Annotated in this window: 117 protein-coding genes and 3 tRNA genes (2 of these 120 running past the window's edge); 39 read left to right on the plus strand and 81 right to left on the minus strand. The window is 68.8% G+C overall.

The features are described 5' to 3' along the window. Positions 1-395 carry the 3' end of an ABC transporter ATP-binding protein gene (locus ACIPVN_RS06010; protein WP_400443325.1) on the plus strand. 571 nt of this gene lie to the left of the window's left edge, so 395 of the gene's 966 nt are visible here — the last part of the coding sequence; the start codon falls outside the window, past its left edge; its stop codon occupies positions 393-395. After that, entirely contained in the window at positions 392-1129 is a 738-nt protein-coding gene (locus tag ACIPVN_RS06015) for an ABC transporter ATP-binding protein (RefSeq protein WP_247623176.1), read from the plus strand. Before ACIPVN_RS06010 ends, ACIPVN_RS06015 begins: the two co-directional genes overlap by 4 nt. A 154-nt stretch (positions 1130-1283) precedes the next feature. On the opposite strand, the gene ACIPVN_RS06020 is transcribed toward ACIPVN_RS06015, so the two are convergent. Both ACIPVN_RS06020 and rarD read right to left on the minus strand, forming a co-directional pair. Then, complete coding sequence (locus tag ACIPVN_RS06020; protein ID WP_400440772.1) at positions 1284-2543, minus strand: ABC transporter substrate-binding protein; 1260 nt, start codon at positions 2541-2543, stop codon at positions 1284-1286. Positions 2544-2675: 132 nt separating this feature from the next. Further along, positions 2676-3611, minus strand: a complete 936-nt coding sequence (gene rarD / locus ACIPVN_RS06025; protein WP_400440775.1) for an EamA family transporter RarD — start codon at positions 3609-3611, stop codon at positions 2676-2678. A gap of 228 nt (positions 3612-3839) precedes the next feature. Between rarD and ACIPVN_RS06030 the strand changes: the two genes are divergently transcribed. Continuing rightward, positions 3840-5330 (plus strand): polysaccharide pyruvyl transferase family protein, encoded by a 1491-nt coding sequence (locus ACIPVN_RS06030; RefSeq protein ID WP_400440778.1) that lies wholly within the window; start codon positions 3840-3842, stop codon positions 5328-5330. Between the two features lie 54 nt (positions 5331-5384). On the opposite strand, the gene groES is transcribed toward ACIPVN_RS06030, so the two are convergent. Continuing rightward, positions 5385-5681, minus strand: coding sequence for a co-chaperone GroES (gene groES / locus ACIPVN_RS06035; protein ID WP_017203655.1), 297 nt, complete (start codon positions 5679-5681; stop codon positions 5385-5387). Between the two features lie 144 nt (positions 5682-5825). Between groES and ACIPVN_RS06040 the strand changes: the two genes are divergently transcribed. After that, a complete protein-coding gene (locus ACIPVN_RS06040) occupies positions 5826-7019 on the plus strand; it encodes an SAM-dependent methyltransferase (RefSeq protein WP_400440781.1) in 1194 nt (397 codons plus the stop codon). Position 7020: 1 nt separating this feature from the next. Here the strand turns inward: ACIPVN_RS06040 and ACIPVN_RS06045 are convergent, their stop codons facing one another. The 12 genes from ACIPVN_RS06045 to coaA all read right to left on the minus strand — a co-directional run bounded on the left by ACIPVN_RS06045 (position 7021) and on the right by coaA (position 17708). Beyond that, positions 7021-8190 (minus strand): hypothetical protein, encoded by a 1170-nt coding sequence (locus ACIPVN_RS06045; protein ID WP_400440784.1) that lies wholly within the window; start codon positions 8188-8190, stop codon positions 7021-7023. Next, positions 8187-9098, minus strand: a complete 912-nt coding sequence (locus tag ACIPVN_RS06050; protein ID WP_400440787.1) for a hypothetical protein — start codon at positions 9096-9098, stop codon at positions 8187-8189. The genes ACIPVN_RS06045 and ACIPVN_RS06050 overlap by 4 nt, the downstream gene beginning before the upstream one ends. Next, positions 9095-10138, minus strand: coding sequence for a hypothetical protein (locus ACIPVN_RS06055; RefSeq protein WP_400440790.1), 1044 nt, complete (start codon positions 10136-10138; stop codon positions 9095-9097). Before ACIPVN_RS06055 ends, ACIPVN_RS06050 begins: the two co-directional genes overlap by 4 nt. 6 nt (positions 10139-10144) lie before the next feature. Then, entirely contained in the window at positions 10145-10618 is a 474-nt protein-coding gene (locus ACIPVN_RS06060) for a hypothetical protein (protein WP_400440792.1), read from the minus strand. Next, positions 10615-11682, minus strand: a complete 1068-nt coding sequence (gene tsaD, locus ACIPVN_RS06065) for a tRNA (adenosine(37)-N6)-threonylcarbamoyltransferase complex transferase subunit TsaD (RefSeq protein ID WP_400440795.1) — start codon at positions 11680-11682, stop codon at positions 10615-10617. The genes ACIPVN_RS06060 and tsaD overlap by 4 nt, the downstream gene beginning before the upstream one ends. After that, positions 11679-12170, minus strand: coding sequence for a ribosomal protein S18-alanine N-acetyltransferase (gene rimI, locus ACIPVN_RS06070; protein ID WP_400440798.1), 492 nt, complete (start codon positions 12168-12170; stop codon positions 11679-11681). The genes tsaD and rimI overlap by 4 nt, the downstream gene beginning before the upstream one ends. Further along, positions 12167-12790 carry a tRNA (adenosine(37)-N6)-threonylcarbamoyltransferase complex dimerization subunit type 1 TsaB gene (tsaB, locus tag ACIPVN_RS06075; RefSeq protein ID WP_400440800.1) on the minus strand — a complete coding sequence of 208 codons (624 nt, stop codon included), beginning with the start codon at positions 12788-12790 and terminating at the stop codon, positions 12167-12169. Before tsaB ends, rimI begins: the two co-directional genes overlap by 4 nt. Positions 12791-12856: 66 nt before the next feature. After that, positions 12857-13342, minus strand: a complete 486-nt coding sequence (gene tsaE, locus ACIPVN_RS06080; RefSeq protein WP_400440803.1) for a tRNA (adenosine(37)-N6)-threonylcarbamoyltransferase complex ATPase subunit type 1 TsaE — start codon at positions 13340-13342, stop codon at positions 12857-12859. Next, positions 13339-14445, minus strand: a complete 1107-nt coding sequence (gene alr / locus ACIPVN_RS06085; protein ID WP_400440806.1) for an alanine racemase — start codon at positions 14443-14445, stop codon at positions 13339-13341. The genes tsaE and alr overlap by 4 nt, the downstream gene beginning before the upstream one ends. Next, on the minus strand, positions 14442-14801 hold the full coding sequence (locus ACIPVN_RS06090) for a holo-ACP synthase (protein WP_400440809.1): 360 nt from the start codon (positions 14799-14801) through the stop codon (positions 14442-14444). Before ACIPVN_RS06090 ends, alr begins: the two co-directional genes overlap by 4 nt. Positions 14802-14853: 52 nt before the next feature. After that, complete coding sequence (gene glmS, locus ACIPVN_RS06095) at positions 14854-16701, minus strand: glutamine--fructose-6-phosphate transaminase (isomerizing) (RefSeq protein WP_400440812.1); 1848 nt, start codon at positions 16699-16701, stop codon at positions 14854-14856. A 62-nt stretch (positions 16702-16763) separates the two neighbouring features. After that, positions 16764-17708, minus strand: a complete 945-nt coding sequence (gene coaA / locus ACIPVN_RS06100; protein WP_400440814.1) for a type I pantothenate kinase — start codon at positions 17706-17708, stop codon at positions 16764-16766. 36 nt (positions 17709-17744) lie between these two features. Here coaA and ACIPVN_RS06105 point away from each other — a divergent pair, with 36 nt between their 5' ends. Then, positions 17745-18683, plus strand: coding sequence for a Ppx/GppA phosphatase family protein (locus tag ACIPVN_RS06105; RefSeq protein ID WP_400440817.1), 939 nt, complete (start codon positions 17745-17747; stop codon positions 18681-18683). A 70-nt stretch (positions 18684-18753) separates the two neighbouring features. On the opposite strand, the gene glmM is transcribed toward ACIPVN_RS06105, so the two are convergent. From glmM to ACIPVN_RS06130, 5 genes are all read right to left on the minus strand, one after another. Further along, positions 18754-20112, minus strand: coding sequence for a phosphoglucosamine mutase (glmM, locus tag ACIPVN_RS06110; RefSeq protein WP_400440820.1), 1359 nt, complete (start codon positions 20110-20112; stop codon positions 18754-18756). A gap of 15 nt (positions 20113-20127) precedes the next feature. Beyond that, complete coding sequence (rpsI, locus tag ACIPVN_RS06115) at positions 20128-20613, minus strand: 30S ribosomal protein S9 (RefSeq protein WP_247623194.1); 486 nt, start codon at positions 20611-20613, stop codon at positions 20128-20130. Positions 20614-20640: 27 nt separating this feature from the next. Continuing rightward, positions 20641-21087 carry a 50S ribosomal protein L13 gene (gene rplM / locus ACIPVN_RS06120; RefSeq protein WP_102194388.1) on the minus strand — a complete coding sequence of 149 codons (447 nt, stop codon included), beginning with the start codon at positions 21085-21087 and terminating at the stop codon, positions 20641-20643. A 181-nt stretch (positions 21088-21268) separates the two neighbouring features. Further along, on the minus strand, positions 21269-22021 hold the full coding sequence (locus ACIPVN_RS06125) for an MBL fold metallo-hydrolase (RefSeq protein WP_400440823.1): 753 nt from the start codon (positions 22019-22021) through the stop codon (positions 21269-21271). Between the two features lie 31 nt (positions 22022-22052). Next, positions 22053-22721, minus strand: coding sequence for an endonuclease/exonuclease/phosphatase family protein (locus ACIPVN_RS06130; protein ID WP_400440826.1), 669 nt, complete (start codon positions 22719-22721; stop codon positions 22053-22055). A gap of 207 nt (positions 22722-22928) precedes the next feature. Here ACIPVN_RS06130 and ACIPVN_RS06135 point away from each other — a divergent pair, with 207 nt between their 5' ends. From ACIPVN_RS06135 to ACIPVN_RS06155, 5 genes are read left to right on the plus strand one after another with little or no spacing between them, the layout of a single operon-like run. Beyond that, the gene (locus ACIPVN_RS06135) at positions 22929-23234 is read left to right on the plus strand and encodes a hypothetical protein (RefSeq protein WP_400440829.1); all 306 of its coding nucleotides are present in this window, start codon (positions 22929-22931) and stop codon (positions 23232-23234) included. Continuing rightward, positions 23231-24421 carry a hypothetical protein gene (locus ACIPVN_RS06140; RefSeq protein ID WP_400440832.1) on the plus strand — a complete coding sequence of 397 codons (1191 nt, stop codon included), beginning with the start codon at positions 23231-23233 and terminating at the stop codon, positions 24419-24421. Before ACIPVN_RS06135 ends, ACIPVN_RS06140 begins: the two co-directional genes overlap by 4 nt. A 9-nt stretch (positions 24422-24430) precedes the next feature. After that, a complete protein-coding gene (locus ACIPVN_RS06145; protein WP_400440835.1) occupies positions 24431-24991 on the plus strand; it encodes a hypothetical protein in 561 nt (186 codons plus the stop codon). Continuing rightward, positions 24975-25583, plus strand: coding sequence for a hypothetical protein (locus ACIPVN_RS06150; RefSeq protein ID WP_400440838.1), 609 nt, complete (start codon positions 24975-24977; stop codon positions 25581-25583). The genes ACIPVN_RS06145 and ACIPVN_RS06150 overlap by 17 nt, the downstream gene beginning before the upstream one ends. Beyond that, positions 25580-26107 (plus strand): hypothetical protein, encoded by a 528-nt coding sequence (locus ACIPVN_RS06155; protein WP_400440840.1) that lies wholly within the window; start codon positions 25580-25582, stop codon positions 26105-26107. Before ACIPVN_RS06150 ends, ACIPVN_RS06155 begins: the two co-directional genes overlap by 4 nt. A gap of 14 nt (positions 26108-26121) precedes the next feature. Here ACIPVN_RS06155 and truA read toward each other — a convergent pair whose 3' ends face one another. The 3 genes from truA to ACIPVN_RS06170 all read right to left on the minus strand — a co-directional run bounded on the left by truA (position 26122) and on the right by ACIPVN_RS06170 (position 29047). After that, positions 26122-26964 (minus strand): tRNA pseudouridine(38-40) synthase TruA, encoded by an 843-nt coding sequence (gene truA / locus ACIPVN_RS06160; protein ID WP_400440843.1) that lies wholly within the window; start codon positions 26962-26964, stop codon positions 26122-26124. A 77-nt stretch (positions 26965-27041) separates the two neighbouring features. Beyond that, complete coding sequence (locus ACIPVN_RS06165; protein WP_400440845.1) at positions 27042-28583, minus strand: APC family permease; 1542 nt, start codon at positions 28581-28583, stop codon at positions 27042-27044. A 98-nt stretch (positions 28584-28681) separates the two neighbouring features. After that, a complete protein-coding gene (locus tag ACIPVN_RS06170) occupies positions 28682-29047 on the minus strand; it encodes a winged helix-turn-helix transcriptional regulator (protein ID WP_400440848.1) in 366 nt (121 codons plus the stop codon). 93 nt (positions 29048-29140) lie between these two features. Between ACIPVN_RS06170 and ACIPVN_RS06175 the strand changes: the two genes are divergently transcribed. The 6 genes from ACIPVN_RS06175 (at position 29141) to ACIPVN_RS06200 (ending at position 33446) form a co-directional block, all read left to right on the plus strand. Next, positions 29141-29995, plus strand: coding sequence for an SDR family oxidoreductase (locus tag ACIPVN_RS06175; RefSeq protein WP_400440851.1), 855 nt, complete (start codon positions 29141-29143; stop codon positions 29993-29995). A gap of 93 nt (positions 29996-30088) precedes the next feature. After that, on the plus strand, positions 30089-30559 hold the full coding sequence (locus ACIPVN_RS06180) for a heme-degrading domain-containing protein (RefSeq protein WP_400440854.1): 471 nt from the start codon (positions 30089-30091) through the stop codon (positions 30557-30559). A gap of 61 nt (positions 30560-30620) precedes the next feature. Continuing rightward, on the plus strand, positions 30621-31058 hold the full coding sequence (locus ACIPVN_RS06185) for an SRPBCC family protein (RefSeq protein WP_400440857.1): 438 nt from the start codon (positions 30621-30623) through the stop codon (positions 31056-31058). 53 nt (positions 31059-31111) lie between these two features. After that, positions 31112-32149 carry an iron-containing redox enzyme family protein gene (locus ACIPVN_RS06190; protein WP_400440860.1) on the plus strand — a complete coding sequence of 346 codons (1038 nt, stop codon included), beginning with the start codon at positions 31112-31114 and terminating at the stop codon, positions 32147-32149. Next, positions 32146-32352, plus strand: a complete 207-nt coding sequence (locus ACIPVN_RS06195; protein WP_400440863.1) for a CDGSH iron-sulfur domain-containing protein — start codon at positions 32146-32148, stop codon at positions 32350-32352. Before ACIPVN_RS06190 ends, ACIPVN_RS06195 begins: the two co-directional genes overlap by 4 nt. Beyond that, positions 32352-33446, plus strand: coding sequence for an aromatic acid exporter family protein (locus ACIPVN_RS06200; RefSeq protein WP_400440866.1), 1095 nt, complete (start codon positions 32352-32354; stop codon positions 33444-33446). The genes ACIPVN_RS06195 and ACIPVN_RS06200 overlap by 1 nt, the downstream gene beginning before the upstream one ends. Positions 33447-33618: 172 nt before the next feature. Here the strand turns inward: ACIPVN_RS06200 and ACIPVN_RS06205 are convergent, their stop codons facing one another. From ACIPVN_RS06205 to ACIPVN_RS06240, 8 genes are all read right to left on the minus strand, one after another. Continuing rightward, the gene (locus ACIPVN_RS06205) at positions 33619-34500 is read right to left on the minus strand and encodes a hypothetical protein (RefSeq protein WP_400440869.1); all 882 of its coding nucleotides are present in this window, start codon (positions 34498-34500) and stop codon (positions 33619-33621) included. Positions 34501-34640: 140 nt separating this feature from the next. Continuing rightward, positions 34641-34714, minus strand: a tRNA-Met gene (locus ACIPVN_RS06210). A gap of 36 nt (positions 34715-34750) precedes the next feature. Beyond that, positions 34751-34822 (minus strand) — tRNA-Thr (locus ACIPVN_RS06215). 68 nt (positions 34823-34890) lie between these two features. After that, positions 34891-35928 carry a M23 family metallopeptidase gene (locus tag ACIPVN_RS06220; protein ID WP_400440872.1) on the minus strand — a complete coding sequence of 346 codons (1038 nt, stop codon included), beginning with the start codon at positions 35926-35928 and terminating at the stop codon, positions 34891-34893. Positions 35929-36207: 279 nt separating this feature from the next. Next, entirely contained in the window at positions 36208-37011 is an 804-nt protein-coding gene (locus ACIPVN_RS06225; protein ID WP_400440875.1) for an inositol monophosphatase family protein, read from the minus strand. Next, a complete protein-coding gene (locus ACIPVN_RS06230) occupies positions 37008-37991 on the minus strand; it encodes a hypothetical protein (protein WP_400440878.1) in 984 nt (327 codons plus the stop codon). Before ACIPVN_RS06230 ends, ACIPVN_RS06225 begins: the two co-directional genes overlap by 4 nt. A 119-nt stretch (positions 37992-38110) precedes the next feature. Further along, positions 38111-38908, minus strand: coding sequence for an enoyl-CoA hydratase/isomerase family protein (locus ACIPVN_RS06235; RefSeq protein ID WP_400440881.1), 798 nt, complete (start codon positions 38906-38908; stop codon positions 38111-38113). Between the two features lie 45 nt (positions 38909-38953). Next, positions 38954-39445, minus strand: coding sequence for an FBP domain-containing protein (locus ACIPVN_RS06240; RefSeq protein ID WP_400440884.1), 492 nt, complete (start codon positions 39443-39445; stop codon positions 38954-38956). 49 nt (positions 39446-39494) lie between these two features. Here ACIPVN_RS06240 and ACIPVN_RS06245 point away from each other — a divergent pair, with 49 nt between their 5' ends. Together ACIPVN_RS06245 and ACIPVN_RS06250 are read left to right on the plus strand one after the other, a co-directional pair. Further along, complete coding sequence (locus ACIPVN_RS06245; RefSeq protein ID WP_400440887.1) at positions 39495-40253, plus strand: SDR family NAD(P)-dependent oxidoreductase; 759 nt, start codon at positions 39495-39497, stop codon at positions 40251-40253. A gap of 40 nt (positions 40254-40293) precedes the next feature. Beyond that, positions 40294-40884 (plus strand): hypothetical protein, encoded by a 591-nt coding sequence (locus ACIPVN_RS06250; protein ID WP_400440890.1) that lies wholly within the window; start codon positions 40294-40296, stop codon positions 40882-40884. A 61-nt stretch (positions 40885-40945) separates the two neighbouring features. Here the strand turns inward: ACIPVN_RS06250 and ACIPVN_RS06255 are convergent, their stop codons facing one another. Next, a complete protein-coding gene (locus ACIPVN_RS06255; protein WP_400440893.1) occupies positions 40946-41281 on the minus strand; it encodes a LysR substrate-binding domain-containing protein in 336 nt (111 codons plus the stop codon). Positions 41282-41284: 3 nt separating this feature from the next. Between ACIPVN_RS06255 and ACIPVN_RS06260 the strand changes: the two genes are divergently transcribed. Further along, positions 41285-41623: a hypothetical protein gene (locus tag ACIPVN_RS06260; protein WP_400440895.1), complete on the plus strand. Its 339-nt coding sequence runs from the start codon at positions 41285-41287 to the stop codon at positions 41621-41623. On the opposite strand, the gene ACIPVN_RS06265 is transcribed toward ACIPVN_RS06260, so the two are convergent. Continuing rightward, complete coding sequence (locus ACIPVN_RS06265) at positions 41620-44007, minus strand: hypothetical protein (RefSeq protein ID WP_400440898.1); 2388 nt, start codon at positions 44005-44007, stop codon at positions 41620-41622. The genes ACIPVN_RS06260 and ACIPVN_RS06265 overlap by 4 nt on opposite strands. Before the next feature lie 32 nt (positions 44008-44039). After that, positions 44040-44270, minus strand: a complete 231-nt coding sequence (locus tag ACIPVN_RS06270; RefSeq protein WP_400440901.1) for a hypothetical protein — start codon at positions 44268-44270, stop codon at positions 44040-44042. Between the two features lie 209 nt (positions 44271-44479). Between ACIPVN_RS06270 and ACIPVN_RS06275 the strand changes: the two genes are divergently transcribed. After that, the gene (locus ACIPVN_RS06275; RefSeq protein ID WP_400440904.1) at positions 44480-44971 is read left to right on the plus strand and encodes a hypothetical protein; all 492 of its coding nucleotides are present in this window, start codon (positions 44480-44482) and stop codon (positions 44969-44971) included. Between the two features lie 115 nt (positions 44972-45086). Here the strand turns inward: ACIPVN_RS06275 and ACIPVN_RS06280 are convergent. Continuing rightward, positions 45087-45171 (minus strand) — tRNA-Tyr (locus tag ACIPVN_RS06280). Positions 45172-45257: 86 nt separating this feature from the next. Then, complete coding sequence (locus ACIPVN_RS06285) at positions 45258-46184, minus strand: carbohydrate kinase family protein (protein WP_400440907.1); 927 nt, start codon at positions 46182-46184, stop codon at positions 45258-45260. 75 nt (positions 46185-46259) lie between these two features. On the opposite strand from ACIPVN_RS06285, the gene ACIPVN_RS06290 reads away from it, so the two are divergent. Beyond that, positions 46260-46856: a hypothetical protein gene (locus ACIPVN_RS06290; protein WP_400440910.1), complete on the plus strand. Its 597-nt coding sequence runs from the start codon at positions 46260-46262 to the stop codon at positions 46854-46856. A gap of 157 nt (positions 46857-47013) precedes the next feature. Here ACIPVN_RS06290 and rpoC read toward each other — a convergent pair whose 3' ends face one another. The 13 genes from rpoC to ACIPVN_RS06355 all read right to left on the minus strand — a co-directional run bounded on the left by rpoC (position 47014) and on the right by ACIPVN_RS06355 (position 67186). Then, a complete protein-coding gene (gene rpoC, locus ACIPVN_RS06295; RefSeq protein ID WP_400440913.1) occupies positions 47014-50889 on the minus strand; it encodes a DNA-directed RNA polymerase subunit beta' in 3876 nt (1291 codons plus the stop codon). A gap of 85 nt (positions 50890-50974) precedes the next feature. Beyond that, entirely contained in the window at positions 50975-54475 is a 3501-nt protein-coding gene (locus ACIPVN_RS06300; protein WP_400440916.1) for a DNA-directed RNA polymerase subunit beta, read from the minus strand. A gap of 219 nt (positions 54476-54694) precedes the next feature. Beyond that, complete coding sequence (locus tag ACIPVN_RS06305; protein ID WP_400440919.1) at positions 54695-55300, minus strand: hypothetical protein; 606 nt, start codon at positions 55298-55300, stop codon at positions 54695-54697. Positions 55301-55378: 78 nt separating this feature from the next. Then, the gene (locus tag ACIPVN_RS06310) at positions 55379-55972 is read right to left on the minus strand and encodes a hypothetical protein (RefSeq protein ID WP_400440922.1); all 594 of its coding nucleotides are present in this window, start codon (positions 55970-55972) and stop codon (positions 55379-55381) included. A 147-nt stretch (positions 55973-56119) separates the two neighbouring features. Next, positions 56120-57811 carry an ABC transporter ATP-binding protein gene (locus ACIPVN_RS06315; protein WP_400440925.1) on the minus strand — a complete coding sequence of 564 codons (1692 nt, stop codon included), beginning with the start codon at positions 57809-57811 and terminating at the stop codon, positions 56120-56122. Beyond that, on the minus strand, positions 57808-58758 hold the full coding sequence (locus tag ACIPVN_RS06320) for an ABC transporter permease (protein WP_400440928.1): 951 nt from the start codon (positions 58756-58758) through the stop codon (positions 57808-57810). The genes ACIPVN_RS06315 and ACIPVN_RS06320 overlap by 4 nt, the downstream gene beginning before the upstream one ends. 34 nt (positions 58759-58792) lie before the next feature. After that, entirely contained in the window at positions 58793-59797 is a 1005-nt protein-coding gene (locus tag ACIPVN_RS06325; protein WP_400440931.1) for an ABC transporter permease, read from the minus strand. A gap of 91 nt (positions 59798-59888) precedes the next feature. Further along, a complete protein-coding gene (locus ACIPVN_RS06330; RefSeq protein WP_400440934.1) occupies positions 59889-61562 on the minus strand; it encodes an ABC transporter substrate-binding protein in 1674 nt (557 codons plus the stop codon). A 155-nt stretch (positions 61563-61717) separates the two neighbouring features. After that, positions 61718-62581 carry a MurR/RpiR family transcriptional regulator gene (locus ACIPVN_RS06335; protein ID WP_400440937.1) on the minus strand — a complete coding sequence of 288 codons (864 nt, stop codon included), beginning with the start codon at positions 62579-62581 and terminating at the stop codon, positions 61718-61720. Between the two features lie 14 nt (positions 62582-62595). Then, entirely contained in the window at positions 62596-64080 is a 1485-nt protein-coding gene (locus ACIPVN_RS06340) for a glycoside hydrolase family 3 protein (protein WP_400440939.1), read from the minus strand. Beyond that, positions 64077-64910, minus strand: coding sequence for a carbohydrate ABC transporter permease (locus ACIPVN_RS06345; RefSeq protein ID WP_400440942.1), 834 nt, complete (start codon positions 64908-64910; stop codon positions 64077-64079). The genes ACIPVN_RS06340 and ACIPVN_RS06345 overlap by 4 nt, the downstream gene beginning before the upstream one ends. Next, entirely contained in the window at positions 64907-65881 is a 975-nt protein-coding gene (locus tag ACIPVN_RS06350) for a carbohydrate ABC transporter permease (protein WP_400440944.1), read from the minus strand. Before ACIPVN_RS06350 ends, ACIPVN_RS06345 begins: the two co-directional genes overlap by 4 nt. A 15-nt stretch (positions 65882-65896) precedes the next feature. After that, positions 65897-67186 carry a sugar ABC transporter substrate-binding protein gene (locus ACIPVN_RS06355; RefSeq protein ID WP_400440947.1) on the minus strand — a complete coding sequence of 430 codons (1290 nt, stop codon included), beginning with the start codon at positions 67184-67186 and terminating at the stop codon, positions 65897-65899. A 180-nt stretch (positions 67187-67366) separates the two neighbouring features. On the opposite strand from ACIPVN_RS06355, the gene ACIPVN_RS06360 reads away from it, so the two are divergent. From ACIPVN_RS06360 to ACIPVN_RS06375, 4 genes are all read left to right on the plus strand, one after another. Further along, complete coding sequence (locus tag ACIPVN_RS06360; RefSeq protein ID WP_400440950.1) at positions 67367-68638, plus strand: LCP family protein; 1272 nt, start codon at positions 67367-67369, stop codon at positions 68636-68638. Positions 68639-68670: 32 nt separating this feature from the next. Beyond that, on the plus strand, positions 68671-69531 hold the full coding sequence (locus ACIPVN_RS06365; protein WP_400440952.1) for a spermidine synthase: 861 nt from the start codon (positions 68671-68673) through the stop codon (positions 69529-69531). 92 nt (positions 69532-69623) lie between these two features. Next, positions 69624-70151, plus strand: coding sequence for a hypothetical protein (locus ACIPVN_RS06370; RefSeq protein ID WP_400440954.1), 528 nt, complete (start codon positions 69624-69626; stop codon positions 70149-70151). 53 nt (positions 70152-70204) lie between these two features. Then, positions 70205-70693, plus strand: a complete 489-nt coding sequence (locus tag ACIPVN_RS06375) for a SprT-like domain-containing protein (RefSeq protein WP_400440956.1) — start codon at positions 70205-70207, stop codon at positions 70691-70693. A 4-nt stretch (positions 70694-70697) separates the two neighbouring features. Here ACIPVN_RS06375 and ACIPVN_RS06380 read toward each other — a convergent pair whose 3' ends face one another. From ACIPVN_RS06380 to ACIPVN_RS06420, 9 genes are all read right to left on the minus strand, one after another. After that, entirely contained in the window at positions 70698-71159 is a 462-nt protein-coding gene (locus ACIPVN_RS06380; protein WP_400440959.1) for a DUF3054 domain-containing protein, read from the minus strand. Positions 71160-71327: 168 nt separating this feature from the next. Beyond that, positions 71328-71954: a 2-phosphosulfolactate phosphatase gene (locus tag ACIPVN_RS06385; protein WP_400440962.1), complete on the minus strand. Its 627-nt coding sequence runs from the start codon at positions 71952-71954 to the stop codon at positions 71328-71330. 88 nt (positions 71955-72042) lie between these two features. Continuing rightward, positions 72043-73527, minus strand: coding sequence for an FtsX-like permease family protein (locus ACIPVN_RS06390; protein WP_400440965.1), 1485 nt, complete (start codon positions 73525-73527; stop codon positions 72043-72045). Then, positions 73524-74285: an ABC transporter ATP-binding protein gene (locus ACIPVN_RS06395; RefSeq protein ID WP_400440967.1), complete on the minus strand. Its 762-nt coding sequence runs from the start codon at positions 74283-74285 to the stop codon at positions 73524-73526. The genes ACIPVN_RS06390 and ACIPVN_RS06395 overlap by 4 nt, the downstream gene beginning before the upstream one ends. 145 nt (positions 74286-74430) lie before the next feature. After that, positions 74431-75066, minus strand: coding sequence for a response regulator transcription factor (locus tag ACIPVN_RS06400; protein ID WP_247623233.1), 636 nt, complete (start codon positions 75064-75066; stop codon positions 74431-74433). Next, on the minus strand, positions 75063-76259 hold the full coding sequence (locus tag ACIPVN_RS06405; protein WP_400440970.1) for a sensor histidine kinase: 1197 nt from the start codon (positions 76257-76259) through the stop codon (positions 75063-75065). Before ACIPVN_RS06405 ends, ACIPVN_RS06400 begins: the two co-directional genes overlap by 4 nt. 69 nt (positions 76260-76328) lie before the next feature. Then, entirely contained in the window at positions 76329-77120 is a 792-nt protein-coding gene (locus ACIPVN_RS06410; protein WP_400440973.1) for a class I SAM-dependent methyltransferase, read from the minus strand. Between the two features lie 35 nt (positions 77121-77155). Beyond that, complete coding sequence (locus tag ACIPVN_RS06415; protein ID WP_400440976.1) at positions 77156-78298, minus strand: AMP-binding protein; 1143 nt, start codon at positions 78296-78298, stop codon at positions 77156-77158. Between the two features lie 9 nt (positions 78299-78307). Further along, entirely contained in the window at positions 78308-79255 is a 948-nt protein-coding gene (locus tag ACIPVN_RS06420) for a 1,4-dihydroxy-2-naphthoyl-CoA synthase (protein ID WP_400440979.1), read from the minus strand. Between the two features lie 115 nt (positions 79256-79370). Here ACIPVN_RS06420 and ACIPVN_RS06425 point away from each other — a divergent pair, with 115 nt between their 5' ends. After that, complete coding sequence (locus ACIPVN_RS06425; RefSeq protein WP_400440981.1) at positions 79371-80348, plus strand: o-succinylbenzoate synthase; 978 nt, start codon at positions 79371-79373, stop codon at positions 80346-80348. A 6-nt stretch (positions 80349-80354) separates the two neighbouring features. Here the strand turns inward: ACIPVN_RS06425 and ACIPVN_RS06430 are convergent, their stop codons facing one another. Beyond that, positions 80355-80975, minus strand: a complete 621-nt coding sequence (locus tag ACIPVN_RS06430) for a TetR/AcrR family transcriptional regulator (RefSeq protein WP_400440984.1) — start codon at positions 80973-80975, stop codon at positions 80355-80357. 140 nt (positions 80976-81115) lie between these two features. Here ACIPVN_RS06430 and ACIPVN_RS06435 point away from each other — a divergent pair, with 140 nt between their 5' ends. After that, positions 81116-83887, plus strand: coding sequence for an efflux RND transporter permease subunit (locus tag ACIPVN_RS06435; RefSeq protein WP_400440986.1), 2772 nt, complete (start codon positions 81116-81118; stop codon positions 83885-83887). Next, entirely contained in the window at positions 83884-85764 is a 1881-nt protein-coding gene (locus tag ACIPVN_RS06440; RefSeq protein ID WP_400440989.1) for a YhgE/Pip family protein, read from the plus strand. The genes ACIPVN_RS06435 and ACIPVN_RS06440 overlap by 4 nt, the downstream gene beginning before the upstream one ends. 397 nt (positions 85765-86161) lie before the next feature. Here ACIPVN_RS06440 and ccsB read toward each other — a convergent pair whose 3' ends face one another. From ccsB to ACIPVN_RS06470, 6 genes are all read right to left on the minus strand, one after another. After that, a complete protein-coding gene (gene ccsB / locus ACIPVN_RS06445) occupies positions 86162-87139 on the minus strand; it encodes a c-type cytochrome biogenesis protein CcsB (RefSeq protein WP_400440992.1) in 978 nt (325 codons plus the stop codon). A 4-nt stretch (positions 87140-87143) separates the two neighbouring features. Beyond that, positions 87144-88919 carry a cytochrome c biogenesis protein ResB gene (locus ACIPVN_RS06450; RefSeq protein ID WP_400440995.1) on the minus strand — a complete coding sequence of 592 codons (1776 nt, stop codon included), beginning with the start codon at positions 88917-88919 and terminating at the stop codon, positions 87144-87146. 40 nt (positions 88920-88959) lie between these two features. After that, positions 88960-89730: a cytochrome c biogenesis CcdA family protein gene (locus ACIPVN_RS06455; protein WP_400440997.1), complete on the minus strand. Its 771-nt coding sequence runs from the start codon at positions 89728-89730 to the stop codon at positions 88960-88962. Then, complete coding sequence (locus ACIPVN_RS06460) at positions 89727-90377, minus strand: TlpA family protein disulfide reductase (RefSeq protein ID WP_400440999.1); 651 nt, start codon at positions 90375-90377, stop codon at positions 89727-89729. Before ACIPVN_RS06460 ends, ACIPVN_RS06455 begins: the two co-directional genes overlap by 4 nt. Positions 90378-90387: 10 nt before the next feature. Continuing rightward, complete coding sequence (locus tag ACIPVN_RS06465) at positions 90388-90846, minus strand: MerR family transcriptional regulator (protein WP_400441001.1); 459 nt, start codon at positions 90844-90846, stop codon at positions 90388-90390. Between the two features lie 66 nt (positions 90847-90912). Beyond that, on the minus strand, positions 90913-91398 hold the full coding sequence (locus tag ACIPVN_RS06470) for a MarR family transcriptional regulator (RefSeq protein ID WP_400441004.1): 486 nt from the start codon (positions 91396-91398) through the stop codon (positions 90913-90915). 273 nt (positions 91399-91671) lie between these two features. Between ACIPVN_RS06470 and ACIPVN_RS06475 the strand changes: the two genes are divergently transcribed. After that, a complete protein-coding gene (locus ACIPVN_RS06475; protein ID WP_400441007.1) occupies positions 91672-92577 on the plus strand; it encodes an NAD(P)/FAD-dependent oxidoreductase in 906 nt (301 codons plus the stop codon). Between the two features lie 13 nt (positions 92578-92590). On the opposite strand, the gene ACIPVN_RS06480 is transcribed toward ACIPVN_RS06475, so the two are convergent. Together ACIPVN_RS06480 and ACIPVN_RS06485 are read right to left on the minus strand one after the other, a co-directional pair. Next, the gene (locus ACIPVN_RS06480; RefSeq protein WP_400441009.1) at positions 92591-93220 is read right to left on the minus strand and encodes a histidine phosphatase family protein; all 630 of its coding nucleotides are present in this window, start codon (positions 93218-93220) and stop codon (positions 92591-92593) included. Between the two features lies 1 nt (position 93221). Continuing rightward, positions 93222-93620 (minus strand): DUF5684 domain-containing protein, encoded by a 399-nt coding sequence (locus tag ACIPVN_RS06485; RefSeq protein WP_400441012.1) that lies wholly within the window; start codon positions 93618-93620, stop codon positions 93222-93224. 115 nt (positions 93621-93735) lie between these two features. Here ACIPVN_RS06485 and aspS point away from each other — a divergent pair, with 115 nt between their 5' ends. Further along, positions 93736-95517: an aspartate--tRNA ligase gene (gene aspS, locus ACIPVN_RS06490; RefSeq protein ID WP_400441015.1), complete on the plus strand. Its 1782-nt coding sequence runs from the start codon at positions 93736-93738 to the stop codon at positions 95515-95517. Between the two features lie 119 nt (positions 95518-95636). Here the strand turns inward: aspS and ACIPVN_RS06495 are convergent, their stop codons facing one another. Beyond that, positions 95637-96422, minus strand: coding sequence for a sulfite exporter TauE/SafE family protein (locus ACIPVN_RS06495; RefSeq protein WP_400443327.1), 786 nt, complete (start codon positions 96420-96422; stop codon positions 95637-95639). Between the two features lie 125 nt (positions 96423-96547). Here ACIPVN_RS06495 and ACIPVN_RS06500 point away from each other — a divergent pair, with 125 nt between their 5' ends. The 5 genes from ACIPVN_RS06500 to ACIPVN_RS06520 all read left to right on the plus strand — a co-directional run bounded on the left by ACIPVN_RS06500 (position 96548) and on the right by ACIPVN_RS06520 (position 101162). Then, on the plus strand, positions 96548-97063 hold the full coding sequence (locus ACIPVN_RS06500; RefSeq protein WP_400441017.1) for a GNAT family N-acetyltransferase: 516 nt from the start codon (positions 96548-96550) through the stop codon (positions 97061-97063). A gap of 145 nt (positions 97064-97208) precedes the next feature. After that, positions 97209-98348 carry an ABC transporter substrate-binding protein gene (locus ACIPVN_RS06505; protein WP_400441019.1) on the plus strand — a complete coding sequence of 380 codons (1140 nt, stop codon included), beginning with the start codon at positions 97209-97211 and terminating at the stop codon, positions 98346-98348. Continuing rightward, the gene (locus ACIPVN_RS06510) at positions 98327-99283 is read left to right on the plus strand and encodes an ABC transporter permease (protein WP_400441022.1); all 957 of its coding nucleotides are present in this window, start codon (positions 98327-98329) and stop codon (positions 99281-99283) included. Before ACIPVN_RS06505 ends, ACIPVN_RS06510 begins: the two co-directional genes overlap by 22 nt. Next, on the plus strand, positions 99280-100074 hold the full coding sequence (locus ACIPVN_RS06515; RefSeq protein ID WP_400441025.1) for an ABC transporter permease: 795 nt from the start codon (positions 99280-99282) through the stop codon (positions 100072-100074). Before ACIPVN_RS06510 ends, ACIPVN_RS06515 begins: the two co-directional genes overlap by 4 nt. After that, positions 100071-101162 carry an ABC transporter ATP-binding protein gene (locus ACIPVN_RS06520; protein WP_400441028.1) on the plus strand — a complete coding sequence of 364 codons (1092 nt, stop codon included), beginning with the start codon at positions 100071-100073 and terminating at the stop codon, positions 101160-101162. The genes ACIPVN_RS06515 and ACIPVN_RS06520 overlap by 4 nt, the downstream gene beginning before the upstream one ends. Positions 101163-101229: 67 nt before the next feature. Here the strand turns inward: ACIPVN_RS06520 and ACIPVN_RS06525 are convergent, their stop codons facing one another. From ACIPVN_RS06525 to ACIPVN_RS06565, 9 genes are all read right to left on the minus strand, one after another. Next, positions 101230-101985 (minus strand): amino acid ABC transporter ATP-binding protein, encoded by a 756-nt coding sequence (locus ACIPVN_RS06525; RefSeq protein WP_400441031.1) that lies wholly within the window; start codon positions 101983-101985, stop codon positions 101230-101232. After that, entirely contained in the window at positions 101982-102779 is a 798-nt protein-coding gene (locus tag ACIPVN_RS06530) for an amino acid ABC transporter permease (RefSeq protein WP_400441034.1), read from the minus strand. Before ACIPVN_RS06530 ends, ACIPVN_RS06525 begins: the two co-directional genes overlap by 4 nt. 35 nt (positions 102780-102814) lie before the next feature. Further along, positions 102815-103627, minus strand: coding sequence for a basic amino acid ABC transporter substrate-binding protein (locus tag ACIPVN_RS06535; protein ID WP_400441037.1), 813 nt, complete (start codon positions 103625-103627; stop codon positions 102815-102817). A 146-nt stretch (positions 103628-103773) separates the two neighbouring features. Next, entirely contained in the window at positions 103774-104076 is a 303-nt protein-coding gene (locus ACIPVN_RS06540; protein ID WP_400441040.1) for a Dabb family protein, read from the minus strand. After that, positions 104073-104336 carry a glutaredoxin family protein gene (locus ACIPVN_RS06545; protein ID WP_400441043.1) on the minus strand — a complete coding sequence of 88 codons (264 nt, stop codon included), beginning with the start codon at positions 104334-104336 and terminating at the stop codon, positions 104073-104075. Before ACIPVN_RS06545 ends, ACIPVN_RS06540 begins: the two co-directional genes overlap by 4 nt. Further along, positions 104333-104635: a rhodanese-like domain-containing protein gene (locus ACIPVN_RS06550; protein ID WP_400441046.1), complete on the minus strand. Its 303-nt coding sequence runs from the start codon at positions 104633-104635 to the stop codon at positions 104333-104335. Before ACIPVN_RS06550 ends, ACIPVN_RS06545 begins: the two co-directional genes overlap by 4 nt. Positions 104636-104732: 97 nt before the next feature. Then, positions 104733-104831 carry a 30S ribosomal protein bS22 gene (locus tag ACIPVN_RS06555; protein WP_003792170.1) on the minus strand — a complete coding sequence of 33 codons (99 nt, stop codon included), beginning with the start codon at positions 104829-104831 and terminating at the stop codon, positions 104733-104735. Positions 104832-104967: 136 nt separating this feature from the next. Continuing rightward, a complete protein-coding gene (locus tag ACIPVN_RS06560) occupies positions 104968-105159 on the minus strand; it encodes a helix-turn-helix domain-containing protein (RefSeq protein WP_400441049.1) in 192 nt (63 codons plus the stop codon). Between the two features lie 278 nt (positions 105160-105437). Beyond that, complete coding sequence (locus tag ACIPVN_RS06565) at positions 105438-105854, minus strand: ArsR/SmtB family transcription factor (protein ID WP_400441052.1); 417 nt, start codon at positions 105852-105854, stop codon at positions 105438-105440. A gap of 104 nt (positions 105855-105958) precedes the next feature. On the opposite strand from ACIPVN_RS06565, the gene ACIPVN_RS06570 reads away from it, so the two are divergent. Both ACIPVN_RS06570 and ACIPVN_RS06575 read left to right on the plus strand, forming a co-directional pair. After that, a complete protein-coding gene (locus ACIPVN_RS06570) occupies positions 105959-107389 on the plus strand; it encodes a TrkH family potassium uptake protein (protein WP_400441055.1) in 1431 nt (476 codons plus the stop codon). Then, entirely contained in the window at positions 107382-108053 is a 672-nt protein-coding gene (locus ACIPVN_RS06575; protein ID WP_247623266.1) for a TrkA family potassium uptake protein, read from the plus strand. The genes ACIPVN_RS06570 and ACIPVN_RS06575 overlap by 8 nt, the downstream gene beginning before the upstream one ends. A gap of 19 nt (positions 108054-108072) precedes the next feature. On the opposite strand, the gene ACIPVN_RS06580 is transcribed toward ACIPVN_RS06575, so the two are convergent. Both ACIPVN_RS06580 and proC read right to left on the minus strand, forming a co-directional pair. Continuing rightward, complete coding sequence (locus ACIPVN_RS06580; protein WP_400441059.1) at positions 108073-108360, minus strand: DUF1905 domain-containing protein; 288 nt, start codon at positions 108358-108360, stop codon at positions 108073-108075. A 2-nt stretch (positions 108361-108362) separates the two neighbouring features. Further along, complete coding sequence (gene proC, locus ACIPVN_RS06585; RefSeq protein WP_400441062.1) at positions 108363-109202, minus strand: pyrroline-5-carboxylate reductase; 840 nt, start codon at positions 109200-109202, stop codon at positions 108363-108365. Between the two features lie 60 nt (positions 109203-109262). Between proC and ACIPVN_RS06590 the strand changes: the two genes are divergently transcribed. Then, positions 109263-110234 (plus strand): cation diffusion facilitator family transporter, encoded by a 972-nt coding sequence (locus ACIPVN_RS06590; RefSeq protein WP_400441065.1) that lies wholly within the window; start codon positions 109263-109265, stop codon positions 110232-110234. Between the two features lie 78 nt (positions 110235-110312). Here the strand turns inward: ACIPVN_RS06590 and ACIPVN_RS06595 are convergent, their stop codons facing one another. After that, positions 110313-110768: a nucleoside deaminase gene (locus ACIPVN_RS06595; RefSeq protein ID WP_400441068.1), complete on the minus strand. Its 456-nt coding sequence runs from the start codon at positions 110766-110768 to the stop codon at positions 110313-110315. A gap of 92 nt (positions 110769-110860) precedes the next feature. Here ACIPVN_RS06595 and upp point away from each other — a divergent pair, with 92 nt between their 5' ends. Continuing rightward, positions 110861-111493, plus strand: coding sequence for a uracil phosphoribosyltransferase (gene upp / locus ACIPVN_RS06600; RefSeq protein ID WP_247623271.1), 633 nt, complete (start codon positions 110861-110863; stop codon positions 111491-111493). 15 nt (positions 111494-111508) lie between these two features. Here the strand turns inward: upp and ACIPVN_RS06605 are convergent, their stop codons facing one another. Next, positions 111509-111661, minus strand: partial view of a GNAT family N-acetyltransferase gene (locus ACIPVN_RS06605; RefSeq protein ID WP_400441071.1) — the final stretch only. Its footprint extends 546 nt past the window's final position; the window shows 153 of its 699 coding nt (coding positions 547-699); its start codon lies off the right edge, out of view; the stop codon is at positions 111509-111511.

Below are 111661 nucleotides of genomic sequence, written 5' to 3' on the forward strand. Positions count from 1 at the left end.
CGCTGGTGATGCTCGACGAGCCGATGGCCGGCGTGAACCCGGCCCTCACCCAATCGCTGCTCGACCACATCCTCGACCTCAAGGAGCAGGGCATGACCGTGCTCTTCGTCGAGCACGACATGCACATGGTGCGGCACATCGCCGACTGGGTCGTCGTCATGGCCGAGGGCCGCGTCGTCGCCGAGGGGCCGCCGGACCAGGTGATGGACGACCCGGCGGTCATCGACGCGTACCTCGGCGCGCACCAGGACGTCGACCTCGGCGCCGTCACGGGCCGCATCCCCGTCGTCGCCGACGCCGAGGCCGCGCGCCTCCGCGAACAGATCGAGGCCGAGGCAGAGGCAGAGCTCGAGGCGACGGATCCCGTCGACTCCGACACGAAGGACAACGCATGAGCGAAGACAAGGTGGTCGTCGAACTCACGGACGTCCACGCGGGCTACCTTCCCGGCGTGAACATCCTCAACGGCGCGAATCTCGTCGCGCGTCAGGGCGAGCTGATCGGCATCATCGGTCCGAACGGTGCGGGCAAATCGACGCTACTCAAGGCGATGTTCGGTCTCGTCAACGTGCGCGGCGGCGAGATCACACTGAACGGCGAGAGCATCGTGGGCCTCAAGGCCGACAAGCTCGTCAAGCGCGGTGTGGCGTTCGTGCCGCAGACGAACAACGTCTTCCCCTCGCTGTCGATCGAGGAGAACCTGCAGATGGGGCTCTACCAGAACCCCAAGATCTATGCGGAGCGCCTCGAATTCGTCACCGGCATCTTCGCCGAGCTCGGCAAGCGACTGAAGCAGCGCGCCGGATCCCTCTCGGGCGGTGAGCGGCAGATGGTCGCCATGTCGCGCGCGCTGATGATGGATCCGTCGGTGCTCCTGCTCGACGAGCCGTCGGCCGGCCTCTCCCCCGTGCGCCAGGACGACGCGTTCATCCGTGTCTCCGACATCAACAAGGCCGGCGTCACGACGATCATGGTCGAGCAGAACGCACGCCGCTGCCTGCAGATCTGCGACCGCGGCTACGTGCTCGATCAGGGCAAGGACGCGTACGAGGGCACCGGACGCGAGCTGCTGAGCGATCCGAAGGTCATCGGGCTGTACCTCGGGACGCTCGCCGACGACGTCGCCTGAGCGCTTCGACAGGGGGCGGGATGCTGCGGCATCCCGCCCCCTTCGTGTGCGGTCTCGGCCGTGACCCGGACGCGAACGAGCCGGGCACGAGGAAGGCCCCGGATGCGAGCATCCGGGGCCTTCCTGTGATCGGACGATCAGTCGATCCGATGGATCAGTTGGTGCGCTCGATGGTGTTGCCCGCGACGTACTTGTAGATGCCGATCGTGGCACCCTGCGGGTCGCCGTTCTCGTCGAACGTCACGTCGCCGGAGTAGCCGTCGTAGTCGGCCGTTCCACCGCCGTTGATGATCTCGGCGCACTCGGCGAAGCTGGTGCACTTCTCACCCTCGCCCGAACCGCCCGAGACCTCCTGCATCTTGGCCGCGATGTCGGCGCCCTCGGTCGAACCCGCCGCCAGCGACGCGAGCGCCACCAGGATCACGGCGTCGTATGCCTCGGCCGCGTAGGTGAAGTCCTTGACCTCGGGGTTGCCGGCAGCCGTCCACGACTCCTGCAGACGATCCGTGAAGTCATCCTCGAGCGCGGGGCCCGCCTTCGTCCCCTGCGCGCCCTCGAGCGAGACCGAGATCTCGTCGCCGTAGTCGGATAGGTTGCCGTCGACCATGTAGAACTTGTCGGCCGAGATGCCGGCGTTCACCAGCAGCGGCGCGATGGTCTTGAACTGCTCGAACGACACGATCGCGACGGCGTCGGGGTTCTGCGCCTTGATCGACTCGACCTGCGCATCGAACTGCGCATCGCCGACGTTGAACGAGACCGACTCGACGACCTCGCCGCCGGTGCCCTCGAACGTCGTGGTGAGCGCGTCGTTCAGGCCGGTGCCGTAGGCGTCGTTCTGGTAGATGATGCCGAGCGTCTTGGCGCCGTCCTCGGCGATCAGGTTGCCCAGCACCTCACCCTGCAGCAGGTCGCTGGGAGCGGTGCGGAAGTAGAGTCCGTCATCCTCCCAGGCGGTGAAGTCGGGGGAGGTGTTCGAGGCCGAGATCTGGAGGATCCCCGCGCTCACGTTTCCGTCGAGCACCAGCTTCGAGACGCCGGAGGCAGCCGCACCGACGATCGCGCTGACGTCGGCGTTGCGCAGCTTCTCGATCGACGTCTCGTACGCCTTGGTGTCGGTGTCGCCCTCGTCCTCGGAGGTGAGGTCGATCGTGATGCCGGCCTCGGCCGCGTTGACCTCTTCGACCGCGAGTCCGACGCCGGACTCCATGGGCGGTCCCAGGAAGGCCAACGAACCCGTCTTCGGCAGCAGCGAGCCGAGCTTGAGGGTGAGATCGGTGGCGGGCTTCTCGCCACCGCTGGACGAGTCATCCGACGGGGTGCTGCTGCATCCCGCGATGACGAGGGCAGACGCGCTGACAAGCGCAATGCCTGCGAAGATCTTCGCGGTGCGCGAACCCTTCAGTGCCTTCATAATGCTCCCTTGCGTAACTGAGAGTGGACGTGACCACAGTCGAGTGCTCTAACCCTAGGGCGCGCGACCGCTCCGTAGGGGTCGCAAGTGTTTCGGTGCGTTAACGATCCGACACCCGATGGAATACCGTACTCAGGCGATGGGCGTGGGAGCGGTCCTTCGCCCTCGTCGCGCGGCGAGCAGCAGGTCGATCACGAACACGACGATCGCGATCCAGACGATCGCGAAACCCGCCCAGCGCTCGGCCGGCATGGGCTCGTGAAGGAAGACGACGCCGATGATGAACTGCATCACCGGGGTGATGAACTGGATCATCCCGATGACGGTCAGATCGATCCGGCGCGCACCGGCGGCGAAGAGCAGCAGCGGTACGGCGGTCGCGATCCCCGCACACGCCAGCAGCACCGCGTGCCATGCGCCGTTCGCCCCCATCGTGAGGCCCTCCGCAGTCTGCGCCACCAGGACGAGCTGGACGACGGCGATCGGGATCAACCAGAACGACTCGAGGGTCAGACCGCTGACGGCATCCACCGCGGGTCCGATCTGCTTCTTGATGAGGCCGTACAGACCGAAGGATGCCGTGAGCGAGAGGGCGATCCACGGGAACTCGCCGTGGGCCACGATGATCACCACGACGGCGACCGATGCGATGGCGATCGCCGCCCACTGGAGCCGGCGGATCCGCTCGCGCAGGACGAACACCCCCAGGAGCACCGTCGTGATCGGGTTGATGAAATATCCGAGGCTCGTCTCGACGACGTTTCCCGTGAGGGTGCCGATGAGGAACACCTGCCAGTTGACGTAGATGAGCAGGCCCGCGAGCGCCGTCCACCCCAGGAGTCTCGGCCGCCGGATGATCGCGAGGAACGCCGCCCAGCCCCGCATCACGGTGAGGAGGACGAGGCAGAAGACGAACGACAGCAGCACCCGCCAGGCGACGACCTCCCAGGGGCCCGTGGGCACGAGAAGCAGGAAGTACAGAGGCAGTACGCCCCAGAGCAGGTAGGCACCGCCCGCGTAGGCGACTCCGGAGGTCTGGCTCGACGAAGCACGGGGGACGGAACTCACCGGACAACCCTATGCCCGCGGTGCGCGTCCTCCGGCGGTTGCGCGGACTGCCGGAGGATTTCGGCAGGAATCGGATGCCGCGTGGCGGATGCCGCACCTCCCTCGGGGGCTCAAAATGGCCGATCGGTATACTGATCCACATCGCCTGAGCCCTCGCGATTCCGCAGTTCATCTCGCGGACAGCCCCGCCTCCGCACCCGACGACGGCGGTCTCCCGAAGGACGTGCCGTGGCCCCGCACACGCTCCCCCCGGTCGTCGCGTGCGGCGCGTACGAACGCGACAACCTCGGCGATCTGCTCTTCCTCGTCGTCGCCGATCACTTCGCGCGCGGCGTCATCGATGTCGAGTACACCGCGCCGATCGCCGTCGACATGACGACGCTCCTCGGGCGGCAGATCACCGCGACCGGCCCGGCCCTCGCCGAGAAACCCGCCACGGGCATCTGGACGGTCGGCGGCGAGGTCGGCGCCACCCAGCGGGAGTACGTGTACCGGACGGCCGTCGACGACGCCGAGTGGGAGCGGTTCTCGTCATTGGACGCCGCCGAGCAGGACGCGCTCCTCGACGAGGTGATGGGTGCACGGATGGAGTCACCGTACGTGCCGCGCCCGAGCGCGTTCCTCCGCAACCACGGCGCGCGCCTGGTGCTCAACTCCGTCGGAGTCTCGGGCATCGGCGGCCTCACTCCCTGGCGTGCCGCCGTCGCCGCGAGCGCCCTGCGCGAAGCGCACTACATCTCGGTCCGCGATCCGAAGTCCGCCGATCTGCTCGATCGCCTCGGCATCCCGCACCGTCTCGCGCCCGATCTCGTCCACACGATCGCGTCGGTCCTGCCGATCGACGCGCCCCGCGACGGCTCCGTACTCCTTCAACTCTCAGAAGGACACATCCGCACCTACGGGATCGAGGCCTGGACCGCCGCCGTCGTCGCGTGCTCGGAGCTCGGGGATCACCCCGTCCGACTCTTCGTCGCCGGATCCGCGCCCTCGCACGATTCGATCGATCTCTACCGAGAACTCATCGACCGGGTCTCGGCCGAGCGCCCGAACTGGGACATCACCCTCAGCGACGCACGCTCGATCGACGACCGCGTGCGCGAGATCGCCACGGCCTCCCTCTGGATCGGCAGCTCGCTGCACGGGCGCATCCTCGCCTGCGCCTACGGCACGAAACGCCTCAGCATCGCCAAGCCGAAGGTCGACGTCTACGCCGAGACCTGGGACGCGGACTTCCCGTTCGGCATCGAGCCCTCCGACCTCCCCGGTGCCGTGACCGCAGCACTCGAGCACGAGCCGGACGCCGCGCATGCCGCCTCCCTCGCGGACTCCGCACGGAAGAGCGTGGTCGATGCTCTGGCGGTCTTCACGCGATCGGACGATGCACCCGAGAGAGATGCGCTCGCCATCCGCATCGATGAGGTGGCGCAGCTCCAGATCGCGGCCATGCGACTCGAACACGAGCACGCCGAGGCGGTGCGTTCCGGCAAGGAGCGAGCCGCCGAGGCTCTCCGGCTGGCGGGTGATCGTGACGAGCAGCGTCGCGCGCGCCGCGCGGCCCAGACCGAACTCGCTCAGGTGCGCGCCCGACTGCACGAGATCGAGACGAGCACGCCGTGGAGGATCGGATCGCGCCTCACCTCTGTAGCGCGTGCGCTACGTCTTCCCCGGCCCTCTTCGCTCCGCCGGCGCGGACGCGACGACGGCCCCGCCGCGCGCTGACGAAGAAGGGGCCCGGATGCCGAAGCATCCGGGCCCCTTCTCGGGAACGCTGAATCAGCGGACGACGACCGCCAGGACGTCGCGAGCCGACAGGACGAGGAACTCGTCCGCACCGAACTTGACCTCGGTGCCGCCGTACTTGCTGTAGAGCACGCGGTCGCCGACGGCGACGTCGAGCGGAACGCGGTTGCCGTTGTCGTCGATGCGACCGGGGCCGACCGCCACGACCTCGCCCTCCTGGGGCTTCTCCTTGGCGGTGTCGGGGATGACCAGGCCACTCGCGGTGGTCTGCTCGGCCTCGACCTGCTTGATGACGATGCGGTCCTCGAGCGGCTTGATGGAAACCGACACGGTCTACCTCTTCTTTCTTGACGCTGACAGGAAGACTTGTTCGCACTCTCAACCCGAGAGTGCTAACGCCAGTGTAGGCGCTTCGCTGGCACTCATGCAACGCGAGTGCCAGCCCCGCCGCCCGCGTAGGCTGTGCGAGTGGAGATGTCTGAGCTGCAAGCGCTGCTGACCCCCGTCGGGCTGGAGTTGCTGGATGCGCTCGGCAGCGTCGAGTCGACGAACGAGGTCGCACGCGCGGTCTCGCGGTTGCGGGCCGAGGGCCATTCCCCTGAACTCGTGTCGGCCGTGGTCGGCCAGGCGCACCTTCGCTCGAAGGCGAGAGCGAAGTTCGGACCTTTCGCCGAGCGGATGCTGTTCACGCGCGCGGGCCTCGAACAGGCCACGCGTCTCGGGGTCGCCGCCCGTCACGCCCAGCGCATGCGCAGCGCCGGGCTGACCCGCATCGCCGACCTCGGCTCCGGGATCGGCGGCGATGCCCTCGCCTTCGCCGGGGCCGGTCTCGATGTGCTCGCGGTCGACGCCGACCCGGTGACCGCGGCGATCGCGGCGTACAACCTCGCCCCTTTCGGAGAGAGCGCGACCGTGCAGCACGGAACCGCCGAGAGCGCCGACCTCGACGGGCGCGACGCGGTGTGGATGGACCCCGCCCGGCGCACGGCCGGGCACAGCGAGACACGCCGCGTCTCGCCCGACGACTACTCCCCGTCGCTGGACTGGGCGTTCGCCCTCGCCTCCCGCGTGCCGACCGGGATCAAGCTCGGCCCCGCCCACGATCGCGATGCGCTGCCGGCCGACGCCGAGGCCCAGTGGGTCAGCGCCGACGGCAGCGTCGTCGAACTCGTGCTCTGGACAGGGGCCCTGGCTCGCGCCGGCGTGCGCCGCGCCGCGCTCGTGATCCGCGGGGAGCGCTCGCACGAACTCACCGCCGGTGCCGATGCCGTCGACGCCGAGGTGCGTGCGCTCGGCTCCTTCCTGCACGAACCCGACGGAGCGGTCATCCGGGCGCGCCTGATCGGCGACGTCGCCCGCAGCCTCGATGCCGGCATGCTCGACGAGAAGATCGCGTATCTGACCTCGGATGCCGCGCTCACCAGCCCGTTCGTGCAATCGTTCCGGGTGCGCGAGACGATGGCCGCGAATCCGAAGGCGATCGATGCCGTGCTGAAGGCGAACGACATCGGCACGCTGGAGATCAAGAAGCGCGGGGTCGATATCGACCCCGCGCAGTTCCGCAAGAAGCTCACGCTGCGCGGGAGCGCCTCGGCCACGCTGATCCTGGTGCGCGTCGGGGACCAGCGCCGCGCGATCCTCGCCGACCGGGTTCCCGTCGCGGAGTAGGTCAGCCCGCTCGGGCTTCGGTGATCGTCAAGTAGGGCGTCTGGCTCGCGGTGAAGGCGAGAGTGAGCGAAGAGCCCGGCCCGGACCCCGATCCGTCGTCCGACACGAAAGTGGACAGCCCGACGTCGATCGCGGTCGTGGAGGGCAGGCAGACCGCATCGATCTGTGCGGCATCGACGATCAGGCAGGTCTCGGGCTCGACCGTCTCGCCGTATCGATTCGCCATCCAGACCGGCCCGTCGCGGAAGTAGCCGACGATGCTCAGGTTCATCTCGAATCCCTGCTCGACCAGCTCCTCCGCCCGCGTGCGCTCGTCTCCGGCGAATCGGGCGAGGATCGACGACGACGAATCCCACCGCTGGAACGCGGCGCCCGGCCTGCCGTCGGAGGCCAGGAAGACGTAGGCGTTGAGCGAGGTGAACTCCGCCGTCACCTCGTCGATGTTCTCCCCGGGGAGCATGACCGAGACGTTGATGCCGAGGTCCTCGAAGTCGGATGTGCGCTGGCACTGGGACTGCGTGGCGACGTCGACGTCGACCACGGCGCAGGTGAGATCGCCCTCTCCCTTGGTGCCGAGCCAGACGATGGCGCCGGAGTCGTCGTCCTTTCCGGCCGCGCGCAGCGTGCCCGGGTCGAAGTCCGACTCGTCTTCGAGCGTCGCACGTCGAGCCTCCTCGTCCGCCGTCAACGCGATGGCAGTGGAGACGGGGCCGAACACGAGCCAACCGATGCCGAGGCCGGAGACGAGCAGCAGCACGGTGGAGACGGCGACGAGGCGCCAGTGCCGTCTGAGCAGGGCACCCAGAGCGCGGGGATCGGGCGTGCGGGGATCGGTCACCGAAGCGGATGCACCGGCCGCACCGGAGCCATCCGCGTCGTGCGCGGCATCCGCATCGTGCGCGGCATCCGCGTCGTGCGCGGCATCCGCGTCGGCGACCGCGACGAAGCCGAGCTGTTCCTCGACGCTGGGAAGGCGATCGGATGCCGGCGCGGGCACGGGCACAGCGGGGACCGCACCGACTTCGCCGGACAGCGGAGGCGCGGGATCCGGAGCGGCCGAGGGTCGCACCTGCTGGAGCTCACGCAGTCGCGCCGCCTCGGCGCGCGTCAGCGCGGCTTCGCGGCCATAGGCCTTGCGTTGCAGGGTGCGCAGCTCGTCGGTCTCCGTCATCCGAGCCCGCCTCCGGAGGGTTGCCGCGTCACCGCGAGCGACTCGCCTCCTGCTCCGGTCGTGAAGGTGTACGTCGCGCCGGAGGCGCCGCCGGACGGCGTGAGGCCGAGCCCACTCCTCGCGCCGTCACCGAGGACGTCGCACATCGTGTCGGTGGACTTGTCTCCGATCGCAACGAGGCACGTCTCGCCCGTCGCCGTGTTCTCCCCCACCCACACGGTCACCGCGTCGTCACTGCCGACGATTCGCACGCTCTCCCGTTCGAGACCCTGCTCCACGAGGCTGTCGGCATCCGACTCCTCGTCCGCCGACCAGGGCCCGCCGGGGGCGAGTGCTCGATCAGTGGCGCTGGTCCGGATCGACGGCCGAGATCCATCGAAGGCGAGGTCGACAGCGACACGGGTGGCCTGATCCGATCGCGGGTCGGTCGTGAGCGACGCCGAGAGTCCTGCCGACTGCACATCGGCGGTCGGGTTGCACGCCGCCACCGTGTGCTCGGCGTGCCCGAGCACCAGGCAGGTCCACTCGCCGCCACCCTTCGTCGCCGTCCACGCGACCACGTCGTTGACGACGGTCAGCGGCCGTGCGGAGTCGCCGTCGAACCCGTCCTCGGCGAACACGGCCTCCTGCCACTCCTGCTGCTCGGCGGTGAGGGTCACCGGCTCCCCGCCCGTGGGCCCGGAGAGCGCCCATACGGCCGTTCCACCGATCAGCACTCCCGCGATGAGGGCCGTGGCGAGGGGAACCCAGCGACGGCGGGGCGAGGACGGACGGAGTGCGGGTGCGTCGGCATTCTCCGCCTCGTTCCGTGTCAGTTCGTCGAGCCGCTCCGCGTCGTGTGCGTCGAGACCCCCACCTCGTCGGTAGGCGCGCGCCTGCAGGGAGCGCAGTTCGTCGTCAGCATTCATTCGCCGTCTCCCGGGGCCGACTCGCGGGTGATCTGGAGATACGACGGCCCGTCGCCGTACGTGAACAGGATGAATGAGGAGGCACCCGTCTCCGGATCGAGGCGATCGAACCCGAGACCTCTCCGTCCCTCACCGATCGCCGAGAGCTCCTCGCAGAACACCATGGGGTCCGCTTCCGCATCGTCGTACGCGATGCACGTCTGTCCGGTCGATACCTTGACGCCGCTCCAGATCGGCACCTCGCCGTCGTAGCCGATCACCCAGAGGCTGGTGCGGTCGAGGCCGAGCTCGACCAGCTCCTCTGCGACCGCCGCCTCTCCATCGTCGCGGTACGACGCACCGAACTCGTCCGGCGGCGCGAAGAGGAAGCTTCCGGTGAGCACGGCGGGCGCTCCTTCCGGCGTGAGGAAGAGGCGTGCCGATACCTGTCTCTTCAGCTCACCGTCGGCGACGACCGTGCGCACCGCGTCGAAGCCCGAGGAGCGCACACTGTCCGTCGACTGGCAGAACGGCACTCGCTCCTGGGCATCGCCGAGGATGAGGCACGTCCGGAGTCCCTTCGACTGCGTCCCCACCCAGATCACCATGTCGTCCTCGACTGCCATCGCTCGGATGGATCCGATGTCGTACTCGCCCCCGTCGACGAGTCCCCGCTCCCATTCCCCCTGCGCCGGTGTGAGGTCCACATCGTTCTCCGACGGACGCGAGAGCGCCCATCCGGCGGCCGCACCGAGCGCGAAGACGACGAGGAGGCCGACGGCGATCAGCGGCCAGCTCGGGCGGCGAGCGGATGACGGCGGCGGCACCACGGGCGCCGGTGTCGAGGCTGTCCACGCTTCGTCGCGAGGCACCGTGACGGCATCCTTGTTCGCCGAGTCGTCGATCTTCGGTCGGGCGCGCGTCGCGTCGGCCGGCGCCTCGCCGCGCCGCGCCGCGAGCTCCCCGAGTCGCCGCGTCTCGGCGGCTGTGAGACTCCCGTCACGCCCATACGCGCGCGCCTGCAGGGCGCGCAGTTCGACGACTTCCTCGGCGTCGAGCATGCGGCCTCAGCCCAGTCTCTCGAACTGCATGCCGGCCCACACGAGCCAACCCAGGCTGTACACCGTCGCGGTCAGCCCGAGCACGAGCGCCCAGCGCCCCATTCCCCGGCTCTCGACCGGCCGCCGCAGCGACATGATCGACGCGATGATCGCGACCACCCCCACCGGTAGACCCCAGCCGACGAAGAACGAGGCGCCGAGCGCGACGATCGCCGCGAGCAGAGCCCACGGGGCGAGCCGGGCGTCATCGACGACCATCTCGGTCTCGGCGGGCGCCCACGCCGTGCGGCCGGTGGGGTCGTCCGCATCCGGGCCGCTCGCGACCACGGGCTCGATGCCCACGGGGCCCGTCGGCAGCCGCGTGTATCCGTCGCGACGCGCGCCGGGCAGATGGGCTGAACCCGCCGGACTCTCCACCTCCCCGCTCGGACGCTCGATGCGCGGCCGAGGCGTGGGGTTCGGTTCCGTGGAGTCACTCATACGACGATGCCCTCCGCGACCTGGATCTCCGTCACCGGAAGCGTCGAATCGGCCCCGAAGGCGAGCGTGGAGGGCTGCTTGCCCGAGGCGATCAGCTCCGCGGCGAGCGCCGCGATCATGGCGCCGTTGTCGGTGCACAGGGAGAGCGGCGGGATGCGTACCGTCACACCGGCCGCGGCTGCGCGCTCGAGGGCGACGTCGCGCAGGCGGCGATTGGCGATCACTCCCCCGCCGAGCAGCAGTCGGGGAACGCCGAGGTCGGCGCAGGCGGCGAGCGCCTTCGTCACGAGCACATCGACGACCGCCTCGCGGAAGCTCGCCGCGACGTCGGCCACCGGCACCTCGACGCCATCGGCCTCGCACTTCTCGACCCAGCGCGCGACCGCCGTCTTCAGCCCCGAGAACGAGAAGTCGTAACGATGCTTCGCCAGGTCGGAGGCGCGGGACAACCCGCGCGGGAAGCGGATCGCGTTCGGGTCTCCGTTCGCGGCAGCCCGATCGATCTCGGGTCCACCGGGGTACGGCAGCGAGAGCAGCCGAGCGACCTTGTCGAACGCCTCTCCTGCCGCGTCGTCCATCGTCTCCCCGAGGAGTTCGACGTCGGTCGTGAGGTCGCGCACGTGCAGGAGCGAGGTGTGCCCGCCCGACACGAGAAGCGCGATCGTCGGGTACTCGAGAGGTTCGGAATCGGCCGTGAGGATGTCGGCGGCGATGTGTCCGACGAGATGGTTGACGGCGTACAGCGGCTTGTCGAGCGAGACCGCGAGGCCCTTGGCGGCACCGACACCGACCATGAGCGCGCCGGCGAGACCGGGCCCGCTCGTGACGGCGACCGCGTCGAGATCGGCGAGGCCCACACCCGCCTCGGCCAGCGCCGCTTCGATCGACGGCTGCAGCGCCTCGAGGTGCGCGCGGGCGGCGACCTCCGGCACGACGCCCCCGTACCGGGCGTGCTCGTCCATGCTCGAGGCGATCGTGTTCGACAGCAGGGTGCGTCCGCGCACGATCCCGATGCCCGTCTCGTCGCAGCTCGTCTCGATCCCCAGCACCAGCGGTTCGCTCATGCGCGCACCTCGTTCGCCGTGTCGGAGCCGTTCCCGGACTGCCTGCGCAGCACGAGCCGCATCACGATCGCATCCACATCATCCGGCTGATAGTAGCGGGGGCGGCGGCCGATCTCCTCGAAACCCTCTGAGAGGTACAGCCCCTCCGCGGACGGGTTGTCGGCGCGCACCTCCAGGAAGACCTCGCGCGCCCTGCGCTCGCGCGCGGCGTCGAGCAGCGCGCGCAGCAGGGCCCGCCCCCGCCCCGAGCCGCGATGGTCGGCGTCGAAGGCGATGGTCTGGATGTCGGCATCCGCACTACCGCGCAGTGCGCGCACACCGCCGTAGCCGATGACCGAGCCCTCTTCGTCGTCGACGAGGTAGCGCGCGTGCTCGCTGACGAGTTCGGCGGCCATCGCCTCGGCGCTCCACGCGTCGGTCGGGAACGACCGCCGTTCGATCCCCATGATCGCGTCGAGGTCGGCGGCCGTTGCAGGGCGCAGGGTCACAGCCCCACCCGCTTCGGCGCGGCCGGCTGTTTCACGTCGGGCTGGCGGAGATAGAGCGGCTCGGAACCTGCGAGATCGCGACCGGCCGCGTGGGCCCGGGCGCCGACGCGAGCGAGATCGACGGCCGACAGCGCGGCGACGTCGATCCGGCGGATGCCGTCGAGGTGCGTGTCCGCATCGACGGCCGGCACGAGCACGGTGTCGGCGAGCACTCGCGGAAGTCCGTCGGCGTCGACGCCGTCGAAGACCGTGATGGCGACCTCGCGTCGTCGCGCGTCGGTGACGATCGCGAACGGTCCGGTGACGGCATCCGTCTCGATCGCCGTGAGCGCTGCGGCATGATGGCTGGGCACGGGGATCACGGGGATGCCGCGACCGAGCGCGAAAGCCCGCGCGGCCGCTATCCCGATGCGGAGTCCGGTGAAAGGACCGGGGCCCATGCCCGCGACGACCTGCGAGACGTCGTCGCCGCTCGATGCGGCCAGCGTCTCGACGAGCAGGTCGCCGATCACCTCGGCGTGCCCGAGCGGGTCGCTCGTGCCCGCGTCGGCGCGGCGCGCGCCATCGGGATCGATCAGCGCGACGGCGCTGCCCAGGGAGGTGTCGACGGCGAGAATCACCTCTCCAGGGTAGTCGCCGTCGACGGGTGACCGTCGGTCGGGTCGTGGCGCCAGGAGCGACGAGACTCAGGCTTCGACGCGCCTCATGGTGAAGAAGCGCGGCGCGTCGGCATCGAGCTCGGCCGGATCGATCTCGCCGCCGTCACCGCCGACGGGACGCTCGAGCTCGATGTCCCACCAGGCATCGGCGAGGTCCTCCGCCATGCCGCGACCCCACTCGACCACGACGACCGAACGCGCGAGGTCGAGGTCGAGGTCGTCGAGCTCCGCCCCGGACCCGAGGCGGTAGGCATCGACGTGCACCAGCGGCGCCCGGCCGACCAGTGACGGATGCGTGCGCGCGATCACGAAGGTCGGGCTCTGCACCGGCCCCCGCACCCCGAGACCCTCGGCCAGGCCGCGCGTGAAAGTCGTCTTGCCGGCGCCGAGGGGCCCGGTGAGGATCAGGAGATCGCCGGCTTCGAGGTGCTCGCCGATCAGGAAACCCAGGCGCTCCATGTCGTCGGAGGAGGCGACCTCACGGCGCCCGAGGAAGGCCGGATCGACGCTCATGTGGTCCTCCGAGGAACCCGCGCCCCGATGCGGGTGACGATCTCGTAGTTGATCGTGTCGGCGGCGTCGGCCCAGTCGGCGGCCGAGGGCACACCCAGGGTGGGGTCGCCGAACAGCACGACCTCGTCGCCGATCGAGACCGGGGTGTCTCCCACATCGACGACGAACTGATCCATGGCGATGCGTCCGACATTGGTGAAGCGCTGCCCGCCGATCGAGACCGGCAACCGGCCGGAGGCGTGGCGGGGCACCCCGTCTGCGTACCCGAGGGGCACCAGTGCCAGGGTCGTGTCGCGATCGGTGCGATGGTCGTAGCCGTACGAGACGCCGGTGCCGGCGGGCACCCGGCGCACCGCGGCGACGGCTCCGCGGAGCGTCATCGCCGGACGCAGGCCCAACTCAGCGGAGGCGCGGTCGTCGAACGGCGAGAGCCCGTAGATGCCGACGCCGATGCGCACCGCGTCGAGCCGCATCTCGGGCCGGTCGATCGCGGCAGCTGTGGCGGCGATGTGCCGGATCTCGGGATGGATGCCGAAAGATGCCGCGACCGCGACTCCCTCCTCGAACCTCGCGAGCGCTGCGCGATCGTCGTCGAGCGACGTGTTCGAGAGATGGCTGAAGAGTCCCACCACGCGCAGACGTCCGATGCGTTCGTGCCGGGCGGCCTCGGCGAGCACCCGCGCCCAGTCGGCCGGGGCGATGCCGTTGCGGGACAGCCCGGTCTCGAGCTTCAGGTGCACGGTGACGGGGCGGTCGACGCTCGCCACCGCCGCCGCGGCCTCGAGCTGATCGAACGAGGAGATTCCGAGCTCGATGTCCTCGGCTGCGGCACGATCGAAACGCTCGCCGGGCGCGTGCAGCCACGCGAGGATCGGGGCGGTGATCCCCTGCCGACGCAGATCGAGCGCCTCGGGGATCTCGGCGACACCGAGCCTCGTCGCGCCCCCGGCCAGCGCGGCCACGGCCGCAGCCGCAGCTCCGTGGCCGTAGGCGTTGGCCTTCACGACCGCGATGATCTCGACTCCGGTCAGGCGGCGGAAGTGGCGGACGTTGTCGGCGATCGCATCGATGTCGACGGATGCCTCGCGGAACGGAACGGTCACAGCTGGCCTCCCTCGGCCACGACGAATGCGGTCGCGAGACCCGCATCATGACTCATCGTGAGGTGCAGGGTCACGATCCCGCGCTCGACGATCACGTCGGCCGTCGAACCCGACAGCACGAAATACGGCCGCCCCGACTCCTCCGAAGCGATCTCGATCTCGGTCCAGTGCACGCCGTCCGAGCCGCCGAGCGCCTTGATCAGTGCCTCTTTCGCGGCATACCGTGCGGCGAGCGACGCAAGTCGGAGGCTCCGCTCCGCGGGCGCGAAGAGACGCTCCAGGAGTCGAGGGGTGCGCTCGAGGGTCCGCTCGAATCGCGGGATGTCGACGAGGTCGATGCCGGTCCCGATGATCACCCATCCAGCCTACTCGCGGCGCACGGTCGGACCCGTGCACCGCGAGCGCGGCTCATTCGACGGTGACGGACTTCGCGAGGTTGCGCGGCTGGTCGACGTCGAGCCCCTTCGCCGTGGCAAGCGCCATCGCGAAGATCTGCAGGGGGACGACCGCGAGCAGCGGTTCGAACATCGCGCCGGCGAGCGGGATGCGGATGACCTCGTCGGCGAAGGGGAGAACGGCGGCATCGCCCTCCTCGGCGATCACGATGACCCGGGCTCCGCGGGCGCGGATCTCCTGGATGTTCGAGACGACCTTCGAGTGCACGAGCGCCGAGTGCCGGGGCGACGGTACGAGCACGAACACCGGCTGCCCGGGCTCGATGAGCGCGATCGGGCCGTGCTTGAGCTCGCCGGCGGCGAAGCCCTCGGCGTGGATGTACGAGATCTCCTTGAGCTTGAGCGCACCTTCGAGCGCGATCGGGTACCCCACGTGGCGGCCGAGGAAGAGCACCGAGCGGGTGTCGGCCATCCAACCGGCGAGCTGGGAGACGTGCTCGTTCTCGTCGGCGAGCACCCGAGCGATCTTGTCGGGCAGGGCGCTGAGCTCATCGACGTCGGTCGACGCATCGGCGACCGAGCCGCGCACGCGCCCCATGTGCAGACCGAGCAGGAGGAGAGCGGTGATCTGCGCCGAGAACGCCTTGGTCGAGGCGACCGCGACCTCGGGGCCGGCGTGCGTGTAGACGACGGCATCCGATTCGCGCGGGATCGTCGCGCCCTGCGTGTTGCAGATCGACAGCGTGCGTGCGCCGCGCTCGCGGGCGTACTTGACCGCCATCAGCGTGTCCATCGTCTCGCCCGACTGGCTGATGGAGACGACGAGGGTGTCGGCGCCGATCACGGGGTCGCGGTAGCGGAACTCGTGCGCGAGCTCGACGTCGACGGCGACGCGGGCCCACTGCTCGATCGCGTACTTGCCGACGAGCGCGGCGTACGAGGCGGTGCCGCACGCGGTGATGATGACGCGGTTGATGCCGAGGAAGAGATCGTCGAGTCCATCGAGCTCGGGGATCACGACCTGGCCGTCGTGGATGCGTCCGCGAATCGTGTTGGCGACGGCCTCGGGCTGCTCGGAGACCTCCTTGGCCATGAAGCTCGCCCATCCGCCCTTCTCAGCGGCGGCGGCATCCCACGAGACCTCGAACGGCTCGGGCTCGACCGCGGTGCCGGCGAAGTCGACGACGGTGACGGCGTCGGGCGTGATCGACACGATCTGGTCCTGACCGATCGCGAGCGCCCGGCGGGTGTGCTCGACGAAAGCGGCCACGTCGGAACCGAGGAAGTTCTCGCCCTCGCCGAGGCCGATCACGAGCGGGGAATTGCGGCGGGCTCCCACGACCAGGCCCGGGTGGTCCCGATGCACGGCCAGCAGGGTGAACGCGCCCTCGAGGCGGTTGACGACGCTGCGGAACGCGAGCTGCAGGTCGCCGCCGTTCTGCGCGTACTCGCGTCCGAGCAGGGCCGCGGCGACCTCGGTGTCGGTCTCGCTGCGGAACGCGACGCCGGCGGCCACCAGCTCATCGCGGAGCGAGGCGAAGTTCTCGATGATGCCGTTGTGGATCAGCGCGAGCTTGTCATCGTCGGCGAGATGCGGGTGCGCATTGACGTCGGTCGGGCCGCCGTGCGTGGCCCAGCGGGTGTGCCCGATGCCGGTCGTGCCGTCGGGCAGCGGGGCGTCGGCGAGCGAGTCGCGCAGAGCGCTGAGCTTGCCGGCCTTCTTGCGCATGCCGAGCGCTCCGTCACCGTCGATGACCGCGACACCCGCGGAGTCGTATCCGCGGTACTCGAGGCGGGCGAGACCGGCGAGAAGGATGTCCTGGCTGGGGCGCGGGCCCACGTATCCGACGATTCCACACATGCCGTCAAGAATAGGCGCGTTTTTTTGCGAGCCGTCCGAACAATCGACCCCGCCGCCGTGGGTCAGAGCTTGCGCAGCAGCACGCTCTCGACCGAGTGATCCGCGCCCTTGTTCAGCACCAGGCGTGCGCGATGCTTGGTGGGCATCACGTTCTCGATGAGGTTGGGCATGTTGATCTCGTTCCAGTACCCGAGCGCCGTCGTGATCGCCTCCTCATCGGTGAGGTGCGCGAAGACGTTGAAGTACGACGACGGATTGCTGAAGGCCCCCTCGCGGAGCGCGAGGAAGCGCTCGACGTACCAGTTCGCGATGTGGTCGGTGTCGGCGTCCACGAAGATCGAGAAGTCGAAGAGGTCGCTGACCGCGACGTCGTTCGGTGCCGCCGGCGGCTGGAGCACGTTCAGACCCTCGACGATGACGACGTCGGGTCGGCGCACGACGACGTGCGCGTCGGGAACGATGTCGTAGCGCATGTGCGAGTAGAAGGGCGCGCGCACCTCGGCCGCCCCGCTCTTGACCTCGGTGAGGAACTCGATGAGCGCGCGCCGGTCGTACGACTCCGGGAAGCCCTTGCGCTCCATCAGCCCGCGGCGCTCGAGCTCGGCGTTCGGGTAGAGGAAGCCGTCGGTCGTCACGAGCTCGACGCGCGGCGTGCCGGGCCACCGGCTCATCAGCTCGCGCAGGAGCCGGGCGATCGTCGACTTCCCGACCGCGACCGAGCCGGCCACGCCCACGACGAACGGGGTCGTCGAGTCCTCCTCCTGGAGGAACGAGCTGGTCGCCGCGCCGAGGCGCTTGGTCGACGTCGCATACAGGCTGAGCAGACGGCTCAGCGGCAGATAGACCTCGCGGACCTCGTCGAGGCTCAGGCGATCGCCGATGCCGCGGATCTCGACGACCTCGGTCTCGCTCAACGGCTGATCGAGGTCGGCCGCCAGCCGCGCCCATTCCGCCCGCCCGATCTCTCGGTACGGCGAGAGCGGCTGGGTGGGGTCGACGGTGGTCACCCCACCATCGTATCGGGGCGGCGGTAGTCTCTACGCGTGCGCCTCGGAGTCCTCGACATCGGTTCCAACACCGTCCACATGCTCGCCGCAGACGTGCGGCCGGGCGGGCGTCCGCTCGCGACGACGAGCGATCGCTCGGTGCTGCGCCTGATGCGATATCTGCTGCCCGACGGTGCGATCTCCGAAGAGGGAGTCCAGGCACTCGAGCGAGCGGTCGCGCAGGCTCGCCGGGTCGCCGAGGAGGAGCGCGTCGACGCCCTGCTCGCGACCGCGACGAGCGCGGTGCGCGACGCCGCGAACGGCGCGGAGGTGATCGCACGGATCGAAGCCGCCCTCGGGCAGCCGCTGCAGGTGCTCGACGGTGAGACCGAGGCCGAGCTGACCTTCCTCGCGGTGCGGCGCTGGTTCGGGTGGTCGGCGGGTCAGATCCTGCTCCTCGACATCGGCGGCGGTTCACTCGAGATCGCCGCCGGCGGCGAGGAGCTCCCGGATGCCGCGGCATCCGTTCCGCTGGGCGCGGGGCGCATGACCGTGCAGTTCCTGCCGAACGATCCCCCCGGCGAAGACGACGTCGAGCGTCTGCGCGCACACGCCCGCGACACCCTCGATCGGGTGCTGCCCCGCTTCGCGGACCTCCCGCGTCCCGACCACGTGGTCGGATCGTCGAAGGCCATCCGCTCGCTGGCACGTCTCGTCGGCTATCCCGCGCCCGGGTGGTCGGGATCCGAGCGGATGCTGCTCCCCCGCGCGTCGCTGGGATCCTGGATCCCTCGCCTCGCTCGCCTGCCCGCGTCGGCCCGGCAGGAGCTGCCGGGCATCACACCGGATCGTACCTTCCAGATCGTCGCCGCCGCGATCTCGCTGCACACGGCGATGACCGTTCTGAAGGTCGACGAGCTCGAGGTCTCACCGTGGGCGCTCCGCGAGGGTGTGCTCCTGCGCTACATCGAGCAGCTGGGTCAGTCCCCGACCTGAGCTCGCGTCGGCCGCGGGGGCATGAGCGGATGCTCAGGACGGGGACTGCGCTCGTCGAGGAGCGCGGCGTTCAGAGCGCGAGGCGCTCGCGCACGATATCGGCGAGGCGATCGGCGTACGCCTGAGCGGACTCCGCGTCGGCGGCCTCGACCATGACGCGCACGAGCGGCTCGGTGCCGGACTTGCGCAGCAGCACGCGCCCGGTGTCGCCGAGCTCGGTCGCGACCGCGCGGACGGCGGCCTGCACGATCTCGTCGTCGTCGACACGGTCCTTATCGACCCCGCGCACGTTGATGAGCACCTGCGGGTACACGGTCATCACGGCCGCGAGCTCGGCGATCGTCTTGCCCTGACGCGCCATCTCGGCCACGAGGTGCAGACCGGTGAGGAGACCGTCACCGGTGGTGGCGAACTCGCTCATGATCACGTGACCGGACTGCTCGCCACCGAGCGCGAAGCCCCCGGCGTTCATGTCTTCGAGCACGTAGCGATCGCCCACCGCGGTCTGACGCACCGTGATGCCGTGCTCGCGCATGGCGACGTGAAGGCCGAGGTTGCTCATCACGGTGGCGACGAGAGTGTCGTCGGTGAGACGACCGCGCTCTTTCATCGACACCGCGAGGATCGCCATGATCTGGTCACCGTCGATGACGTTGCCCGCGGCGTCGACGGCGAGGCAGCGGTCGGCGTCTCCGTCGTGCGCGATGCCGATATCGGCACCGAGGCGCACGACCGCCTCCGCGAGGTTGTCGAGGTGCGTCGAGCCGACGCCGTCGTTGATGTTGAGACCGTCGGGTTCGGCGCCGATGACGATGACATCGGCTCCCGCGTCGCGGAAGGTCTCGGGTGAGACGCCGGAGGCGGCGCCGTGGGCGCAGTCGAGCACGACCTTGATGCCCTCGAGCCGATTCGGCAGCGACCCCAGGAGGTGCACGACGTACCGGTCCTCGGCGTCCGAGAATCGGTCGATCCGACCGACGCCCTCGCCGGTGGGGCGCAGCATCTCGCCGGACATGGCGGCCTCGATGCGCTGCTCGACGACGTCGGGCAGCTTGACGCCGCCGCGCGCGAAGATCTTGATCCCGTTGTCGGGCGCCGCGTTGTGCGACGCCGAGATCATGACGCCGAAGTCGGCGTCACGGTCGGCGACGAGGAACGCCAGCGCGGGCGTCGGGATGACACCCGCCTCGAGCACGTCGACGCCCGAGGAGGCGAGACCCGCGGCGACCGCCGCGGTCAGGAAGTGTCCCGAGACCCGGGGGTCGCGGGCCACGACTGCGGTCAGACGCTTGCCTTCGGCTTTGCGTGCCTCCGCAGTACGGCCCTGGCCCAGGACGACAGCAGTCGCCTGGGCCAGGGTGAGCGCGAGGTCGGCGGTGAGGATGCCATTGGCAAGCCCCCGCACACCGTCCGTGCCAAAGATCGGCATCGGAAGCAGTGGACCTTAACGCTTCGAGTACTGAGGCGCCTTGCGGGCCTTCTTGAGTCCAGCCTTCTTGCGCTCCTTGACGCGAGCGTCGCGCGAGAGGAAGCCGGCCTTCTTCAGGGTCGGGCGGTTGTTCTCCTCGTCGATGCCGTTGAGGGCACGGGCGATGCCGAGACGCAGCGCACCGGCCTGGCCCGAGGGGCCACCGCCGGAGATGCGCGCGATGACGTCGTAGCCGCCGGCGAGGTTGAGGACCGTGAACGGGTCGTTGATGAGCTGCTGGTGCAGCTTGTTCGGGAAGTAGTCCTCGATCGAACGGCCGTTGACCGTGATCGTGCCCGAGCCGGGGATCAGACGCACGCGGGCGATGGCCTGCTTACGACGACCGACTGCGGCGCCCGGAACGCTGAGCACGGGGCGGGGAGCCGCCTCGACTGCATCGGTCTCGGGGGTAGAGGTCGAGAAGCTCTGGGGGGTTTCGGTGGTGTCCTGGATGTCAGCCACGAGTATGTCCTTAAGTCTGTACGGCGCTTACTGGGCGACCTGGTCGAGGGTGTACGGCTGGGGCTGCTGCGCGGCGTGCGGGTGCTCTGCACCGACGTACACCTTGAGCTTGGACAGCTGCTGGCGGCCGAGGCTGTTCTTCGGGAGCATGCCACGGATGGCCTTCTCCACGGCGCGGACCGGGTTCTTCTCGAGGAGCTCGGCGTAGGTGACCGACTTGAGGCCGCCCGGGTAACCCGAGTGACGGTAGGCCAGCTTCTTCTGGAGCTTCTGACCCGTGAGCGCGACCTTCTCCGCGTTCACGATGATGACGAAGTCACCGGAGTCGATGTGGTTGGCGAAGGTGGGCTTGTGCTTGCCACGCAGGAGCGTTGCCGCGTGCGAGGCGAGACGGCCGAGAACGACGTCGGTGGCGTCGATGACGACCCAGTCACGCTGGACCTCGCCGGCCTTCGGGGTGTAAGTGCGCGTCACGATAGTGCTGCTTTCTTGTGTCGAACGGAGAAGTTCGTGAATCCCACTCCGGGGTGGTTCTTCCCGAGAGGGAGGAACACGCCAGTGGAGGGCTCACGTTCGGATGATGCACCCTGTCGACGAGCGGCACGGGCACCAAAGAGACAGCATACGCTACCGAGCGCCGTCCCTCAAACCGGTCTCACCCGAGGTCGGAACGCTCCCCCGGCGTCAGCACGCGCAGCCGGTGCCCCTGATCGGCGTGCTCGAAGATCCCGATCAGACGATCGAGGGTCTCCGAGAAGTGGAGCCAGCCCTCGGCGTGCACCGGCACGATGACGGCATCCGCCAGCACGCCCGCAGCCTCGAGCGCCGTGCGCGCGTTCAGGGTGAGGTCGGTGTCGCCGAAAGCGCCGACGTTCGCGGCGCCGGTGAAGAGCACGGCGATGTCGATCGCCGGGAACCGCTCGCCGATGCGACGCACGAGGTCGACCGAGGCGTTGTCTCCCGAAACGTAGACGGTGGGCTCGCCGGGCGCCTCGAGCACGAACCCCGTGACGAATCCGACCACTGCCTCCGCCCCGTCGGGTCCGTGCAGCGCGGGCACCGCCGTCACGGTGACGTCGCCGATCCGGTGCTCCTGCCACGGCACGAGCCCCACGACCTGCGGGATCCGCGTCGCCGACTCCGCCGTGCCCATCACCAGCGGCACCTCGGGCAGCAGGGCACGACCCGCGTTGTCGAGGTTGTCGGCGTGCTCGTCGTGCGACAGCAGCACCACGTCGATCGGGCCGAGTGCGGAGGGGCGCACGGCCGGACCCACCAGCTTGCGCAGGCGTGATCCGCCCTCGTACACACCGGGTTCGTCGAACGTCGGATCGGTCAGGAAGCCGTAGCCGCCGTAGGTGAAGTACAGCGTCGGTCCGCCGACCAGGACTGCGGGAATCGTCGTCATGTCACGAGTCTGCGGCATCCGTACCCCGGGGTCAGTCCGGACGCACCGAGACGAGGATCGGACGATGATCGCTGGTGCCCTGCGGCAGCGTCGTGATCCGCTCGATCTCGAAGCCCGTCGACGTGGCGAAGTCGTAGTGACCGCGGAACACCCGGTAGCGCGTGTAGGTGTGGTCGTCGCTGAGGGTGAGCGCGTAACCGTGGTCGCGCACGGCCTGCCCGAGATTCTCCTTGAACACCGGATAGTTGTAGTCGCCGACCATGAGCTGCGGAAGGCCCTCGCCCAGCGCGGCCAACGAGGTCAGCGCCGCGCGGATCTGATGGCGGCGCAGCGAGTTGAGGGCCGTGAGCGGAGCGGCATGGAACGAGCCCACGATGATCTCGCGCCCCTCGTCGATGTCGACCAGCCGCGCGGCGAGGATGCGTTCGTGAGCGGGCTTGAGCATGCGGTCGTGGAGTGACTTCTTGAGCCCGATCGCCCGGATCTCGCGCAGCCGGAAGGTGCTCGCCCGGTAGTAGAGCGCCAGGCCGAGCCGGTTCCCCTGGGTCGCGTCGGCGAGCACGAGGCCGCCGATGCTCTCGGGCAGGTGCTGGACGTCGCATTCCTGCAGGCACAGGATGTCGGGGTCGTGCTCGCCGACGAGAGCCACGAGCTCACTGGCGGCCCGGTGCTTGCGGAGGTTGTACGAGATGACCTTCATGATCCTTGCCACGCTACCCCCGGCCGCTATGGGTCGGCCCAGGGTTGTCCCTGCGACGCGGGTCTGTTAAGAGACTCGGGCCCGCCTCGGGCCCGTCGGGGGTCGCCGCACCCGCGGATGGGGAGACCTCCCCATCGACGGTGCCGAACGGGCGTTGTTAGGTTGAGAGCACCGCCGATCATCACTCGACTCGACCGAAGGAGCACCGTGGACGTACTGCTCGACCGCGACCGCCTGCGCGACGCCCGCGACACGCTGAAGACCGCGAAGGACGACTTCGAGAACGCCGGCTCGATCAACGACACTCTCGAGCAGGCCATCGGCACACCCCAGGGCCAGTCGAAGCTGCGCGACCGGGTGGGATGGTTCGAGTCGAACTGGTCGGGCAACCGCGACGAGCTCACCGAGTCGGTCGAGAACGTCTACAAGCGGCTCGACGGCATCATCGAAGGTTGGGACGAGTGGGAGGCCGAGGCCTCCGCGCAGATCGAGGGTCAGGAGGACGGCTCGTGAGCAGCTCCCCCTTCACCGGCAACGAACTGCGTCAGTTCGATGGCACGCCCGAGACGATCGCGTCGACCGCCGAGCAGTACAAGACGCTCGGTGCCGCGATGAAGCGCACGGCCGACACGCTGCGCGACATCGCCGCGTCGCAGATCAGCCAGGGCACCGAGAAGCTCAGGGAGGACGCCGAGAACATCGAGTCCGACCTGCGTCAGGCCGGTGTGCGCTACGAGGGCACGGGCACGGCTCTCGCTCCGTACGCCACCGCCCTCGAGACGGCTCGCCTCTGGTACACGACCAATCACGCGGCCCTCGAGGCCGCGGAGACGTCGTACAGCACGGCCGTCGCGGATCAGCAGGAGGCCATGTGGTCGCCGACCACCGATGCCGAACAGCACTCCGAGGACCTGCGCGACGCGGCGAACGCCGTGGACTCGGCATCCGAGGCGCGGGAAGACCTGTGGCGGGCGTACGACAGCGCGTTCTCCGCGTGGCAGGAGGCCTTCGACACCGCGGCCGACGGCGTCGCCGACGCGATGGACGCCGCCGACAACGACGATGGGTTCTGGGGCGCGATCGCCACCGCGCTCGAGTACATCGGGTACGCCATCATCGCGATCGCCGTTGTCGCCCTGTTCGTCGTGTCCAGCCCCTGGTCGACCATCCTTCTCGCCGCAACGCTGGCGCTCTCGGCGATCCATCTCGCGGGCACGATCTACATGTATGCGAACGGCAAGGCGTCGCTCTCCGATGTGCTGTGGAGCACGTTTGGCCTCGTCACAGCGGGTGTCGGCGGGCTCGCCGCCCGATCGATCCGCCTCGCCACGGCCGCGAACGGCGGGCAATCTCTGTTGAACGCCTCGCAGTCCGCGTCGCGGCTCCCGGTGTTCGCGAGCGGCGTGCGCACGTCGTCGATGCCGGGTCTGGGCGGATTCGTGAACCCGTTCTCGACACTGGCCCGTGGTTCGCAATGGGCGTCCCTGAATCGGTGGGGCAATGCGCTCGCCGATTGGACCGCTCGCTCGGGTCCGAGGAGCGCGACGATCGCGGACGCGTGGGCGGATGCCGTGGTCAGCGCCGTGCCGAGGATCGGCGGCGCGGGCGTGACCTCGGTCGGCAGCTGGGTCGCGGGCGTCGCCGGCGGCGTCTACAGTAGCCCGACGAACCCGTTCTACTACTCGTTCGGGCGCCCGTAGACTGACAACATGCCGTTCTCGACGATGCCCGTCTTCGGGCTCAACCGTGGCGGTCTGCCCCGCCGTTTGGGCGTTCTCCGGCTCGTCGCGATCGTCGCGACGATCGCGACCTTGGCGCAGTGGTTCGTACCCGTCGGCGCACGGTTCATCTTCAACGGCGGGCGCATCTACTACTCCAACGAGCCTTCGCGTCTCTCCGAATCATTACTCCCCTGGCCGGTACTGAGCGTTCCCCCGTGGCTCACGATCACGACCGGCCTGATCGCTATCGGGTGCGCCTCCGCGTACCTTCTGCTCGGCGGTCTGGAGATCGCCGACGATATCGCCTACATGACGCTCGTTCCGCTCCTGGCGGGGTACGTCACGATCTTCATCGCCGCGTTCGAGAAGGACCCCACCGGGGTGATCTGGACGCCCGGCGCTGACGGTTACCCGATCGGCTGGCACTGGATCGTCGCCCCCTTCACCATCGTGCTGATCGCATCGGGCATCATCGCCTCCGTGCGCATGAGGCGGCTGCGAGCCGAACGACGCCGGAGAAGAGCGGAACGTCATGTCGCTCAGGGATGAGCTGCTGGGTCGCGTCGCTCCGACCCCGCGCGGCTACACGTTGCTCGTGCCGCCCGACTGGGGGCGCTTCGTCGCCGACGACTCGGGCCGCGACGAACTCGTGAGTCTGTTGCGCGCTCGGTTCCTCGAGGTGCATCGCCCCGAGCTGTTCGGGCAGGCGCGAGCCGCCGTGCACCAGCAGTGGGAGAGCCTGCGCCAGCGCGGAGCGATCGAGATCTACATGCCCGTTGTGCCGCCCGTCGAGGGCGGCACGCCGATGAGCATCGTCACCGTGCCCTGGATCGCTCAGGGCCCCTTCGCCGAGGACGTGCAACGGCGCGCGAACGGCGCTGCTGTCGAGACGCTGGATGCCGGTGACGACTCGTCGGTGTACCGGTGGGAGACCGAACGCGAGGGGCGCGGCGCGACCGAGGGAGTGTTCGCCCGGGAGATCTGCTACGTCCGCCCCTTCCCCGGAGAGACACCGCAGCGCGGCATCCTCGTCATGGCGTCGGTCGTGCACCCCGGGATCGCCGAGGCGGGTCCCGCGCTCGACGGCTTCACCGCCCTCGCCGATGCGGTCGCCTCGACCCTGGTCTGGCGGTTCGAATGAGCGACGGGCTTCCCGAGGGGTGGCTGTCGACCCCGTTCGGGGTCGACCCGGCCGAGGCTCCCGAACTCGCCGCGTCGCTGACGCGCATCGCCGCTGATTCCCTTCCCGGATTCATCGACGGTGACGACGCGCGCGCCGCGATGGCCGCGACGATCGTCCGCGCGCCGATCGCGGCGGGCACGGTCGGCCGCGTGTGGCATGTGCTCGGAGGCGAGGCGACGGGAGCGATCGTCGATCTCAGCGTGATCGAGGGCGACGGCCCCGTTCCCGATTCCCCCTTCGCCCACACCGTGACCCAGCGCACCGTCGTCTTCCCCGAAGGACGGGCCGCGCTCTCCCTCGTCGCCCCCCGCGAGCACGTCCCCGTCGCGATGTTGCTGCGTGCGCAGCGACAGGACGGCGGCCGCACGCTCGTCGCGGACGCGATCGATGCCGCCCCCGTTCTCGGTCTCGTCCTCGACGACGTGATCGCGCTCGTCGGGGGTACGCCCCCGGCCTCCGAGGGCCTTCCGTCCGGCGACTGAGCCGCCGGACGCCGTCACTCGCTGTCGCGCCGTGCGCGCGTCTGCTCGGCGCGGGCGGCGAGCAGATCGTCGGCCGGATAGCCGACCTCGGTGAGGATCAGCCCCCGGGCGGCCAGCACCTTGAACTCGCTCGTGCGGGTGAGCGCATCGCGCAGCACCACGAGGTCGCTGACGTCCAGTCGCCCCTCCCCCACCGCCACGCAGGCACCGACGAGGGCGCGCACCATGCTGTGGCAGAACGCGTCGGCCTTGACGTCGGCGACCAGCACGCCCTCGGAGTCGCGGGTCCACCGGTAGTCGAGAAGCGTACGGATGGTCGTGGCCTCGTCGCGCGGCTTGCAGTAGGCGGCGAAGTCGTGCAGACCGATGAGGGTCTGCGCCGCGGCATCCATCGCGGACGCGTCGAGTCGGCCCCGCACGCTTGTGGTGTCGAGGCGGCGCAGCGGATCGAACCCCGCGACCTCGTCGGCGAGCCGGTAGCGGTAGCGCCGCCAGACGGCGGAGAACCGCGCATCGAAGCCCTCGGGCGCGATCGAGGTGCGGCGCACCGCCACGTCGGAGTATGCGCCGAGAACTCCGCGCATGCGTCCGGCGATCGAGGCGGCCGGGTCGACGGCGGCACGGCCGTGGCGGGACTCGATGCGCGCCCACTGCGCGTCGTCGAGGTCGACGTGCGCGACCTGGCCCGAAGCGTGCACCCCGGCATCCGTGCGCCCGGCGACGACCAGGCGCACGTCGGATCCGACGATCCGCGCCAGCGCCTCTTCGAGCGTCCCCTGCACCGTGCGCAGCGTCGGCTGCCGGGCCCACCCGCGGAAGTGGGTTCCGTCATAGGCGATGTCGAGCCGGATGCGCACGTCGACAAGCCTAGGACACCGATGACGACGGCCCCGGAGCATCCGCCGATGCCGGGGCCGTCGCGATCCGGGAAAGGTCAGATGCCGCCGTCGATCGAGCGGATGGTCGTCGCCGGCTCATCGGGCACCATCACCTGGGTGTCGCGATTCAGGCTCTCTCCGCGGAAGAACCGCTTCGACCGGGGGAACAGGTACCAGACGAACATCAGCACGAGACCGAAGGCGAGCGATCCGATGCCGATCACGAAGGTGCCGCCGATGCCGAACAGCACGGTGTAGCCGTAGTCGACGTCCCACATGTCGATCGCCGACTGCACGAACGCTCCCGTGAGCATCAGTCCGCCCAGCAGCGGGAAGAGCCCCTTGAAGAAGAACTCTCGGGGAGAGCGGAAGATGTCGCGGCGGAAGTACCAGACGCAGGCGAAGCCGGTGATCGCGTAGTAGAACGCGATCGCGAGGCCGAGCGACAGGATCGAGTCCTGCAGGATGTTGTCGCTGATGAGCGTCATGCCGATGTAGTAGACCGAGGCGACGACGCCCATGACGATCGTCGAGAACGACGGCGTCTTGTAGGTCGGGTGCACGTCTTTGAACTTCGCGGGGAGCGCACGGTAGACGCCCATCGCGAGGGTGCCGCGCGCGGTCGGGAGGATCGTGGTCTGCGTCGACGAGATCGCCGAGATGATCACCGAGACCACGAGCACCCACCCGAACGGCCCGAGCAGGCCGTCCTTGATCGCGAGGAAGAAGTCGTCGGCGTTGGCCTCGTTGCCGAGGCCCGTACCCGTCTCGCCGAGGCCCGCGTACATCATGGCCGCGATCGTGACCGCGACGTAGGTGAAGAGCAGGATGACGGTGGTGAGCAGCGCAGCGCGGCCCGGGATGCGCTTCGGGTCCTTGGTCTCCTCGTTCAGCGCGAGGCAGGTATCCCAGCCCCAGTAGATGAAGAGGGCGAGCAGGATGGCCTCGGTGAAGCCCGACCAGTCGGTGAAGGCGAACGGGTTCAGCCATTCCATGTCGAAGGGCGTCGGGTTCGGCGCCGTTCCGGCGAAGAACTGCCACAGAGCGGTGACGATGAAGATTCCGAGGGCGAGGTACTGGACGCCGAGGAGGATGTTCTGGATACGCTCGCCGATCTCGACACCGCGCCAGCTCACCCACGTCATCGCCGCGATGAAGACGACGGCCACCACGACCACGCGCCAATCGTTGTTCGCGAGGTCCTGCCCGATCAACGACCAGAAGTAGACCGAGGCGATCTGCGCGAGGTTCGCGAGCACGACCATGCCCGCGACGGCAACGCCCCAGCCCCCCATCCAGCCCACCCACGGGCCGAACGCCTTGGTGCCCCAGGTGAACGTCGTGCCGCAGTCGGGCACGGCGTTGTTGAGCTCACGGTAGGCGAAGGCGATGAGGAGCATCGGCACGAACGCGATGATGAAGGCGATGGGCGCCTGCGCGCCGACCGCGAGCACCACGAAACCGAGGGTCGCGACGAGCGAGTACACGGGCGCCGTGGAGGCGAGACCGATGACCGTCGATCCCCAGAGCCCGAGTGTGCCTGCCGCCAACCCCTTGCCGTCGGGCCGTTCAAGGTGGATGGGCGTCGTTGCTGCCATGGTCAGACAGTAGGGCCATTGCGGTTATCGCGTCAATGACTTTCTCCGAACGACTGATTCCATCTGCGAATGGGTGCACACGCGACGAAATCCGCAGTTCAGTTTCTTCCGAGCATCCCGTCGGCATGGTCGGCGATCCAGGCCATCAGCGGCAGCATCCGCTCCATGAGGTCGCGCCCGCGCGGGGTCAGGCTGTATTCGACGTGCGGGGGAACCGTCGGGAACGACTCGCGGTGCACGAGGCCGTCGTCGGCGAGGGTGCGCAGCGTGGAGGCGAGCATCTTCTCGCTGATGCCGTCGACCTCGCGGCGCAGCTCTCCCCAGCGCAATGTCCCGTCAGAGAGCGAGGAGAGCACGAGGACGCCCCACTTGCTCATCACATGGTCGAGGATCACGCGGGTGCTGCACCCCTGCTCGAAGACGAGCGGAGTGCTCTCCCGGATCTGCGCATAACTCACCGCCATGTAGGTACCTTACTTAAAGGTGGGTACCCGCAGGTAGGAAGGTTTTGACTCAGCCCTGGGTTGTCGCAGGTGTCACTCCACGAAAGGACCCTCATGACCATTCTCGTCACCGGTGCCACCGGACAGCTCGGCCGCCTCGTCATCGACAGCCTCCTCGAGCGCGGCGCCGAACCGTCTTCGATCGTCGCGGGCGTGCGCGACCTCGCCAAGGCGTCCGACATCGCCGCGCGGGGCGTGCGCACCGCGGTCGTCGACTACGACCGGGCCGACACGATCGCGGCAGCCCTCGAGGGCGTCGACTCGGTTCTCCTGATCTCGGGCTCCGAGGTCGGCCGCCGTACCGCGCAGCACCAGGCCGTCATCGACGCGGCGAAGGCGGCCGGAGTCGGCAAGCTCGTCTACACGAGCGCGCCGAAGGCCCCGACGAGCGACCTCGTGCTCGCCCCCGAACACAAGGCGACCGAAGAGCTCATCTCCGCGTCCGGCATCCCCGCCGTGATCCTGCGGAACAACTGGTACACCGAGAACTACGCCGGTGACATCGCGCAGGCCCGAGAGAGCGGCGTCGTGGCGGCCAGCGTCGGTGATGGCCGCGTGGCCTCGGCGAGCCGCAAGGACTTCGCGGAAGCCGCGGCGGTGGTGCTGCTCGAAGACGGTCACCTCGGTCAGGCGTACGAGCTCGGCGGCGACGTCGCGTGGACCTATGACGAGCTCGCCGCCGCGATCGCCGAGGTCATCGGCAGCCCCGTCGAGTACCGCGCCCTGACCACCGAGGAGCACGCCGCCGCGCTGGAGTCGGCAGGACTCGACGCGGGCACCGTGGGCTTCGTCACGGCGCTCGACGCCGGCATCCGCGACGGCGCGTTGGCCGACACCGACGGCACGCTCGCACGCCTGATCGGCCGCCCGACCACACCGCTCGTGGAGGGCCTCCGCCCGCTGGCGTGACCTCCCCGGCGTCTGCATCGGAAGAGCCCGGTCTCCCCTGTGGATTCCGGGCTTTTCCGCGCCCGCACGCGGGCGACCACTAGTCTCACGAATATGAGCATCGATGCACAGGCCGCCCTCGACGCGATCACCGCCGAGGAGCGGGAGTTGGACTTCGGCCGCTTCACCGCGACGGATGCCTGGGACGTGGGCGCCTGGCTGCGCGCACGTGCCGTCGCCGACGCGTTGCCGATCGTCGTGTCCGTCGTCCTGGGCGGCCAACGCGCCTTCCACATGGCGGCGCCGGGCACGAGCGCCCTCAACGACGCGTGGCTGGAGCGGAAGTTCCGTGTCGTCGAGCACTTCGGTCGTTCTTCTCTGGGCGTGCACTACGACTTCCTCTCCCGCGGCGAGGACTTCGTACGCTCGTCCCGCCTCGACCCCGCGCTGTATGCGGCGGCGGGCGGCGGGTTCCCGATCCGGATCGGCGGCACGCTCGCCGGCGCGATCGGTGTGAGCGGCCTCGAGATGCACGCCGATCACGCGCTGGTCGTGGAGGCACTGCGCGCGCACCTCTCGCGCTGAGACGAACGCGCGCCGCGTCAACCCCCTGTGCCCGGGGCGCGCGACGCGCGATGGTGTTCGCATGGCGAAGAACGTACGCACCCTCCGATGCACCCCGGCCGATGTCTTCGACGTGCTCGAGGACGGATGGCTGTACCCGGCCTGGGTCGTCGGCGCCTCGCGGATGCGCGAGGTCGATGAGAACTGGCCCGCCCAGGGATCGGAATTGCATCACTCGGTCGGCGTCTGGCCCGCTCTCCTCGACGACACGACCGTGGTCGAGGAGTGGTCGCCCCCGAACCGCATGGTCCTCCGCGCGAAGGGCTGGCCGATCGGAGAGGCTCGGGTGACCCTGAGGGTGCGCGCGTGGGACGGTGGCGCCATGGTGCGCATCGACGAGGAGCCGGTGAAAGGGCCCGCGACACTTCTTCCGAGCCTGATCACCACGCCGCTCCTCCGCTTCCGCAATGCGGAGACCCTGCACCGGCTGGCGTACCTCGCTGAAGGACGCGCGCGCTGACCGGCAACCGGCAGCCCGACACACTGCATCCGCCTCACTGATCGGAGAAGCACATGACCTCCCCCCTCCTGACGTCCCCCGCTACGCTCCCCTCCCCGCGCGGACCGCTCGGCGATGCGGTGCGGAAGCGCCTCACCGGCGAAGCGGATGCCGTGACCGTGCGGAGTGCGCAGGCCGCGGTGGCCGCGGCATCCGATCTCCTGCACGACGACGACGTGCAGTTGGCGCTCTTCCTGCTCTACGCCTCCGCGTACGGTTCGCTCCCCGGACTGGATCCTCGTCTGGAGTGGGATCCGGAGCTGATCGCGGTTCGCGGCGTGCTGGAGACGGCGTTCGAGCAGCGTCTGCGCGAGATCGTTCCGGTTCCGGAGATCCCCGCCCCCACCGTCGATGCCGTCGGGCGGGCGCTGTTCACGCTCGCCGCCGACGACGACGGACCCAGCCTCTCGCGCTACCTCGCCCGCAAGGCGACCCCTGAACAGGCACGCGAGTTCTTCCTGCAGCGTTCCGTATACACGCTCCGAGAAGCCGATCCCCACTCGTGGGCGATCCCGCGGCTCACCGGCCGGGCGAAGGCGGCCCTCGTCGAGATCCAGTCCGACGAGTACGGCGGCGGGCGACCCGACCGTGTGCACGCGGAGATCTTCGCCGCCGCCATGCGCGGCGCCGATCTCGACGACACCTACGGCGCCTACGTCGACGATGTGCCGGCGATCACCCTCGCGTCGCACAACATGATGTCGATGTTCGGACTGAACCGTCGACTGGTCGGTGCGATCGTCGGTCATCTAGCGGCGTTCGAGATGACGTCGTCGATCCCGAACAAGCTCTATGCCGACGGCCTGCGTCGTCTCGGCTATGGCAAGGACGTCACGGACTACTTCGACGAGCACGTCGAGGCGGATGCCGTGCACGAGCAGATCGCGGCACGCGATCTCGCGGGCGGACTCGCCGAGGACCGACCGGACCTGCTGCCCGACATCATGTTCGGGGCCGCCGCCTGCCTCGCGGTCGACGGCTGGGTGGGAGCCCACATGCTCGATGCGTGGGCACAGGGAGAGTCGTCGCTCCGAGAGCGGGTCGACGCATGAGCGCCCGGCCCGAGCATCCGACGATCACCGCGTACCCCGACGGGCCGCTCCTGGTGCGGGGAGACATCGGCCTGGTCGACGCCGAGGGTGCGCCGATCGAGCGCCACCGGCGCACGATCGCCCTCTGCCGCTGCGGACTGTCGGCCATCAAGCCCTTCTGCGACGGCACGCATAAACCCGCGGGCTTCCGCACCGAGGATTGATGCGTCGCCCGCCCCTGCGCTCCGCGTTGCGTGCAGCGACGCGGCCCGCTCGACTGCTCCTCGTCGCGAAGACCGCCCTGGCCGTCGGCATCGCGTGGTTCATCGCCCGGTACATGCCGGGTGTCACCGACGAGTACCCGTACTACGCGCCTCTCGGCGCGCTGGTGAGCATGTACCCGACGCTGATGGGGTCGGTGAAGTCCGGCCTCCAGACCATCCTCGGTCTCGCAGCGGGCATCGGGCTGGCGTCGATCATCGTGCTGACCGTGGGACCGACGTGGTGGTCGATCCCGATCGTCGTCGGCCTCGGGGTCCTCCTCTCGGGCACGGGGTGGTTCGGCGCGGGCCGGGAGTACGTGCCGATGGCCGCCCTCTTCGTGCTGATCATCGGCGGGCAGAACGCCGATGACTACTCGCTGGGCTACCTCACGCAGATGTCGGTGGGCGTGGTGGTGGGGCTCGTCGTGAATCTCATCATCGCGCCGGCACCGCTCACGGCCGAGGCGACCGCGGACCTCGAGCGGTTCCGTGAGAAGTTGGCGGCGCATCTGCACGACGTCGGAGACGCCGTCTCGGATTCGTGGCCGCCCGAGAAGGAGCACTGGGCAGAGGACGCCGCCTCGCTCTCGGATACCGCGAGCGAGTTGCGCCTGGCACTCGTCGAGGCCGACGAGAGCCGACGCGGCAACCCCCGGGCGTGGGGGCAGCGCGCGGCGACGGATGAGGCCCACGCGCAGCTGGAGGCGCTGGAGCGGATCGCGCAGCACATCCGCGATGTCTCCGACACGATCGCCGACACCATCTGGGGCCGACCGGGAGCGATCGACCTCGATCCCGCGCTTCCCGCGCCGTTGACCGCCGCCTGCCATGCGGTCGCCGAGGTGATCGCCCTGCAGGATGCCTCGACGCCCGAAGCTCATCGCATTCGAGGAGAGGCGACGCGCACCGTGCGTCTTCTCCTCGAGACGGTCGATGATCGCACGATCGAGTTGCGTCAGTCGATCGGCCCCGGTGTGCTCGCGGCGATGCATCTGCGGCGGATCCTGATTCTCAGCCGGCCCCCCGCCGATTCACCGTCGGCCGAGGTGCGATAGGAAACAGAAAACCCCGGTCCGAGGACCGGGGTGAATTCCTGTAGCAGGAGCGGGGCTTGAACCCGCGACCTCACGATTATGAGTTGGATGCGGTTGGGTAGTGGGTGCTCGTTGGTCGCCTTTCGCCGCGCGATTCCGGGGAAGTCGGCATGGTTGGTCGCGGTAATCGTGATCACCCGAGCGGAATCCCGATCTTCAGCTTGCGCCGCGCTAGAACGTCCAGCGCCGTCGTGAGCTGGAGGACAAGAGCATCCACCGTGTACTGAAGGGTCTGCATGTCGTTGGTGATCTGCATGTTGAGCATCCCGTCCTCACGATCGGCGAGTTCCGTTCGTGCCATGAAGCGAACGGTGCGAAGCATCGATGGATGACTCAGGCCGCTAATCATCCGCCAGACCATCTCCCCGTACCCGCCGGGCAGGCCGGTCGCGACCGTGGCCTCACGAGTAATCTCGGCGAAGCCGATGGCATACCGTCCCAACGTGGGATCGGCCACGCCTGTTCGCGCCGCCACTGCCCGAATCTGGTCCACGTACTTCCGCTTCCACGCCTTCTGCCCCTTGCGCTGCCGATCCACGAGATGCAACAACTCTTCGGGAGCCAGGCGCTCCGAAGCCCCCGCGAACGAGGCCTCCTCGCTGACCTCGCGCCAGAGGTTTCGCAGATGGCGTTCGATCCTCTGTCGGGGATCATCCGGATGCAAGATCCAAAGCGCGGTCGAGGCGGCCTCAAGTCCTGAGCGCGCCACCGGGAAGTGCGCGACATAGGGGATAGTGAGCTCTCCCTCGGGCGGAATCAGAACGCTGAGCGCCCGCAGGCAGTCGACTGCATGGTGCAGATTGTGGACGACGTGCGAACTGACCCGGGTCCAATGCGTAACAGCGTCGTCGAAGGCCAGCTCGCTTCGCGGACCTGCGTTCCCGCGTGCGATTCGATTCCACCGTTCAGCAATCTGCGGCACCAGCGCCAACCTATCCCGGATGTGCTGCACCGCGGCAAGTTCACTAGGATCCTCGATCGGAATCGCGCGGCTCCCGTAGTATCCGTCAGTCACAAGACGAGTCTGCGGGCGACCACCGACATCGAGCCCTGAACGCCGCAACCGGCACAAAACCGGCACAAGCCTGATTCGGCGCAATGCTCGAAGGTGAACGCATACGACAAAACCCCCGATTTCCCGGGGGTCTTGATCTGTAGCAGGAGCGGGGCTTGAACCCGCGACCTCACGATTATGAGTCGTGCGCTCTGACCAGCTGAGCTACCCTGCCGCGACGCATCCGCGTTCTGCAGAGACGAATGCTGCGAGCCCCGAGTCAGGATTGAACTGACGACCCCTTCCTTACCATGGAAGTGCTCTGCCACTGAGCTATCGGGGCGTGCTGCCCCTCGCGGGGCAACCACACGAGAATACCATCACTGTGGCGTCCTCATGAAATCGAGCCGGTCAATACTCGTAGCGACCGGCGTTCTCGCGCAACCACGGCAGCGGGTCGATGGTCGATCCGTTGACGATGAGCTCGAAGTGCATGTGCGCGCCGTAGGAGCGACCGGTGTTGCCGGTCTTGCCGACGACCGTTCCGACGGTGACCTTGTCGCCCGTCTTGACCTGCAGCGAGCCGTACTGCATGTGCGCGTAGTGGCTCGTGATGACCTCGCCGTCGATGACGTGGTCGATGTACACGGTCACGCCGTACGCGCCGCCCTGCTCGGTGGCGAGGCGCACGGTGCCGTCGGCGATGGCCTGGACGGGGGCGCCGTTGCCGGGCACGAAGTCGATGCCCTCGTGCAGGCGGCCGCTGCGCATGCCGTAGCCGTAGCTCATACCGACGCCGACGAGGAACGGCCACTGGATGGCTGCCTCGGGGTCGTTGGTGAAGATCTCGTTGGAGTAGTTGATGCCCTGCTCGGCGGCGACCTCGACGAGCGAGATCGTGCTGAAGTCGTCACCGCGGTCGAGGGCTTCGTTCTGCACGTCGGACGACGTGACGAAGGCCTGGATCTCATCGGATGCCGCGGACTTCTCGTCGGCAGCGGCGGGGGCGACGAGTGACGTGGAGGCGGTCGAGGTGCCCTGCACGGCCGCGAGGGCCTCGGCGGGGAGGGTCATCGACACCGCGAGGAGCCCGGCGAGGCTCATGACACCGAGGGAGGCTCCGACGGTCACGACCTTGCGGATGCGGCCGGAGCGGCGCGGGGCGAGGTGCACGATCTCTTCGATCGAGGACTTCTCGACGGGCACCGAGGCGGTCGCGCGGTGGAAGGACGATCCCTTGAACGCCTGCGAGGCCTGCTCGAACGCGTCGATGAGGTTCTCGGTCGGCGCGGGGATGGCGGGGCCGTCGATGATGATCGGCTCGTCACTCACGACGAGGGGGACCTTGGCCGGCTTCGGCGTCGATTCGCCGAGCTCGGAGACGACGTCTTCGGGCGCGGCGATCTTCTCGACGGACTCGCCGGAGGCGATGGCCTCGGCCGCCAGCATGCGAGCGGCACGGCGGGACAGGGGCGCGGAGGACTCGGGGGCCGCGGGGGATGCAGAGGCTGTCGCCGTCTCTCCCACCGCGGGGGCCTCGTGGGCCTGTGTGCGGAGTCGGCTGGAGCGGCGCGTGGGCGCAGAGTCAGCCTGGGGATTCTCGAAGGGCAAAACGATTCTCTCGGGGTCGTACGTCAAGCTCGGGGGCGCTTACTCATCTTCCGCTTTCGGGCGGCGGAAATAACGATCGCATAAACACTACATCGCCTCGGCTGGGAAAGCCATGAATCATTCATCTTTCGCGCCGATCCGTTCGATCAGGCGCGCGTGGACCGCGCTCCCGCCGGCGATGATCAGGGGCCGTGAGGAGTCGACGTCGAATCGCGAGACCTCGCCTCCGGCTTCCCGCACGAGCAGGGCCCCGGCCGCGAAATCCCAGGGCTTGAGGCCACGTTCGAAGTATCCGTCGAGGCGTCCGGCGGCGACGTAGGCGAGGTCGAGCGCTGCCGCTCCCATCCGCCGCAGGTCGCGGGCGATCGGCATGACGCGCCGTACCGTTTCGATGTCACCGTCGTGCGTGGCCGGGTCGTATCCGAATCCGGTTGCCAGCAGGGCACCCGCCGGCGTCTCGTCGGTGACGGCCAGGCGTTCGTCGCCGAGCCAGGCGCCGCGCCCCCGCTCTGCGGAGAACAGCTCGCCCAGGGCCGGCGCGAACACCACTCCGGCGAGATGTTCCCAGGTCGCCGGGTCGGCCGTTCCGCGAACAGCGGCGATGCTGACGTTGTAGGCGGGGATTCCTGCGGCGTAGTTCACGGTGCCGTCGATGGGGTCGACGACCCACGTGATGCCGCTCTCGCCCTGCGCAGCCTCGGATTCCTCGCCGAGGAACCCGTCCCCCGGCCGCGCTGCGTCGAGTCGGGCGCGGATCAGGGCCTCGACCTCGCGGTCGGCCTCGGTGACGATGTCGGCGAGTGTGGACTTGGTCGCCGCGAGGGTGACGCCCTCACGCCGTCGACGCTGCGCGAGTTCGCCGGCCTCGCGTGCGATCTCCTGTGCGAGCGCGGCGAGCTCGACCTCGATCTCCCCACTCACTGCGGAGGACGCGGGGCGGGAGGCGGCGGCGGGAAGGCTTCCTGCGTGGAGGGAGCCGAGGGAGCCTGCTGCGGGGGCGCGGGCTGCGGAGGAGCGGGCTGCGGAGGCGCGCTCGGGTATGCGAATCCGGGCTCGACGGGCGCCGTCGGCACCGGCGGCACTCCGGGAACCGCGGGCGCCTGGGGCTCGGGAGCCACCGGGAACGCGGCCTGCGGCACGTAGGCCGTGGGCTGTCCTGTGTAGTACGCGTTCCAGTCGGGGCTGCCGTCGGGAAGGGCGGGCAGCGGCGTCACACCGTCGGCGAACGTCGGCCACGAGAGGAACGCGCTGGCCGGAGGCGTCTGCTGCGCGGGCTTCTTCGGAGCGAAGAGCGCGTTGAGCAGGGGCACGAGCGTCGTTCCGACGGCGGCGAGGATCGTGAGCGCGACGACGATGCGCCAGTACAGCTCGACGTACTCGAACGTGTCGGGGAAGGTGAGGTAGAACACGAGCATCGCCACGAGACCACCGAGGAAGACGACCGTGATGATGTAGATCACCCGGTTGAACGTGGTGGGGTGACGCTGCGCGGCCGGAGTGAAGAGACGCACGTGCAGCAGCGCGAGCTGCAGGATGCCGACCACGAGGAGGAGCTGGAAGAACCGCGCCGCACCGTTAAAGTAGTAGTCGTCTTCGGGGAGCCAGATCTTGAAGGCGCCGACGATCAGCGCGACGATCCAGGTCACCATGCTGGTGAGCGCCAACCAGTCGGGGCGCTTGGGCGCGAGCCCCGCCTCGAGGATCGCGATACCGGCGAACCCGGCGAACAGCAGGATCGTGAGGAATGCCCGGCCGATCAGTCCGTCCTGATCTCCGATCAGCACCCACACGACGCAGACGAGCGCTGCGGCGATCAGTGCCCCGATGGCGATCCAGATCGCTCCCCTGATCAGGAGCGACATGTTCTTCTTCTCTTCGGTCACGGTCTCCGGCTGGGACATGACGACCCTCCCCCTCTAGCGGCGTTGCCCCTCATCCTGCCATGCAGGTGGGACCCGGCACTGCCCCGACGCCCCGGATCTGCATAAGCATCCGAAAACCGATGTCCGTGCAGTCCGAGTCAGCCGGCCTTCTTCGCGGAAGCCGCGGCGAACGCGGCGATCCGCGCCTGCGCGTCGGGCGTCTGCATCGCTGCGCCGATCGAGAGCGCCTCCGCGGTCAGCTGCTCCGCGAAACTGCGCTCCGGCTGCGCGCGCACCAGGTGCTTCGCCTGCCCGTAAGCATCCGCGGCCCCGGCGAGCCAGAAACGGGCGATCTCCTCGCCACGAGCACGTACCAGAGCGGCCTCGGCCGCCTGGTCCTCGCCCGTCACCGTCTCGGCCGCGAGGCCCCACTCCACCGCCTCGTCGGCCGTGAGCAGGCGATCCTGCAGCACCAGCTGCAGCGCACGCCGCTGTCCGACCGCACGGGCGAGCTGTGCCGAGACCGACAGATCGGGCGTCAGGCCGATGTTCGCGTACAGGCTTCCGAGCCGCGATCGCGAGCCGATCACCGCGTAATCACTGCTGAGCAGGATCCCGAGCCCTCCTCCCGCGGTCGTGCCGTGCGCGGCCGCGACGACCGGCACCGACGATTCCGTCAACGAGCGGATGCCGGTGTTGATGACCTCTGCGAGGGCCGTGATCTCATCGCCCGAGCCCATGGTCGTCGCCATGTCGATCACGTCGCCGCCGGCGCAGAACGCAGGCCCCGCCGCGTCGATCAGGATCGCCTTCACATCGGAGCGCGAGGTCGCCTCGCCTGCGGCATCGCGCCACGCGTGGGCGAGATCGGCGTTGAAGGCGTTGAGCCGAGCCGGGCGGTTCAGCGTGAGCCGAGCCATCCCCTCATCGACCGAGAACAGGATGGCATCGCTCATGGCTTCTCCTTCGAGCACAGGACGTTGCGTCCAGCGTAATCGCGATCAGACGTGCGCCCATACCCGCGAGACGAAGGCTTCCATCCGGTGGCGCGTGCCGTCGATCCGGAAGTCGACCTGTCCGTCGGCGAGCACCTCGTTCGGTGCCAGCGGGTGCGCGAGACGCACGTTCTCGTGGCACGAGAGGTCGGCGCAGATGTACGTGCCGAACGAATCGCCACGCTGACCGGCCTCCCCCGCCCGTCGCGCCGAGAACAGCGTGACCTGATTGCCGGGTTGCATGGTGCGGCAGATGTTGCAGATCCCCGATCGGCCGCGCCCCGGATCGGAGGCACGGAGCACGATGCCGACGATCTCGTCACCCTGCGGGACGAGAATGTACCCGCGGCGCCCGGCGCCCGGATCACGCCAGGCGAAGAAGTCGAGGTAGTCCCAGTCGACCAGCACGAAGTCGTGCGGCATCTCCATGACCCGGAGTTCGTCGGCATCCGCATTGACGAACGATGCCCGGACGTCTGATTCGGTGAGCGCTCGCATCGTCCCAGTCTAGGAAGTCGCGCAGCGGCACGGCTCGTAGAGTGGCGGGATGGCACACGCACTCGTCACCGGAGCTTCCCGCGGCATCGGCCGGGCCACCGCGATCGCACTGAGCACGCGCGGCGATCGCATCGCCGTGCACTACGGAAGTGATCGCGCCGCCGCGGAGGAGACGCTCGCCTGCTTGCACGGCGACGGGCATCACCTGGTGGGCGGCGATCTCTCCGACCCGGCCGTCGCCGCGACCGTCGTCGACGAGGCCACGGCCGCGCTGGGGAGCATCGATGTGCTCGTGAACAACGCGGCGATCGCGCCGAGCCCGGCGACCTTCCATCGGGTGGATGCCGTGGACTACGCGACCTGGCAGCAGATCTGGACGCGGATGCTCGACGTCGACCTGCTCGCGGCTGCCAACGTCTCCTACCTCGTGGCGAACGCACTCATCCGCGCGGGCGCGAGTGGGTCGATCGTGAACGTCGGATCGCGGGGTGCCGTGCGTGGCGAGCCCGACTTCCCCGCCTACGGCGCCGCGAAGGCGGGGCTGCACGCGCTCGGTCAGTCGTTGGCGGTGTCGCTCGCGCCCCACGGCATCGCGGTCGCGACGGTCTCCCCCGGCTTCGTCGGGACCGAACGGCAGCAGTCGAAGCTCGACGGCGTCGAGGGTGATTCCGTGCGCGCCCAGAGCCCGTTCGGCCGCGTCGGCGCGCCCGAGGAGGTCGCTGCCGCGGTCGTCTATCTCACATCGCCCGAGGCGCAGTGGGCGTCGGGGGCGGTACTCGATCTGAACGGGGCGTCGTACTTGCGGTGAGTGCTGTGCGAGAAGCCGCCTCGTGGGCCACAATTCAGGAATGGCGCGACGATTCACCCGGGTGACACGAGCGACGCTCGGATCTGTCCTGTCCGTCGCAGTTCTCGTCGGATGCACCGCTCCGCAGTCGAATGCGATCGAATCACCCGCCGCGACTGAAGTGGCTGTGGACTCAACACCAGAACCGACGACACCTCCGGTTCCGGTGCCGACGCCGGAGTCCATCCCGGCGGAGTGCATCCCCTCGGGCGGTGACGGCATGATCGCGACCGGTGAGCCGCTGAATGTGGAGTTGTACTCCAACGTCCACGACTACGGCCCCCGCGAGGGTGCGAGCGGGACGGTGGAGTACGCCTCCGACGGCACCCCCGCCTCCTACGAAGTTGCTTCCGGAGATCACGTGGATGCGATTCTCAAGCGCCTCTGCATCGGCTTCTACTCCCTACAGGCTCTCAACGCCGTGCGGCGTGGGAGTGTCCATTCCGTGGATCCGACCAACCAGGCCTACCTTGCCGGTCTCTACGTGGGTGACGCGCTGAATCTCAGTCCCTACACGATCACGAGCGTCGGTGACCTCCACGGCGAGGTCTATGCGTACAAGACTTCCTTCGTCCTTCCGCCGCAAAGGTGAGGCGACTCCGGGCCTGAGCGGGCCGTTTTGCCTGCGCTGAGGTCCGTGCAGCGTCAGCGGGCTATTGGGTCGCCGCGATCGGCGTCACGCCGCGCTCGGCGACATCCTGGATCACGCGCAGCACGCGGCGGACCGAGGCGTGCGCCACGGCATCGGGGCGCGCGAGCACATCGACGTGGCGGGCGAGCGTCGCCCCGGCGACGGGACGCAGCACCATGCCGTCGGTGGCGAGCGACGCGGCCGTCACCCGGGGCATGACCGCGATCGCCGCCCCGGCGCGGACGACCTGGGCCGCGACCGAGAAGACCTGGCGAAGGAAACGGCGGATCGGCAGAGCCTGCGCGTGAAGTGGACGTCGCGGAACGCCTCCCGCTTGCGGCCGCTGTGGGAGTCCCACCGTATGAATGAAGAGCCCGAGCCTGGGATCACCGCCCACGGAGACTTCGACCTTGCAGAGGCGACGACGCTGCTCGCGAACGTCAGTGAATCCATCCGAAACCTGCGACGAGACCGGGACCATCTTGTAGATCGTGTGACGCGTGAAGGCCCGTCCCCCCAACTTGAACAGCAGATCGCATTGGTTGAGGAGCGGCTTGCCTCAGCGCGCCGGATTGAACGGACCGCCGACCGCCATGTCGACATCGCCCTCGACAAGGCACGCGCCAAGCGCATGGGGCTGAGTGTCGATGAGACCCTGTATGCGACTCCACCCGTCGGGGACCCGGACGACGATCTCTAGAGGTGCGCCCCGAGGCCAATCATCGCCGCCGCTGATGCTGGAAACGGCGTGAGCTTCGCTGCCTCTTGTTCCAGGTGCGCCAGGTCGGCGGCGTTCCATTGAGTCTCTGATGTGGCGAGGACAACGCGGTCGGCGCGCAGAGCGTGCGCGATCCGAAGAATCTTCTCTGTCTGGCGGCCTCGCGACCGCTTCGCGAACTGGCCGCTGCTCTTCGCCTCCACGAGCACCACTTCACCATCGACGTGCGCAATCAGGTCAATCTCGGCCACCGCGCGTGTGGTCTCCAAGTCGAAGAACTCCAGCTCTGGAACATCTCCATACACGCGGCTCTGCCGGCGAAGCTCCGCCCCGGCCAACACGGGGATGTCTCCATGAGCTTTCAGCAGGTCACGGAACGGGGTGTAGAGGTCGTAGTACCACGCAGGCTCGATGCCTTCCCGCCACCGGGCCGATACCAGCGAGTTGGTCGCCGCGCATTTCGGGCACTCATAGTCCTGCCCGAGTCGGTCCGCGTCGACAAAGGACGTACGCCGACAGTCGTTGCACTGCAGAACGAGTCCACGCCGAAGAAGTCGGGCTACGGCGAGCGTATCGATGAGCTCGACAACCGCGTCATCTGACCCCACGAGCGCGCTCATCTTCTCGAACGACAGGTACGGGTCCAAGTCTGCGACGACGACGCCAGCCTCGTGGACTTTAGGTGTTTTCTCATGCGGGATGAAGGCACGCAGCATCGGCAGCGTCGCCGCCGTGACCACCTCCATGAGCTGATTCCGCGAACCGAGACGACGCGTGACCAGCTCGGCCAGCCGGCCTGGTTGCGACAGCCTCACGCCGAGCCCGGCGGGGCGCACCATGCCCTCCACCCACGCCCTCATCGACAGACTCCTCAGCCGTGGACGCCCCAGACGTCCGGAGAGCAACGAGTTACCCATGACGAGCCCCATCGAGGCGGGGTTGAAGCTCACCCCCGTCTTGCTCGCGCGGATCGCCACTTCTGGGAACGCGCCCTCGTCGTAGGCGAGCAGGCTTGCCGCGGGAAGGTCCCGACCACGCGGGGCGACGTCTCGTGCGAACGTCACGTCCACATACCAGTAGGGCACCTTGCCAGAGCTCACCGGGTACATGAGTGATGAGGGAACGGGGCAGTCGATCCCGTTCACCGCTTCGAGAGCGCCATCGCTTGTCGCGTCCATCGGGAGGAGGACAGAAGTACTCAGATGTTCCTCGACGACGAGCTGCGTGTACGAACGCTCGACATGCGGCGCACGGATCTGCACGGTGTCGGACTCGTCCACGGCCTCGCGGTGACGTCCGAGTCTCTCGAACTCGTAATTGGGTTCTTGAAGGCGGGCGGCGATCTCCGCCACACGTTCATCCGGAAGGGAGATGGACGAAACCGTGAGGTGTGCCGCTTGCTGCTCGAGCTGCGAGGTGACCCACCACAGGCACGAGCGAAGGTGCCGCAGATCATCTGGGGCGTCGAGCATCGCGGTTGTCACCCAGAACCCCCGCCCCAGAAGCCTGTCGTATGCGACAGCGAGCGCGAAATCGGCACCGGTGTCCCCGACAACGACCGCTGCCATGTCCTGCGACACGCCCTGAGACACGTGCAGCAGACCGGGGTGCGTATCGAACCTGGTCGGCACCTCACCTGCGGCTGCCGGAGCGGGTTCAGCGGTATGAATGAGAGATGCGGGAGCGTCACCCTCACGCTGGATCACCCATTCGAGGACATCGGCGCCCGGTTCATCTCGCGGGTGGGCGTCTCCGTCGTTGACGACCCCAGCACGCGCTGCAACCATCAGCCCCAGATCGCTCCGCCACCCAGCGGACGCGGCCAACACCTCGATGCCGACGGGTGGCGCGACGGGAAGACCACGGCTGAAGCGGTCGCGACGATTGACCGCACGGAGAGACTTGTGCGCCTCATGCGCTCGAGCATTCTGGCCGCGTCGAACGAGAGCACTGCGCAGCGGCGAACACCAGGAAGCGACCACGTCACGCGCGTGAGAACTCGGCGTGGCCGTGATCTCGTCACTCACCATCCGTATGAGGGCCGCCCTTTCCTCCTCCGATGTCACGTCGGGAGTCGAGATGGCTCCGGGGTACCACGACTCGAACTCGGGGACCGGGATCTTCAGCGAGACCACGTGGTCAGGGTCGTACGCCCGCACGATCTCCGCGAAGTGCGCCGACGGTTCACCGGTCGTCATGTCGTGCGGCACGAGGATGAATCCACCGCCGCCCCAGTACTCGGAGGAAATCTCCAGTGCGCGCATAACCCAGTCGCGCCAGTGCTCATCGTCCGGGAAAACGATGGCCACTCTCGGGGGCCGCAGCGAAAGCGTCGCGCCACGGAACGTCGTCTCAGAGATCGTCACACCTGACTCTAAGCGCACTCGGCGCGAGACGCTTACGCCGCCGATGCAGGGCCCTTCCCCGGCGGGTAGGGCATGGTCGTGAAGAACTCCACAATGAAATCGCGGTCCTCCCCGTCGGGCACAAGGGCCCCAGTGCTGAGGTCGCGGACGTTGTCGACGAAAACCGTCTTCCAGCCTCCCGCGATCTTCACCCGCTCGACCTCAGCCGAATACTCTCGCGACATCACTGTCTGAACTTCTGTTCGTGTTTCCGTGTTCTTCATGAACACGACAGTAGAGTCACCGACCCGCGGCTGAGCCCGTGTTCGCCCGGGGCATACCGCGGACGCCAGATCATGGCTAGAGGGAACCGCGTACGCCGGCGACATGAACAAGGACTCACCGTTCAGGGCAAGCTTTCGCGACACGGCCCGGCACCTCGACCCGGGACTCGGCGAGAACGCCTTCGCAACGACGGGTCATCCTCGCCGCGATGAACGCACACCGCATCGAGGACTGGAAGCTGAGCCGCTCCCTCGACCAGGGCCACGGCGCGCTCGTCGACGAGTGGTATGCACTGTTCCACCTCATCGAGCCGCGGCTCCGAGAAGCAATGCACGCGTGGAGCACCGAGACCCAGCCTCGTGCGGTGAACAGCGACTACGTCGGCGGGCGCTGGACCGTGGACCAGGAGGAGACGTTCGACTGGGTTCCGGACGGTTCCGCCACCGTCGTCGAGATGACGCGGGCGACGGAGGAGCTGGCAGACGACATCGTCGAGAAGCTCGTCGCCTTGTTCCGCGCCCAGGCCGCGGAACTCATCGCAGAGGGCGGGAACGAGCGGGACCTCAGCCAGCACCCGCGCATCGCGCTGCGCCTCGACTTCATCGCCGACATGTACGGGAGCGAGAAGGACGGAGTGTGGACGCCGATGCCAGAGGAAGGAGTGTTGGTCGCGGCGAAGGCGACGATTCACCCGACGTAGGTGTGGCGTCACCCGTAGTCCGAGAACGAAGAAGGGCCGCCGGATATCCGGCGGCCCTTCTTCTGTGGCGTTTTAGATCCGAGAACATCTGAGCTCTAGATCCGAGAACACCCCCTGGTGGCGAGTGAGGGATTCGAACCCCCGAATGCAGTGCAGTCTGATTTACAGTCAGATCCCTTTGGCCGCTTGGGTAACTCGCCAGAGCGCACCCGTCCAACTTGAACAGCCAACCGGGGGCACGAGTATTTATAGTACCCGCCGAACGCCGGTGGATGAAATCGAGCTGTCAGCTGCCCTGGACACCGCGTGCCGACTCCGCGAGCGACTCGGGAGTGCGCAGCAGACCGCCCTCGGCGCGGCACGTGGCCGCCGCGATCTCCATCGCGCGATGCAGCAGCGCCTGCCACTCCTCGACGGTCTCGGGGCGGGCCCCGGCCAGCCCCGCAGTGACGGCGGCGAGGGTCGCATCGCCCGCTCCCACGGTGTCGACGATCGGCCCCGGCAGCGTCGCGATCGGCGCGGAGATCGTCGCGGCATCCGTCTCGATCACGGCCCCCTCCGAGCCCGCCGTCGCCAGCACGGCTCGCACGCCGAGGCCGCGGAGACGCGCGCGCAGCGCGTCGAGGTCTCCGTCGTACAGGAGCGTCGCGTCATCGGCGCCGATCTTGACGATCTCGGTCGCCGCGGCGAGACGCTCGAAGCCGCGCACGAACTCCTCGCGGTCGCTGAGCATGCCCGAACGCGGGTTGGGGTCGATCGCCAGCCGCGCGTCGCCGACGGCATCCGCCAGCGCATCGACCTCGGCCGGAACATCGAACGGGAAACAGCTGATCGCCACCAGATCCGCATCGGCGATCGCCACCCGTGCGGCATCCGAGTAGCGGATGCTGCGCCGCTGGGCCGCCTCATTGAAGACGTACTGCGGCTCACCGCCCGCCGAACGCTGCACGATCGCCCGCGAGGAGCCGTGCGGGGCCGGCCCGGCGATCAGTGTCACGCCGTGGTCGTCGAGGTACTCGCGGATGTGCGCGCCGGCCGCATCGTCGCCCACCATCGCGATCAACGTCGTCGGCACCCCCAACCGGCGCAGGCCCACGGCCACGTTCAACGCGGCGCCGCCCACCAGTTCGCGGGTGCCCGCCTCATCGCGGATCTCGTCGATCAGGGCATCGCCGATGACGACCGCCGATCGGGAAGAAGTCTCTGTGCTCACCCGCCCGACATTACCGCGCCCCGCCGTCATCGTCCGCTCTCACGGCTCGCGATGACCGAGGAGTACGGTGTGGCTATGAAGGCACGCTCCGTTGCCGCCGTCGCGGCCCTCCTGCTCATCGCCGGTCTCTCGGGCTGCGGCGCCGCGTCCGACGGCGACGGCGGTTCCTCGGCCTTGCCAGCGCCATCGCCCTCGGGATCGTCCACGGAGTCGGCATCCGCCTCTCCCACCGCGTCACCGACGCCCACCGCCGCCGCCGTAGCGCTGCCGACCGACTGCCGCGCGATCCTCTCGGAGGACGTGCTGTCGCAGCTCGGCGAGACGCCGCTGAACGACGCCGCATTCGGGCCGTCCGGCGTCGGCGCCGACGGAACCCTCACCTGCATCTGGCGCGACCCCGGCGCCGACACCACCGGCCTCGTCACCACGATCGAGCGGATGAACCGCGGACCCGCGCTCGATCTGCTCAACGAGCTCGCCGATTCGGAGGGATTCAGCTGCTTCACTCCCGACGGCGGAACGCGTTGCGAGAAGACCTGGCAGAACGAGCAGTACCCGGTGACCGACGGGCGCACCCTGTTCTGGCGCGACGGCATCCTCATCGACACCCAGTACTCCAACCTCGCGCCCACCGGCTACACGGCCAGCATCATCGCGAGCATCTTCGACTGAGGCACCCCCGCTCGGATGCGGGCAGGGTACGACGAAGGCCCCGGGGAGAACCCCGGGGCCTTCGTTCACTCACTCACGCTCAGTTGGGTCGCGACTTCGTCGCTCCACAACCTCAATCGGCTCGGCCGGACGAGCAAGCTCGCCGGCCTCGCCTCAATCAGTTGTACGTGCCGGGCGTGATGTCGTCCGTCGAGAACGCGTCGAAGTCGACGTAACCGAAGTCACCGTCGGCGTACGCACCGTCGGATGCGAAGATCCGGTTCGGGTAGCGCTCGCTCTTGGCCTCTTCCGTGGCCTCGACCGTGACGTCGCGGTACTTCGAGAGACCGGTTCCGGCGGGGATGAGCTTTCCGATGATGACGTTCTCCTTGAGACCGACCAGCGGGTCGCGCTTGCCCTGCATCGCAGCCTCGGTGAGCACGCGGGTCGTCTCCTGGAAGGAGGCGGCCGACAGCCACGACTCCGTCGCGAGCGACGCCTTCGTGATACCCATCAGCTCCGAACGGCCCGACGCGGGGCGCTTGCCCTCGGCCACGGCCTCGCGGTTGATCGCCTGGTAGCGCTTGAGGTCGACCATCTCACCCGGCAGCAGGGTCGTGTCGGCGTGATCGACGACGGTGACCTTGCGGAGCATCTGGCGGACGATGACCTCGATGTGCTTGTCGTGGATCGGCACACCCTGCGAGCGGTACACGCCCTGGACGCCGTTGACGAGGTAACGCTGCACCTCGCGGGCACCCATGACACGCATGACCTCCTTGGGGTCGAGCGTGCCCACCAGGATCGGCTGACCGACCGTGACGTGCTGTCCGTCCTCGACCAGGAGCGTCGCACGACGCAGAACCGGGTAGATGACCGGCTCGTCGCCGTTGTCGGGCGTCAGGATGACCTTCTTGGCCTTGTCCGTCTCGTCGATCGTGATGCGGCCATCGGCCTCGGCGATCGGCGACGCACCCTTGGGGGTACGAGCCTCGAACAGCTCCTGCACACGGGGAAGACCCTGCGTGATGTCGTCTGCCGACGCGGAACCACCGGTGTGGAAGGTACGCATCGTCAGCTGGGTACCGGGCTCACCGATCGACTGGGCCGCGATGATGCCGACGGCCTCGCCGATGTCGACGGTCTTACCCGTCGCGAGCGAACGGCCGTAGCACTGAGCGCAGACACCGACGGCGGAGTCGCAGGTCAGGACCGAGCGCACCTTGATGGTCTCGACACCCGCCGCGACCAGCTTGTCGATGAGCACGTCACCCACGTCGTCACCGGCGTCGGCGAGGACCTCGCCCTTGCTGTCGACGACACCCGAGGCGAGCGTGCGGGCGAACACCGAGTTCTCGACGTTCGCGTCGCGCACGAGCTCACCCTGCGAGTTCGGCGCGGCGATCGGGAGCTCGAGGCCCTTCGACGTGCCGCAGTCCTCTTCGCGGATGATGACGTCCTGCGAGACGTCCACCAGACGACGGGTCAGGTAACCCGAGTCGGCGGTACGCAGAGCGGTGTCGGCCAGACCCTTACGGGTACCGTGCGTCGCGATGAAGTACTCCGCCACCGACAGACCCTCGCGGTACGAGGAGATGATCGGACGCGGGATGATCTCACCCTTGGGGTTGTTCACCAGACCACGCATACCCGCGATGTTGCGGATCTGCAGCCAGTTACCACGAGCGCCCGAGGACACCATGCGGTTGATGGTGTTGTCCTCCGGGAAGTGCGCCTTCATCGCGGCCTGCACCTCGTCGGTCGCCTCGGTCCAGATCTTGATGAGCTCCTGACGACGCTCGGCGTCGGTCGTGAGGCCCTTCTCGTACTGGGACTGGACCTTCGCGGCCTGCTTCTCGTAACCGGCGACGATCTCGGCCTTGTTCGGCGGCGTCAGGATGTCGCTCAGGGCGACGGTCACACCGGAGCGCGTGGCCCAGTAGAAACCGGCATCCTTGATGCGGTCCAGCGACGCGGCCGTCTCGACCTTCGGGTACTCCTCGGCCAGCTTGTTGACGATCTGCGACAGCTTGCCCTTGTCGGCCTGCTCACGCACGAAGGGGTAGCCCTTCGGCAGCGTGTCGTTGAAGATCGCCTGACCGAGCGACGCGTCGACGAGACCGTGGCGCTCGTAGCCCTCGGGGGCTTCGCCCTCAAGGAACGTCAGACCCGGGATGCGGATACGGATCTTGGCCTGCAGGTCGAGGGAGCCCTCGTCCTTCGCCAGGATCGCCTCGCCGACCGAGCCGAACGCACGACCCTCACCGGCTGCGCCCTCCTTGACCGTGGTCAGGTGGTGCAGACCGATGATCATGTCCTGCGAGGGCAGGGTCACCGGACGGCCGTCCGACGGCTTCAGGATGTTGTTCGAGGCGAGCATCAGCACGCGGGCCTCGGCCTGAGCCTCGACCGACAGCGGCAGGTGCACAGCCATCTGGTCACCGTCGAAGTCGGCGTTGAACGCCGCGCAGACGAGCGGGTGCAGCTGGATGGCCTTGCCCTCGACGAGCTGCGGCTCGAACGCCTGGATGCCGAGACGGTGCAGGGTGGGCGCACGGTTCAGCAGCACGGGACGCTCGCGGATGATCTCCTCGAGCACGTCCCAGACCTCGGGACGGGTGCGCTCGACGGCGCGCTTCGCGGCCTTGATGTTCTGCGAGTGGCCGAGGTCGATCAGACGCTTGATGACGAACGGCTTGAACAGCTCGAGCGCCATCTGCTTGGGCAGACCGCACTGGTGGAGCTGGAGCTGCGGTCCGACGATGATGACCGAACGGCCCGAGTAGTCGACGCGCTTTCCGAGCAGGTTCTGACGGAAACGACCCTGCTTGCCCTTCAGCATGTCGCTGAGGGACTTCAGGGCGCGGTTGCCCGTACCGGTGACGGGACGACCACGGCGACCGTTGTCGAACAGGGCGTCGACGGCCTCCTGCAGCATGCGCTTCTCGTTGTTGACGATGATCTCGGGCGCACCGAGGTCGATCAGACGACGAAGACGGTTGTTGCGGTTGATCACGCGGCGGTACAGGTCGTTCAGGTCGGAGGTCGCGAAGCGACCACCGTCGAGCTGCACCATCGGGCGGAGCTCCGGCGGGATGACCGGGACGACGTCGAGGACCATCGCGGCCGGGCTCATACCGGTCTCGAGGAACGAGTTGACGACCTTGAGACGCTTGATCGCACGGATCTTGCGCTGGCCCTTGCCCTCGGCGATCTGCAGGTGCAGGTTCTCTGCCTCGGCCTGGAGGTCGAAGGCGGCGAGACGACGCTGGATCGACTCGGCACCCATGTAGGCCTCGAAGTACTGACCGAAGCGGTCCTGCAGCTCGTGGAAGACGTCGTCCTCGGGACGCAGTGCGCCGACCTCGAGCGTGCGGAAGTCCTCCCACACGCGCTCGAGCTTGGCGATCGCCTCGTCGGCACCCTTGCGGATGAGCGACATCTCCTTCTCGGCGGCGTCCTTGACCTTCTTCTTGGCGTCGGCCTTGGCACCCTCGGCCTCGAGAGCGGCGAGCTCCTCCTCGAGACGAGCGAGGCGCTCGGCGATCTTGGAGTCGCGGCGGTCGCCGAGCGTCTTCAGCTCGAGACGGACGTTGTTCTCCTGCGTGCCCAGGTCGCGGTGGCGAGCTTCCTCGTCGACCGAGATGACCATGTACGCGGCGAAGTAGATGACCTTCTCGAGGTCCTTCGGCGCCATGTCGAGCAGGTAGCCCAGACGCGAGGGAACACCCTTGAAGTACCAGATGTGGGTGACGGGAGCGGCGAGCTCGATGTGACCCATGCGCTCACGACGGACGGAGCTCTTGGTGACCTCCACGCCGCAGCGCTCGCAGACGATTCCCTTGAAGCGGACGCGCTTGTACTTTCCGCAGGCGCACTCCCAGTCGCGGGACGGTCCGAAGATCTGCTCTCCGAAGAGGCCGTCCTTCTCGGGCTTCAGGGTGCGGTAGTTGATGGTTTCGGGCTTCTTGACCTCGCCGTAGGACCACGCGCGGATGTGGTCTGCGGTCGCCAGGCCGATGCGAAGCTCATCGAAAGTTGTGGACTCGAGCACTAGTTCTCCTGTGTCGGAAATTCTTTTTGAGAAGTCTGGGCTTCGACAGGCTCAGGCACCCAGGGTTCCTGAGCCTGTCGAAGGGTTAGATCTCGTCGATCGAGGCGGCCTCGAAGCGGCTGGAGATGTTGATACCGAGCTCTTCCGCGGCGCGGAACGCCTCGTCGTCGGTGTCGCGGAGGTTGACCAGCGTGCCGTCGGCCGAGAGGACCTCGACGTTCAGGCAGAGCGACTGCATCTCCTTCATGAGCACCTTGAACGACTCGGGGATGCCGGGCTCCTGGATGTTCTCGCCCTTGACGATCGCCTCGTAGACCTTGACGCGGCCGAGGATGTCGTCGGACTTGATCGTGAGGAGCTCCTGAAGGGCGTACGCGGCGCCGTAGGCCTCGAGGGCCCACACCTCCATCTCACCGAAGCGCTGTCCACCGAACTGCGCCTTACCACCGAGCGGCTGCTGGGTGATCATCGAGTACGGACCCGTCGAGCGTGCGTGGATCTTGTCGTCGACCAGGTGGTGCAGCTTCAGGATGTACATGTAGCCCACCGAGATCGGTGCCGGGAACGGCTCACCGGAGCGGCCGTCGAACAGCTGCGTCTTTCCGGTCGAGTCGATCAGGCGAACGCCGTCGCGCGTCGGGAGCGTCGAGTCGAGGAGACCGGAGATCTCCTCCTCCGACGCGCCGTCGAACACCGGGGTCGCGACCTTCGTGCCGGGAGCGGCCTCGAAAGCCTGCTCCGGCAGACGCACGGCCCATTCCGGAGTGCCCTCGACCTTCCAGCCCTGCTTGGCGATCCACCCGAGGTGGGTCTCCAGCACCTGACCGAAGTTCATTCGACCCGGGATGCCGAGCGGGTTCAGGACGATGTCGACCGGGGTTCCGTCCGCGAGGAACGGCATGTCCTCGATCGGGAGGATCTTCGCGATGACGCCCTTGTTGCCGTGACGGCCGGCGAGCTTGTCGCCCTCGGTGATCTTGCGCTTCTGGGCGATGTAGACCACGACGCGGCGGTTGACGCCCGAGCCCAGCTCGTCGTCGCCGTCCTCGGCGTTGAACTCCTTGACGGCGATGATCGTGCCCTGCTCACCGTGGGGAACCTTCAGCGACGTGTCGCGGACCTCGCGGCTCTTCTCGTTGAAGATCGCGCGGAGCAGACGCTCCTCGGCCGACAGCTCGGTCTCGCCCTTCGGCGTGACCTTGCCGACGAGGATGTCGCCGGGGCGGACCTCGGCGCCGATGCGGATGATGCCGCGCTCGTCGAGGTCCTTGAGCAGCTCCGGGCTGACGTTGGGGAGGTCACGGGTGATCTCCTCCTTGCCGAGCTTGGTGTCGCGAGCGTCGACCTCGTACTCCTCGATGTGGATCGAGGAGAGGGTGTCGTCCTTCACCAGGTCCTGGCTCAGGATGATCGCGTCCTCGAAGTTGTAGCCCTCCCACGTCATGAACGCGACGAGGAGGTTCTTCCCGAGGGCCAGCTCGCCGTTCTCGGTGGCGGGGCCATCGGCGATGACCTCTCCGACCTCGATGCGCTCGCCGGCGGTGACGACGACCTTCTGGTTGTAGGAGGTGCCCTGGTTGGAGCGGTCGAACTTGCGCAGGTGGTACTCCTGCGTGCCGCCCTCGTCGAGCATGACGACGACGCGGTCCGCGGAGACCTCGGAGACGACACCGGCCTTCTCGGCGGTGATCACGTCACCGGCGTCGATGGCCGTGTAGCCCTCCATACCGGTTCCGACGAGCGGCGAGTCGCTGCGCAGCAGCGGCACGGCCTGACGCTGCATGTTGGCACCCATGAGGGCGCGCTGCGCGTCGTCGTGCTCGAGGAACGGCACGAGCGAGGTCGCGACCGACACCATCTGGCGCGGCGAGACGTCGATGTAGCCGATCTCCTCCGGGAGGAAGAGGTCGACCTCACCGCTACCGCCCTTGGGGCGCGCGAGGACGTGGCTCTCGCGGAAGCGACCCTTGGCATCGAGCGGGGCGTTGGCCTGCGCGATGTTGAAGTCGACCTCTTCGGAAGCCGTGAGGTAGTCGATCTGGTCGGTGACGACGCCACCCTCGACCTTGCGGTACGGGGTCTCGATGAAACCGAACGAGTTGATGCGCGCGAACGTCGCGAGAGCACCGATCAGACCGATGTTCGGGCCTTCCGGGGTCTCGATCGGGCACATGCGGCCGTAGTGCGACGGGTGGACGTCACGGACCTCGACGCCGGCGCGGTCACGCGAGAGACCACCCGGGCCGAGCGCCGAGAGACGGCGCTTGTTGGTCAGACCCGCGAGCGGGTTGTTCTGGTCCATGAACTGCGACAGCTGCGACGTTCCGAAGAACTCCTTGATCGCGGCGACGACGGGGCGCACGTTGATCAGGGTCTGCGGCGTGATCGCCTCGATGTCCTGCGTGGTCATGCGCTCGCGGACGACGCGCTCCATGCGCGACAGACCGGTGCGGACCTGGTTCTGGATCAGCTCGCCGACCGCGCGGATGCGACGGTTGCCGAAGTTGTCGATGTCGTCGGTCGCGAGACGGATCTCGGCCTTCTTGCCACCGCGGATGCCCTCGAACGTCTCGGTGCCCGCGTGGATGCGCACGAGGTACTTGATCGTCGCGACGATGTCTTCGACCGTGAGGACCGAGTCGGTCAGCGGCGCGTCAAGACCGAGCTTGTGGTTGATCTTGTAACGACCCACCTTCGCGAGGTCGTAGCGCTTGGGGTTGAAGTAGAAGTTGTCGAGGAGCGCGCGGGCGGCCTCGGCGGCGACCTGCTCGCCCGGACGCAGCTTGCGGTAGATGTCGCGGAGCGCATCTTCCTTCGTGACGATGGTGTCCTTCGCGAGCGTCTCCTCGATCGAGGTGAAGCCGGCGAACTCCGCCAGGATCTCTTCGCTCGTCATGCCGAGGGCCTTGAGGAAGACGGTCACCGACTGCTTGCGCTTGCGGTCGATGCGCACACCGACCTGGTCGCGCTTGTCGATCTCGAACTCGAGCCATGCACCACGGCTCGGGATGACGCGCGCCGAGACGATGTCCTTGTCGGACGTCTTGTCGGGCGTCTTGTCGAAGTAGACACCGGGCGAACGCACCAGCTGCGAGACGACGACGCGCTCGGAGCCGTTGATGATGAAGGTTCCCTTGCCGGTCTGGAGGGGGAAGTCGCCCATGAAGACCGTCTGGGTCTTGATCTCACCGGTGAGGTGGTTCATGAACTCGGCCTCGACGTACAGCGGAGCGGCGTAGGTCTTGCCGCGCTCCTTGCACTCCTCGATCGAGTACTTCTCGGGCTCGAGGTACGGGTTCGTGAACGAGAGCTGCATCGTCTCGCCGAGGTCTTCGATCGGAGAGATCTCCTCGAAGATCTCGCCGAGACCGCTGATCTCGTTGACGTCGGTGCGGCCGGCCTTCTTGGCCTCGGCCACACGGGCCTTCCAGTCGTCGTTTCCGACGAGCCAGCCGAAGGACTCGGTCTGGAGGGCGAGAAGGTCGGGGACCGTCAGCGTGTCGGAGATCTTGGCGAACGAGAGGCGGGAAGCTCCGCGTCCGTTCTTGGTGGTGGTGGATGTGGATGCGTTGCGAGCAGCAGCCAAGGGAATAACCTCCGTGAGCCCCGCAGGGCTTCTCGATTCCTTTGTCGTCAGGTGGAGTGTGCGCTCAGAAGCTCAACGAAATGCCGACCACCATATGAGGGCATGGAGAAGCGAGCGCAACTACTAACTATAAACACGAATCTGCGACATGGCAAGTGGAGTCCTTGACCAATTTCGGATGCTGCGGTATTGGCACCCTTCAGCGTGCTCCGGCGAGCGTCACCCCCAGCTCCAGGTGACGAGCACCGACTCGGCGGTCTGCTGGCGGTCTGCCGCCGGCACCGTGTCGCTGAAGGAGAAGGTGACGACGTAGGTCTGGTCGGCGCTGCTGACGTAGTACTGGTCGACGACGTACGAGACCCCCTCGCTCGACATCGCCGCGGAGATGTGCGCGGACTCCGAATCGGCGACGACGACGCGGTCGTGCACGATGACGTCGGTGGCGCCCACGGTCTCGAGTTCCTTGAGCCCCAGCGTCTCGACCTGGTCGGGCGTGACGACGCCGACCGGGGACTTGAGCACGTTCACGTTGTCGGCGAACCCGTCGGCATCCTGGAGGTTCGCGGCGAAGCTGTCGGGGTCGAACCCGGGGATCTCCTGCTGCGGGTCCTCCCACCCCGCGGGCGCGATGAACGTGTAGCCGTCACCGGCGATCGTGGCTCCCGTCGCGGGCACGGCATCGAGTTCGCCCGCCGTCGTCTCCTCCGCCTCGACCTCGGACGAGGACCCGCTCGTCTCCTGCGGGGTCGGGATGAGCGTCGAGCACCCGGTGAGGGTGAGAGCGGCGGCGACGAGCAGGGCGGCGGATCGAACAGGAGTGCGCATGCGACACATGCTATCCATTGCCTGCGACATCGCCGGCCGGGCTGCATGCTTTCGCGGGTCGAGGCCCGGGTCCCGAAATCACTCCCAGGCCCAGGTGCTCAGAACCGATTCGGCCAGCGCTGTGCGCTCCGCGCTCGTGGCGTCGGCATCCGACGAGAAGGTCACGATGTAGCTCTTCTCACCGTCGACCAGGTAGTACTGATCGATCACGTAGGCGATGCCGTTCAGATCCATGTCCGCCGCGAGATGCGCGACCTCCTCGCCTGCGATCTCGACGCGATCTCCGATCTCGACATCGGTCTTCCAGATCTCGGAAAGCTGCTCCACCCCGGTCGATTCGACGATATCGGGGGTCACCACGCCCTCCTGGATCAGGACATTCGCGTTGTCGGCGAAACCATCGCTCGCGTCAGACGACGCGACGAAGACGTCGGGCGCCGTGGTGCCGGCCGGAGGCGCGGTCTCGGTCCACCCCTCGGGCGCGGCGAAGCTGTAGCCGGTGCCGGAGAACGTCTCGCCCGTCGCGGGTTCCGCGTCGAGGCTCTTCGACGAACTCGCGGACGGTGTGGAGGTCGCCCCCGTGGCCTCGACGGATGCGGGGACGGCAGCACATCCCGCCAGCACGATGACGGACGCGGACAGGACGGAGAGCGAAGCGATTCGAGCATGCATGCCGGACACCCTAGGCAGATCGGCACGGCCTCTGCTCGCGGCATCCGATCCCCTGTGGATAACTCGAGACATCACATCGGCCGTGAGACACCACGTCTGACGTGGTGTCTCACGGCCGATGCGGTGTCTCAGCGAACCGCGACCCCCTCACGACGCGATGTCGAGCTCGTTCCCGGGGATCGAGGCGAGCAGACGACGCGTGTACGGGTCTCGCGGGTTCGTGAAGATCTCCTCCGACGATGCGGCCTCCACCAGGCTGCCGTCCTTCATCACGCACACGTAGTCGCTGATGAGACGCACCACGGCGAGGTCGTGCGAGATGAAGAGATAGCTGAGTCCGTACTCGCTCTGCAGATCTCCGAGCAGGGTGAGGATCTGGTCCTGCACCAGCACGTCGAGGGCGGAGACCGGCTCGTCGCACACGATGAGGTCGGGCGAGAGCGCGAGTGCACGGGCGATCGCGACGCGCTGCCGCTGCCCGCCCGACAACTCCGACGGGTACCGCCCGAGCATCGACTGCGGCAGGGCCACGTCGTCGAGCAGTTGGCGTACGCGTGCACGACGCTCGGCCCCGCTCCCCCGTCGGTAGAACTCGAGGGGTTCGGCGATCAGACGCTCGATCGTGAACATCGGGTTCAGGCTGGAGTACGGATCCTGGAAGATCGGCTGCACGCGCTGGCGGAAGTCGCGCGTCTCCGCACGACTGAGCGAGGCGACGTCCTTGCCCTCGAAGCGGATCAGACCGCTGGTCGGCTCGATGAGCTTCAACAGCATCCGCGCCGTCGTCGTCTTTCCCGACCCCGACTCCCCCACGATCGCGACCGTCTCACCGCGCGGGATCGCGAGAGAGACGTCGTTCACGGCGACGAAGTCCTCTCCGCGTCCGCGCACCGGGTACACCTTGGTGAGCCCCTCGATGTCGACGATGTTGTCGGTCTTCGCTGCGGACACGGAATCCGCCGACGCGTCGGTCGCGGCATCCGCTCGCTCCTCGACCTGGAAGGCCTCCGGCCGCAGACGCGCGGCCGCGACCGAGGGGGCGGCCTTCACGAGGGACTGCGTGTACGGATGCTGAGGGTCCTCGAGGATCCGGCGGGCGGGTCCCTGCTCGACCACCTTGCCGCGGTGCATCACCACGACGCGCTCCGCGCGCTCGGCGGCGAGACCGAGGTCGTGCGTGATGAGCAGCACTGCGGTGCCGAGCTCACGCGTCATCGCACCGATCTGATCGAGGATCGTGCGCTGCACCGTGACGTCGAGCGCGCTCGTCGGTTCATCGGCGATCAGCAGACGCGGCTTGCAGGCGAGGCCGATCGCGATCAGTGCGCGCTGCCGCATGCCGCCGGAGAACTCGTGCGGATACTGCTTCGCCCGCTTCTCGGGATCGGGCAGGCCCGCGGCGGTGAGAGCCTCGACGACCTTCTGCTGCACGTTCTGCCGCGTGGCGAGACCGTGGGCGAGCAGGGTCTCGGCGACCTGGGTGCCGACCTTCGCGACCGGGTTGAGGTTCGACATCGGATCCTGCGGCACGAGCCCGATGTCGCGTCCGCGGATCGCACGGAGCTCGCTCTCGCCGGCGTGCGCGATGTCACGCCCGTCGAGGCGGATGCTGCCGCTCGCGACCCTGCCTCCCCCCGCGAGGAGGCCGATGATGGCCATCGCCGTCGTCGATTTGCCCGACCCGGACTCGCCGACGATCGCGACCGTCTCACCGGGCGAGATCTCGAGGTCGACCCCCTCGACCGCGTGCACGACGCCGTCCATGGTGGTGAAGTCGACCGCGAGGCCCTCGACCGAGAGCAGCGGGGTGTCGTTCATCGTGTTCTCCTGGGCGTTCATCGGGCACGCGTCCTCGGGTCCATGGCCTCGCGCAGCGCCTCACCGAACAGGGTGAAGCCGAGCGCGGTGACCGCGATGCAGATACCGGGCAGGAAGGCCAGCCACGGCGCGATCGAGAGTTCCGCCTGCGCATAGGTGAGCATGCGCCCCCACTCGGCGGTCTCGGGGCGGCCGCCGCCGAGACCGAGGAACGACAGTGCTGCGGCGTCGATCACCGCGGTCGCGAGCGTGAGCGTCCCCTGAACGATCACGGGACCGATCGCGTTGGGCAGAACGTGCGACATCGTGATCCGGCCCCGGCCGAGGCCGAGGGTCTGAGCCGAGAGCACGTAGTCGCTCGATCGTTGCTGCAGCATCGAGGCGCGCAGCAGGCGGGCGAAGATCGGCACCTGCGAGGCACCGATCGCGATCATCACCGCGAACGGCGTCTGACCGAGGATCGCCGCGATCGACACCGCGAGGAGCAGGTTCGGCACCGAGAGGATGATGTCGACGAAGCGCATGATCACGGTGTCGACCCAGCCGCCGAAGGTGCCGGCGAGGAGACCGAGCAGCATGCCGCCGACGAGTCCCATCGCGGTGGAGATGACACCGACGAGCAGCGACGCCCGCGCACCCCAGATCAGTTTCGAGAGCACGTCGCCGCCGAACCGGTCCAGACCGAGGGGGAACTGCGGCAGCTCCCCCGGTCCGGGGATATAGGTCGGCGTGATGAACTTCGCCCCGGGGAGCGCGGTCTCGGGATACGGCGCAAGCAGCGGGGCCAGACCCGCCACGAGCAGGAAGAGCAGCACGATGAACGCGCCGGTCCACGCCGTGGGGTTGCGGCGCAGACGTCGGAAGACGTCGCGCCAGAACCCTCCCGGCCCTTCCTTGATGCCGGCCTGGGCGATCGAGACGGTGTCGATGACGCCGCCGCCCTGGGCGGGTGGGAGTGCGACGCTCATGACATCGCCCCCTTCCGGATGCCGGTGATGGTCGTCATTGGACCCTCACTCTCGGGTCGATGAAGCTGTACGAGACGTCCACCGCGAGGTTGATCAGCGCGTACGCGATCGCGATGAAGATGATGAAGCCCTGCAGCACCGGGAAGTCCCGGGTGAAGATCGCCCGGGCCAGGAACGACCCGATCCCCGGGAAGGCGAACACCGTCTCGGTGAGCACCGCCCCCGAGATGAGCAGGCCGGTCTGCAGACCGATCGTCGTGATGACGGGCAGCATGGCGTTGCGCAGGATGAACCGGTTGCGCAGCGTCGACGATCCGACGCCCTTCGCCCGGCCGGTGCGCACGTAGTCGGCGTTCTGCACCTCGAGCACGCTCGCCCGGGTGATCCGCACGATGATCGCGAGCGGGATCGTTCCCAGCGCGAGCGCCGGGAGGATCAGGTGCAGGATCGCGTCCCACGCGGCATCGAACTCGCCCGTGATGAGACCGTCCCACACGTAGAAGCCCGTGGGATGCGTGGCATCGATCCTCGGATTCTGCCTGCCGTCGGAGGGCAGCCAGCCCAGTTGCACGGCGAAGACGTATTTCAGGATGAATGCGAGGAAGAACACCGGGATGGTGATGCCGATCAGGCTCAGCACGACCGAGGCGTGGTCGCTGAACTTGCCGTGGCGGCGCGCCGCCCAGTAGCCGAGCGGGATGCCGACGCCCACCGCGAAGATGAGCGCGACGACGCTGAGCTCGATCGTGGCCGGGAACCGGCGGAAGAACTCCTCGACGACCGGCCGGTTGGTCTGGATCGAGGTGCCGAAGTCGCCCTGGAGCAGCCTCGTCACCCAGACGAAGTACTGCTCGAGGAGCGGTTTGTCGAATCCGTAGAGTTCGTTGACCCTCTCGATGGCCTCGGGGGTCGCCTTCTCACCGAGAAGGGCGACGGCCGGGCCGCCGGGGAGGGCTCTGACCCAGGCGAACAGCAGGATGCTGAGGCCGATCAGAGTGGGGATGAGGAACAGCAGTCGCCCGCCGATGGTGCGCAGCACAGAGATCTCCGTAGATCGGGCGCGCACGGTCCTGGGTTCCTGGGCCCTTCGACAGGCTCAGGAACCCGGGACCGTGCAGCGTCGGTCGGGCCTACTTGGTGAGGAAGATGTCCGTGAAGACCTCGTCGTTCACCGGGCTGGCCGGGTAGCTCTCCACGCGCGGGTCGAACGCCAGCGTGGGCGCCGGGTGCGCGAGCGGAACACCGGGGATGAACTGCGCGACCATCTCGTTGATCTCTTCGTACAGAGCCGTCTGGTCCTCGAGGTTCGAGACGCCGCGCGCCTCGTTGAGCTTCTGGAACAGCTCGGGGTTGTCGAAGCCCCACTCCGAGCTCTGCTGACCGAAGAACACGCCGACGAAGTTGTCGGTGTCGTTGTAGTCACCGGTCCAGCCGAGGAGGTGGATGCCGTGGTCCGACGTGCCGGTGGTGCGGTCGAGGTACTCGACCCACTCCTCCGAGACCGGGGTGGTCTCGACGCCGACCTCGGAGAGCTGCGACGAGAGCACCGTGAAGATCTGCTCGGGGTCCGGCATGTACGGACGCGAGACGTTGACCGGGTAGTTGAAGGTGAGCTTCAGCGGGTTGGCCTCGTCGTAGCCGGCCTCGGCCAGCAGCTCCTTGGCCTTCTCGGGGTCGTAGTCGTAGGTCGTGACATCCGGGTTGTAGCCGTTGACGACCTCGGGTACGAACTCGATGGCCTTCTCGGTACCCTCGGGGAGCACCTGGCTGATCAGCGCGTCCTTGTCGACCGCGTACGACAGCGCCTCGCGCACCTTCGGGTCCTGCAGCTCGGGCACCGCCTGGTTGAACGCCAGGTAGAGGATCGTGAACGGCGGGCGCGACACCATGGTGAAGCCGTCGTCCTCGAGAGCCTTGGTGTCGGCCGGGCCGACGAGGTCGTAACCGTCGATCGAGCCGGACTCCAGCGCCTGGCGGCGAGCGGTCGGGTCGTCGATCGTGCGGAAGATGATCTCGTCGATCTGTCCGGCGTCGCCCCAGTAGCCGTCGTAGGCCTTGAGAGTGACCTGCTCACCCGGCGCCCACTCGTCGAACTGGTAGGGGCCTGTGCCGACCGGGTGACCCATGGCGTACTCCGACAGCTGCGGGGCCTCGGCGGATCCGCCGACCTCGTCGGCGCCGAACTCCTGCATCGCGGAGGGGCTCTGCATCGCGAACGACGGCAGCGACAGCGACGCCACGAAACCGGCGAAGGGCTTGTTCAGGTCGATCGTGACGGAGTAGTCGCCGTCGGGCGTGCACGACTTGTAGACGGCGTCCGCCGCAGTGTCGGCGTAGCCCTTGAAGAGCTTGTTGTAGTAGTAGCCGAAGGCCTCGGACGCGGCGAGACCGGTCCAGTTGTACCAGCGGTCGAAGTTGACGCACACGGCCTCGGCGTTGAACGGCGTGCCGTCCTGGAAGGTCACGTCCTGCTTGAGCTCGAAGGTGTGGCTCATGCCGTCCTCCGACGACTCCCAGCTCTCGGCGAGGAGCGGCGCGGGGTCGGCCGTTCCCGGCTCGGTGCCGACGAGACCCTCGAAGATCTGCCGGGAGACGCGGAAGCTCTCGCCGTCCTGCGCGAACGCGGGGTCGAGGCTGGCCGGGTCGGACGATGCGGCGAAGACGAAGGTGCCGTCGACGTCGCCGGACCCTTCCGAATCGTTGTCGCCGCGCTCGCTCGCGACACAACCCGCGAGCGCGAGGGCGGCGATCGTCGCCCCCGTGATGGCGACGAGGCCGCGTCGTCGAAGTGGTGACTGGTGCATGGATGGACCTTCCCTGTGGGGCGTTTCACTGCGCATGCGGGCATCGTCGCCCGCATGGTGATTCCCTCGACCGTACTCAGTGGATCTTGGTATGCCAAGACTCTCGTCGTTACGAGAGTGTTGCGATCCGGTATCGCGGTCTGCGGGCCCGGGTCTCAGCGGCGGTGGTGCACCGCGGCGTCGTGCGTGAGCCGCAGCGGAATCGCCACCGGTTCCCCCCGATGCTGCACGACGCGCACGAAGAGCACGTCGACGAGAGCCAGTTGGGCGATCCGACTCGACATCGCCGCCATCCGGAACGGCGACTCGTAGGCGTGGGTGAGGAGCACGAGCTCGGCGGTCCGCGCGAGCGAGGAGTCGGCGACGCCGGTCACCGCGACGGTGAGCGCACCGGCATCTCGCGCCACCTCCAGCGCGCGCAGGGTCTCGACCGTCTCCCCGCTGTGCGAGAAGGCGACCGCCACGTCGTCCGACGTGCGCAGCGCGGCTGCGGTCAGCGCGAGGTGCGGGTCGGCCGAGTGCGAGACGGCGCTGCCGATGCGCGAGAGCTTGAGCTGCAGATCCTGCGCGGCGAGCGACGAGGCCGCCTGCCCGAAGAGGTCGATGTGACGGGCGCCGACGATGGCCCGCGCCGCTCGGTCGAGGCTCGCCGCATCGAGTCCGTGGGCGGTCTTCTCGATCGCGTCGATCTGCTGGGCCGCGAGCTTCGCGGCGATCGTGGCCGGGCCGTCGTCGGCCGAGATCGTCGTCGAATCCAACCCGAAGCGCGCCTGCTGCGCCTGGGCCAGCGTCACCGATCGCGCCACCGCCACGCGCAGCTCTCGATAGCCGCTGCAGCCCAGCGACTGCGCGAAGCGCGCGACGGTCGACAGCGACGTTCCGCACAGCTCGGCGAGGTCGGTGATCGCGAGCTCGACGACGAGCATCGGGTCATCGAGGATCCGCTCGGCCACCCGCGTCTCCGCCGCGGTCAGTCGGGGCACCGAGCGGCGGATCAGCGCGAGAACGTCGTCGTCCATCGTGCGCATCCGTCTCAGCCGGCGGCGCCGACCAACCGCTCCCGCGCCATCTGCGCTCCCAGCCTGCTGGCGGCGCCCACCTCGACGGTCGGCAGCGGGAGCGCCGTGCGAGCGGCGAGGCCCACGTTCACGACGACCGCGCGCGGGTCGCGCAGGGCGGCGCGCTCGACGAGTGCGCGCTGCGCGGCATCCGCATCGGGGCGGTCGATGAGCAGCACGGTCGTGCCCGCCGTCGACACCGCGTCGTCGAGCACCCGATCCTGTTCCTCGACCGAGGTGTGCGCGACGTCGAGACGCACGCGGCGCCCGTCGTCGGCCAGCGTCGCCGAGACGTATGCCGATGCGCTGTCGACGGCCAGCGTCGACCGGCGGCGCGCGTCGACGACCGACAGAGCGGTTGCCGTCGTCGGAGCGTCTCCGACGACGTTGATCGCACGGCGCACGACGTCGGACGCGTCGAAGTCGTCGACGTCAGCCGACACCGTCGTGGCAGCCTCTCGGAGCTTGCGCGCCAGGGCCGCCACTCGACCGGCGGCATCCTCGACGCGGTCGCGGGAGAGCGACCCGTCGCGCAGCGCGGCGACGATACCGTCGCGCGCGGCGCGGAAGTCGCGCTCGTCCTGGTCGGGGAGGGCATCGTCACCGGGATTGGTCGGGTTGCCGATGCAGAGCAGGTCGGCGCCGGCCGCCAGGGCCTGCGCCGCTCCCCCGCCGATCCCGACGGTTTCCCGGATGGCCGCCATGTCGAGCGCGTCGGTGATGATGACGCCCTCGAAGCCCCACTCGCGCAGCATGCCGAGCACGCGCGGGTTGAGGGTGGCGGGCTTCTCGCCCCACGCCGGTACGACGATGTGCGCGGTCATGATGCTGTCGACCCCGGCCTCGACCGCAGCGCGGAACGGTGCGAGGTGCACCCGCTCGTACTCGTCGATGTCGAGAGCGATCTCGGGCAGCGCGTGGTGCGAGTCGAGGTGCGTGTCGCCGTGACCCGGGAAATGCTTGATGCACGCGGCGACCGCGCCGTCCTGGATACCGTCCACCGCGGCGATCACGTGGCGCGTGACGAGCGGTTCCTCGGAACCGAACGCCCGCACGCCGATCACGGGGTTGCGCGGATCGGTGTTCACGTCGGCGACGGGGCCCAGCACGACGTTCGCACCGACCGCGCGCACGCGACGGGCGAGCTCGGCGCCGGTGCGCTCGGTCGCGACGAGATCGTCGAGTGCTCCGAGCTGCGCGGCTCCGGGGAGCGTCGACCCGGTGGCCGACTCGAGTCGGGTGACGCTGCCGCCCTCCTCGTCGACGCCGATCAGGGCATCCGGGTTGGCCGCGAGGATCTCGGCGCTCAGGGCCGGCAATCCCTCGCCCACGTTCTGACCGAAGTACACGACGCCCGCGAGGCCGTCGCGCAACTCGGAGGTGAGCCATGCGGGCGCCTCCGTGCCGAAGAAGCCCGGCCAGAGCACGCCGTTCGCGAGACGCTCGAGGTCGTCGGTCATCCCTTCACGGCTCCCGCCACCATGCCCGACGCCAGACGGCGCTGCACGATCACGAAGAAGATCATGACCGGGAGGGTGATGATCGTCGACGCGGCCATGATGCTGCCCCAGTCGTTCGCGAACAGGCCGAAGAACGACTTGAGACCGATCGAGACCGTGTACTGGTCGGTCTCGGCCCCGAGGATCGTCATCGCGAAGATGAACTCGTTCCAGGCGGTGATGAAGCTGAAGATGCTCGTCGCGACGAGGCCCGGCATGACCAGGGGCAGCAGGATCGAGCGGAACATGCGCCACCAGCTCGCCCCGTCGATGTAGGCGGCCTCTTCGAGCTCGACCGGGACGGCGGCGACGAATCCGCGCAGCATCCAGATGCCGAAGGCGAGCGAGAGCGCGACGTACACGACCATCAGGCCCAGGATGCTGTTGAGCAGGCCCAGGCTCTTCACCTGGAGGAACAGCGGGATGACGAGCGCCTCGAGCGGCACCATCTGCACGACGAGGATCATCATGAGGATCGTGGTGCGGAACTTGAACTTGAAGCGGGCGACCGCGACGGCGGCGAGGAGGCAGACGAGCGCACTCACGAGCACCGTGACGAGCGCCACGATCGCCGAGTTGCGCAGGAAAGTGCCGAAGCCGCCCTCGGTGAGCACGAACGCGAAGTTGTCGAAGGTGAACTCCTGCGGCAGCAGCGACTGCCCACCGCTCGACGCCTTCTTGTCGAACGCGCTGGAGACCATCCAGTAGACGGGGAACAGGGTGAAGATCAGGACGGCCGCGACGGCGATCCCGATACCGATGCGGGAGCGGAGGGATGCGCGCGGGTTCACAGCTCGTCCTCCTTCATGAGGGATCGGATGTACACGATCGTGATGCCGATCAGCACGAGGGTGAGCAGGACGGCCAGTGCCGCACCGAAGCCGTAGCGGTTCTGACCGAACGACTCGACGTACGACCAGACGCCGAGGTTGAGCACCTGGCGGTTGCCGCCGCCACCGCCGGGCATCAGGTACACCTGGGCGAAGACCTTGAAGTCCCAGATGGTCGAGAGGATGATCACGACCGAGAAGACGGGCTTGAGCGTCGGGAAGATGATCTTCCAGAAGCGGCGCCACGCGCCGGCGCCGTCGAGGGCTGCGGCTTCGAGCATCTCCTTCGAGACGCCGAGGAGACCGGCGAGCACCGTGATCGCGACGAACGGGAAGCCGTGGTGCACGACGTTCAGCAGCACGATGGCGTAGAACGACCACTGGTTGGTGAACCAGTTGATCGACTGATCCATGAGGCCGAGGTCGCGCAGGACCGAATTGAAGATGCCGCGGTCGGCATCGAAGATGAAGGTCCAGACGTAGGTGCCGGTCACGGCGGGCATCGCCCAGGCGACCATGATGCAGCTCGAGACGATGACGCGCCACGTGGTGCCGAGTCGGGCGAGCAGCAGGGCGACGAGCGTGCCGACCGCCACGGTGGCGAAGACCGCCACCGCGGCGAACCCGACGGTGTTCGGCAGGACCACCGTCCACAGGGTCGGGTTGGTGAGCGCCTCGACGTAGTTGTCGAAGCCGATCCAGTTGCTCTCCCCGGTGTTGATCTCGCGCAGACCGTAGTCCTGCAGCGAGTAGATGAACACCTGGACGAGCGGCCAGAGCATGAGCACCCCGAGGATGATCAGCCCGGGCGCGAGGAGGAGCCAGGGGCGGGCCGTGACGATCGAGAGACCGCGACGCTTCCGGCCGCCGGCCACGGAGGCGGAGGTGGACTCCGCCTTCGTGGCCGGCAGTGGCGCTTGCACCATCGACATGGAAGGGATGCTTCCTTACTGGTTGAGCAGGTCCGTCATCTCAGCGGCGGCGTCCTTCGTCGCGGTCGCGACGTCCTTCTGCCCGCTGAGGATGGCCTGGATCATGGAGTTGGTCGTCTTCTTCGCCTGGACGGCGCCGAAGTTCGGGGTGACCGGGACGGATGCTCCGCCGTCGACCATCTGCTCGGCGAACGGCGCCACGAGCGGGTCGGTCGAGGCGAGGGCCTCCTCCATCGCGGACTGGACGCCCGGGAAGTAGCCGGTCTCGTTCGACCACTGCTCGGCGAACTCGCCGGTGGTCATGAGCTTGACGAACTCCCACGCGAGGTCGGCGTTCTTGGTCGTGTTGAAGACCGAGAGGTGCGATCCGCCGAGCACGGACGGAGCGATGCCGCCGTCTTCGCCGGGGATGACCGCCGCGCCGATCTTGCCCTCGAGGTCGGGGGCCGCCTCGATGAGCGACTTCGGCGTCCACGAGCCCGAGAGCATCATGGCGACGTTGCCCTGCGTGAACGCGTCACGGAGGTCGGTCTCCTTCCAGGTGGTGGCACCTGCGGAGGAGAAGCCGTGCTCGGTCGCGAGACCGGTGTAGAAGCCGATGCCGGCCTGCGACTCGGTGCTGTCGAGCTCGCTGGTCCAGGTGTCGCCGTCCTTCGTGGCGATCTCTCCGCCCGCACCCCAGACCCAGGGGTAGACCTGGAACTCGGCGTCACCGGGAACCGGGAAGGGGAGCATGTCGGGCTTGGCGGCCTTGATCGCGTCGCCCGCGGCGATGATGTCGTCCCACGTCTTCGGAGCCTCGAGACCGAGTTCCTCGAACACGTCGGCACGGTAGACGAGCGAACGCACGCCGGCGTACCAGGGCATGCCGTAGAGCTCGTCGTCGTACGTGCCGGCGACCTCGAGACCCTCGACCAGGTCGTCGCGCAGGCCGTCTTCGGCGTCGACGTACTCGTCGAGCGGGAGGAGGGCGCCGGCGTCGGCGAACTCGGCGGTCCAGGTGGTGCCGGTCTCGGCGATGTCGGGGGTGGTGCCGCCGGCGATCGAGGTGACGAAGCGATCGTGCGCGTCAGCCCACTGGATCTCCTCGATGTTGACCGTCGCTCCGGTCTCCTCTTCGAAGGCCTCGGAGACCTTGTCGTAGAAGGCGGTGGAATCCGGGTTCGTGCCCTTCATGATCCAGACGGTGAGCTCCTGGCCCTCTCCGTCTGCTGCTCCGCCGTTGTCGCCGCCGCCGGCGCAGCCGGCCAGCGCGAGCGAAGCCACGGCGCCGAGCGCCACGACCGGAAGAATGCGCTTGTGCATCAGTGGATCTCCTCTTTGAAACGTCCTGGGGATGGACGAGTGGGTGCTCGCCCTGTCGAATAAGTATCTACGACTAACTAATTGCCTGCAAGTTTTTCACACGATCGTCACATGCTTGTGACAATCGTTTCCGTGGGGGCTTCACAGGCATCCTCCCGGGACCCTGACTATGCTCTCGGGATGCCTCGCGCCCGCCACCAGGACCGATCCACCGTCGCCCGACACGCCCCCCTCCCCACCCCGGGACCGTGGAAGGGCTTCCTCAAGATCGCGGGGATCAGCCTCGGCGTCGTGCTCGTCTCCGCCATCGCCGTCGGCGCCTTCGTCGTCGTCGACTACGTCAACCGCTTCAACGCCGACGCGGTCGCGCTCGAGGGCGCACCGGAGGTAGAGCCCCCGACGATCAGCGCGTTCCCCGGCGAGTTCAGCGTGCTGCTGGTCGGCACCGACGAGTGCGGCGAGGTGTCGGGCGGACTCCTCGGCGCGCGCTGCTCCGAAGCCGACGGCGGCATCCTCAACGACGTCAACCTCCTCGTGCACGTCTCGGCCGAGCCCCGCAACGTCACCGTCGTCTCCCTGCCTCGCGATCTCATGATCGAGACGCCCGAGTGCACGCGCGAGGACGGATCGATCGCATCGGCGACCAGCAAGACGCAGATCAACTCGATCTACCAGAACGCCGGACTGTCGTGCGTCGCGAAGACCATCACCGCCCTCAGCGGCATCGATATCCCGTTCGGCGCCCAGATCGACTTCGACGGCGTCATGGCGGTCACCGACGCGATCGGCGGCGTGGAGGTGTGCATCGGCGGCGACGGCATCCGCGACGAGGAGGCGGGCATCGACTACTGGGCCCCCGGCCCCCGGACCGTCTCGGGCTACGAAGCGCTGCAGTTCATCCGCACGCGCTACGGCGTCGGCGACGGCAGTGACATGGCGCGCGTCTCGAACCAGCAGCAGTACATGTCGCGACTGGTGAAGAAGATCCTCAGCGACGAGGTGCTCAGCGACCCGGGCAAGGTGCTCGGGCTCGCGAACACCGTCGCCGACAACATCACCCCCAGCACCGAGCTCGGCAACCCGGTGCGGATCGCGCAGCTCGCCCTGTCGATCAAGGACGTGCCGTTCAGTGACTTCGTCTTCGCGCAGTACCCGGTGTTCGAGGACCCGGACGACAGCGACCGCGTCATCCCGAACTACGACGCCGCCGACACGCTCTGGACGGCCCTCGCCGCAGGGCAAGCCGTGCAGCTCACCGGCGACGCGACCAACAACGGCGGCGTCGAGGTCGTCGACCCGGGCACCCCGACCGACCCCGGCACCGACGCCGGCACCGCCCCCTCCACCGACGCGCCGGCGACCGGGACCCCGGCGCCGCGCGCCACCCTCGACCCGAGCATCTCGGGACAGACCGCCGAACAGGAGACCTGCACCAACGGTCGCCAGCGCTGACCCGTACGGCCCGAGCGCGTAGGCTCGCAGGCATGGGACGGATGCGCGCACGCTACACCGAGCATCCGCAGGCGAAGCTCGACCACGGCGGCGTCGCCACCATCGCCCCCTCGGAGTTCACGAGCGGATTCGAGCTCGTCGTCGACGGCACCCCGCAGTCGCACGTCGACCTCGACGACCCGACGCACCTGCACTTCGAGTACATCGCGCGTATGGGCGCCGTGATCGATCAGCTGCCCGCCGGACCTCTCACCGCCGTGCACCTCGGCGCCGGCGCACTGACCGTGCCGCGCTACATCGATGCGACCCGTCCGGGCTCGCGGCAGCAGGTGATCGAGTGGGAGGCGCCCCTCGCGGCGCTCGTGCGCGACCATCTGCCCCTGCCGAAGGGCGCGTCGATCCGCCTGCGCATCGGGGACGCGCGCGAGGGCGTGCAGAAGCTCCCCTCCGCGTTGACCGGCGCCTGCGGCCTCGTCGTCTCGGACGTCTACTCCGGCGCGCAGACCCCGGCGCACCTCACCAGCGTGGAGTTCTACCGCGAGGTCGCGCAGCTGCTCTCCCCGGGAGGGGTGCTGCTCGTCAACGTCGCCGACGGTCCCGGGCTCGCCTTCGCCCGCCGACAGGTCGCGACCGTCGCCGCGGTGCTGCCCGAGGTCGCGGTGCTCGCCGACACCCAGGTGCTCAAGGGACGCCGGTTCGGCAACCTCGTGGTCGCGGCATCCGCTTCCCCCCTGCCCACCGAGTGGCTCCCGCGACTGCTCGCCGCAGGCCCCCACCCCGCGAAGATCGCCCAGGGCGCCGAGGTGAAGACGTTCGTTCAGGGCGCGCACATCGTCACCGATGCGGATGCCGTGGCCTCTCCGCGACCCGACGCCTCGCTCTTCCTGCGCTGATCCGCATCCGGGATGGAGGCGTGCGGGCGTGCCGACCCGACGACCGCACGAACGGCATGCAGACTGGACGGGAACGCTGCGGAAGGAGAGCAATGAGTTTCATCCGGGGATACGACCGGGAGAACCTCCGCGAGCTGGTCGATATCGACGAGTGCGCGGTGCGGCTCGAAGAGATCGAGGATCAGCGCAGCCTTCCCGCTCTGCTGGAGCGCGTGTGGCTGCTGAAGGTTTTGGGACGTCTCGACGAGGCGCTCACCCTCGCCGAGACGACCGTGCGGCAGGCCCGCATGGCGGGCACCCGCAAGGACGTGTTGCGCGCTCGCGTGCTGCGCGCGACGGTGCAGCAGTTCCGCGGAGCGCACGCCGCCGCCGAGCAGGAGCTCGCCGCGTGCGCCGAGGAGGCCGAGGGTCAGGGCTGGATCACCGTCGCCGCGTTCGCCCACCAGCACCGCGGCAAGAACGCGTTCGACGCCGGTGACTTCGACACCGCGCGCGACAGCTTCAAGCAGTCGCTGTTCCTGCGCCGCGAGGCCGGCGCCGCCGATCGCGAGCTCGAGGTCACCCTGCTGGCGATCGAAGCGACCGAGCGACGCCGTCCGTCGCAGCTCGTCGCCGGTTGAGCGTGCGCCGAGCCGTTCGCCCGGGTGTCGGTGGCATGGCTTAGCCTGAGCGCATGGCGGATCTCGACCGTGTGCGCATCTGGGGTGACGCGCTTCTGACGATGTACCTCGACGACTCCTGGTCGTTCGGCTTCGACCATGCCAAGCGTCGCGCGGGGCAGTGCGATTACACGAAGAAGCGCATCACCGTGTCGCGCTACCTCGCGGCGCGGTTCGACGACGACGAGATCCACCAGGTGCTCCTGCACGAGGTCGCCCATGCCCTCGCCGGGCACGCCGCCGCGCACGGCCCGACCTGGAAGCGCGTGGCACGCGACCTCGGCTACGTCGGCGGCACCACGCACCGCGGCGAGACCGCCGTCGAACTCGCGCCATGGATCGGGCGCTGCCCCGCCGGGCACGAGACGTTCCGGCATCGCCGTCCGACTCGGGCCACCTCGTGCGCCCAGTGCTCGCGCACCTTCGACGAGCGTTACCTCTTCTCGTGGACGCGGCGCGAGATCACCGCCGACGCGAAGCTCGCCGCGCAGTCGCCGCGCTAGGCCATCAGAGAGCGCGCGGGCCGTCGCTCGCGCTCTCCGGGGCTGCCGTCCCCTCCGCGTCGTGGTCCGAGCGGGTCGCGACCCGCGACCCGTCCGTCGCTGCCCGGGAGGCGCGCCCGCGGCGCAGGAGAGCCGTGACCGCGCGCCACCCCACGAGCAGCACGCCGAGGGTCAGCGTCGCGACGATGATGAACGCGAACTGAGCGGTGTCGCCCGTCGCCACGCGCAGCAGCATGCCGCCGGCGACGGTCACGACCCAGACGACCACCCCCCACAGCACCGACCACGGGCGCCGCGGACGACCGGGCAACAGCGCAGCGAGAACGTGACCGACGATCAGTGCGACCAGGAACGGCCAGGCCGTGAGCAGAAATCCGGCGGGGCTCTCGTCGTGCGAGGCGCGGCCGATCACGGCGAAGATCAGAACCAGCACGGCGTCGACGATGACTGCGGGGAGGAACCTCATGCCCCGACCCTACGCTCGTGCCCCGCGCACGCGGTGCTGCCCCCGGGCGTGCCGCGGGAGCATCCGCCCTGGTATGCCCGCCGGATCTCGCAGATCGGCCGCACCTCGCAGCGATTCCCCTCGACCCGTGCGAAACGGATGCGGATCTGCGAGATTCCGCCGGTTGTCTCAGGCGAAGGCCGTGAACACCCGGTCGCGGAGCACGGGGACCGCCGAGACGGCGTCGAGACGGGATGCCGCGGCGACCGCGTCGGCATCGGCAGTGTCGCGCGCCGAGCCGCTCGCCGAGACCAGGTGCCCGAGCGCGCGGCGCAGAGCGCGGAATCCCTCGGCCGCGACCGCCGCGTCGGGCGACGTGTGATCGATGCCGAGGTCGGTGAGCGCGGCGATGATCGCTCCCGCGGCGAGGTGGTCCTCGACCGCGAAGCGCACGTCGTTCGAGCCGTCGCGCTCCCCCGCGGCGATGAGCGCGACCGAGGTGCGTGCCTGCCGCTGCTCCTGAAGGGAGTGCACGGTGCGTGCGACCGCGGCGGCATTGCGGATGCCTCCGACCAGCACCGTCGCTCCCCCGGCGGCGGCGGTCACCGCGAGCGCCGGGGCGACCGAATCCGTCGACCACACGGCCGTTTCAGCCAGTTCGATCGCTGCACCCTCGGCGACGGCATCCGCCAGCTTCGACGAGAAGTGCAGCACATCGACGATCACGACCACGTCCGCCTCGGCGAGCCGCGCCAGACCGGCGAGCCCCCAGTCGAGACGGACCTGGTAGGTGGACTGATCGAACGGCGACGGCATCCGTCCAGCCTATTCCGCACGTGAGAGGTCGAGACACGCCGCACGCTCCCCCGAGCGTGCGGCGTGTCTCGACCCCTCAGCGGGCAGGTCAGTCGGCTGCCAGCGCCTCGACCGGCGCGACCCGCGTCGCGAGTCGGGTCGGCGTCGCCGCGGCCACGAGCGTCAGCACCGCCGTCGCGACGACGATGATCACGACCGGCACCCACGGCACCTGCGGGGCGACGAGCCCGGCGGGCGTGAAGTCGGGCAGCACCGGCACCGAGCCGAGCAGCGACTGCGCGGCGATCCACCCGTAGGCGACGCCGAGTACCAGTCCCGCGAGCGTCGCGGCCACCGTGATGTGCGTGGCCTCGAGCAGCACCATCCGGCGCACCTGCGCGTTCGACAGCCCGATCGACCGCAGCAGTCCGAGCTCGCGGCGCCGCTGCACCACACCGATCGTGAGCAGATTGACGAGACCGACGGCGGCGATCACGGCCGAGACGGCGACCAGCACCATCATGATCGAGGCGAAGGCGTCGAACGGCGCGAAGAACTCCGGCGGCACCTCCTCGGAGGTCTGATTCATCATCAGCCGTTTCGCCGACTCGAGGGCGACCGCGAACATCGTCACGAGCGTGACCCCCATCACGACGCCGATCGCCATGCGCGAAGAACGCTCGGGATACCGCAGGGCGTTCTCGGCGGCGAGGCGGGCGGTGGCGCTGGATCCGAACGTCCGCCCGACCAGGCGCAGCACCGGCGGCATGAACAGCACCGAGCCGAGCGCGAGTCCCGTGAACGAGAGCAGACCTCCCAGGAACGCGACGACCACCCCGAGCGGCGTCACGAGCCCGACCACCACACCACCCGCGAGCAGGGCGGCCCCGGCGATCAGCAGTACCCAGGCGCCGACATGACGCCCCGCCCTGCCCGACACCTCGTCGTGGGCGCGCTCGACCGATCCGCCGATCGCCTGCAGGGGCGTCACCGTGAGCACGCGTCGTGAGCCGACCCACGCCGCGACCCAGGTCGTCAGCGCGACGCCCACGGCGGGGAGCACCAGGAACGGTTGCGCGAGCGTGAAGTCCGAGGGCACGTTGGCGATCAGCATCTGGCCGATCTGCACTCCGAGCGCTGCGACCGCGACCCCCACGACCACCCCCGTGATCGCGCCGATCACACCGACCACGAGTCCCTGTCGGCCCACCTCCGCACGCTGCGAGCGCGCGGTCGCCCCGATCAGACGCATGAGCGCGATCTGCCGGGTGCGTCCGGCGATGATCGTGGAGAACGTGTTGGCGGTGACGATCGCGGCGACGTACATCGCGACCGCGGTGAGCAGCACCGAGAGGATGGCGACGACGATCGCGAGCGTCTCGCTGTCTCCGATGAACGGGTCGGCCTGCAGCACCGCGCCGATGAACGCCGTCACCTCGACGAGGATCACCCCGAACGCGGCCGACAGCGCGGCGACCAGGATGCTGGCGCCCATGCCCCGGTCGCGCAACCACGCGAGCCGTGGAGCCGTGGCGGTCGTCTCGGGCACCACGGTGCCGATCACGGAGCCGGAGGCCGTGCCGACGGCGGTCATGCCGACACCTCTGCGGCGAGCATGTAGGCCGAGATCTCCTCGGCGGTCTGGCGCGGGTGGTCGGCGACGATGCGGCCGTCACCGAGGTAGAGAACGCGGTCGGCGTGGCTGGCCGCGATGGCGTCGTGGGTGACCATCGCGATGGACTGGCCGTGCTCGCGGCTGGCGGTCTGGAGCAGCTGGAGCACCTCGCGTCCGGTCTTCGAGTCGAGGTTGCCCGTGGGCTCATCGGCGAAGACGAGGTCCGGAGCGGTGGCGAGCGCGCGGGCGATCGCCACGCGCTGCTGCTGCCCGCCCGAGAGCTGGTGCGGACGGTGACGCAGGCGCGAGCCCAGGCCCAGGGTCTCGACGAGCCCGTCGATGCGCGCGCGCTCCAGCGCACTCGGTCGGCGTCCGTCGAGCTCGAACGGCAGGAGGATGTTGCCGAGGGCGTCGAGCGTGGGAACCAGGTTGAACGCCTGGAAGATGAACCCCACGCGCCGACGGCGAAGGATCGTGAGGTCGAGGTCGCCGAGACCCGTGATCTCGGTGTCGCCGATGAACGCGCGCCCCTCGGTCGGGGTGTCGAGGCCGGCCATGATGTGCATGAGCGTCGACTTGCCCGAGCCCGACGGGCCCATGATCGCGGTGAACTGACCGCGGCGGATGCCGACGCTGACGTCGTCGAGCGCCCGCACGACTCCCTCGCCGGAACCGTAGGTCTTCTTCAGGTGCTGGACGCGGGCGGCGAGGCCCAGGTCGGTGGTCGTGATCTCCATGTCTCCGACGCTACGGACCAGGTGCGGTCGCGGTCGTCGCCCGGCGGATGCATCCGCCTCCCCCTGAAGGATGATCCCGCGGACGCCGCAGGGAGGATGCCGGCGCGCAGCGCTCAGGCGGGGCTGTGCTCAGGCGAGGCCGTGCTCAGGCGAGGCCGTGCTCGAACGCGAACACGACGAGCTGCACGCGGTCGCGCAGGCTGAGCTTGGAAAGGATGCGGCTGATGTGCGTCTTGACGGTCGCCTCGCTGAGGAACTCGCGCGTCGCGATCTCGCCGTTCGAGAGGCCGCGTGCGGCGAGCGCGAAGATCTCCCGTTCGCGGTCGGTGAGGTCGGCGAACTGCGGAGGCACCGGGGTCGGCGCATCCGCGAAGTGCGCGAACAGTTCTCGGGTGGCGGATGCCGCGATCACGCTCGAGCCCGCATGCACGGTGCGCACGGCGGCGAGCAGGAACTCGGGGTCGGCGTCCTTCAAGAGGAATCCGCTCGCCCCCTGGCGGATGGCCCGCGCCGCGGCCTCGTCGAGGTCGAAGGTCGTCAGCATCACGATGCGCGGCGCGTCGGGGCGCTGGAGGATCTCGGCGGTCGCCGTGAGGCCGTCCATGACCGGCATCCGGATGTCCATGAGCACGACGTCGGGACGGGTCTGCTGCACGACGTCGAGCGCCTCGCGCCCGTCTCCGGCCTCGCCCACGACCTCGAGGTCGGGCTGGGAGGCGATCAGCATCCGCACACCGGCGCGGAACAGCGACTGGTCGTCGACGAGGACGACTCTGATCATGACGGGACTCCGATCGGCAGCATGCCGTAGACGTGGAACTGCGCTCCCCGGCGCTCGGCATGCAGACTACCGCCGACCAGCTGGGCGCGCTCGCGCATGCCGATCAGTCCGTGTCCGCCCTGCCCGAGCTGCACGGCGGCGGGGCCCGGTGCGACGGCGTTCACCACCCGGATCTCGACCCGATCGGACAACCAGGCCAGGTGCACGTCGACCGCACCGTCGCCGTGGCGGATCGCGTTCGTGAGAGCCTCCTGCAGGATGCGGTACACCGCGAGTTGGATGGCCGCGGGAGGCTCTCCCGGGGGCATGGGGTCGACCGTGATCCGGGGTTCGACGCCGGCATGCCGCACCTGGGCGAAGAGCGTCTCGAGGTCGGCGAGCGTGGGCTGCGGTCCGTCGCCCTGACGGTGGCGCAGTTGGGTGAGGAGCATCCGTACGTCCGACAGCGCGCCGCGGGCGGTCTGCGCGATCGTGCCCAGCGCCTCGGTCGCCATCTCTGGCTTCGCGGCGGCGGCGTAGCGCGCTCCGTCGGCCTGCGCGATCACGACGGCGAGCGAGTGCGCGACCACGTCGTGCATGTCGCGGGCGATGCGCACGCGCTCCTGCTCCTCGGCGGCGACGGTCTCGGCCTGCGCGCGCGCCACCTGCGTGGCCCGACCTGCGAGGATGACCCGCCAGAGCAGGCCCGCTCCCCACGCCATCACCATGGCCAGCACGAACAACGAGCCGAGCAGCACGGAGGTGAGTGCGGCGCGCATCACACTCGCCGCGTCGGTGATCAGCTCGCCCGACCACGCCAGCCCGAAGTACGCGCCGCCGACGAGCCCGCCGCCGAGCGCCGATGCACCGCCGAGCCACAGCAGTCGCCTGCTCCCCCAGGCAGCCGTCGCGAACAGCACGACCAGCACGCCGAAGTCGAAGGGCACGGGGGGCAGGCCCGCGGCCATCTGGAGGAGTGCGCCGACCCACGCGACGCCGAGGGCCAGAGCCGGGGACAGACGCGAGATCGCGGCGGCGCCCCAGACGATCGCTCCGACGACGAGGTAGGCCGTGACCGACCACCCGCCGTCGACGATCCAGACGCTGAGGCCGCCCGAGCCCGGCACGAGGGGGATGCCGACCGTGAGACCGAAACCGATGACCGCGCCGACGATGTCGAGGGCGAGCCAGGTGCGGGAGACGGGACGGAACACGCTCTCACGCTACGCGAGCAGAAGGCGCGCCGCGTCCGTCTGAGGATGTATCCCGAGGGCGACGGGCCGTCAGGCTCGGGCGATGATCTCGCCGTGCGGCACGAGGTACCAGCCGTCACCGGCATCCGCCCATCGCTTCCAGGCGTCGCTGATCGCCCCCAGTTCGGAGGGGCGCGCGAGACCGCCGTCGACGAGCTGGCGGGCGAGCGCCGATTCGAGGATGCGGTCGGCCCACATGCCGCCCCACCACGCGCGCTCCTCGGGGGTCGCGTAGCACCAGGTGGATGCCGTCGCCGTGACGTCGTCGAAGCCCGCGGCGCGCGCCCACGAGAGCAGGCGTCGCCCGGCGTCGGGCTCTCCGCCGTTCGCCCGGGCCGCCGCACGGTACAGCCGCAGCCACTCGTCGAGTTCGGGCAGCAGCGGAAACCAGATGAATCCGGCGTAGTCGGCGTCGCGCGCCGCGACGATGCCGCCCGGCACGGTGACCCGGCGCATCTCGCGCAGGGCCTGCACCGGATCGCCGACGTGTTGCAGCACCTGGTGCGTGTGCACGATGTCGAAGCTGTCGTCGGCGAACGAGAGCGCGTGCACGTCTTCGATCGAGAAGTCGACGTTCGTGAGGCCGCGATCCGCGATGAGGTTCTGTGACAGCGCGAGCGCGCTCGCGTCGATCTCGGTCGCCGTCACGTGCGCGACGACGGTCGCGAAGTCGGCCGTGATGCTGCCCGGCCCGGCGCCGACGTCGAGGAGACGGGTGGTCGGATCGAGGTGCGGGCGAAGGTACTCCGCGGAGTTCGCGATCGTGCGGGAGCTGTGCGAACGGAGGACGGTCTCGTGATGTCCGTGCGTGTACGTGGCCATGCCCCAGTGTGGCACGGCCCGGGCCCGCGCCCCGCTCAGTCCAGCTCGGCGGCGATGCGCCGGATCGCCTCGCGGTCGGGCTTGCCGGAGGCGAGCGTCGCGATCTCGTCGACGAGGATCAGGCGCGCCGGACGCGCATGTTTGCCGAGCGCCTCGGCGACGGCGTCGCGCGCGTGCACGAGCTGATCGGATTCGCTGCGACGCAGCACCTCGCCCCGGGCGGCGACGATGACGGATGCCTCGCCCCACCGCTCGTCGTCGATGCCGACCACCACGGCCTGATGGAGGCCCGGCACCTGACGCACGATCCGCTCGACGCGATCGAGGGAGATGTTGATGCCGCCCGACACGATGACGTTGTCGGCGCGACCGTGGACCCGCACGACCCGGTTCTCGACCAGGCCGAGGTCGCCCGTGCGGTACCAGCGGATGCCGTGCTCGTCGCGCACGAACATCCGCGATGTGAGTTCGTCGTCGCCGAGATAGCCGTCGGCGAGCATGGGTCCCGCCATGCGGAGTTCGCCGTCGACCGTGCGCACCGAAACGGTGTCGAGCGGGACGCCGTCGTAGACGCATCCGCCGCTGGTCTCGGTGGAGCCGTAGGTGCGCACGAGGCGCACGCCCAGATCGGATGCGCGCTCCCGCAGCGGCTCGGGAAGGGACTGCCCGCCGACCAGGATCGCGCGATAGGCCTGCAGCGCGGCGCGCGCGGCGACGTCACCGGCGGCATCCAGCAGCGTCGCCACCTGCGCCGGCACGAGCGAGGTGTACAACGCCTCGTCGCCGTGTCGCAGCATCGACAGGGTGGCGTGCGCGAACGCCTCGGGCGAGAACCTGCCGGACAGCGCCACCGGTTCGGTGCCCGCCAGGATCGACCGCACGAGCACCTGGAGCCCGGCGACGTATCCCGTCGGAAGAGCGAGCAGCCAGCGGCCCGACCCGATACGGTCGGCGGTCGCCTCGGCACTCGTGCGCAGCGCCTCGGCGCTCAGCGCCACGCGCTTCGGGATGCCGCTCGATCCGGAGGTCGCGATCACGACGGCCGTTCCCACCGGCACCCGATCCGGCACGTCGGCGAGCATACCGAAGCCGAGCGCCGGACCCCCGTCGAGCGCCCGCCGCAGCGCGACACTCAGCGGCTGCGGATCATCGGCCTCGATCGGGATCAGCGCGGTCATGACGGTGCCTCAGTAGTGCCAGGGGAACGACGACCAGTCGGGATCACGCTTCTCGAGGAACGAATCGCGCCCCTCGACGGCCTCGTCGGTGCCGTAGGCGAGACGCGTCGCCTCGCCCGCGAAGACCTGCTGTCCGACGAGTCCGTCGTCGACGGCGTTGAACGCGAACTTGAGCATGCGAATGGCGGTCGGCGACTTGGTCAGCACGGTGCGGGCCATCGCGAGAGCTTCGCGCTCGAGCTCGGCGTGCGGCACCACGCGGTTGACGGCGCCCATCTCGTAGGCGCGCTGCGCCGAGTACTCCTCGGCGAGGAAGAACACCTCGCGGGCGATCTTCTGCCCGGTCTGGCGCGCCATGTACGCGGACCCGTACCCGGCGTCGAAGCTGCCGACGTCGGCATCCGTCTGCTTGAAGCGTCCGTGCTCGGCGCTGGCGATCGTGAGGTCGCAGACCACGTGCAGCGAATGTCCGCCCCCCGCCGCCCATCCGGGCACGACCGCGATGACGACCTTCGGCATGAAACGGATCAGGCGCTGCACCTCGAGGATGTGCAGGCGGCCCAACGAGGCGGGGGACGGAGAAGCCTGGGTCCCTGTGTCTCCGCCCTGGGTCGCTGAGCCTGTCGGAGCGTCGGAGTACTTGTACCCGTCGCGCCCCCGGATGCGCTGGTCGCCGCCCGAGCAGAACGCCCATCCGCCGTCCTTCGCGCTGGGGCCGTTGCCCGTGAGCAGCACCGCGCCGATGCGCGGGTCCTGACGGGCGATGTCGAGCGCACGATAGAGCTCGTCGACCGTGTGGGGGCGGAAGGCGTTGCGCACCTCCGGCCGGTGGAAGGCGATGCGCGCGATGCCTCCGTCGTTCGAGACGTGGGCCGTGATGTCGGTGTAGTCCTCGGCGCCGGGCGCGAGCTGCCACTCGGCGGGGTCGAACAGGTCGGAGACGAATGCGCTGGTCACGCTTCCACCCTATTCCCGCGCGCACCGCGGTTCCCGTCGCACCGCTGTCGGAAGGATCGGGCCGGACCGACGGAAAGGGCGACGCGGACGGCGGCGGGAGACGAGAATGAGATCCATGACGCCCGAACTCAGCGAGATCCTCTCCACCGCCCGCGTGGTCGCCCTGCCGATGCACACGCGATTCCGCGGCGTCGACACCCGGGAGGCGCTCCTCTTCGAGGGCCCCGAAGGATGGGCCGAGTTCTCGCCCTTCACCGAATATGCGGATGCCGAGGCCGCCACCTGGCTCGCCGCGGCGATCGACTTCGCCTGGCGCCCGCAGCCCGCGCCCCTTCGCGACGGCATCCGCGTCAACGCCACGATCCCGGCGGTCGAGGCCGCCCGCGTAGCCGAGGTGCTCGCGCGCTTCGCCGGATGCCGGACCGCCAAGGTCAAGGTCGCCGAACCCGGTCAGACGCTCGCCGACGACATCGCTCGCGTGCGCGCCGTGCGCGACGCGATGGGACCGGAGGGTCGCATCCGCATCGATGCCAACGGCCTCTGGAACCTCGACGAGGCCGAGCACGCCGTGCACGCGCTCAACGAGTTCGACCTCGAATACGTCGAGCAGCCGTGCGCGACGGTCGAGGAGCTCGCCGAGCTGCGCACCCGCGTGAAGTACCTGGGCATCCCGGTCGCCGCCGACGAGAGCATCCGAAAGTCGTCGGACCCACTGGCCGTGGCGCGCGCCGGCGCCGCCGACCTCATCGTCGTGAAGGCGCAGCCGCTCGGCGGAGTCACCCACGCCCTCCAGATCATCGCCGCGACCGGGCTTCCGGCGGTCGTGTCGAGCGCCCTCGACACCGCCGTCGGGCTCTCGCAGGGCGCCGCCCTCGCCGCCGCCCTCCCCCACCTCGACCACGATTGCGGCCTCGGCACGGCATCGCTCTTCCTCGACGACGTCGCCGACCGTCGCCCCCGCGACGGGGTGATCCCCGCCGACCGCGTCACCCCCGACGGTGCGGCGCTCGACCGCCTCGCCGCCGGCGTTGACCGACGCGACTGGTGGCTCGCCCGCCTCGAACGCAGCTTCCGGGTGCTCGACGAGAACTGAGACCCGTCAGGCCAGGAGCAGATCGACCAGTCGACCCAGCTCCTCGCTGCCCGCGCGGCGCAGCTGGGCGTCGTCCTGTCCGGCCATCGCACCGCGCACCGTCATGCCCTCCCAGACGATCATGAGGATGCGGCCGGCCACCTCGGCCGGCACCCGCAATCGCAGCCCCGCAGCGTCGACGATGTCACTGACGATTCGAGCGATGCTGCCGACCATCTCGCGCTCCTGCGCCAGGTACGCCGCTCCGAACTGCGCATCCCGGAGCGCGCGGATTCGAATCTCGCTCATGAGCATCACGCCCATGCGATCGTCGCTGCCGGAGTCCATCACCTTCTGCAGCAGGTCGGTCGGATCGCAGCCGGGTACCAGGCCGCCCTCGTCGGTGATCTCGGTCACGCGCTCGCGCACCGCGTTCACACGCGTCTCCGCGACACGACCGGCGAGCATCAGGAAGAGCTCGTCCTTCGACTCGAAGTTCGAGTAGAACGCCCCGCGCGTGAAGCCGGCGCGCTCGCAGACCGCCTCGACCGAGGCGCCGTCGAGGCCGACCTCCGCGAAGAGCTGCTCGGCGGCCTCGAGCAGGCGGGCGCGCGTGTTCTCACGACTCCGGGTTGCCGGTATCGACATCGAAACCTCCTGGTGTTCGCGATCGTGACGATTCTCACACCCCGCACACAGATTTCCGAATGCGGGCGACCTTACGATACAGGTATGTATTGGATACACCTGTGTATCCACCTCATCCCCCATCCTCCGGAGGAACCCGCGTGTCCACTCTTCTGTCCTCTCTCGGTCGCTGGTCGTTCCGGCACCCCTGGCGCGTGCTCGCCTCGTGGCTGCTCGTGCTCGGCCTCGCCGGCACGGGGGCACTCGTGCTCGGCTCCGGCACGGACAACACGTTCTCGATCCCCGGCACCGAATCGCAAGCCGGCCTCGAGCAGCTCTCGCGCTCGTTCCCCCAGGTGAGCGGCACGAACGCGCAGTTCGTCGTCGTCGCCGCCGACGGCGATCAGGTCTCCGACGACGACTATCGCGCGCACATCGAGGACGCTGTCGACGAACTCGGTGGCATCGACGACGTGCTCGCCGTCACATCGCCCTACGACGAGATGGTCGACGGCATGATCAACGACGACGACACCGCCGCGATCGTGCGCCTGCAGTTCGACGGTCAGTCGACCGACGTCTCGGAGGCGACCAAGGACGAACTGAGCGCCGCGGTCGACGATCTCCGCACGGCGTTGCCGGACGGCTCGCAGACCGCACTCGGCGGCGACCTCTTCGCGACCGAGATCCCGGGCATCACGCCGACCGAAGCGGTCGGCCTCATCATCGCGCTCCTCGTGCTCATCGTCACGTTCCGCTCGTTCGTGGTCGCCGGTCTCCCCCTGCTCACCGCCATCCTCGGCGTCGGGATCTCGATGGCGGGCATCTTCGCCGCCACCGCCTTCGCCACCGTCTCGTCGACCACCCCGCTCCTCGCCCTCATGCTGGGCCTGGCCGTCGGCATCGACTACGCGCTGTTCATCATGGCTCGACATCAGGATCAGGTGCGCGCCGGCATCGACCCCGAGGAATCGGCATCCCGGGCCGTCGGCACCGCCGGCTCGGCCGTCGTCTTCGCCGGGATCACCGTGCTCATCGCCCTGATCGGGCTCGGCTTCGCCGGCATCCCGTTCCTGACGACGATGGGCATCGCCGCCTCCGTCGCCGTCGCGATCGCCGTGGCCATCGCGGTCACCCTCACTCCCGCCGTGCTCGGCTTCATGAAGGGCCGCATCGTCGGCCGCCCCCGGCGGGAGCGCGCCGCGACGAAGAAGGACGGATCCGCGCGCGCCCCCCGCCGGGCGTTCAGCGAGCGCTGGGTCGGCGGCGTGACGAAGCATCCGGTGCTCGTGTCGATCGCCGTCGTGCTCGGCCTCGGCGTCGTCGCGGTGCCCGCCCTCAGCCTCGACCTCGCCCTCCCCAACGCCGGCGTGCTGCCGAAGGACTCCGAGGCCCGGCAGAGCTACGACATCGTGGGCGAGGAGTTCGGTCCCGGCTTCAACGGCCCGCTCATCCTGACCGGCACGATCGTGACCTCCACCGATCCGGTCGGGCTGATGGACGACCTCGGCGACGCGGTCGCGAAGATCGACGGGGTGAAGGACGTCGCGCTCTCGACCCCGAACGAGACGGCCGACACCGGCATCGTGCAGATCATCCCCGAGACCGCGCCCGACGACCCCGCCACCGCCGACCTCGTGCGCGAACTTCGCTCGCACCACGACGAGTGGCTCGACGAGTTCGGCATCGACCTCAAGGTCACCGGGTTCACGGCGGTCGGGATCGACATCTCCGACCAGCTCGGAGGCGCTCTGCTGCCCTTCGGGATCTTCGTGATCGGGCTGTCGCTCGTGCTCCTCACCATCGTGTTCCGCTCGCTGTGGGTGCCCGTGACGGCGGCCCTCGGCTACCTGCTCTCGATCGTCGCCGCCTTCGGCGTGGTCGGCGCGGTGTTCGAGTGGGGCTGGTTCGCCGATCCGCTGCACGTCGCGAAGGTCGGCCCGATCATCAGCTTCATGCCGATCGTGCTCATGGGCGTGCTCTTCGGCCTCGCGATGGACTACCAGGTCTTCCTCGTCTCGCGCATGCGCGAGGACTTCGTGCACGATCGCGCCTCGCGCTCCGCCTCGCGCGCCGAACGCCGGGCCGCCGCGCAGCGCGCCGTCCGGACCGGGTTCACGGGTTCGGCGAAGGTCGTGACCGCGGCCGGGCTCATCATGTTCGCCGTGTTCGTCGCGTTCGTGCCCGAGGGCGATTCGTCGCTCAAACCGATCGCGCTCGGCCTCGCCTCCGGCATCGCGATCGACGCATTCCTCGTGCGCATGACGCTCATCCCCGCCCTCATGGCGATCCTCGGCGAACACGCCTGGCAGATTCCGGCCTGGCTCGAGCGCATCCTCCCCCGCGTCGACATCGAGGGTGAAGCCGTCGAGCGCGAACGCCATCTGGCCGAGTGGCCGGGCGACGGCTCGGTCGTCGCGGCGGAGGAGCTCACGGTGAGCACCGACGCTCCGGTCGTGCGAGCCGTCACGTTCCGCATCGGGCCGGGAGAGGCGTTGATCGCGACCGGTGGCGACGCCCGCGAGCGCCGGACCCTCGCTCTCGCCGTCGCCGGCCGGGTCTCCGCCGACGAGGGGCGCCTCCGCGTCGCCGGTCACCTCCTCCCCGGGCGCGCCGCCTGGGTGCGTGCGCACGTCGGCTGCGTGATCGTCGACTATGCGGATGCCGCGCTCGACGACCTCGCCGAGGCCCTGCGCGGGCGCTCCGAGGTCGTGGTCGTCGACGGGATCGACCGACTGTCCGGAGGGCGACGCGACCAGGTGACGGCGATGCTGCGGGATGCCGCGGCCACCCGTTCCCTCACCGTCTTCGCCACGGCATCCGATGCGGCGACCGCCCGCACGATCCTCGCGGAGGCCGGCTGGCCCGACGCGAACCTTCTCGACACCCGCGCCCCTCGTCGGGCGACCGCAACCACCGAGGTGACCGCATGACCCTCCCCATCGAGCGCGCACGCTCCCGCAAGCCCATCACGTGGCTGACGATCCTCGGCATCCTGCTGCTGCCGGCGGCGATCGGCGGCATCCTCGTCACGGCGCTGCAGAATCCGACCGAGCGTCTGGACTCCATGACCGCCGCGATCGTGAACCTCGACGAGCCGGTCGAGATCGACGGACAGGTCACGCCCCTCGGGCGCCAGCTCGCGTCCGGGCTCGTGGAGGGGTCGGACGACCTCGACTCGAACCTCACCTGGGTGATCTCCAACGAGGACGACGCCGCCGAAGGACTCGCGAACGGCGACTACCAGGCGGTCATCACCATTCCCGAGGACTTCTCGTCGGCGGCCACCTCGGCCGGGCGCACGGTCTCGGAGGGCGAGGGCACGCCCGAGAAGGCGACGATCGAGGTCACGACGCCCGATGACGGCCTGGTCGCCGATGACCTCATCACGGGTCAGATCGCGAACGTCGCCGCCTCCACCCTGGGCACGACGCTGTCGGAGGCCACCACCGAGAACATCCTGGTCGGATTCACGACGATCGGTGATCAGATCGGTGAGGCCGCATCCGGTGCACTCGACCTCGCGAACGGCGCACGGGGTGCCGCGACGGGTGCCGCCGCGATCCCCGACGGCGCCACCCAGCTCGCGACCGGCGCAGCCGACCTCGGCACCGGCGCCACGTCGCTGGCGACCGGTCTCGACACGATCGCCGCGAACACGCGCGAGATCGCCGCCGGGGCGGGCGAGCTCGGGTCTGGGCTGACGGCGGGTGCGGCCGATCTGGAGGCGCAGGGGATCGTGCCGGCCGAGTTGACGGACGGTGCCTCGAAGGTGGCCACAGGCATCCAGGGCTACGCAAAGAGTTGCCAGCCCGAGGTGTTCGGTGAGCAGTATTGCAACGGCTTGGTGGAACTTGCTGAGGGCGCCGCGGGGACCGCAGCCGGTATCCAGGGCGTGGCGACGCAGGCACCGGCGACGATCGCCGCGCAACTGCGTGAAGCGGGAGCCGGCGCCAGCCAGATCGCCACCGGCCTCAACCAGCTCGCCAGCGAGGGCGTCGACCAGTCCGCCGCGGGAGCCCGCGCCCTGGCGACGGGCGCCGGCCAGCTCTCCAGCGGCGCGACCGAACTCGCGACCGGAGCCACCGAACTCGCGACGGGCCTCGACACTCTCGCGACCGGGGCGGGCGATCTCGCCGGCGGTCTGCGCACGGCATCCGATTCGCTCCCCTCGTTCAGCGACTCCGAGTCGACGTCGATCGCCTCGGCGATCGCCGACCCGGTCGAGTCGACCTCGTCGATGGACACGATCTTCGGCCCGACCGCCATCCCGCTGCTCGCCGCGGTGGTGCTGTGGTTCGGCGGACTCGCCTCGTTCATCGTGATGCGCGCGCACACCGCCCGCACCCTCACGTCGCGCCGCCCGTCGGCCTCGCTCGCGCTGCGCGCCTTCTGGCCCGCCGCACTCATCGGCGCCGGCCAGGGCCTGCTGGTGTCGATCATCGTGCAGTTCGTCGCCTCGTACGACGCCGGCGCCTGGTGGACGTTCGCCGGAACCGCCGTGCTCGCGGGCATCGTCTTCGCCGCGGTCAACCAGGCGCTCGTCGCGATCTTCGGCGGCATCGGGCGCTGGGTCAGCGCACTGATCGGCGTGCTGGCCGTCGCCACCGGTGTGATCTCGACCGTGCCGGACTGGCTCGCGGGGCTCGGCGCCGCACTGCCCACCGCCCCGGCATTCACGGGCCTCATCGCGGGGAGCGGATCCGCCGTCGCGGGTCTCGTTGTGTGGGGTGTGCTCGCCCTCGTCGCGACGACCATTGCGGTCGCCCTGCGCCGCACGACCTCGGCGAAAGCGGTGCTCGCGACCTGAGCCGCGGCATCCGCCGGCCCCTTCGCACACCCCGTCCGCACAACTTCGGAGTCTTGACGAGACACGCCGCCCCCGCCCCGTCCCCCACGGCGCGCCATGCCGAAACTCCGAACTTGTGCGGGAGAAGGGCGCGAAAACGGAGACCACCGGCGGCCCGCACGGCGCGCCGCCGACAGACACGCAGGGCCGACGGCATCCGTTCTCCGTTCTCTCCCACCGGACGCTCGGCACTCGACGCCCCGCACAACTTCGGAGTTCTGATGAGACACGCCGCCCCCACCCCGTCCCCCACGGCGCGCCGTGCCGAAACTCCGAAGTTGTGCGGGAGAAGGGCGCGAAAACGCCCCGCCCCTCGAGAAGAGGGAGCGGGGCGTCGTGGGCGTCGAGAGCGGATGCCTCAGTTGATGCCGGAGTAGGCGTGCAGTCCCTTGAAGAACACGTTCACGATCGTGAAGTTGAACAGCACGGCGGTGAAGCCGACGATCGCGAGCCAGGCCGAGGGATTGCCGCGCCAGCCGCGGGTCGCGCGGGCGTGGATGTATCCGGCGTAGAGCACCCAGATCACGAAGGTCCAGGTCTCCTTCACGTCGAAGCCCCAGAAGCGGCTCCACGCGTAGTACGCCCAGATCGACCCGGCGATGAGGGTGAAGGTCCAGAGGATGAATCCGATGATCGTGAAGCGGTACGCCATGCTCTCGAGGCGCTCCGCCGACGGGAACGTGCGGAGGAACCCGGGGCCGGTCTTGGCCGCATCCTCCGACACCAGTCGCTCGCGACGCGACTGCATGAGCTGGATCACCGAGAGCGCGAAGGCGAGGGCGAAGAACGCCGTACCCAGCGAGGCGACGAATACGTGGATCACGAGCCACACGCTCTTGAGCGGATCCATGAGCGGCGTGACCTCGACGTAGAAGTTCGTCGACGACAGGCCCAGCAGCACGACCACGAGGCCCGTGATGAACGTGCCGAGGAAGCGCAGGTCGACCTTGATCAGCACGATCAGGTAGACGGCGATGATGAGCAGCGTGCCGATCATCGCGAACTCGTAGAGGTTCGCCCACGGCACGCGACCCGCCGCGAAACCGCGGGTGAGCGTCGCACCGAGGTGGAAGATGAACGCGAGCACGGTGAGCGAGGTGCCGATGCGCGCCATGACGAAGCGCTGGGGCTTCGGTTCGATGGGCTTTCCGGTCGCGGTGAGCCTCGCTCCCCCGCGTGCGCCGGCGCCGACCAGCTCGGCCTCGCGCACGGTCTGCGCGTCGGCGGAGATCTGCGAGCGGCGCGCGAGGTCGAACGCGAACGCGATGAAAGCCGCGGCGTAGATCGCGATCGCGGTCCAGAGCAGGACCGGCGAGATCACTTCGAGGTCGAACATGGTGTCAGTCTACTTTCGGGGAGTCGGATGCCGTCGGGTCGGCGTCCGCGAGATCTTCGGTGGGTTCATCGGTGACGGGTTCGCGGGCGACCGTGCCCCCGGCCGCATCGAGCAGGCGGCCGTGACCGGCGACGATGTCGTCGAGCGCCACCGCGATCGTCGGGTCCTCGCCGCGGGCGAGACCGGCGTACTCGAGAGAGACGGCATCGCCGTCGGCGGTGGCCTTGACCCACATGCGGCGGCGGGGCACGAACAGCGCGAGCATGAGCCCGCCGAGGGCGAGAACAGCGAAGCCGAGGACCCAGACACCCGATTCGTCGCGGTGGATCTGCAGCGAGGCGAAGCGCTTGACCGACTGCGTGGCGTCGGTCGCTCCCTCGGGCGACTCGTCCTCGAAGGTGACCGTTCCCATGCCGTTCGGCAGGTCGGCGGTCTCTCCCGGGGCGAGCTCGATCGAGTCCTTGTCGACCGCACGACCCGTGAGCTGGGTGAGATCGGTGGTGTCGAGCACGTACACCGATCGCGGGGTGCCGTCGTTGATGCCGAGGTCGCCCGAGTACACGTCGAGCGTGAGGGTCGGGTTGGTGAGCGCGGGGTAGGCCGAGAAGAACGCCCCGGTGTCGAGCACGGCGGTCGTCGGGTAGAAGAAGCCCAGCAGACCGAGCTGTTCGGGCAGTCCGTCGGTGACCTTGATCACACCGAGCGAGGTCATGTTGGTGTCCTGCGGCAGGAACGGCACGCTGTTCGTGAACACCACGTCACCGTCGGCATTGCGCACCGTGATCGTGGGCGCGTAGCCGTTGCCGAGCAGGAAGATGTCGTCGTCGGCGACGGGCAGCGGCTCGTTGACCTTGACGGCGCCGGTGCGCTCCTCGCCGTTCTCCTTCACCGTGACGTTGGCCGAGAAGTCGCCGGCCTGGCCGGAACCCGCCTCGCCGAACGGGGTGTAGGAGACGTCGAAGGTGTCGAGGCGCATCGAGTACGGCGCGAGGGCGTCATCGGCGACGAAACGTCCGCGATTCATCGAGTCGTAGTCGACGAGCGTGTTCGCGAAGGTCTCGCCCTCGACCAGCACCCGCTGGCCGGTGTACGCGAAACCGCCGCCGATGGCGACCGTCACCAGCACGCCGACGAGGGCGAGGTGGAAGAGCAGGTTGCCGGTCTCGCGCCAGTAGCCGCGCTCGGCCGACACCGAGAAGGTGCGACCCCGGTCGTAGCGCTCGACGCGATAGCCGAGTGCTTTGAGCTGCTTCGTCGCGACGGCGATCGATGCGGATGCCTCGGCCTCGGCATCCGTCTCGCCGTTCCGCGCGGTCGAGGCGAGGTCGCGGGTGACGGCGCGGAAGTCGTCGAGCCGCTGCAGGCGCGCGGGCGTGCGGGGCGGGCGGGCCTGGAGGGCCTTCCAGTGGTGTCGGATGCGCGGGATCACGCAGCCGACGAGCGAGGTGAACAGTAGCAGGTAGATCGCCGAGAACCATGGCGACAGGTAGACGTCGAAGAGCTTGAGGCCGTCGAGGATCGGGAAGAGATCGGGGTTGTCACGCTCCCACTGCGTGACACCGTTCGGGTCGGCCATGCGCTGCGGGAAGATCGAGCCGGGGATCGCGGCGACCGCGAGCACGAGCAGCAGGATCAGCGCGGTGCGCATCGAGGTCAGCTGACGCCAGCCCCAGCGCAGCCACCCGACGAAACCGAGGCGCGGTTGAGTGATCGAGTCGTCGCCGTCGACGTGGTCGGAGGGCCGCAGCGGATCGCTGGACCTGGGCGTCTTGCTGCTCACGGCACTCTTGTTCTTCCGGTCCGGGGATTTCGTCTCGTGATCAGAGCGGGAGGATGACACTGCTCATCACCGCCGTCAGTCGGGACATGATGTCGGTCCACAGCCCCGTCACCATCAGCACGCCGAGCGCCACCAGCAGCACGCCGCCGATGATGTTGACGACGCGGATGTGGCGGCGCAGGAATCCGATGGCGGTCGTCGCCCAGCCGAAGCCGAGCGCGACGAGCAGGAACGGGATGCCGAGGCCGAGCGAGTAGGCGAGGCCGAGGACACCCGCGCGCACGGGGTCGCCGGCGTTGAACGAGAGGGCGAAGATCGCCGTCAGCGTCGGGCCGAGGCAGGGAGCCCAGCCGATCCCGAGCGCGATACCCAGCAGCGGTGCGCCGATCACGCCGTACTTTCCGTCGACGTGGAAGCGCAGCTCGCGCTGCGCGAAGCCGAAGAGACCCAGGAAGACGAGTCCCATGAGGATGATCACGACGCCGAGGAGGCGCGTGATGAGCTCACCCCACTGGATCAGGAAGACGCTCGCGACGCCGCCGAGAGAGGTGATCGCGACGAAGACGGCGCTGAACCCGGCGATGAACAGCAGCACGCCCACGACCAGGCGGCCACGGCCCGGGGCCGCGGCATCGGTCGACGCGGTCGCACCCTTCGCCGGGCGCGGAGCCACGGATCCGCCGAGGAAGCCGAGGTAACCCGGCACGAGCGGCAGCACGCAGGGCGACAGGAACGAGATGAGTCCGGCGAGCAGGGCGACCGGGATCGCCAGCCAGAGCGCTCCCGAACCGATGATGTCCTGGGGATTCACGCGCTCTCCGCGAGCGCGTCCTTGACGAGCGTGGACAGGATCGAGGTCCCGTCGATCGGCCCGATGATGCGGGCGGCGACGCGGCCCTGCTTGTCGAGCACGAGAGTGGTGGGGGTGGCCTGGATGGGGGTCTCGGCCGCGAAGGCGAGCTTGGCCTGCGCGGTGTCGACGTCGATCAGGCTCGGGTAGGTGATGTCGAACTCGGTCGAGAAGGCCTTGGCGGTGTCTGCCTGATCGCGCGTGTTGATGCCGACGAACGACACGCCCTGGTCTTCGTACTCCTGCCAGACGGCCTCGAGATCGCCGGCCTCGACGCGGCACGGCGCGCAACCGGCGTACCAGAAGTTCACGACCGTGACCTGGCCCGCGATGTCGGCGCTGTCAAAGGCCTCGCCGTCTTCCGTCACTCCGGAGAAGTCGATCGGCTCGCCGCGCTCGGCGACGGGGATCTCCTCGATCGCGCCGTCGGCGGCGACATAGCCGGTGTTCTCGCCACTCAGGAACGACTCGCTCACGGCATCCGGAGCGCAGGCGGTCAGGCCGACGGCAAGCACCGCGGCGAGCGCGGCTCCGACCGCACGCCGGGAACGGCGAGTGCGGGAGGGGCGGCCGCTGCGGATCGGGTGAATCCTCGAGGCGAGTGGCACGGTTACGAGTTTACGCCGAGGTTCCTATGGTTAGGCCGGACGCCGATCGCGCCGCCGGCGCCGTCCGGAACCGCGCGAGCACGTCGTCGACGCCCGCTCGGAAGCGGGGGCAGGTGGCGATGTCGTGCGAGCGGCAGCGCAGAGCGTGCTCGGTCATCTCGCGCGAACGGCGCATCTCCTCCATGCGGCGATCGATGTCATCGATGTGCGACTGCAGCACCTGATGGCGCCCCCAGCCGCTGTCGTCGAGCAACACCGCGATCTGGTCGAGCGTCATGCCCGCGGCCTTGCTGCGCTGGATCACGGCGATGCGCACGACGTCGCTCTCGCCGTATCGGCGGCGGCCGGCGTCGTCGCGGGCGGGGGTGAGCAGTCCGACCGACTCCCAGTGGCGCAACACGTTGGTGGGCAGGTCGACGCGCTCGGCGACCTCGCCGACGGACCACGGATGCTCAGCACTTGACTTCATGTCAACATGAAGTCACAGATGGAGCGGGAACGCAAGGTCTGCCGCACGGCCGACGAAGCCACGCCCTCAGTCCCGGCACTCCCGCGTGATCAGATCGGCGACCTTCTCGAGGAAGTCGCTCACGAGCTCCGACTGCTCCGGGCTGAAGCCTTCGGCGATCCGATGGACAGCGAGTGCAGTGGCGTCGAGACCCTCCGACGGATCGATCCGCCGCAGGGGAACGAGAAGCTTCGAGCGGCTGTCCGAAGGATTCCGTTGCGTGGTGATGACCCGCGCGGTCTCGAGCTTCTCGAGCGCCTTCGAGATCGCGGCGGTCGTCACCTGCAACTCGGATGCGAGATCACCGGGAGTGATCGCCTCGTTGCGATGATCCGCCTCGGCGATGAGCCGGGTGATCTCGCGGAGCAGCGGACTCGGTCCGCAGGATGCCTGGCGTCGACGCGCCAGCTGATCCTCCGCGACTCGGACCCGTTCGACGGCGCGGGCGACGTCGAGCGCGTGCGTGTGATCGATCGCCGTCCAGATGGCGCTCGGAGCCTCGGCGGTGCTCACGTCAGTCCTCCTGGTTGATCAGCGAGATCCACTTGCCGAAGCCCTCCCCCTCGGCCCCCGCACCCTCGTCGACTGCAGCGATCTCCTCGCGTTCGATCATGTTCCGCTCCCTCCGAATCGTGCGGCCTTCTCGTAAAAGGCCGCGCAACTAGATTACTAGCCGAACTAGTTATGTCAATGCTTACCCATCCGCCGGCCGGACATTGACTTCATCCCAACATGAAGTCGCAGACTGATCGCACGCATAAGAACCATCGGTCGGAAGGACCTCTCATGTACGACGTGATCGTGATCGGCGCGGGCCCCGCGGGCCTTCAAGCAGCATTGACGCTGGGGCGGATGCACCGCTCGGCGCTGCTTGTCGACTCGGGCGAGTACCGCAACGCGACGGTGCAGCACATGCACAACGTCGCCGCGAACGACGGCACCCCGCCCGCCGAGTTCCGGGCGACCGCCCGCGCCCAGCTCGCCGAGTACGCCGATGTCGAGGTGCGCGACGCCCGCGTCGAGCGGATCGACGGAGAACCGGGGGTGTTCACCGTCGCGCTCGCCGACGGTGGCACGGTCGAGGCGCGACGAATCGTTCTGGCGACCGGCATGGCCGACGAACTGCCCGCGATCCCCGGACTGCAGGAACTGTGGGGCGTGGGCGCGTTCAGCTGCCCGTTCTGCGACGGGCATGAGCACGCAGGCAAACCGATCGCCGTGATCGGCGAGGCCGCTCGTGCCGCTCATCTGATCGGACTGCTCGGCCGGATCGTGTCGTCGATCACGGTCTTCCCCGCCGCGGGTTCGTTCTCCGGCGAGGATCGCGCGACCCTCGAGGCACTCGGCGCCACAACCGCGGCCTCGGCTCCTCTCTCGATCGCGCGCGACGGAGAGACGGTGACGTTGACCACGGCGGAGGGCGAAGCATCCGTCGCCGGCATCTTCGTCGCCTCGGTGGTCTCGCGTCAGCGCGCGCCGTTCGCCGAGCAGCTCGGTCTCTCGATGCTGCCCTCGGGCGCGATCGAGATCGACGACTTCGGCCGCACGTCCGTCGCCGGCGTCTCGGCGGCGGGCGACATCGCACACCGCGCCTCACTGCCCGGTGCGATGGCCGCGGTCGCCCTCGCGGTCGCCGCGGGTCAGCTCGCCGCCGTCGGCCACATCCAGTCGCTGATGGCCGAGGAGGTCTAGTCCCGGCCGACCCTCAGACGGCGCCGACGTCGACCGCGCCACCCGTCGCCGCGGGCTCGACGTAGTCGACCTCGCGCCACACGTCGCCCACCCGCTCGAACGAGGTCACGCTCGACAGGGCACAGCGTCGGGTGCGCGGGTCGTGCCGCAGCGGAAGCCCGGCCACCGAGAGGTGGGTGATCCAGATCGGCGCCTGGTGCGACACGATCACCGCGTCCCCGGCGTCGGTGGTGTGCCACAGCTCGTCCATGGCAGCCCGCATGCGCTCGGCGACCGCCACGTAGGGCTCACCCCAGCTGGGGAGCGAGGGCTGGCGCAGATGCCACCAGTTGAAGGGGTTGCGCAGCGACCGGCTCATCCGCGTGCCCTCGAACACGTTGGTCGGCTCGATCACGCGTTCGTCGAGCACGGGCTCGAGGCGGAAGCGCTCGGCGAACGGCGCAGCCGACTCCTGCGTGCGTTCCAGCGGCGAGCACCGCAGGGCTTCCACATCGCGGCCGAGACCGGCGACGTGCTCGGCCGCCGCCTGCGCCATCCGCCGGCCGTCGTCGCTGAGGTGGAAGTCGGGCAGACGGCCGTAGAGCACGCGGCCGGGGTTGTGGACCTCGCCGTGTCGGACGAGATGCAGACGGGACGCCGGCACGTCAGGCCTTGCGGTAGCGGGAGTCCCCGAAACCGAGGATGAAGTACCCGATGAACGGGATCAGGAACAGCAGGAAGAACGAGAACACCCCGCCCTTGCCGAACCGGTCGCCCACCTTCACGGCAACGACGATCGCAAGGATGACGTTGGCGATCGGCACCAGATACAGCAGCACCCACCAGCCCGACATCCCGGCGATGCGCAGCAGGAAGATCGCGTTGACGATGGGGATCAGCGCCAGGATGCCGGGGTATCCGGCCTTCGTGAACACCTTCCACCAGGCGATCGCCAGGAGGACGTAGAAGACGATGCCGATGACGCTCGTGGTTCCGGAGAAGAACGCCGACACGAAATCGGGGACGACCGGCACATCGGCGGCGGGGACGAGGGCGAGGTTCATGGGGCACCTTCCTTTTCCCTGCCACCCTACTGATCCCCTCCGCCCGCCGGAGACACGCCGCACGCCCCCGTAGAATGGGCGGGTTCGCCCGTTCACAGAACAGAAGGAATACTCCGTGCTTCGCACCCACTCGGCAGGCTCACTGCGAGCCGAGCACATCGGTCAGACCGTCACCCTCGCGGGGTGGGTCGATCGCCGTCGTGATCACGGAGGAGTCGCGTTCATCGATCTTCGGGATGCGTCGGGCATCGCCCAGGTCGTCATCCGCGACGAGGAGATCGCCCACCCGCTGCGCAACGAGTTCGTGCTCAAGGTCACGGGTGAGGTGTCGCGCCGCCCCGAGGGCAACGCCAACCCGAACCTGCCCACCGGCGAGATCGAGCTCATCGCGACCGAGGTCGAGGTGCTCAACGAGTCCGCTCCCCTCCCCTTCCAGGTCTCGACGGCGCTCGCCGACAGCGAGACGGTCGGCGAGGAGGCGCGCCTCAAGTACCGCTACCTCGACCTGCGCCGTCCGGCCCCGGCATCCGCCCTGCGTCTTCGCTCCGACGTCTACAAGGCGATCCGCGACGTGCTGCACGCCGACGACTTCACCGAGGTCGAGACCCCGACGCTCACGCGCTCGACCCCCGAGGGCGCCCGCGACTTCCTCGTGCCCGCGCGCCTCAGCCCGGGCAGCTGGTACGCCCTGCCGCAGTCGCCGCAGCTCTTCAAGCAGCTGCTCATGGTCGGCGGCGTCGAGAAGTACTTCCAGATCGCGCGCTGCTACCGCGACGAGGACTTCCGCGCCGACCGCCAGCCCGAGTTCACGCAGCTCGACATCGAGATGAGCTTCGTCGACCAGGAAGACGTCATCCGCCTCATGGAGTCGCTCGTCGTCGCCATGTGGAAGACGATCGGCGTCGAGGTGCAGACCCCGCTGCCGCGCCTGACCTACGCCGACGCGATGGCGAAGTACGGCTCCGACAAGCCCGACCTGCGTTTCGGTCTCGAGCTGGTCGAGGCGACCGACTACTTCTCCGACACCACGTTCCGCGTCTTCCAGGCCGAGTACGTCGGTGCCGTGCGGATGCCGGGCGGAGCGAGCCAGCCCCGCAAGCAGCTCGACGCGTGGCAGGACTGGGCGAAGCAGCGCGGTGCCCGCGGACTCGCCTACGTGCTCTTCAACGAGGACGGATCGCTCGGCGGACCGGTCGCCAAGAACCTGTCCGAGGCCGAGCAGGCGGGCCTCGCCGAGCTCGTCGGCGCCGAGGCCGGGGACTGCGTGTTCTTCGCCGCGGGCGCCACGAAGGAGAGCCGTGCCCTCCTCGGCGCCGCGCGCGTCGAGATCGGTCGCCGCCTGGGCTACCTGAACCCCGACGAGTTCGCCTTCACCTGGGTCGTCGACGCCCCGATGTTCGAGCCTGCGGCGGATGCCGTGGCCTCGGGCGACGTGGCCGTCGGCGCTGGAGCCTGGACCGCCGTGCACCACGCGTTCACCGGCCCGAAGCCGGAGTTCGAGGCGACGTTCGACACCGACCCCGGATCGGCGCTGGCCTACGCGTACGACATCGTGTGCAACGGCTCCGAGCTCGGTGGCGGATCGATCCGTATCCACCGCGAAGACATCCAGAAGCGCGTCTTCGAGGTCATGGGCATCAGCGACGAGCAGGCCGATGAGCAGTTCGGATTCCTGCTCGACGCGTTCAAGTTCGGCGCCCCGCCCCACGGCGGCATCGCGCTCGGCATGGACCGCGTGCTGCAGCACCTCACGAAGACCGAGTCCATCCGCGAGGTCATCGCGTTCCCGAAGTCGGGCAACGGCTACGACCCTCTCACGGCCGCACCCGCTCCGATCTCGCCCGAGCAGCGCGCCGAGGCCGGGGTCGACTTCGAGCCGGACGACGACGAGGCGTGATCCTCGCCCCCGCGTGGGGGATGCGTCGACAGGCTCAGCACCCGGTTCGGGCGCTGAGCCTGTCGCGTTACGGGGTCCGGAGAGCACCGGGCCCCTGAGCCTGTCGAAGCGCCCGCCCCCTAGGCGCTCGCCAGCCCGAGCGCGGGCGCCACGTTCTCGTTCCACACGTCGACGCCGAGCTTGGCGATCAGGGCGATCACCACGACGAGGAACACCACGCGGATGAACTTCGTGCCGCGCGAGATCGCCATGCGCGACCCCAGGTAGCTGCCGGCGACGTTGGCGACCGCGAGGATCCCCCCGAGCACCCACAGCACCGACCCGTGCGGGATGAAGAGCAGCAGCGCACCGAGGTTGGTGGCGAGATTGACGATCTTGGCCTTGGCGCTGGCCTGCAAGAAGTCGTAGCCGAGCAGCGCGACGAGAGCGATCACGAGGAACGTTCCCGTTCCCGGCCCGATCATGCCGTCGTAGAAGCCGATCACGAGGCCCGCCGCTCCGGCCATGATGTGGTGCTTGTGCCCGTGGAACCGCAGCACGGTCGCCGCTCCCATCTGCGGCCGGAAGGCGGTGAAGAGCGCGACCGCGAGCAGTGCCACGACGATGATCGGCTTGAACGCCGCAGCGGGCAGCAGGGTGGCCACCGCGGCCCCGCCGAACGACCCGGCGAGCGCGATCAGGGCCATCGGGATCGCGGTGCGGATGTCGGGTTTCGCGCGCCGGTAGTAGGTGACGCTGCTGGTGGCGGTGCCGAACACCGAGGCGAGCTTGTTCGTCGCGAGCGCTTGGATCGGCGCGATCCCGGGGATGAGCAGCAGCGCGGGCAGCTGCAGCAGCCCTCCCCCGCCGACGACCGCATCGATCCAGCCCGCGGCGAAGGCGGCGATGACGACGAGCAGAAGCATCCCCCAGGTGAGCTGCTCGAGTCCGAGCACGGTGCCGATATCCACCCGGCCATGATTCCAGAGACTCGGGCGAGCACCGGCATCCGCTCGCCACGGCGTCACGCGCCCGCTGGCAGACTGGAGCCATGCTCGAGGCCCTCCCCCTGCCCTACCCGTTCGACTCGCGCCTCGGCAGCGCCGTGCTGCGCCGCGCGACGGCCGGTGACACGGATGCCGTGATCGCCCTGCTCGCCGACGACCCGATCAGCGCGGCGCGCGGCGATGTCGCCTCGGCAGACGACCGACCCGCATACGCCGAGGCGCTCCTCGAGATCCTCGCCGAGCCGTCGAACGACCTGCTCGTCGTCGAGCTCGACGGGGCCATCGTCGGAACTCTGCAGCTCACCTCGATCCCGGGGATGGCCCGTCGGGGCGCCCGGAGACTGCTCGTCGAGGCCGTGCGGGTGCGAAGCGACCTGCGCTCGTGGGGCATCGGATCGGCCGTGATGCGCTGGGTCGGCGAGCGGGCAGCGCCCGCCGTCGGAGCCGCGATGGTGCAGCTCACCTCGGATGCCGCTCGCACCGACGCCCATCGCTTCTACGAGAAGTTGGGGTATATCGGGTCACATCTCGGTTTCAAATACACGGTCGAGCCCGCCTGACATCCCCGCCAGGACGCGGCGCACCCCGCCCCGCCACCACTCGGTCACCATTCGTTCACCCCCGCCGCTCCGGCCGGTAACTCACGACCAATAGCTTCCTCTCGCAACCCGAACCGGCGCCCGCCGGACACCCGAGAGGACACTCATGGCACGCTTCACCCGCCGCGCGCGCATCGGCGCCGGTATCGCACTGGTCACCACCGCCGCTCTGGCACTCACCGCCTGCTCCGGCGCCGCCGACGCGACCGACGCCGGCGAGGGCTCGACCGACGCCGCGGCCGCGACGTCCGTCGCCGACTTCGGCACGTTCGCCGACCTCGAGGCCGCCGCCAAGGCGGAGGGCCAGCTCAACGTCATCGCGCTGCCGCGCGACTGGGCCAACTACGGCGAGATCCTCGACCTCTTCGCCGAGAAGTACCCCGAGATCACGATCAACGAGGCCTCCCCCGACGTGTCCAGCGCCGAAGAGATCCAGGCCGCCGAGACCAACAAGGGCCTCGACACCGCTCCCGACGTCTTCGACATCGGCCTCACGGTCGCGCTCCAGAACACCGACTACTTCGCTCCCTACAAGGTGCAGACGTGGGATGACATCCCCGCCGAGCTCAAGGAGCCGACCGGCCTCTTCGTCGGCGACTACGGCGGATACATGTCGGTCGGCTACGACTCGTCGAAGTTCGAGGCTCCCGCCGAGCTCGCCGACCTGCTCTCGCCCGACTACAAGGGCGCCGTCGCGATCAACGGCGACCCGACCCAGGCCGGCGCCGCATTCGCCGCGGTCGGTCTCGCGAGCGTCCAGTCCGAGGGCACGCTCGACGACTTCCAGCCCGGCATCGACTTCTTCTCGGAGCTGCAGAAGGCCGGCAACCTGCTCAAGGTCGACGTGACCACGGCGACGGTCGCGAGCGGCGAGACCCCCGTCGTCTTCGACTGGGACTACCTGAACGCCTCGCACAAGGCCGACAACCCCAACTGGGAGGTCGTGGTCTTCGACGGCACCGGCTACGCCGGCTACTACAACCAGGCGGTCAACGTCGACGCCCCGCACCCGGCTGCGGCGCGCCTGTGGCAGGAGTTCCTCTACAGCGACGAGGTGCAGAACCTCTGGCTCGGCGGCGGCGCTCGCCCCGTGCGCATGGAGGCCATGACCGAGGCCGGCACGATCGACGCCGACCTCGCCGCGGCTCTGCCCGAGGTTCCCGACGAGACGGTCGTCCCGACCGAGGAGCAGTCCACGAACGCCGGCACGCTGCTCGGTGAGAAGTGGGCAGCGGCGGTCCAGTGACGATTCTCGTCGACACGGGGGCGGATGCTCCGGCATCCGCCCCCGTCACTCCCGCCGGGCCCGCGCACACCGCGCGGGCCCGGCGGTCCGCGCCTTCCTGGGCCTGGTTGGGCCTCGTGCCCTTCACCGCCTACATCGTGCTTTTCCTGGCGGTGCCGACGCTGCTCGCGATCGGCTCCGGTTTCTTCACCGAGGACGGCTCGTTCACCTGGACCAACGTCTCCGCACTCGGCGATCCCGTCGTACTGAACACGTTCGCCAACTCCGCCTGGATCTCGCTGCTCACCGCCGTTGTCGGCGCGGTCGTCGGCGCCCTCGTCTGCTACGCCCTGCTCGGGATGAATCCGCAGGGCGCGATCCGCTCGTCGGTGGATGCCGCAGCCGGAGTGCTGGCCCAGTTCGGCGGCGTGATGCTGGCGTTCGCCTTCATCGCGATGATGGGCATCCAGGGTGTGCTGACCGTGTTCCTCAAGGACACGTTCGGCATCAACATCTACGAGAACGGCACGTGGCTCTACGAGCTGCCCGGACTGATCCTCCCCTATATCTACTTCCAGATCCCCCTCATGGTCATCACCTTCATGCCGGCCCTCGCCGCGCTCAAGCCGCAGTGGGCCGAAGCGAACCTCACCCTCGGTGGAACGCGCACGAGCTTCTGGCTGCGCATCGGGCTCCCGGTGCTCGCCCCGTCGTTCCTCGCGAGCCTGCTGCTGCTCTTCGCGAACTCCTTCTCCTCGTACGCCACGGCCGCCGCTCTTGCGAGCCAGGGCTCGCAGATCGTGCCGCTGCAGATCCGCACCGCGCTCACGAGCGAGACCGTGCTCGGGCGCGAGAACCTCGCGGGTGCGCTCGCGCTGGGCATGATCGTGGTGGTCGGCGTCGTGATGGCCCTGTACTCGCTGATCCAGCGCCGGGCTGCGAGGTGGCAGTCGTGAACCGTCTCGCCCCCTCGCTCACGACCCGCTGGGTCATCGGCATCCTCGTCGGCCTGTTCTTCGCCATCCCGCTCGTATCGACGTTCCTCTACACGCTCCGCGACACCGAGAGCGGGCTCTCGTTCGACCACTGGCTCGCGCTGTTCGACCCCGCCGCATCCGCGGCGATCAAGCCGATCTGGACCGGTCTCGGTAACTCGCTCATCCTCGCCGTCGTCACGGTCGCGATCGTGCTGTTCCTGCTCGCGCCGACGATGATCCTGGTGAACCTGCGCTTCGGCAAGCTCAAGCCGATCTTCGAGTTCGCGGTGCTGCTGCCGATCTCGATCCCGGCGATCGTGCTGGTCGTGGGCCTCGCGCCGATCTACCTCCAGATCGGCCGCTCGGTGGGCACCGGCACGTGGACGCTCGCGTTCGCCTACGGCATCACGGTGCTGCCCTTCGCCTACCGCTCGATCCAGGCGTCGATCGACGCCGCCGACCTGCGCACGCTCTCGGAGGCCGCGCGGTCGCTCGGGGCGAGTTGGCCGACGGTCGTGCTCCAGGTGCTGGCGCCCAATCTGCGCCAGGGACTGCTCGCCGCGTCGCTCATCTCCATTGCGGTGGTGCTCGGCGAGTTCACCATCGCCTCGCTGCTGAACAGGCAGGTGTTCCAGACGGCCATGGTCGTCGTGCAGAAGCAGGACCCGTACGCGCCGGCGATCTTCACGCTGCTCGCACTCGCGCTGGTATTCCTCCTTCTCCTCCTCATCGGTCGCGTCGCACGCGGCAACGGAAAGGCCCACTCATGACCATCGACCACGCACTCCCCCGCACCCAGGACAACGTGCTGCTCGCCGAAGCGGGCGAGGGCACCCGGGTGCAGCTGCGGAGCATCGTGAAGAGCTACGCCGGCAACCGCGTACTGCACGGCGTCGACCTCGACATCGCGCCGGGCGAGTTCGTCTCGCTGTTGGGCCCGTCGGGCTGCGGCAAGACCACTCTCCTGCGCGTGCTCGCCGGCCTCGAGGCCTCCGACGAGGGCGCAGTGCTGCTCGGCGGCCAGGACGTCTCTCGCGTTCCGACCAACAAGCGCGACATCGGCATGGTCTTCCAGTCGTACTCGCTGTTCCCGCACCTGCGCGTCGCCGACAACACCGCCTTCGGGCTGCGCCGCCGCGGGGTGTCGGCATCCGAATCGGTGAAGCGTGCAAAGGATGCCCTCGCCCTCGTCGGGCTCGCCGACTTCGCCGACCGCTACCCGCACCAGCTGTCGGGTGGCCAGCAGCAACGAGTCGCGCTGGCGCGCGCCCTGGTCACCGAGCCCAAGGTGCTGCTCCTCGACGAGCCGCTGTCGGCGCTCGATGCCAAGGTGCGCGTGCAACTGCGCGACGAGATCCGGCGCATCCAGCTGCGGCTGGGCATCACGACCGTGTTCGTCACGCACGACCAGGAGGAGGCGCTCGCCGTCTCCGACCGGATAGCCGTGATGAACTCGGGCCGCATCGAGCAGATCGGGTCGCCGGAGCAGCTCTACACGACGCCGTCGACCGCCGGTGTCGCCGCGTTCGTCGGCCTCTCGAGCGTCGTCGCCGGTGTCGCCGAGGGCGACCACGTCGTCGTCTGGGGGCAGCGGCTGCCGCTGCAGACACCCGCCGACGGCCCGGTCGACGTGTACCTGCGCCCCGAGAACGTGTTCTTCGCTTCGGAGGCGGATGCCGCGACCGACGCGATCGTCGAGGAGAGCACCTTCCTCGGCAGCATGCGCCGCACGCTCGTGCGCACCGAAGCGGGAGAGATCGTCCGGGTGCAGCACGCCCCCGGCATCCACCCCGCCTTCGGCGATCGCGTCCGCATCGCGGTCGCGCCCGAGCCCGTATCCGTGCACCCGCGCGCCTGACGACCGGATCAGATACGACGAGGCCCCCGGAGCATTCGCTCCGGGGGCCTCGTCGTGTGTGAACGTCTCACAGCACGCGCGAGAGGAAGTCCTTCGTGCGCTGGTGCTGCGGGTTGCCGATGACCTCGCGCGGGTCGCCCTCTTCGACGATGTGCCCGCCGTCCATGAAGATCAGGCGCGAGCCGACCTCACGGGCGAAGCCCATCTCGTGGGTGACCACGAGCATCGTCATGCCCTCGTCGGCGAGCGTGCGCATGACCTGCAGCACTTCGCCGACCAGTTCGGGATCGAGCGCCGACGTCGGCTCGTCGAACAGCATCATGTCGGGGTTCATGCACAGCGCACGCGCGATCGCGACGCGCTGCTGCTGCCCGCCCGACAGATGGCCCGGGAAGGCCTTCGCCTTCTCGGCCAGGCCGACTCGGGCGAGCATCTCGTGCGCGATCTTCTCGGACTCCGCCTTGCCCCGCTTCTTGACGCGCTGCTGGGCGATCGTGAGATTGCCCAGCACATCGAGGTGCGGGAACAGGTTGAAGCTCTGGAACACCATGCCGATGCGCGTGCGCACGCGGTCGATGTCGGTCTCGGGGTCGGTGATGTCGATCCCCTCGATCAGCACCTTGCCGCCGGTCGGCTCCTCGAGCAGGTTGACCGAGCGCAACAGCGTCGACTTTCCCGAGCCCGAGGGGCCGATCACGCAGACGACCTCTCCCTTCGTGACGGTGAGGTCGATGCCCTTGAGCACCTCGTTGTCGCCGAAGGTCTTGACGAGACCTTGGATATCGATCGCCGGGGCGTGGACATCAATCAGTTCGGTGATCATCGCTGCCTCGCCATCCTTCGCTCGAGCCACGCACTGAAGCGCGTGAGGGGGATCGTCACGATCAGGTACAGGATCGCCGCCATGATCAGCGGGGTCGCGTTGGAGTTCTGCGTCGCCGCATCACGGGCGAAGTTGGTGAGCTCCTTCGACCAGATGAACGTCCCCGCGATGAACAACAGCGAGGTGTCCTTCAAGAGCAGCACGAACTCGTTCGTGAGCGGCGGGATGATGATGCGGAACCCCTGCGGCACGACGATCCAGAAGGTGGTCTTCATGGGAGACATGCCGAGCGAACGCGCGGCCTCGGTCTGTCCCTTCGGTACCGCCTGGATGCCTGCGCGGATCGTCTCTGCCATGTACGCCGAGGCGACGAGGATGAGACCGATCAGACCGAGCACGACGGGGCCGCCGAGGTCCTTGCCCGGCACCCCCGACGCGATCGGCAGGATGAAGGCAACGGCGAAGATCGTCAGGATCGCGGGGAGCCCGCGGAACAGTTCGATCCACGCCGTGGCGATCCACCGGAACGGGAGGATCGACGACATCTTCAGCAGCGCCAGGATCACGCCGAGCACCAGTCCGAGGATGAAGGCGACCGCGGTGAACCACAGCGTGTTGACGAGTGCGGTGGTGATGATCCCGGGGAACATCTTCGCCGCGATCTCCGGGTTGAAGAACAGCGGACCGATCTTCGCCCAGTTGGTCCCGATCGCCGCCCAGACGACGATGGCGATCAGGACCGCGTAGACGATGTAGCGGTAGAGCTTGCTCTTGGTAGTTCGCTTCAACGCCATTGTGAAGGACCTCCGAGACGACTACGACGCACGGCTCAGTTGGCCGTGAAGTAGGTGTCGTAGATCGTCTGGTACTCGCCGCCGTCGCGCAGTTCCTGCAGAGCGTCGTTGACGGCCGCGAGCAGCTCGTCCTTCTCGCCCTTCGCGAAGGCGAAGCCGTACGACTCGTCGGTGTTGTAGGTCTCGACGATCTCGTAGGCGCTGTCGGCCTTCTCGTGCTCGAGGTTCACCGGCTGGTCCTGCAGGATCGCGTCGATGAGACCCGACTGCATGGCCGGCCACAGCTCTCCGTCGGACGGGTACTGCACGAGTTCGGCGCCGGTGGCGTTCTCGGTCGCGTAGGTCTCGCCCGTCGTGCCCTGCTGGACGCCGACGTTCTTGCCTGCGAGGTCGTCGATGCCCGTGATGCCCGAGTCCGTGCGGACGAGAAGCGACTGCAGAGAGTCGTAGTACGGGTCGGAGAAGTCGATGTTCGCCTTGCGCTCGTCGGTGATGGTCATCGCCGAGGCGCCGATGTCGCACGTACCGGCGGCGAGGGTCGTGCCGGACTGCAGCGCGTCGAAGCCCACGTCCTGCACCGATAGCTCGAGGTCGAGCTTCTTCGCGATCGCGTCGAGCAGGTCGATGTCGAAACCGGTGTAGCCGGTTCCGTTGTCGCCGCCCTCGAACTCGAACGGCGCGTAGGGGATGTCGGAGCACACGGTGAGGGTGCCGGCCGTGACCAGCCCGTACTCGTCACCAGCGGCGGGTTCGCTGGATTCCGAGTCGGTTCCGCCGGCGCAGCCTGCGAGCGCGAGGGTTGCGGCAGCCACGAGTGCGAGGCCGGCGAAGGTAGTGCGACGGTGCATGAGTGCTCCTGAGAGTCGATGGCAGGGTAGGACCCACCGTCGGTGGGCCGATAGGTCAACATCCTGGCACGTGCCGAGGAGATGCCCTACTAAGAGTGCCCGATCCAGGATTACGGTTTTGTTTCGGTGCGTTACGCGCGCGAGGGTCAGATCTCGAAGTCGACCGCGACCCGAGCGCTCACGACGGAGCGGATGTAGCCGGCGGCCTCGACGTGCGCGGGGTGCACCTGGTACTCGTCGAGGGCTTCGACCGAGGCGAAGTCGGCGACGAGCACGACGTCCCAGTTCGACTCCGGCAATACGACGTTCGCGCCGGCGGAGATCGACAGCACCTGGGGCACCACGCCGTCGAGGGCGTTGAGGCGGCGAGCCACCTCGGCGGCTTGCGCGGCACGTTCGTCGGCGTCCTCCGAGGCGAGCTTCCAGGAGACGACATGGCGGATGGTCACTTCACGGCCTCCTCGAGGGCGGTGCGCAGTCGGTCCGGCGAGAGCCGCCAGTGCGCGTGCAGTTCTCCGTCGATGAGGACGACGGGGATCTTCTCCCACCACAGATCGAACAGGGCGGGGTCTTCAGCGATCGAGGCCTCGACGATCTCGATCCGCTCGGCGGCGGCATCCGGCAGCTCGGCGACGACGGCGTCGATGACCTCGGAGGCGACGTCGCAGAGGTGGCAGTCGGGCTTGCCGATGAGGGTCAGCGTGGTCACGCCGAGGGAACCTCGACCGCGCGTCCCTGCGCGATCCACTCACCTGTGCCGCCCTCGACGTTGGTGGCGTCGTAGCCGCGCGCTTCGAGCGCCTCGACGACGCGAGCAGAGCGGCCGCCGGCCTGGCAGATAACGTCGAACGACTCGGCCGGGAGCTCGTCGAGCCGGTTGCCGATCTCGGACATCGGGATGTTGACGGCGCCGGGCACGTGGCCCGCCGCGAACTCGTCCTTCTCGCGCACGTCGATGAGCGGCGTGCCCGTACGGTCGGCGAGTTCGGTGACGGTGATCGACTTCATGGCTTCCTTCGAGCTGCTCGGACCTGCGGCAGAGACACAAAGCGCCCCCATTCGACATGCTCCGAGGAGCTGTCGGGGGCGCTCGTGTCTTGGCCGCTTACTTCTTGTTGCGACGCTGGTGGCGAGTCTTGCGAAGCAGCTTGCGGTGCTTCTTCTTCGCCATGCGCTTGCGGCGCTTCTTGATGACAGAACCCACGGAAACCTCACTAAGTCAGGGGGTTGGGCGTCGCGATGATCGGACGCCCGGGTACGGGCACGGAAAAATGCCTCGGATCAGTCTAGCAAACCGTGGACCCTGCCCCGTCACACCGACGTCGAGGGCGTCCGCACGGTCAGCCGACGTCGGCGATCGGGCGCTGGAGTGCGTCCGCCACGGCGGACTCCGGCACGCGGTAGCTGCGTCCGAAACGGATGGCCGGCAGGTCGCCGGAGTGCACGAGCCGATAGACGGTCATCTTCGACACGCGCATGATCCCGGCCACCTCGGCAACAGTGAGGAACCGGACGACAGGAACTTCGGGCATCCCACATACCCCTTTCTCGAATGAGCACACTCTATGGGTTGCCAGTGACGCGTGTAAACCCTTGGGGCCGGTGTGAACAGTGGGACTCGCGGCATCATCGCTCGTCCCAGCCGAGGCATAGCGTCTCTCCGAGGTTCACTCAGCCGGAAGTGTCAAACTCGAACCTCCACCGGGGCCGGCACCGCCCCGGGGAACGCGGGCTGGGGCCCGCGGCATCGCCCCCGACGACAGCCCCCCGGTCGTCGGGGGCGAACTGCGTCCGGAGCGGTGCGTCGCCGTCAGGCGCCGAGACGCTTGAGGGCGGTGGCCACCACGTGCTTCGCGGATGCCGCGGCACGCCCGACCACCTCGGCCGCATGCGCGGCGCTCTCGGGGATCGGGGCTCCCGGGTAAGCGACGTCGGGGGCGTCGTCGCCGTAGGCGTCGACGAGGAAGGGCACCAACCAATCGTCCACGACCTCGAGCGGTTCCACCGCGAGGCTGTAGAACCGACGCTGACCGTCTTCGCGCACGGTGACCAGCTCGGCGTCGCGGAGCACCTTGAGGTGCTTCGACACCGTGGGCTGACTGATGCCGAGGTCGGCGACGATCTGGCTGACGCTCGTGCCCGCTTCTCCTTCGGTGGTGCGCCGCAGGAGGAGCTGGAGGATGTCTCGCCTCGTACCGTCTGCGATCACGTCGAAGATGTCGGTCATGAGTTCAGGGTAGTCGTCCCCGGCACGGAGTACCATGACGAGGGCTCGGCCGCAGGCGCTGGGTCGGCGCCGATCCACGGCGGAGGCAGACGAAAGGGGACGCGATGTCGGGCATCGTGTCTGCGTCGTCCCCCCAGCAACGCCTGCGCAATCTCGCCGCCCACGGCCGCCACATCGTCACCTCCTCCCCCTCGCGTCTCGCGATCGTCGTCTTCGCCCTGCTGATCCTCGTCTTCACGGCGCTCCTCTCGTTGCCGATCGCTGCCGCCGATCGCACCGTCACCCCGCTCAGCGACGCACTGTTCACGGCCGTCTCGACCATCTGCGTCACCGGACTCGCGACCGTCGACATGGCGAACCACTGGTCGCCGTTCGGGCACGTGCTCATCTTCATCGGCGTCAACATCGGCGGCCTCGGGGTTCTGACCCTCGCCTCGCTCATGGGCATGGTGATCTCGAAGCGCCTGGGGCTGCGCGCCAAGCTCCTCGCCGCGGGCGACACCAACCCGATGCGCGCGCATGGCGGCGTCGTGAACGAGAGCCAGACGGTCCGCCTCGGCGAGGTCGGCCAGTTGCTGCGCACGGTCGCCTTCTCAGCCCTCATCATCGAGGCGGCACTCGCCGTGCTGCTCTACCCCGGGCTGGTGATGGCCGGGGTGAGACCGATCGCCGCGCTCTGGGAGGCCCCCTACTTCGCCGCGATGGCGTTCACGAACACGGGCTTCGCCCCGAACGACGGCGGCGTCGCGGTGTTCGCCGACGATTACCTCGTGCTCTCCCTGCTGATGGTCGGCGTCTTCCTCGGCAGCATCGGGTTCCCCGTGATCTACTCGCTGGCCAAGCACGTCTGGCACGTCAAGCGCTGGTCGCTGCACACCAAGCTCACACTCGTGACCACCGTGCTGCTCTTCGTCCTCGGTGCAGCCGTCTTCCTCATCCTCGAATACGAGAACCCGAAGACCTTCGGGTCGATGGATGCCGCCGACACCACATTCCAGGCATTCTTCCTGTCGGCGATGACCCGCTCGGGCGGATTCAACGTGATCGACATGGCCGACCTCAACGGCTCGTCGCTCGTCGCCGCGAGCATGCTCATGTTCGTCGGTGGAGGGTCGGCGTCGACCGCCGGTGGGATCAAGGTCACCACTCTCGCGGTCCTCGCGATCGCGGTCTGGTCCGAGGCCAAGGGACGTCAGTCGGTCGAGGTGTTCGGCCGACGCATCCCCAGCGACGTGCAGCGCGTCGCGCTCAGCGTCGTCGCCTGGGGAGCCACGATCGTCGCGCTGTCGACGATCGTCATCGCCCAGATCACGAAGGCCGACATCAGCCATGTGCTGTTCGACGTGATCTCGGCGTTCGCCACCGTCGGACTCTCGACGGGCCTCACCGCCGAACTGCCGGACGCCGGCTCGTACGTGCTCGCCGCCACCATCTTCATGGGGCGCATTGGTACAGTGACTCTCGCCGCGGCAGTCGCCGCGACGTCGCGATCGCAGTATTACTCGCTGCCCGTGGAAAGGCCGATCGTTGGTTGAAGTCCTCCGGGGCGACGCTCCCGTCCTCGTCATCGGTCTCGGCCGGTTCGGCGCCGCCTGCGCGGGCGAACTCGACCGCCTCGACCGCGAGGTGCTGGCGATCGACGGCAACCTCGAGCTCGTGCAGAAATGGTCCGACCGCGTCACGCACACCGTGCAGGCCGACGCGAAGAACATCGATGCTCTGCGTCAGATCGGTGCGCAGGATTTCCAGGTCGCCGTGGTGGCGGTCGGCTCGTCGATCGAGGCATCCGTGCTGATCACGGCCAACCTCGTCGATCTCAAGGTCCCGCAGATCTGGGCGAAGGCGGTCTCGCAGTCCCACGGCAAGATCCTCGCCCGCGTGGGTGCGAACCATGTCATCTACCCCGAGCGCGAAGCCGGTGAGCGGGTCGCGCACCTGGTCAGCGGACGGATGCTCGACTTCATCCGCTTCGACGACGATTTCGTGTTGGCCAAGATGTACCCGCCCAAGTTCATCCGCGGCATCGGCCTGAACGAGTCCGGCGTGCGCACGAAGTACCGCGTGACCGTGGTGGGCGTGAAAAGCCCCGGAAAGCCGTTCCGCTACGCCGAGGCGAACACGATCGTCACGAATCACGACCTGATCATCGTCTCGGGAACCAACAGCGACATCGAGCGCTTCGCCGCCCTCGACCGCTGAACGGTCCGCCGGCCGGTCCTCAGGCGTCGATGTCGAGCGTGATGTCGACGACGTCGTCGATGCCGATGTCTTCGCCGTTCTGCAGAGCCTTCTTGATCGGGACGATGTAGCCGCCGTCCTTCGGCCAGAGCGACGTCGTCACGCGGGTTCCGCCGATCGTGACGGATGCCGGGATCATGCCCCACCCGTAGGTGACCATCGCGGCGACGTCACCGATCATCGCGGCCTCGAGCTCGGGCACGGTGACGAAGTGGAACGGCGCGGGTCCGCGCCAGAACCAGATCTCACCCGAGAATCGCAGCCGCATGCTCAGGCCCCGGCGGCGAGCTCCCGAGCGCGCGCGAGTGCGGCGGCCGAAGCATCCGCGAACGTCTTCTCGAGGTGCGCGTCCTGCAGCACCGCGATCGCTCGCTCGGTGGTGCCCTTCGGGCTCGTGACCCGTCGGCGCATCTCGGCCGGGGTCTGCCCCGATGCCTCGAGCAGCGCCGTCGAGCCGATGAAGGTCTGCTCCGCCATCAGGCGGGCGTCGGCCTCGCTGAACCCGAGGCCGACGCCGACCTTCGTCCACTCCTCGATGAGCAGGAAGACGTAGGCGGGACCCGAACCCGAGATCGTCGAGAGCGCGTCGATCTGCGACTCCGGCACCTCGATCACCGCGCCGACCGTCTCGAAGAGGCGGCGCACGAGCGCCATGTCGTCGGCCGTCGATGCGGCGCCTGCGGCGAGACCGGTGACCGCCTTGCCGACCGTCGCCGGGGTGTTGGGCATCGAGCGGATGACGTGGGCGTCGGCGCCCAGTGCGTCTGCGAACGTGGCCAGCGTGATACCGGCGGCGAGGCTCACCACGATGGCGTCCGGGGCGAGGTACGGGGCGATCTCGCGGAGCAGATCCGGCACCATCCCCGGCTTCACACCGACCAGCACGATCCGGGCCGAAGCGAGAGCTTCGCGGTTGCCGTCGGGGCTCTCTTCGAGGGCGATGGACGTGACGCCGGGAAGATCGGCGAGGTCGGCGGCGCTCACCCGTGAGCGATTCGTGGCAGTGATGCGCCCATCGACAGCGACACCCGACGCGACCACTCCGCGCAGGATCGCCCCTCCCATCGAACCGGCACCGATGAACGCGAGAGCGGGGAGAGAGTCAGCCATGTCGTCATCCTACGGCGGGCGTACCTGCGATCTCCCGAGGGGGCGATCTAGACTCGACGCATGAGTGCATCCGGCGGCGGCAAGGCGATCATCGCAGCGTTCCTGGCGAACATGGGCATTGCGCTCGCGAAGCTCATCGCGTGGCTGCTCTCGGGGTCCGCGTCGATGCTCGCCGAGGCCGTGCACTCGATCGCCGACTCCGGCAACCAGCTCTTGCTCCTGCTCGGCGGGCGGAAGTCGCGCCGAGAAGCCGACCGCGCGCACCCCTTCGGCTATGGCCGCGAGCGGTACGTCTCGGCATTCGTCGTGTCGATCATCCTGTTCTCTCTCGGCGGCCTGTTCGCCATCTACGAGGGCATCGACAAGCTCACGCACCCGCACGAGCTGGACCCCGTGTGGTGGTGGCTGCCGATCGTCGTGCTCGTGATCGCGATCGGACTCGAGAGTTTCTCGCTGCGCACCGCGATCAAGGAGAGCAACCTCGTGCGCGAGAAGGGGCAGTCCTGGGTGTCGTTCGTGCGCCGCTCCAAGGCACCCGAGCTGCCGGTGGTGCTGCTCGAGGACACCGGCGCGCTGGCGGGCCTGAGCTTCGCGCTGCTCGGCGTCGGGCTCACCGTCATCACCGGCGATTCGGTGTTCGACGCGATCGGCACGCTCATGATCGGTGTGCTGCTCGTGCTCATCGCGATCGTGCTGGGCATCGAGACCAAGAGCCTGCTCGTCGGTGAGGGCGCGACCACTGCCGACCTCGACCGCATCGTCGACGCGATCGCCGCCGGCGACGAGGTCGAGAAGCTCATCCACATCAAGACGCTCTACCTCGGCCCCGATGAGCTCATGGTCGCGGCGAAGATCGCGCTGACCGCCGACAAGTCGGTGCGCGAGGCCGCCGACGACATCGATGAGATCGAGGCGCGCATCCGCGAGGCCGTGCCCGCCGCACGCGTGATCTACATCGAGCCGGACGTGTACCGGCCCGCCCTCGACCCGGAGCCCCCGACCGACGCGTTCGTGCTCAAGTCCTCGGACTGAGCCCGGCCCTGTGCACGCGAGACGTGGTGCGTCACGGTCGATCGGGTGTCTCGCCGACCGGACGAGGGTCGCGGAGACTCAGCGCTTGCGAGCGAAGAAATCGCGGAGCAGAGCGGTAGCGGCATCCGCTTCTATTCCCCCGATGACCTCGGCCCGGTAGGGCAGGCGGCGATCGCGCAGCACGTCGTACATCGACCCCGCGGCTCCCGCTTTGTCGTCCCACGCGCCGAAGACGACCCGGCCGATGCGCGCCTGCAGGATCGCCCCTGCGCACATGAGGCACGGCTCGAGCGTGACGACGAGGGTATGCCCCTCGAGATTCCAGGAGCCGACGGATGCCGCGGCCCGGCGCAGCGCCTCGACCTCGGCGTGCCCCGTGGGATCGTGTGTCTCCTCGCGGGTGTTACGGCCCTCGGCGATGATGCGACCGCTGGAGTCGATGACCACGGCGCCCACCGGGATCTCGTCCGCGGCGCTCGCCTGCGCGGCGAGCGCGAGCGCGCGGCCCATCGCGGGCAGGTCGGCGGCGGTCATGCGACGAGCCTACGACAGTGCCCCCCCGGCGTCCGCCGCGCGCGGCGCATCCGATGTCGTGCCCGACCGCTCGGCGCATTAGCCTGTATTCCATGCGTGTTCACGTCGCCGACCACCCTCTCGTCACCCACAAGCTCTCGGTGCTGCGCGATGCGCGTACCCCGTCGCCGGTGTTCCGCCAGCTGACGGAGGAGCTCGTGACGCTCCTCGCGTACGAGGCGACCCGTAACGTCAAGGTCTCTCCGATCGAGATCACGACCCCCGTCACGACGACGATGGGCGTGAAGATCTCGGAGCCCCGCCCGATCGTCGTGCCGATCCTGCGCGCCGGCCTCGGCATGCTCGAGGGTCTGGTCAAGCTGCTGCCGACCGCCGAGGTCGGGTTCCTGGGCATGGTGCGCGACGAAGAGACCTTCGAGCCGACGACGTACGCCGAGCGCCTTCCGGACGACCTGAGCGACCGACAGTGCTTCGCCATCGACCCGATGCTCGCGACGGGCGGCTCGCTCGCCGCGGCCATCCAGTTCCTGTTCGATCGCGGGGCGAAGGACGTCACGGCGATCTGCCTCCTCGGCACGCCCGAAGGCGTCGCAGCTATCGAGGCACTCGTGGGTGACCGCGACGTGACGCTCGTGCTGGGTGCGCTCGACGAGCGACTCAACGAGAAGGGCTACATCGTGCCCGGTCTCGGCGACGCGGGCGACCGTCTCTACGGCACGGTCTGAGCCTGCGGAGGCTGTTCAGCCCACGATGAGGCGGTACGCGCGCTCATCCCCGTAGTGCTCGAAGCCGGCGCGCGCGAGGATCGGTGCAGAGGTCGAGACGCGCCCCTTCACCAGAGCCGTCGTCGCGCCCCATTGCGCCGCGATCCGGAGGCGCTCGGCCAGGACCGC

The organism is Microbacterium sp. NPDC090003 (assembly GCF_044748385.1).
GTDB lineage: Bacteria > Actinomycetota > Actinomycetes > Actinomycetales > Microbacteriaceae > Microbacterium.

Excerpts from the sequence above, each read along its gene's own strand:
- ACIPVN_RS06015 (WP_247623176.1), top strand. The coding sequence starts at position 392 with ATGAGCGAAGACAAGGTGGTCGTCGAACTCACGGACGTCCACGCGGGC.
- ACIPVN_RS06020 (WP_400440772.1), bottom strand. The coding sequence starts at position 2,543 with ATGAAGGCACTGAAGGGTTCGCGCACCGCGAAGATCTTCGCAGGCATT.
- ACIPVN_RS06040 (WP_400440781.1), top strand. The coding sequence starts at position 5,826 with ATGTCTGAGCTGCAAGCGCTGCTGACCCCCGTCGGGCTGGAGTTGCTG.
- ACIPVN_RS06045 (WP_400440784.1), bottom strand. The coding sequence starts at position 8,190 with ATGACGGAGACCGACGAGCTGCGCACCCTGCAACGCAAGGCCTATGGC.
- ACIPVN_RS06050 (WP_400440787.1), bottom strand. The coding sequence starts at position 9,098 with ATGAATGCTGACGACGAACTGCGCTCCCTGCAGGCGCGCGCCTACCGA.
- ACIPVN_RS06055 (WP_400440790.1), bottom strand. The coding sequence starts at position 10,138 with ATGCTCGACGCCGAGGAAGTCGTCGAACTGCGCGCCCTGCAGGCGCGC.
- ACIPVN_RS06060 (WP_400440792.1), bottom strand. The coding sequence starts at position 10,618 with ATGAGTGACTCCACGGAACCGAACCCCACGCCTCGGCCGCGCATCGAG.
- tsaD (WP_400440795.1), bottom strand. The coding sequence starts at position 11,682 with ATGAGCGAACCGCTGGTGCTGGGGATCGAGACGAGCTGCGACGAGACG.
- tsaE (WP_400440803.1), bottom strand. The coding sequence starts at position 13,342 with ATGAGCGTCGATCCGGCCTTCCTCGGGCGCCGTGAGGTCGCCTCCTCC.
- glmS (WP_400440812.1), bottom strand. The coding sequence starts at position 16,701 with ATGTGTGGAATCGTCGGATACGTGGGCCCGCGCCCCAGCCAGGACATC.
- glmM (WP_400440820.1), bottom strand. The coding sequence starts at position 20,112 with ATGCCGATCTTTGGCACGGACGGTGTGCGGGGGCTTGCCAATGGCATC.
- ACIPVN_RS06125 (WP_400440823.1), bottom strand. The coding sequence starts at position 22,021 with ATGACGACGATTCCCGCAGTCCTGGTCGGCGGACCGACGCTGTACTTC.
- ACIPVN_RS06130 (WP_400440826.1), bottom strand. The coding sequence starts at position 22,721 with ATGAAGGTCATCTCGTACAACCTCCGCAAGCACCGGGCCGCCAGTGAG.
- ACIPVN_RS06145 (WP_400440835.1), top strand. The coding sequence starts at position 24,431 with ATGCCGTTCTCGACGATGCCCGTCTTCGGGCTCAACCGTGGCGGTCTG.
- ACIPVN_RS06150 (WP_400440838.1), top strand. The coding sequence starts at position 24,975 with ATGTCGCTCAGGGATGAGCTGCTGGGTCGCGTCGCTCCGACCCCGCGC.
- ACIPVN_RS06155 (WP_400440840.1), top strand. The coding sequence starts at position 25,580 with ATGAGCGACGGGCTTCCCGAGGGGTGGCTGTCGACCCCGTTCGGGGTC.
- ACIPVN_RS06165 (WP_400440845.1), bottom strand. The coding sequence starts at position 28,583 with ATGGCAGCAACGACGCCCATCCACCTTGAACGGCCCGACGGCAAGGGG.
- ACIPVN_RS06170 (WP_400440848.1), bottom strand. The coding sequence starts at position 29,047 with ATGGCGGTGAGTTATGCGCAGATCCGGGAGAGCACTCCGCTCGTCTTC.
- ACIPVN_RS06175 (WP_400440851.1), top strand. The coding sequence starts at position 29,141 with ATGACCATTCTCGTCACCGGTGCCACCGGACAGCTCGGCCGCCTCGTC.
- ACIPVN_RS06180 (WP_400440854.1), top strand. The coding sequence starts at position 30,089 with ATGAGCATCGATGCACAGGCCGCCCTCGACGCGATCACCGCCGAGGAG.
- ACIPVN_RS06185 (WP_400440857.1), top strand. The coding sequence starts at position 30,621 with ATGGCGAAGAACGTACGCACCCTCCGATGCACCCCGGCCGATGTCTTC.
- ACIPVN_RS06190 (WP_400440860.1), top strand. The coding sequence starts at position 31,112 with ATGACCTCCCCCCTCCTGACGTCCCCCGCTACGCTCCCCTCCCCGCGC.
- ACIPVN_RS06195 (WP_400440863.1), top strand. The coding sequence starts at position 32,146 with ATGAGCGCCCGGCCCGAGCATCCGACGATCACCGCGTACCCCGACGGG.
- ACIPVN_RS06200 (WP_400440866.1), top strand. The coding sequence starts at position 32,352 with ATGCGTCGCCCGCCCCTGCGCTCCGCGTTGCGTGCAGCGACGCGGCCC.
- ACIPVN_RS06220 (WP_400440872.1), bottom strand. The coding sequence starts at position 35,928 with ATGCTGGCGGCCGAGGCCATCGCCTCCGGCGAGTCCGTCGAGAAGATC.
- ACIPVN_RS06230 (WP_400440878.1), bottom strand. The coding sequence starts at position 37,991 with ATGTCCCAGCCGGAGACCGTGACCGAAGAGAAGAAGAACATGTCGCTC.
- ACIPVN_RS06235 (WP_400440881.1), bottom strand. The coding sequence starts at position 38,908 with ATGAGCGATGCCATCCTGTTCTCGGTCGATGAGGGGATGGCTCGGCTC.
- ACIPVN_RS06240 (WP_400440884.1), bottom strand. The coding sequence starts at position 39,445 with ATGCGAGCGCTCACCGAATCAGACGTCCGGGCATCGTTCGTCAATGCG.
- ACIPVN_RS06245 (WP_400440887.1), top strand. The coding sequence starts at position 39,495 with ATGGCACACGCACTCGTCACCGGAGCTTCCCGCGGCATCGGCCGGGCC.
- ACIPVN_RS06250 (WP_400440890.1), top strand. The coding sequence starts at position 40,294 with ATGGCGCGACGATTCACCCGGGTGACACGAGCGACGCTCGGATCTGTC.
- ACIPVN_RS06260 (WP_400440895.1), top strand. The coding sequence starts at position 41,285 with ATGAATGAAGAGCCCGAGCCTGGGATCACCGCCCACGGAGACTTCGAC.
- ACIPVN_RS06270 (WP_400440901.1), bottom strand. The coding sequence starts at position 44,270 with ATGAAGAACACGGAAACACGAACAGAAGTTCAGACAGTGATGTCGCGA.
- ACIPVN_RS06275 (WP_400440904.1), top strand. The coding sequence starts at position 44,480 with ATGAACGCACACCGCATCGAGGACTGGAAGCTGAGCCGCTCCCTCGAC.
- ACIPVN_RS06290 (WP_400440910.1), top strand. The coding sequence starts at position 46,260 with ATGAAGGCACGCTCCGTTGCCGCCGTCGCGGCCCTCCTGCTCATCGCC.
- ACIPVN_RS06305 (WP_400440919.1), bottom strand. The coding sequence starts at position 55,300 with ATGCGCACTCCTGTTCGATCCGCCGCCCTGCTCGTCGCCGCCGCTCTC.
- ACIPVN_RS06310 (WP_400440922.1), bottom strand. The coding sequence starts at position 55,972 with ATGCATGCTCGAATCGCTTCGCTCTCCGTCCTGTCCGCGTCCGTCATC.
- ACIPVN_RS06315 (WP_400440925.1), bottom strand. The coding sequence starts at position 57,811 with ATGAACGCCCAGGAGAACACGATGAACGACACCCCGCTGCTCTCGGTC.
- ACIPVN_RS06320 (WP_400440928.1), bottom strand. The coding sequence starts at position 58,758 with ATGAGCGTCGCACTCCCACCCGCCCAGGGCGGCGGCGTCATCGACACC.
- ACIPVN_RS06330 (WP_400440934.1), bottom strand. The coding sequence starts at position 61,562 with ATGCACCAGTCACCACTTCGACGACGCGGCCTCGTCGCCATCACGGGG.
- ACIPVN_RS06335 (WP_400440937.1), bottom strand. The coding sequence starts at position 62,581 with ATGGACGACGACGTTCTCGCGCTGATCCGCCGCTCGGTGCCCCGACTG.
- ACIPVN_RS06340 (WP_400440939.1), bottom strand. The coding sequence starts at position 64,080 with ATGACCGACGACCTCGAGCGTCTCGCGAACGGCGTGCTCTGGCCGGGC.
- ACIPVN_RS06350 (WP_400440944.1), bottom strand. The coding sequence starts at position 65,881 with ATGTCGATGGTGCAAGCGCCACTGCCGGCCACGAAGGCGGAGTCCACC.
- ACIPVN_RS06355 (WP_400440947.1), bottom strand. The coding sequence starts at position 67,186 with ATGCACAAGCGCATTCTTCCGGTCGTGGCGCTCGGCGCCGTGGCTTCG.
- ACIPVN_RS06360 (WP_400440950.1), top strand. The coding sequence starts at position 67,367 with ATGCCTCGCGCCCGCCACCAGGACCGATCCACCGTCGCCCGACACGCC.
- ACIPVN_RS06365 (WP_400440952.1), top strand. The coding sequence starts at position 68,671 with ATGGGACGGATGCGCGCACGCTACACCGAGCATCCGCAGGCGAAGCTC.
- ACIPVN_RS06370 (WP_400440954.1), top strand. The coding sequence starts at position 69,624 with ATGAGTTTCATCCGGGGATACGACCGGGAGAACCTCCGCGAGCTGGTC.
- ACIPVN_RS06375 (WP_400440956.1), top strand. The coding sequence starts at position 70,205 with ATGGCGGATCTCGACCGTGTGCGCATCTGGGGTGACGCGCTTCTGACG.
- ACIPVN_RS06380 (WP_400440959.1), bottom strand. The coding sequence starts at position 71,159 with ATGAGGTTCCTCCCCGCAGTCATCGTCGACGCCGTGCTGGTTCTGATC.
- ACIPVN_RS06385 (WP_400440962.1), bottom strand. The coding sequence starts at position 71,954 with ATGCCGTCGCCGTTCGATCAGTCCACCTACCAGGTCCGTCTCGACTGG.
- ACIPVN_RS06390 (WP_400440965.1), bottom strand. The coding sequence starts at position 73,527 with ATGACCGCCGTCGGCACGGCCTCCGGCTCCGTGATCGGCACCGTGGTG.
- ACIPVN_RS06395 (WP_400440967.1), bottom strand. The coding sequence starts at position 74,285 with ATGGAGATCACGACCACCGACCTGGGCCTCGCCGCCCGCGTCCAGCAC.
- ACIPVN_RS06400 (WP_247623233.1), bottom strand. The coding sequence starts at position 75,066 with ATGATCAGAGTCGTCCTCGTCGACGACCAGTCGCTGTTCCGCGCCGGT.
- ACIPVN_RS06410 (WP_400440973.1), bottom strand. The coding sequence starts at position 77,120 with ATGGCCACGTACACGCACGGACATCACGAGACCGTCCTCCGTTCGCAC.
- ACIPVN_RS06415 (WP_400440976.1), bottom strand. The coding sequence starts at position 78,298 with ATGACCGCGCTGATCCCGATCGAGGCCGATGATCCGCAGCCGCTGAGT.
- ACIPVN_RS06425 (WP_400440981.1), top strand. The coding sequence starts at position 79,371 with ATGACGCCCGAACTCAGCGAGATCCTCTCCACCGCCCGCGTGGTCGCC.
- ACIPVN_RS06430 (WP_400440984.1), bottom strand. The coding sequence starts at position 80,975 with ATGTCGATACCGGCAACCCGGAGTCGTGAGAACACGCGCGCCCGCCTG.
- ACIPVN_RS06440 (WP_400440989.1), top strand. The coding sequence starts at position 83,884 with ATGACCCTCCCCATCGAGCGCGCACGCTCCCGCAAGCCCATCACGTGG.
- ccsB (WP_400440992.1), bottom strand. The coding sequence starts at position 87,139 with ATGTTCGACCTCGAAGTGATCTCGCCGGTCCTGCTCTGGACCGCGATC.
- ACIPVN_RS06465 (WP_400441001.1), bottom strand. The coding sequence starts at position 90,846 with ATGAAGTCAAGTGCTGAGCATCCGTGGTCCGTCGGCGAGGTCGCCGAG.
- ACIPVN_RS06475 (WP_400441007.1), top strand. The coding sequence starts at position 91,672 with ATGTACGACGTGATCGTGATCGGCGCGGGCCCCGCGGGCCTTCAAGCA.
- ACIPVN_RS06485 (WP_400441012.1), bottom strand. The coding sequence starts at position 93,620 with ATGAACCTCGCCCTCGTCCCCGCCGCCGATGTGCCGGTCGTCCCCGAT.
- ACIPVN_RS06495 (WP_400443327.1), bottom strand. The coding sequence starts at position 96,422 with ATGCTTCTGCTCGTCGTCATCGCCGCCTTCGCCGCGGGCTGGATCGAT.
- ACIPVN_RS06500 (WP_400441017.1), top strand. The coding sequence starts at position 96,548 with ATGCTCGAGGCCCTCCCCCTGCCCTACCCGTTCGACTCGCGCCTCGGC.
- ACIPVN_RS06505 (WP_400441019.1), top strand. The coding sequence starts at position 97,209 with ATGGCACGCTTCACCCGCCGCGCGCGCATCGGCGCCGGTATCGCACTG.
- ACIPVN_RS06520 (WP_400441028.1), top strand. The coding sequence starts at position 100,071 with ATGACCATCGACCACGCACTCCCCCGCACCCAGGACAACGTGCTGCTC.
- ACIPVN_RS06525 (WP_400441031.1), bottom strand. The coding sequence starts at position 101,985 with ATGATCACCGAACTGATTGATGTCCACGCCCCGGCGATCGATATCCAA.
- ACIPVN_RS06530 (WP_400441034.1), bottom strand. The coding sequence starts at position 102,779 with ATGGCGTTGAAGCGAACTACCAAGAGCAAGCTCTACCGCTACATCGTC.
- ACIPVN_RS06535 (WP_400441037.1), bottom strand. The coding sequence starts at position 103,627 with ATGCACCGTCGCACTACCTTCGCCGGCCTCGCACTCGTGGCTGCCGCA.
- ACIPVN_RS06550 (WP_400441046.1), bottom strand. The coding sequence starts at position 104,635 with ATGAAGTCGATCACCGTCACCGAACTCGCCGACCGTACGGGCACGCCG.
- ACIPVN_RS06560 (WP_400441049.1), bottom strand. The coding sequence starts at position 105,159 with ATGCCCGAAGTTCCTGTCGTCCGGTTCCTCACTGTTGCCGAGGTGGCC.
- ACIPVN_RS06565 (WP_400441052.1), bottom strand. The coding sequence starts at position 105,854 with ATGACCGACATCTTCGACGTGATCGCAGACGGTACGAGGCGAGACATC.
- ACIPVN_RS06570 (WP_400441055.1), top strand. The coding sequence starts at position 105,959 with ATGTCGGGCATCGTGTCTGCGTCGTCCCCCCAGCAACGCCTGCGCAAT.
- ACIPVN_RS06580 (WP_400441059.1), bottom strand. The coding sequence starts at position 108,360 with ATGCGGCTGCGATTCTCGGGTGAGATCTGGTTCTGGCGCGGACCCGCG.
- proC (WP_400441062.1), bottom strand. The coding sequence starts at position 109,202 with ATGGCTGACTCTCTCCCCGCTCTCGCGTTCATCGGTGCCGGTTCGATG.
- ACIPVN_RS06590 (WP_400441065.1), top strand. The coding sequence starts at position 109,263 with ATGAGTGCATCCGGCGGCGGCAAGGCGATCATCGCAGCGTTCCTGGCG.
- ACIPVN_RS06595 (WP_400441068.1), bottom strand. The coding sequence starts at position 110,768 with ATGACCGCCGCCGACCTGCCCGCGATGGGCCGCGCGCTCGCGCTCGCC.
- upp (WP_247623271.1), top strand. The coding sequence starts at position 110,861 with ATGCGTGTTCACGTCGCCGACCACCCTCTCGTCACCCACAAGCTCTCG.